The organism is Simiduia sp. (assembly GCF_058345725.1).
This window is the reverse complement of the sequence record NZ_JBTUOC010000012.1, coordinates 57,672-148,081: the sequence shown is the minus strand read 5'-3', so window position 1 is coordinate 148,081 and position 90,410 is coordinate 57,672. Positions and strand designations below refer to the sequence as shown.

The window sequence follows — 90,410 nt, the reverse complement described above, 5'->3', positions numbered from 1 at the left end:
TGTAGGCAACAAGCAGTGGCTGGCGACTGTAAAGCGCCAAGGACGCCACGACGGCGGCGCCGGTAAAGATTAAAAAAAATGACTGGAACAGCGTGGGTTCAGGCATAAGTTACTCCTCTTGCATTACAGTGTAATCAAGATTTGTGCCACTGACGAATGCAGGTCGTGTAAAACAAAAACGCCCGCGCAGGGCGGGCGTTTTGGCCGGTGTTGGGCTTATTATGCGCGGCGCCGGAACAGGGGCTTGGGCTGGTCCACAGCTGCTTGGTAGTGCTCGGTGAAGTCGGCTAGTGAGGCGATCGCCGAGTTCAGATCTGTGCCGGGGCGCAAATCCATCGCATTAAAGCCGCAGCGCTTGAGGTAGTGCATTTGATCTTGAATTACTGTACCAAAGGCGCGAATCTCACCGCGAAATTTAAAGCGCTCGCGCACTAGGCGTCCCAAGGAAAAGCCGCGTCCGTCGGCAAATGCCGGAAAACGGATCGCGACGAGGTCCAGCTGAGCCAATTGATCGCGCAGTGGTTCCACCGACTCATCAGAGTCAACCCATACACCGGTGATACCCTGCGCGGTGAGTGTTTCAGTGTGTTCCAGCCACAAGGCCAGCGGCACGACGGCTTGAGCGCCAGCGGCGTCGACGGCTTCGAGCGCACTGTCTTTGGGCAGAATGGGGCGATTGCACTCAACCAAGGCGCCATCTTTAACTAGCTTTGGCATAAATACGCTCCTTAAAAGGTTGTACACCAATACGGCGGTAGGTGTCTAAAAACACCTCTTCGGGCGTGCGCTGTTCTACGTAGACATCCAGAATTTTCTGGATAACGTCGGGCATTTCTGCGCGGCCAAAGGACGGCCCGAGAACCGTGCCCAAACTGGCATCGTTACTGGCTGAGCCGCCGAGCTGTACCTGATAAAACTCTTCGCCTTTCTTATCGACGCCCAAAATGCCGATGTGACCCACATGATGATGGCCACAGGCGTTCATGCAGCCCGAAATATTGAGTGTCAGCTCGCCCAAATCGTAGAGGTAATCCATATCGTCGAAACGACGCTGGATGGCCTCGGCAATGGGAATGGACTTGGCGTTAGCCAGAGAGCAAAAATCGCCGCCCGGACAGCAGATCATGTCGGTGAGGGTGCCGATATTTGGTGTAGCAAATCCGTGGGCTTTGGCTTTCTGCCAAACCTCAAACAAATCTGCTTCGCGCACGTCGGCCAGCACCACATTTTGCTCGTGGGTAGCTCGCACTTCGCCAAAGCTGTAGGTATCTGCCAGGTCTGCAATAGCCTCAAGCTGCTTGTCGGTGACATCTCCGGGCGCGACTCCCGTAGGTTTGAGCGACAAAATCACTGCCCTGTAGCCGGGCTGCTTGTGGGCTTTGACGTTGCGCTCAAGCCAGCGGGCAAAAGCCTTGTGTTCCGCTTGCAGCGCCGTCAAGTCGGCGCTGGCGTCGGCCTGGTAGTCGGGTAGTGTAAAAAATGACTTGGCGCGATCAATTTCCGCCTGGGTCAGAGTGGTCTCGCCGTCGCGGATGTGGGCCCATTCGGCTTCCACTTTTTCTGCGAAAATCTCAGGCCCCATGGCTTTCACCAGGATTTTAATACGCGCTTTGAATTTATTGTCGCGACGTCCGTGCAAGTTATAGATGCGCAGAATGGCTTCCAGGTAAGAGAGCAGGTGGGCTTCGGGTAAAAACTCGCGGATTTTGCTGCCGATGACCGGCGTGCGACCCAGCCCACCGCCCACATAGACCTGAAAGCCCGTCTCGCCGGCGTCATTGACCACCAGCTGCAAACCTATGTCGTGCACCAGGATGGCGGCGCGATCCTGTGCCGAGCCGCACACAGCGATCTTGAACTTGCGTGGCAAGAACGCAAACTCCGGGTGAAAGGTGGACCATTGGCGAATAATTTCACAATAGGGGCGTGGATCGGTAATTTCGTCGGGCGCCACACCGGCAAACTGATCAGAGGTCACATTGCGAATGCAGTTGCCGCTGGTTTGAATGGCGTGCATTTCGACGTCGGCCAACTCTGCAAGAATATCGGGCACGTCTTCCAATTGAGGCCAGTTCAGCTGTACGTTTTGGCGAGTGGTGAAGTGCGCGTAACCTTTATCGTACTCGCGGGTAATGTGGGCCAGTTTACGCAACTGTCGACTGCTAAGGAGGCCGTAGGGTACAGCAATGCGCAGCATAGGGGCTACACGCTGTATGTATAGGCCATTCTGCAAGCGCAGTGGCAAAAATTCTTCGTCGGTCAGGTCGCCGGCCAGATAGCGTTCGGTCTGGCGGCGGAACTGTGCGACGCGCTCGCGCACGATGTGATGATCGTAGGAGTCGTAAACGTACATGAAAGTTAAATACCTTACAGAGCGCTATATAGCGCAGGGTTATTTACTGCAGGCCGTCTGCTGGCGAAACAATGGCTGCGCAGGATACCTTAGTTCACCGTCTGAATCGAGCTGAGCCCCTGTTTTTAAAGGCCTGGCGCTCGCATAGTAGGGTGACGCGGCGGCGAGATTACCAAGCTCGCGGGAAGCTTGATACTAATTGTTTGCGCTATCGTAATATATTTTTGGAATAAGAATGCCTTTGGCGCTTGATTCCTTGCTTTATTGTGTGGTTAAAATCAGTCCCGGCGAATAAACGCCAGTGTTCTCCCCAAAAAAAATAACAGAGGAGTAGTACCATGCACGATGAAATTCAAATGCAAGAACAGGGTGACAGCATGGCAGATGCCATTGCAGCAATGGCACTGATAGCCATTTTTGTGGCTACCTGCGTGTTCTGGGTGAGCGGTCAGTAGGCCCAGCCCGGTCATTAATACTCCAGGGAGACAGGGGGCCAGCACAGTCATCGTCCTGCCGTTGCTATAGCGAGGGTGTGTCTGCGCACCAAAAAACCAGAGCCTGCCTCTGGTTTTTTGCGTTTTCAGGGCTGCAATTGTGGGCCCGATAAATGGCTCTACAGCACGTCGCTGAGCGGTTTCAATAACATTCGGGGCGCTCCCCGGCCGGTGCTTGCTAACCCACCTGCGTAAAGGCGGGTCTGCAAAGGCTGAGCGAGATGGAAATATGCAGTCTTTGCACTGGACAGTTGGGCTGGCTGGTGCATCATGTGCGCTGTCGTAAGCGTTAACCACAAGGCGTAAGGTATGACCGAGAAGGATTTTCATTTGCACAACAGCTATGCATTCTGGATCAGCCGCCTGGCACATCAGATGCAAGATCGGCTTAATCAGCAATTGAAAGTTCACGGATTAAGTTGGCAGCAGTGGGCGGCACTGAATGTGATGCATCACGGCTTGGCAAAAACACCGGCGCAGGTGGCCGAACAGATAGGCGCCGACCGCTCGACGGTGACCCGTATGCTCGATCGGCTGGAGGCACAATCCTTAGTAGCTCGCGAACACGATGGCCTAGACCGGCGCGTGGTTAAGTTGCAGCTCACCCCCCAGGCTCGGCATTTAATAAAAAGCTTGAACAAATTAGCGGAGGCCCATCAAGCGGAATTTCTGGCGGAATTGCCGTCCACGGAATACCGCGGCCTACGGGGCAGCTTAGTGAAAATGTTAAGGGCCGGTGGGTTGGACATTGGCGCCTTATGGCGTCACACCAGCTGAACTTGGCGTTTTTGGTGGCAAAAGTGGTTGTTTTACGAGCAAAAAGTATTTGGTTGATATGGTTATTGTGTTGATATCTATTATTGCAAATGCAACTAGGGGGTTTATAGCCCGCTATTTTTGAGTACCGCTTGTACAATGGCTGCAATTGTTGCCACAAAGATTACCGTGAATACGACGCCCGCCACCACATAGTGGTATATGTTACCTGCCTGAAAATCCCGCTCTTGATTTTGCCGACTTTGCACGCCAATGGCGGCGGCCAAGGTGCTTAGTACCACCGCGCCCAGCCCTGGATTGGGTTTCCGGGGCGTTTCTCGGGCGGTGTTGTGAGGATCAGTTTCTGCAGGTCTGTCGGTCATCGTTGCATCCCTGTTATTCCAAGTTGACTGTGCACTGCCAGATTAACAGGGCCTGCAAAGCGGTCCAAGCCTGCCCGTTGGTGAAAACGGCCGGTACCTCATTGGCAAACCGGCTCGCGTATTGCACCAACCGTTATTGTGGATCGTAATCCAGCACCGGCTGCAGCCAGCGCTCCATTGTATGCAGAGGCATACCTTTTCGCTCAGCTAAACTTTCCACCTGGTCTTTGCTGATCTTGCCGGTGCTGAAGTAACGGCTGTTGGGGTGGGAAAAATACCAGCCAGATACCGCAGCGGCGGGGAACATGGCGAAATGTTCGGTCAGTTCCACGCCGGTGGCGTTGGTGGCATCGAGTACTTTGAACAAGGTGGCCTTTTCCGTGTGATCGGGGCAGGCGGGGTAGCCTGGCGCCGGGCGAATGCCTTGATAGGCCTCTTTGATGAGGTCTTCATTGGCTAGGTTTTCGTCGGCTGCATAGCCCCAGAACTCCTTTCGCACGCGCCTGTGCATGTGCTCGGCAAAGGCCTCCGCAAGGCGATCAGCTAGCGCTTTGACCATAATGGCGCTGTAGTCGTCGTGGGCCGCCTCAAAGGATTTGGCGAGTTCTTCGGCGCCGATACCCGCCGTGACTACAAAGCCGCCCACATAGTCTTGTTGGCCGCTGGGTGCCACGAAGTCTGCCAGCGACATATTGGGGTGGATGTCACCCGGCTTTTTGTTTTGTTGGCGGATGTGGTGCAAGGTGGCCAAGGGGGCAGTGCGCGCATCGTCCTGAAATAGCGCAATATCGTCGCCATTGACTCGGTTGGCAGGCCAAAAGCCAACCACCGCCCGTGCTTTAAGTAATTTCTCATTCACAATGCGCTTGAGCATGGCCTGGGCATCGTCAAATAGATTGCGTGCCGCCTCACCTACCACAGCATCCTCTAGAATACGTGGATACTTACCGGCCAAATCCCAGCTGATAAAGAAAGGCGTCCAGTCGATGGTTTCGATGAGTTCCTGCAATGGGTAGTCGTCAAAGACGCGTGTGCCGGTGAAGGCGGGGGCTGGCGGCGTGTAGTTGTCCCAGTCGAGCTTAAGGCCCGCTTTAATCGCGTCTGGATAGCTCAGTACTGTGCCGCGGGCCTTGCGGCCGGCATTGCGGATTCGCACCGATTCGTATTCGGCGCGCACTTTTTCCACTAACTGCGGCTTAAGCTCGTCGGACAGCAGTTGGCTTGCCACGCCCACAGCGCGGGAGGCGTCTGCCACGTACACCACCTGATCGTGTTTAAATTGCGGCTCGATTTTTACGGCTGTGTGGGCCTTGGAGGTAGTGGCCCCCCCAATCATCAGCGGCAGCTGTATTCCCTGGCGCTCCATTTCGCGGGCAACGGTCACCATTTCGTCCAGGGAGGGGGTAATCAGCCCCGATAAACCGATAATGTCGCACTTCTCATCGAGAGCGGTTTGCAAGATTTTTTCGCAGGGCACCATGACGCCGAGGTCCACCACTTCGAAATTGTTGCATTGCAACACCACACCCACGATGTTTTTGCCAATATCGTGCACATCGCCCTTCACGGTGGCCATCAGAATCTTGCCGTTGGGCTTGGCGCCCACTTGCTTTTCGGCCTCGATGTAGGGGTTCAGGTAGGCCACTGCCTGTTTCATTACCCGAGCCGATTTCACCACCTGGGGCAAGAACATCTTGCCCGCACCGAACAGATCACCCACCACGTTCATGCCGTCCATGAGCGCGCCCTCAATGACATCGATGGGTTTGGCGGCCTGCACCCGCGCGGCTTCGGTATCTTCGATGATATAGGTGGAAATGCCCTTAACCAGCGAGTGCTCAATGCGCTTGGTAACCGGCAGTTCGCGCCAGGCCAAATCTTCTTTTTTAGGCCCGCTGCTGCCGTCGCCTTTATAGTTATCGGCAATGGCCAGCAGGGCTTCGGTTGCCTCGGGCGTGCGGTTGAGAATCACATCTTCAACGGTGTCGCGCAGCTCTTTGGGTAAGTCGTCGTATACCGCCAGTTGGCCGGCGTTCACGATGCCCATGTTGAGCCCCGCCTGAATGGCATGGTACAGAAACACCGAGTGAATGGCTTCGCGCACCGGGTTATTGCCCCGGAACGAGAAGGAAACGTTGGATACGCCGCCAGAAACCCCTGCGTGGGGCAGGTTTTGGCGAATCCAGCGGGTAGCCTCGATAAAATCGACAGCGTAATTGTTGTGCTCTTCGATACCCGTGGCTACGGCGAAGATATTAGGGTCAAAAATAATGTCTTCCGGTGGGAAACCCACCTTATTTACCAGCACGTCGTAGGAGCGCTGGCAAATTTCAATCTTGCGGGCCTGGGTATCGGCCTGGCCGTCTTCGTCAAAGGCCATGACCACCACGGCCGCGCCGTAGAGGCGGCACAGATTGGCCCGCTCAATAAATTCCGCTTCACCTTCTTTTAGACTGATGGAGTTTACCAGCGGCTTGCCCTGCACGCATTTAAGGCCGGCTTCGATAATTTCCCACTTGGAGGAGTCCACCATAATGGGCACGCGGGCAATATCGGGCTCGCCGGCGATCAGATTGAGAAAGCGCACCATGGCCGCCTCGGCGTCCAGCAAGCCTTCGTCCATATTGATGTCAATCACCTGGGCGCCGTTTTGCACTTGCTCCAGTGCTACTTCCAAGGCCTGGGCGTAATCTTCCTCCACAATTAGTCGTTTGAATTTGGCCGAGCCAGTGACGTTACACCGCTCGCCCACGTTCACGAACAGGGAGTCGCGGGTGATATTAAAGGGCTCTAGGCCGGACAAGCGGCAGGCGGGCTCGATCTCGGGGATAGCGCGCGGGGGATATTTTGCCACAGCTTGTGCAATGGCCTGAATGTGGGCCGGCGAGGTGCCGCAACAGCCACCGATAATATTCAAAAAGCCACTGGCGGCAAATTCTTCTACTACGGCCACCATTTCTTCGGGTGTTTCATCGTACTCGCCAAACTCGTTGGGCAGGCCCGCGTTGGGGTGCGCTGATACTAGACAACCGGCAACCCGCGACAGTTCTTTGACATAGGGGCGCAGCTCTTTGGCGCCCAGCGCGCAATTCAGACCAATGGATAAGGGTTTGGCGTGGGCCAGGGAGTTGTAGAATGCCTCGGTAGTTTGGCCCGACAGGGTGCGGCCGGAGGCATCGGTAATGGTGCCCGAAATCATAATGGGCAGCTCTATACCCTCTCGGTCGAAATAGGTTTTGACGGCAAATACGGCAGCTTTGGCGTTTAGGGTGTCAAAGATGGTTTCGATTAGGATGATATCTGCGCCGCCTTTGACCAAACCCTCGGTGGCTTCCAGGTAGTCGTTCACCAGCGCATCAAAAGTAATATTGCGCGCGCCAGGGTCATTTACATCGGGTGAAATTGAGCAGGTGCGCGAGGTTGGGCCCAGCACGCCGGCCACAAACCGAGGCTTGGCCGGGTTTTTGGCGGTGAATTCATCGGCAACGCGACGGGCCAGGGCGGCCGCTTCGTAGTTCAATTCGGGCACAATGGCCTGGAGCCCATAATCCGCCTGGGAAACCTGTGTGGCGTTAAAGGTGTTGGTTTCAACGATATCCGCGCCGGCCTCGAAGTAGGCGGCGTGGATGCCCGCGATAATATCTGGCTGGGTCAGGGTGAGCAGATCGTTATTGCCCGCCAGATCCTGGCCGTAGTCGGCAAAGCGCTCGCCGCGGTAGTCGGCCTCTTGAAGCTTGTGCGACTGGATGAGAGTACCCATGCCCCCGTCTAAAATGAGGATGCGTTGCTTCAAGGCTGCGTGTATCTGGGCTGTTCTGTTTAACGACATGGGTATTCCGCGATAAGGCTAGGATGAAGTATCTATATCAAAATATTTTGATTTAGATTGAGATTCTACCAGAAAAGCCGACTCTGTGGAGCCTGCAAAGCGCCATTATCCGCTTTATCCCTGATTGTTAAATGGTTGTTTAGCTTTGCCGGCCAATTGTTTAGAATACCCGACTGTTTCAATCAGGTAATAACTTTGAAGGGCCCTGAAAACCGATGGTAAACGTCAATATTACGGAATCTGCTCAGAAGTACTTGCGCGAACTGCTCGAAAAGCAGAATACCCCTGGCATTGCCATTCGCATGTTCGTATCCAGCCCCGGGACGCCGCAGGCTGAAACCTGTATTGCCTACTCGCGCCCTGGCGATGATCGCGATGGCGATGTAGCCGTTGAATACGAAGGCCTAACGGCCTATTTCGAGGAGCGCTCGCTGCCGTATCTGGACGAGGCCAAAGTGGACTACTCGCCCGATAAAATGGGCGGCCAGCTCACCATCCGTGCGCCCAATTCCAAAATGCCCAAGATCAGCGACGACAGCCCGCTGGAAGACAAGATCAACTATGTGCTTTACAACGAAGTGAACCCAGGTCTGGCGTCGCACGGCGGTGTTGTGAGCCTGTCGCACATCACTGAAGATATGTATGCCGTGTTGAAATTTGGTGGCGGCTGTCAGGGTTGCAGTGCGGTGGATATCACCTTGAAAGAGGGTGTAGAGAAAACTCTGGTCACTAAGATACCCGAGTTGAAAGGCGTGCGGGATATGACCGACCACTCCGATAAGAGTAATGCTTATTATTGAGTCGGGACGGGAGTCCTCAAACGGCACCGCGCTCAGGCGCAAGGTAAAAATAAAAGCGAGCATCGAGCTCGCTTTTTTGTGAGTGCCTTTAACCGGGCAACACTACTACACCGACTCTTCTCTAATCGCCACCCCCAAATTCTGTAGCAGGGGTGTGTTTTCACAAGCGATGTACACGCAGTTGTGATCCGTTTCATTGTGGTGGCTGTGCCAGGCCCACACAGGTATGTAAATTGCGTCGCCGGCCTGCCAATCTACACGAGTGTTTTCGATTAGCGAGTAGCCCATGCCCTCTTGAATGTAGATGACTGTCTCGTAGGTGTGGCGGTGTTTGTTGGTTGCCTGCCTGGGTTCCAGTCCGCCGATGGTCATGCTCAGCGTTTTGGATGGCAGGTCAACAACAAATACAGGGTGCTTGCGTTCGGCATTAAATTCATTGTTGGGGTTCTGATGACAAACTTGCTTGTGAATCAGTTTTTGTGGGCTTTCAGCATAAAGGCTTGCCTGGGTTTTGTTGAAATCTCTGGACGAATATTCCATAGGGTCCTCCACTAAGCCAATGTCGTTGATGCGCGCATCGAAGTGCCGCTCGTTATTCTAGGTGTAGCCGATGTTTTTAATGTATGGGGGCAGAGTTAATTTATTTTTGCTTGCGGGGCAGCTATTCAGTCATTAAAAAATACCTTGTGATCTTGCATTGTTGCGCTTAACTGTCGAGTGACATTTACAGAATTAAGCGGGAGTAATGCATCATGGAAGCACTCGGTCATACACCGTCACATTCACTTGCAAGTGCTCGGCAGTTTATCGCAGCGCTAAACGAAGAGGCGTTGGCGCACCGCGCCCTCAGACACCCTTTTTTACAGCGTTTGGAGGCAGGTGACTTTACGAATCCGCCCGCGATCTTAAAAGACTTTCTCTATCAATACCTTGCCTACAGTGTGGACTTTATTCGCTACCTTACCGTAACTATCTCCAAGCTAGAGGCACGCCATCATCGCGAGGCACTCATAGCGAATTTAATTGAAGAAAGTGGCCAGGTGGATGCCGAAGATGCACAGGCTTTGGCGTCAATTGGCGTTCAGATTGATTGGGTTCAGGGAGTGCCTCACCCGGTACTTTATACACGTTTTTTGGATGCTATAGGCTATGACGAGCACTACCGTACTACTCATGGATTTTGTGACGAGGCTAAAATTTGGCGCAAGATGTTTTTAGGCGCCTGCACCGATGGCGGCGCCGATCAATCGCTTGGGGCGATGGGATTAGGCACGGAGAATATAGTTAAGTTTGTTTATCGACCTATTTTAAATGCCATTGATCGACACTTGGAGGTTTCGCCGCGGGCGCGCGTGTTCTTTGATTTACACGCACTGTTGGATGATGAACACGGTGAGGTGCTCAATGACATCGCTGCGCACTATGCGCAGTACGAGCGGCATCGCGTCCCCTTGCGCGATGGCATGCTGATGGCGTTGAGTCTGCGGGCTGGCTTTTTTGATTCGATGTTGGCACGCGCCGAAAGCCGCGAAGGTGTAGGGCAGGTGTCGATGGCCTAATAGGTGTTGCGCTAGGCCTAGGGCGTGTGTAAAAGGCGGGGGCGTTTGCCCCCGCAAGCACGTAGGGCAAACGAGCGGGCGCGAATTAGCGCCCAGGCAATATGTCTTTGATTTTATTGCGCATATCGCGCAAACATTTCTCGGTGGTTTCCCAGTCGATACAGGCGTCGGTGATGGATACACCGTACTTTAAGTCGGCTTTATTAGCGGTCATTTTTTGATTGCCCGCGCCAATATTACTCTCGACCATCACGCCGATAATGGACTTGTTACCCTCAACGATTTGATTGGCGATGTTATCCAATACCAGTGGTTGCAGGTCGTGTTTTTTGTTGGAGTTGGCATGGCTGCAATCCACCATGATATTGGGGGCAATGCCGGCGGCGGCCAGCTCTTTTTCGCACATGGCGACACTGACAGAGTCGTAATTGGGCTTGTCGTTGCCGCCGCGCAGCACCACATGGCCGTAGCTGTTGCCGGCAGTATGGATGATCGAGACCTGGCCGTTTTCGTTAATACCCAAAAAACGGTGCGGGTTGGCCACCGACTGCAGGGCGTTGATGGCCACCGTCAGCGAGCCGTCGGTGCCGTTTTTGAAGCCCACAGCCGAGGATAGACCAGAGGCCATTTCGCGGTGGGTTTGCGACTCGGTGGTGCGTGCGCCAATAGCCGACCAGCTAATCAGATCCTGTAGGTATTGGGGCGAAATGGGGTCCAGGGCCTCGGTGGCGGTAGGCAGGCCTATTTCTGCCACGTCCTGGAGCAGTTTGCGCCCGATGTGCAGGCCCTCCTGAATTTTAAAGGAGTCGTTCAGGTAGGGGTCGTTAATCAGGCCTTTCCAGCCCACAGTGGTACGGGGTTTTTCAAAATACACGCGCATGACCACATAGAGGGTGTCCGAAACTTCATCGGCCAGTTTTTTGAGGCGCCGGGCATAATCCAGCGCGGCATCCACATCGTGAATGGAGCAGGGGCCAATCACCACGAAAATGCGGTGGTCCTTGCGATCCAGGATGTTGCGGATGGTTTGGCGGCCTTCGGTGACGGATGTTATTGCCGTTTCAGTCAACGGCAGTTCCGCTTTGAGGGCGTCCGGTGAAATCAGGATTTCCTGGGATACGACATTTAAGTCGTCTACTGCGCGGTTAGTCATGGAGCACGTATCTCTTTTAAGTCTGCGGAAAGCGGTCGGTCATTCTACGGGATTTTTTCGGCTAACTGCCAAGCGATTGGCAGAAAAATTCTTGGATTGCCTGAAAATCACGCATTTATGTTATGTCCAGCCGCTGAAACTCGTCGCAAAGGGGGAAATAAAGCGCGAGCCGCACGGGCTCCGGGCCCAGCTGGCGGGCCAGGCGCGCATAGTTGAGTAATTGGCCCCGATAGAGCCGCACCTGTTCGTCCAGAAAATCCGCGAGCGCTTGGTGGGAGGCCGGTTCACTGCCTTTGTAGTCGATTACCCAGCGCTGGCCATCGGCCACAAAGGTTCGGTCGATAACCCACTGCCGGGCAACGCGGTCACGGGTTTCCCACAAAACCAGCTCCGTAGCGCTCTGGTTGTGCTGGCCACTGAGTAGCCAGCGACCCACAGTCGAATTCGCCATATTTGTGAGGGCGCGCTGTAATCTGGCTAACGCAACTTCCGGCTGCTGAACGCCCGCGGCCCGCAGTTGGCCGCGTAGATAGCCGCTATTACGCGCGAGGTACTCGGGGGTTGGGAGCAAGTTCGCCTCGGTAAGGTGCTGAATTTCGGCGTGTAAAAGGGTGCCTAGCGCTCGCTGTTCAGATTCGAAAACCGAGCGTGTATCGGGTCGATTGAGGGGATTGTCGGCGTCCAGGGCCCCCGTTTTACCTCGGAAATCTGCCAATAGATCGGTGCCCGATATTGCCGGCGGTTGCCAGCCTGCGGGCAGGCGACGGATAAGGTTTTGTCCTGCAAGCTTGCCGGTGGACGGTCTTTGGGTAGATTGCACCCGGTGTACGCGGGCTTGTGAACTGGCGGTCGCCCAAATACTGGCCAGCAAGCTGCTTTTGGCGGGGGGCTGTAGCTCGCCGTCTTTTTCTTTTACACAGGCAAACAGGTACAAATGGCGTATGGCCCGGGTGGCGCCCACATAGAACAACCGGGTGGCCTCCGTGTGCACCCGCTGGCTGCGTTCGCGCTGGATAAAGCGGTAGAGATCACTTTCTTCGGTGTTACTTAGCGGGCTTAACAAAATCTGGGGGCGACCCTGGGCGTCAATTTGATCCAGCCACAATAACAGCTCCTTGCTGTCTGCTCTGGGTTTGCGGTGCAGGCCGGGGATAATTACGTGATCAAATTCGAGCCCTTTGGATTTATGGATGGTCATTACCTGTAACAGGGGATCGGCATCGCTGGCGGGCGCCGCAAATAGGCGCGCAACGGCCTCCTCAAAGGCCTGCCAATCGCGCACGCCGACGCCTTCTGTATGTGCTTCCAATAAGTCGAAGAAGCTTTGCGCGTTGGCCAAATCGGTGGTTTCCAGCAGAGTTTGCGGGCCACCCAGGGCTTGCCAGCAGCCCTCTAGCCAGTCCCGCAGAGGTTTGCGACCGGCCTGCTGCATAGTTTGTTGTAGTACTTGGACGGTGCGGGCCAGAATGGCTTGGCCATTTTGACTAAGCGTAGATTGGCAGGCGGGTGTTTGCATTTGCTGCCAGAGGCAGGGCCGGCCGTCGGCCAGTAGGGGGAGTGTCTCGGTGCCGGCGCGCACCAGCGCGAGCAGGTCGCTGTTGTCTAGGCCGCACCAAGGTGCTCTGAGCAGGCTTAGCCAGCTGATTCGGTCAGTGGGGTTTAGCAACGCGCGCAGCAGCGATAGCAGGTCTTGAATGGCCATGCGATCGCTGAGGTTGTCCAACTCGGTGGCTTGGTAGCGCAGGCCCGCCTGGTCTAACAAGCGCAAACTGGCGCGCAAGTGACCGCGCGTACGGGCTAAAAGGGCAATGGTTTGGTCGCTGTGTTGGCTGCGCAACTGCTGAATCAAGTCGACCACCGCCTGCGCTTCAGCGATTTCCAGGTCGAGTTGCGCGTCCTCGCTGGCATCCACCAGCAGGTTTACATCGACGGCGGAGCCGGCCAGTGCGGGGCGCGCGGCAACGCTTGGCTGGTAGCGCACTTGTCCGCGGGTGACATCATCGGCCTGCGGAAAGGCGTGCGTAAAATGGGCGTTGACCCAGTCCACCACGCCAGCCTGGCTCCGAAAATTCACTGTGAGATCCAGCGGTGTGAGCGGTAAATCGCCAATACCCTGCTCGCGGGCCTGTAGAAATATACCTACCTTGGCATTTCGAAAGCCGTAACACGACTGCATCCCGTCGCCCACGATAAACAGGGTGCGTCCGTCGCCTGGCTCCCATCCGGCAATGAGCTGCTCGATAAGGGCCCGTTGGGGCACCGAGGTATCTTGAAATTCATCGATCAAGATGTGGCGAATCTGGTAGTCCAGGCGCAGCGCCAGTTCCGACGGTGCATCTAAGCGCCCCAGAGCCGTCAGCGCGGCTTGTGCTGTGTCGATAAAATCGCTACAGCCCTCTCGGCTGAATACCAGCGTTAGCTCGGCCGCCAGGTGGGGCAGTACACGTGTCAATGCATCCAGCAGTCGCCACTGGTGAGGCTGATAGCCGGGTTGTGGTAGCGCGCGCACCTGCTGTAGTTGCTCCAGCAAGCCGCTGATTTGACCGAGCTCGCCGATCAATTGTGCCAGCCGCGCCTTTTGGGTTTTCGCTTCGGCCTTACTAATTTCCGGAGGCCGCTCGGTGGGAAAGCCCATGGCCTTGGTGAGGCTCTTGCGCCAGCCGCCGTCCTTGGTCAGTAATAGTTCTAGCAGTGCCTGGTATTGCGCGAGCAGGGCACCAAGCGTGTTGTCCGCCACTGGTCTGGGCAGTTGGTTCAATTCGTTAAGTGAGCAGAGCGGGCTGTCCTTGCCTTCGATAATTAAATTTTCGGCGGCGAAACGTGCCAGCTCACACAGGCTTAAAGCGTGTTTAGAGAGTGCTTTATAAACAGGCTTTAACTCACTGATTATTAAATCATTTATGCTAGATTCTAAAAAGGTTTTTGCACCCTCGTGCTGGCCTGCGATAGCTAGGCCCAGCCACTGGTCGCGCTGTTTCAGCAGCGATAACAGTAGTGCTTCAAAGGTGTCGTAGCGGTTATCCAGCTCCAGCAGCAGCGTGGCCAAATCGTCGGCGATTGGGTGATTGCGCTCTAACTTTTCGTAGAGTGCAAGAATGGCCGCGCGGTATAGGGGCTCGGGCTGATCGGAGGGGTCCGGCAAGCTGCCCATGCCAGACGCGAAGGGCAGCTGTTTGGCAATTTGGCGCGAGAGACCGTCAATGGTTTGAATGCGTAGTCGATTAGGGCTCTCCGTCAGCGACCACTGGCGCGCTGAATCGCGGGCGAGTACCTGCCGTGCCAGCGACCAGGTGGTGGCTTCGTGGGGGCTGTCGGGGCAGGGCTGGTTTTTCGCATCGCGCAGGGCCTGGGTGATGCGGTCGCGCATTTCGCCAGCGGCCTTGCGGGTAAAGGTGATTGCCAGCAACTCTTCCGGTTCGTCGCAGGTGTTGAGCAGTGCCAACACCCGCTGGGTGAGCAATCCGGTTTTGCCCGAGCCGGCCGGTGCAGACACGGCAAACGATTCGTGAATATCCAGCGCCCGCGCGCGAATGGGTGCGTCCTGTGGAGCGTTCATTGGGAGACTTCCTGGTACACATTCGGCGTTATTTCTGTGCGTGCTAACGCTATTTGGGCCTGCTCAGCCGTGCGCAGCAGCGGGCTCATGTGATCCAGGTATTGCGCGCTTTGTGGGCTTGAGAAGGTCAGTGGACAGTGGCCCTCAATGAGTTCCTGGGCCAGTGCATGCAGGACTTGGCGCCAGTGTTCCAGCAATGTTGGCCAGTCATCGTGATTAACCTGTCGATCGCTGGGCGGTTTCACGCCAGGTGCAAGGTCTGGGTTGCCAACGCCTTGCAGCAGTTGATTAGTTTGTCGTAACTCCGCAAAGGCAATGGCCGCGACAGGCTCGCCGGCATCGCTGAGCGCCACGGCGTACAAGGGCAGCTGGGGTTCCTCGGGGCGATCGCCAAGCCAGCTATTGAGGTGCGTGCGGCCGCTTTTGTAGTCGATCAGCACCCAGTGGCCGTCTACATTGTCGATGCGATCCAGTCTCAGTTGCAGGGGGAGGTCGCCGAGGCGAAAGCTGATACTTTGCTCTAGCCCTTGCACGCTAAATGGCGGCCGCTCGCGCTCGAAGGCCAACCAAGGTAGCAGCAGGTGCCTTAGTCGCTGGCGCTCCAGTGTCATAAAGCGCGTGTTGGCAAGTAGCGGCAATTCTTGGCAGGCTTGATCCAAGGCGCGGTCTAGAGCTTGGGCAATAGCCTGTTCGTCGATCTCGTGCAACACGGGCTTGGCGCGCCAGAAGTAGTAGAGCGCCTGGTGCAAGAGGGTGCCGCGATCCAGCGCGTTGAGGCCGGGTTGGGCGGCCTCGGGTCGGCGGGCGCCCAGGCGTACTTCCATAAACGCAGCCAGTGGGCAGCGGGCCTGCTTTTGTAGCATACCGCTGCCGCCGCGCAGGCCGGTGAGTTCTATCGCATCGACCGGTGGCGCTTTCAGTGTCTCCAGCCACTCAAATACGGAGGGCGACAAGGTAGATTCGGGCACTTTGGGCGCGGATTCGCTGGGCAGGTGTGCAATCAAGGGGCTGGTGCTGAGTTCTCGGTCGCCGTCGCGCGCTGGGTGGCTGAAAATCACCCGGTCAGCCGCCGACAATAGGTTTTGGGTAATGCGTTGGCAAAATGCCAGTTCGCGCTCGGCGCTGGCGTGCGGCATCTGCAGGTCGCGCTGCATTTGTGCGGGCAGTAACGGATTGGGTGACGCCGCTGGCGGCCACTGGGTATCGTCCATGCCCAGCACCCAGATTTGATCAAAGGCCAAGCCAGCAGATTCCAGGGTGCCCAGAATCTGCAGCGGGGATTCGGGCGTTTGGGGCTGGAAGGGTTGACGGCTGGCCAGCTCGGCGAGCCATTGCGCAGCTTCCCGGGCGGTTAAGGGGGCGCCCAAATGGTCTGCCTCCGCCAGCTGAGGTAGCAGTTGAAGTAGCTGGCTGACTTGCTGGTGCTCTTCCGAATCGAGTGGTCGTGGGCCGGGCCAGTTTAGCTGGGTAAGCGAATTAAGGATGATATCGGCCCATTGGCGGCCGGTGGCCCGTGCTGGCCAATTCCTCAGCTCGGTAAAGAACGCGTACCAGCAGGTTAGTGCGGCGGGGTCGGGTTGGCCGCTGTCGGCGTTTGGCAGGACAGCGAATTGTTGGTGTAATTGTTCGAAGCCTTGCTCGACGTCTTCGAGCCGAATCTCGGCCTGGCCCAGCTCTAGCAGCCGGCTGCCCACCCATTGCCTGGCGTGCTGGTCCTCTGCGTGCCCTATAAACGGGCTGTTGAGCCACATCAGGCATTGGTCTGTCGATTTGGGCCAGCGCAGGCTGGCAAGTAATTGGTGTACAGGCGGGCACTGAGCCAATGGTGTACCGGCAGAAAAGTTAAAGGGCATAGTAAAGCGCGGCGTCTGTGGCAAGTGGTGTGCGGGTTCAAACACCCGCGCTAAATGGCGCTCTAGGCGGGCCCTGTTTTTACCTAAATTGGGGTCGATAATGGCGATTTGTTGATTGGGGTTGTCAGCCAGTGCGCGATGGGCCCAATGTGCGACGGCTACTAACTCGTGTTTTGGGTCTTTGCAAACGACGAGCGAGGCGTTTGGAGAGGGAGTTTGGTTGCTGTGGAGGGGCTCCAGCGTATGAAAGCTCGCCTGCAATAATTGTTCGTGCAAGGGGGTTAGGGTGTCGAAATTTAGCAGGTAGGCCTTCGCCTTTGGTTGCGTCTGGGCGCTTAACCATTTTAACAGTTGTGCCAGCCGTTGCTCTTCTGTGATCAGATCGCGCTGGGCCAGGCTTGTTTCCAAAGCGTCTATCCAGCACTGCAGGCGAGCTTGTTCCTCCGGAGGGCCGTAGGCCGCCCAGTCCGACTGGCTTACTTGCCACATGCGCAGGTAGCTGTAGGCCTGGTCTAGCTGATCGATAAGCAGGCGAGGGTGCACCAGTGGGTCTGCCACATCGCTTGCGGTTAGAGCCTGCGCCCACAGGTGCCGGCGCACCAGGGTCGAGGCGAGTGTTTTAGTGGCCAACTCTGCATTGAGCCGCTGGGCTTTGTGCCACTGTCGGTCGATCCAATCCCCCAGGCTAAATACCTTGGGGGACTGACTTATACCACTGAGCGCCTGGGCCCAATGCAACAGCAGCTTGTTCTTCAGGCGATTATTTGGGGTGAGAATCAGCTCTCCCTGAGCAATGAGGGGGGAAATAGCCTGTAAATTGATCAAAAAATACCATCCCTACGGCGGTGACACTGTGTCTAAGGGTTGTAGCGCAATCGGCTGGTGAAAAGCAACCGGTGGCTTGCTGCGATCGAGTTATAGGGGTGCTAAATTGGTCGAAACGCGAACGTTAAATCGCCTAGGCAGCGGTGGGGTAGGCTTGGCGGCGGGTGCGGGATGCTGGCGTACGCGCAAAGCGCGACCAACGCCCGGTAAACCGGGCGTTGGTGGAGGTTAGCCAGCCATGCGTGCCTTGTAGGCGCGCACTGCCTGGTTAAACTTCTCGGCGGTTTCCTTCATCTCGTCGACCATCGAGTTGTGTTGTGCGGTGCTGATATTACACTTGAGGTACTTTTCGGCGGTATCCACATAAGCCTGAACATCATTTTTCGCTTTAATCATTTGAGGTGTCACGGCGGTTGCGGGGTCTGGAATCTCCGGTGGGTCTGGGCGCGTGCAGGCGAACAGTATCTGGCTGGCGAGCAGGCCTGTGATAAAGCTGAGCGTTACTAGAGTTCTTCTCATTGCAGTGATCCTAATCATGGTCTTCAAATCGCGCGGCAGGCTCACGGGTTGCCAAGCGCGCTAAGTATAAATTTAGCACAGAAGCAAAAAAGTGCTTAAAACCATCTGTAATAGAAAACGAATAGTCAATGCGCTTGCGTCAGATCGTCGATCGCCTGTAGATAGACCGCTGGCTCGGCCGCTAACATTGCTTGGCCACCATGCTGGTGTACCTCAAAGAGCACCACTCGGGCCGCTGCTTTATCGCCCATTTCGAACAGGATTTGTCCTTTGCGCATTTTGCAGAACAGATTTTTGTGGGCATCGGGACAAAAGAGCGCAGAATTGGCTGCCTCTAATGCCTGGGGCCACTTGCGTAGTTTAAAGTAGGCGTCGGACAGGGCAGTTAACACCCAGGCTGCGGCATGAAACTGCGTTTGAGGCTTGGGCAGTAAGACCCAGGCTTGGTAGAATGTCCGCACCGCTTGTTCATAAGCTTCCTGATCGTAAAACTGATAACCCTGTGTGCATAAATCTTTGATGCGCTTTAACAGGGGATCAGGGAGTGCGCTGGGTGCTGCTGACATTGTGCTGGGCCTGTAATCTGACTGGCCGCATAATACCAAAGGCCTGTCGTTGGCTCTAGCGGCCAACTTGTATTTACCGGGGAGAATGCCGTTGGCATTGGATATCACTGCTTTGAGTTGGGCGTTAGTGGGTTGTCTGCTAACTGTATTGCTACTTGTGCCCTTTAGTGTTTGGTTGGCAAGCACGCGCGCCGCCCGGGTGCGTGCCGAAGCCGATTTATTGGCTGCACAGCGCGAGACGGCGCAACAGCTGCAGGAGCAGCAATTATTGTCGCGCATCGCTCAATTGGAGCAGCAGTACACAGAGCGAGGCAGCCAACTGACACAGGCTACCGAAAGATTAGAGCAGGCGTCTCAGGAAGTTTCCAATTTGCGTGCCGATAACGCGGCGCGCGCTGAACGCCTCGCCGCATTGGAAGCAATACGCGATGAGTACCAGCAGCGCAATGCCGAGATCATGGCCCTGCGCGAACAAAATAGTCGTTTGACCGCTGAACTTGAGCAACAGCAATTGCGAACACAGGAGCAGCTGGCCTTGCTGCAAGAGGCAAAACAGACGCTAATGCGAGAGTTTGAAAATACGGCCAATAAAATTTTTGATGACAAGCAGCAGCGCTTTTCACTGCAAAGTAAGGAGGCGCTGGAATCCACGCTGAACCCCTTGCGACAACAATTGGGCGACTTCAGAAAACGCGTGGACGATGTCTACAGTCAGGAGGCCGCCGAACGCAATAAGTTGGTGGGGCAGGTTACTGAGCTGGCAAAGCAAACGCAGAAAATCAGTCAGGATGCTATTAACCTAACAAATGCCCTTAAGGGTGATAGCAAGGCTCAGGGCAACTGGGGGGAGGTGGTCCTCGAACGGTTATTGGAAGAATCGGGCCTTCAAAAAGGACGAGAGTATGAGACTCAGGTCAGCTTGAAATCCGAGTCGGGAAATCGTCGCAACCCGGATGTGGTGATTAGGTTGCCTGAAAACAAAGACATTATTATCGACGCCAAAGTTAGTTTGTTGGACTATGAGCGCTATTGTAGCGCCTCAACAGACAGCGAGCGTGCGCAATACCTGCGTGCGCACATCAACTCTATGCGCAACCATATCAATGGACTGAGTTTTAAAGACTACGAAAACTTAGAAGGCATTCGCACACTTGATTTCGTATTTATTTTTGTGCCCATTGAGGCGGCCTTTATGTTGGCGTTGCAGGAAGAGCCGGCGATATTTCGCGATGCCTACGACAAACATATTATCCTGGTGAGTCCCACTACGTTGCTGGCTACATTGCGTACGGTAGAAAATATTTGGCGCTATGAAAAGCAAAATCGCAATGCAGAAAAAATCGCTGCACAGGCCGGTGGCTTGTATGATCAGTTTGTATTGATGCTAGATGCATTTGATGATGTGGGCAAGGCTATTGGTCGCACCCAGGATGCCTACGACAAGGCGCGCAATCGTCTAAAGGCCGGGCGCGGTAATTTGATTAAGCGAGTGGAGGATATCCGCAAGTTGGGCGCAAAGACCAAGAAGCAGCTAAAGGGCGATTTGGTAAATGCTGCTCTAGATGACGGCGATCAGGCGCTATTGGGGGCGACGGATGCCGATGAAGAACAGGCGTTGCTAACAGTTGAAGATCAGCTTTCAGAATAACGGTATTAAGCAGGGGTGGATATGTCTTGGGTGATTGCAGCAGCCGTGGTGCTGGTAGCGTTGACGTTGTACGCAGGTTATTTGCTGGTGTTGGTGCGCAAACAGCAGGCCTCGCAGCAGGCAAAGTTGGCGGAATTAGAGGGTTTTGTGGCGCTTGAGCGGGAAAAGCGAGTCAACAGTGTACGTATTTTGGCGCAAGGTATTTTAGATGACCAGCTCTCGCACACAGAGGCGGCGATTCGTATCACGGCGCTGCTCGATATTCTGGGCCAGGGTCAGGTGGCGCGCGAGGAGCACGTGGCGTTGTTTAAGTTGGCCGATGAAACCCTTCATATTCCGCGCTTGGCGGATTGGAAAAAGCTGGATAAGAAAGCCCAGCGTCGCTACGATAAAGAGCGCTTGGCCGCGGAGGCTAAATACCGCGACTTTGTCAGAGCTTCGGCGCAAGTATTGGTTAAGTTTGAGCTGAGCGACGCCTCAATATAGCGCCGCACTCCAGGTGGTGCGTATAGGGGAACTGATCGAAAACAGCAAAATGCGCAATGGTATGCGTGTTGGCTAACGTCCGCAGGTTGTTCAGCAATGTGTCTGGGTTGCAGGAGACGTAGATAATATTTTCGAAGCGGCCTGCCAAGGCCAGTGTCTCGTTGTCTAATCCAGCGCGTGGGGGGTCGACGAAAATGCTAGTAAAATTGTATTCGGTAAGGTCTACGTGCGCCAGACGCCGAAACGGTCTGACCCCATCCATGGCCTGAGTGAACTCTTCGCTGGACATGCGCACTACGGTGACATTGTCCACGTCATTGGCTGCAAAATTGAAATTGGCAGACTGCACCGAAGTCTTTGATATTTCGGTGGCCAAAACACGCCGGAAGTTTTTTGACAGGGGCACGGTAAAGTTACCGTTGCCGCAGTAAAGCTCAAGCAGGTCGGCGTGGGGGTCTTTGGCGTGGTCGACGGCCCAGGACAGCATTTTTTCGCAGACAGCTGCGTTGGGTTGGGTAAAGCTGGCTTCCACTTGCTGATAGGTGTAAATGTGGTCGTGAACCTGCAACTTCTCGATGACGTGATCACGGTCAAGCAGAATTCTCTGGCCTCGCGAACGCCCAATAATGTCGACATTGAGGTTTGCTTTTAGCTGCTTGGCTTGCGCAACCCAGTCATCACCCAAGGGTTTGTGATAAATCAGTGTGATCAGTGCCTCGCCACTTTTCGTTGTGAGAAACTCGGCTTGAAACAATTTTTTACGCAGTATTTCGCTGTTGTTTATCGCTTCCAGCAGTGTTGGCATGAGGGTATTGATGCGCTCGGAGCCAACCGGAAAGGTGTCGATAATAAACGGGGTTTTGTATTGGCCCGGTTGATACATCGCGTAGTGGGCAGTGCCGTCTTGTTGCCAAATTTTGAACTCGGCGCGCTGGCGGTAGTGTTGTCTGGGCGACTCAAATACTGCAATATCCGGTAGCGTTAACTCGGCAAACTGTTGCCGTAGGTGCGCCAGCTTTTCGTCGAGTTGGTGTGTATAAGTATCTGGTGCTACCTGGTGAATGGACATGAATGCAATTGCCTGAACGCTATGGGTAATTGAGTAGGGCTGTGAACCGGTGTTCCGCTGTTTTGCCTAAAAGCAATGGCAGCAGTGCGGTGTATAAAGGTGCTCATTATACCTGATCAATTGCGTAATGCATGTGGCGCTAAAGTAGAGGGGGTTTGTATGGTATTGAATTTGGCGGTCACAACGCCGGGGCAGGGCTTGCATAGTATTACAGGCGCTGTATCGCGATTGATAAGTGGGCAGTGTCCTGCCGAGGGCCTGTGTACCTTGTATATGCCGCACACGTCGGCCAGCTTATTGATACAAGAAAACTACGATGCCAGCGCACAGCGGGACTTAGAGGCTTGGTTAAACCGCCTGGTACCCGAAAATGATGCCTTGTATACCCACACGCTGGAGGGGGCAGACGACATGCCCGCGCACATCAAGGCCATGCTAACAGCCGTCAGTGTATCGATTCCGATTTTGGATCACGCGTTAGCGCTGGGCCGCTGGCAGGGGCTATACCTGTGGGAACATCGGCGGGGAAAGCAACAGCGCCAGTTGTTGGTGCACTTGTCGAACTGACGGCCTCACAGGCAGTTGGTGGGTCTGGGCAGCCCGGCAATTTTTGCCGCCAATTTTGCGGGGCTGCCCGGAAAAAGTTGCATAAGGTAAATGCTGCGACCTTTTTCTGCGCCCAGTTGCTGACCTATGTATTTCACTAGCGGGCGCATGGCTGGCGACAGTGCATAGGTGTGGTAAAACGCACGCAGTGCATGTAGTACCTCCCAGTGGGCCTCTGTCAGGGTTATCGATTCTTGTGCCGCTAGCCACATGGCCGCCGCTTCATCCCAGTCCTCTAAGTTGGCCAGATAGCCGTCTTTGTCAGTAGCGTACACGGTCAGTACCAATTCACGATGGGGCAGTGGCTGGCAGTCAGTGCCACAAAGCCGGGGTAATCTACAGTATTGACGCTCTGCGAGGGTGTAATCGCGCGTGCGGCAATATCCTCTGCAAGGGCAAGCAGCGTGACATCGGGTTGCGAGCACAGCGGATGCTTGGGGTTTTGCAGGTTATAGACGCCATCCTCAATTAGCAGCAGGGTATCACCCGCCCCCAGTGCTGCCAGACAGGCCTGCACGGCAGGGTGATCACCGGTGCGGTTTAAAGTGTGTAATTTCGCCATGTTAAAAAATCAGTACCTGATCTGCGTTGTCGAGCAATTGGCTGAGTCCTGCGTCATCGATCCAGACAATATTTTTCTGAATTGGCTTAATGCCTCTGGCTTCAGCGGATGGCTGGTGCACATACAGTTTGTCTACGTCGTAGAGTGGCAGGGCGGCCAGCTGTCGGGTTAGGTCTGGTAGCGCTAAGGCGTGTGCGTTGATGTCGCCATGGAGCTGCCAAACGCCGTCGCCCATAAATATTGCAACTACGGTTTGCTCGAATGCGGCAGCCGCTAGCAAGGCGTCCAGACCTTCTTTGGCGGCGATACTGGCGCTAGGGGATTGGCGGAATACATACGCCAAAGTTTTTGCGGTTGTGACACTCATCCGAAGGTAATCAGGCGATCTACTGTTACGCCTGCCTCCACAAGTTGGCCCAATCCGGACAGCTGAAAACCCTCGGCGATATTGTGGGCGGGCAACTGGTAGCGGTCTGCCTCCTGCGAGTCGACAATGCCGCGACGCAAGCCTGCAGCGATGCACACCACCAGGTCGATCCCGTGTGCGCTCGCCAGCGCTTGCCAATGGCCATGGATGGCCGTTTCGTCCTGAGGGGGGTGTTGCAAGAGACTGGCGTTGAAGACACCGTCACCGTAAAAAAATACGCGCGCAACTTGGTGGCCCTGAGCCAATGCTGCTCTGGCAAAGGCCAGTGCCGAGTGGGCGCCGTTGTGCGTGGGTGAGCTTAAAACTAACAGGGCATATTTCATGGGCGTATTTGGTCAGCCGTAAAAGTAAAAAAGCCCCGGCGGGGCTTTTTTAGTTAACCAGTTATTAGCGATTAATCATCGCCGCTAAAGGCACCGAGCAAATGCAATAAACTAGTGAACAGGTTATGAATGTTCAGGTAGAGCGCAACGGTCGCCATGATGTAATTGGTTTCGCCGCCATTCACGATCCTGCTGGTGTCGTAGAGAATAAAGCCAGACATCAGCAGCACGATCACGGCGCTGATTGCCAGATGTGCACCGGAAATATGAATGCCGAAAAAGCTCAGACCAAACAGGGCTAGCATGGCAACAATGGCGACAATCAGGCCGGTAATTAAGAAGCCGCCCATAAAGGTAAAATCTTTACCAGTAGTCAGCACATAGCCAGACAAGCCGAAGAAGACCAGTGCGGTGCCGCCCAGTGCCTGCATAATTAGCATGCTGCCGTTCGGCATGGCCAGGTAGTGGCTTAACATTGGCCCCAGGCTGCCGCCCAAAAGTGCAACAAACGCAAACACAACCCACAGGCCAGAAGCCGAATTAGCCGTGCGTGGCAAAACGAACCAAACCAGACCTAGTGCGCCTAGCGACATGAGCAGCGAGGTACCGCGGCCAATGCCTACAGCAATAGACAGTGCGGCGCAGATCGCGCTAACCGCCATGGTAATGGCGAGTAGCATATACGTATTGCGCAGTACTTTGCTTACATCTGCGCTGTGAGTTGCAGTGCTAGATGTTTGGTTATAAAGCTCTTGCATAACCTTCTCCGTGATTCATTAAATGCTGGGTTGTATCTTACAAACCCCGGCCGTAAAAGCAAGCAAATCGCAGCCCAGGGCCGATGGTATAGCGCAATAACTTTGATGACCTAAATGGCCAAAAGTTCAGATGCTAGAAAGTAGGGATCGTGGAGCGAAGAGAAAATGGCGGAAGGGGTGGGATTTGAACCCACGGATGCTCGCACATCGCCGGTTTTCAAGACCGGTGCATTCGACCACTCTGCCACCCTTCCGTAGCAGGCGCAGATTATACAGACCGAAAAGGTCTTGGCAAGCTGTAAGTGTCTATTTTTTCTAAATATTTTTGTTCAATAAATGAGCGGGCATAAAAAAGGCCGGCTTAATAGCCGGCCTTGGTTGGTTAGGCGTCTGCCTCTGACGGTCGCTTGTTGCGCGGGTCGTTGGCGGGCCTGGTCAGTGGCTTGGGGCTGTGCTCAATTTGCGCCGGTAGGGCGGTGTTGAGCGGGCGTCCCGCAGACTTTTTACGCGTTTCAGTGGTGACCATGACTTGGGCAACAGGTTTAGGATTGTTGCGTGGGTCATTGCTGGGGCGGGTGTAGTCCGCCTTTTCAGCCGGTGCATCAGCCGTTGGTGCTGCCGCTGTTGTCTGTGTAGGCGCGGCTGCTTGTGTAGCCGGTGCTTGCACCACAGATTCCGACGCTGGTGTCTCTGCTGCAGATTGCGCTTCGACTTGGTGGCTTGCTTCGGTTTCAGTCGTTTCAGCTTCAGCTTCAGCTTCAGCTACTTCGCCTGTCTTAGTTTCAGCTGCCACTTCAGTTTCGGTAGGTTCTGATGCTGTAGCTGGTTTGCTGTCAGCGCTAGGCTGAGCGTGTGCCTCTACTGGTTCGGGCGCCTCTGTTTCCTCCTGAGCAGATTCTTGATCAGCTTCTACTGGTTCTGCAGGGCTTGGCTTGGCGGCACCAGAGTCGGCGGCAGATTCCGGCGCCGTGCTTGCCTTAGGCGCTGTTTCGTCGGCCTGTGCGATGGGTGCGTCGTCCGTGTTATCGGTTTCGACAGCCTCTGTCGCAGGCACTACAGCGGGCTCTGCGCGTTTTTCGTCGGGCTTCTGATTGCGCGATTTAGCAGTTTCCCGCTTGGGCGCAGCCTGTTCCTCTGCGTCCTGGGTGTCGCTACCCTCGGCTTCTTTCTCCAGTTGCTCTACCTGTTCAGCGCGGCGACCGCGACGGCGCTCTTGCGTGCGACCGCGGCGCGAGTTGGGGCGTCGAGCAGGGCGATCATCATTGTTGTCATCGGTATTATTGCCGGTGTCATCAGTGCTTTTATCCGCCGCTTGCGGTGGATTCTGCTCGCGATTGTCGTTGCTGGTCTCGCTGCTATTGTCACTGCTGTCGTTGTTGCCACCGCGACGACGACGGCGACGGCGACGGTTGCCGCGTTGTTCGTCGCTGTTCTCAGTTGTGTCATCGGGCTTGGTCTGGCGCTTGTTGTCCGATTTCTCAGCTTTGTTGTCGCCGCCGTCGGTATCTTCGTTATTGCGACGGCTGCGGCGGCGGCTGCCACCTTGGTTGTTGCGGTTGCGCGTATTGCGACGGCGATCGTTGCTGCCTTTGGCGGATTTCTTAGGTTTAGGCTTTGGTGCAAAAAGAGCCACAATGGCTGCGATCCAGCGCGCCAATAAGCCGGGTACTACCACGGGTGCAGGTGTCGGCGCCGGCTGCGTGGGCGCTACCTGTTGTACGGCTGCCCGCGCAATGGGTTTGGGTGCTGCGTTCAAATCATTTTCCGCTTCGATCAACTCTGCGGGCGATGAAATTTTATAGCTGGTTTCCAGCGTGCCTTCGTCGTCGTCGCGCAGGCGTTGCACTTCAAAGTGCGGCGTTTGCAGCTCGGGCTTGGGGACGATTAAGACGCGAATGTTGTTGCGCGCCTCAATTTTGCTGATGGTTTTACGCTTTTCGTTCAGCAAGTAGGTGGCAACAGAAACCGGTGCGATGGCGCGAATTTCTGCGCTGCGCTCTTTTTGTGCTTCTTCTTCTACTAGGCGTAGGATCGATAGTGCCAAAGATTTGGTGCTGCGAATGGTGCCTTGGCCGGAGCAGCGCGGGCAGACCTTCGACATGGTTTCTTCAAGCGAAGGACGCAGGCGTTGACGCGACATTTCCAGTAGGCCAAATCGCGAAATGCGACCCACTTGCACGCGCGCGCGATCCATTTCCAGGGCTTCGCGAATGCGATTCTCAACTTCGCGTTGGTTTTTGGCAGACTGCATGTCGATGAAGTCGATCACAACCAAACCGCCGATATCGCGCAGGCGCAATTGGCGGGCAATTTCAGTGGCCGCTTCCAGGTTAGTTTGCAGGGCAGTTTCTTCGATGTCGCCGCCCTTGGTAGCGCGCGAAGAGTTGATGTCTATGGACACCAGTGCTTCAGTTGGATCGATCACAATGGAGCCGCCGGATGGCAGCTTTACTTCGCGTTCGAAGGCGGTTTCGATCTGGCTTTCAATCTGGTAGCGATTGAATAGCGGAATGTCGTCCTCGTAGAACTTCACCTTGCTGTGGTAGTTGGGCATTACCTGTTGGATGAAGGTGCATACCAGGTCGTAGGCCTCGCGGCTGTCCACGATAACCTCGCCCACGTCCTGGCGCAGGTAGTCGCGAATGGCGCGGATGATAACGTTGCTTTCCTGGAACAGAAACTCTGGCGCCTTGTGGGCCTCAGCGGCGGTGGAGAGCTGGCTCCACAGTTGCAGAAGATAGTCTAAATCCCATTGCAGTTCTTCAGCACTGCGGCCAATACCTGCGGTGCGAACAATAATACCCATGCCCTGGGGCACCTGGATATCTGCCAGCGCATCGCGCAACTCTGCGCGCTCTTCACCTTCGATGCGGCGCGAGATACCGCCGGCGCGCGGGTTGTTGGGCATCAGCACAAGGTAGCGGCCCGCCAGGCTGATAAAAGTAGTAAGGGCGGCGCCTTTGTTGCCGCGCTCCTCCTTGTCGACCTGTACGATAACTTCCTGGCCTTCTTTCAGGACGTCTTTAATTTTGACTCGGCCGTCGACATCCTTAGGGGATTTGCTGAAGTACTCGCGGGAAATTTCTTTCAGGGGTAAAAAACCGTGGCGCTCAGCGCCGTAATCGACAAATGCCGCTTCGAGGCTGGGCTCGATGCGCGTGATCTTGCCTTTGTAGATGTTGGCTTTTTTCTGTTCGCGATTGCGATTTTCGATATCCAGGTCGTACAGCCATTGGCCGTCGACGAGGGCAACACGCAACTCTTCAGGTTGAGTTGCATTGATGAGCATTCTTTTCATGCTGTGCCTAATGTTCAGGGCGCAGCAATGTTGCTATAGAGTGTGCTGTAAAGCTGTTTAGCCGCCTAGAAACCCTTGCGCTACCTAATGGCTCGCAAAGTCGGCGGTTGAAATTGGCCGCAACAAACCACAGCGCGCATAACCCGAGGGTTGCGAGTGGTTGTTATGTGGGTTGCGATATTTGCCAAAAATCATCAAAAACTCAGTTAATTGCATTTACATTGTTGTCAGTTCGGTTGCTGACGCTACCAAGGTACATAACGAGGGGAGGTGCGTTCAGGGTCAGAGACAAGTTGTGCTTGTCGCTACCGTGAGTGAGCTTTTGGCCGTCCCTGTTGGTAGTGGCTTCTTACTTCGAGTTTTACAAACAGTCTTTTCAGTGCACTGCAGCAGTCATTGTGCGCGATTGTCACTGTGGAAGTGGGGCCGGCTATTCGCTCTGGCACCAACTACCGCTATTGGGTCTACATCAGCCTTCCGGGGTTGTGTGCCGGCTGCCCACCTCGGGTCAGACGCGCACCACAGATCCTGCGGTTAGCTGGCTGGTTGGCGGTATTTCCTCGCGACTTGCCTTAACGCAATGTCCGGAAACCAGCCCAGTCAGCGGGCTGAACTATAGCAGTAAACCCTAACCCCTTCAATTAGAAAGAAAAATAACAACTGGCTGGTGTAAAATGCGGCATCTTTAGTGCGTTGGCGCCCCATGACAGACTTTCAGCAAGTACAAATTTTAACCGTAGACCCGGATTGCGCAGGTCAGCGCGTGGATAACTTTTTGCTGGCTCGGCTAAAGGGGGTGCCCAAGTCCCGTATTTATCGGTTGTTGCGCAAAGGCGAGGTGCGGGTCAACAAGGGTCGCGTCAAGCCCGAATATAAGTTGCAGGGGGGCGATGCCGTGCGCGTGCCACCCATTCGCTTGGCTGAGGCGGGTGAGCAGGTGCCCGTGGGGCCAGAGCTGGCCGCCAAGCTTGAGGCGTCCATTTTGTTTGAGGACGAGTGCATGATGGCGGTAAATAAGCCGCCCGGCGTTGCGGTTCACGGCGGTAGTGGCGTGCAAGTGGGGCTTATTGAGGCGCTGCGACAAATGCGGCCCGCGGTGAAGTTTTTGGAGCTAGTGCATCGCTTAGATCGGGAAACCAGTGGCGTTATATTGGTGGCCAAAAAGCGCGCATCTCTAAAAGTGTTGCAGGCGCAATTTCGCGATAAATCAGAGCAGATGTCGCTTGCGGGTATTAAAAAGACCTACTGGGCCTTGGTGGATGGGGCTTGGCCGCTGGGTCGAACTGTGGTGGACGAACCGTTGCTTCGAGCAGAAACGGCCAGTGGGGATCGTATTGTTAAAGTGTCTTCGGCGGGCAAGCCCAGTAAAACACTGTTCGGGCTGGTGCGGGCGCTGCGCGGTGCAAGCTGGGTGGAGGCAACGCCGGTGACCGGTCGCACTCATCAGATTCGAGTGCATGCTCGGATTGTGGGTTGCCCGTTATTGGGCGATGACAAATACGGTATTGATGCGGTCAATGCAAAATTGCGCGCGCAGGGGTTGCGTCGCCTGTGCTTGCACGCTGCCAAACTGCAGTTTGCGCACCCCCGGACCGGCGAGATGCTAACGCTGGAGGCGCCAATGCCCGAGGATATGGCGGTTTTGCTGGAGGCGCTCGCATGCTCTTGATTTTTGACTGGGACGGTACCCTCAGTGACTCGACGGCAAAGATTGTTGGCTGTGTGCACGCAGCAGCGGCCGATTTGGCGCTGCCGCGCCTGGCCGATCAGCAGGTGCGCGATATTATCGGCTTGTCCCTTGAGCAGGCCTTGGCACAGCTGTACCCATTTCTTGCTGCGGCGGATCTTGGGCGCTTGAAAGATGCTTATGTGGCGCATTTCACGGCGGCGGATGCGACGCCTTCGGCGTTTTATCCCGGCGTGATGGACACGCTGAATCACTTAAAGCGGGCGGGCTTTTTGCTAACGGTAGCAACCGGTAAGAGCCGCAAAGGTTTGGCGAGGGTGCTAGCCAACTTGGGCATGGAGGACTATTTTCATGCAACCCGGTGCGCCGATGAGACAGCGGGCAAGCCCAATCCGCACATGCTGCATGAGCTGACTGCCTATTTTAATTGTGCTTCGCACGAGGCGGTGATGGTGGGGGATACAGAGTTTGATATGGCCATGGCGCGCTCGGCCGGCATGCCCAGGATTGCGGTAAGTTACGGCGCGCATCCCATTGAGCGGCTGCGGCCTTACCAGCCGGTGTTGTGTATGGATCACTTCGCGGAGTTAAAGGCTTGGGAGCCGCTGGCGCGCTTAGCTGCCGAGCGGGTCTAAACCAAAGTGGCGCAACATGGCGCACAGGCGAATTAACGGTAGTCCCTCCAGCGCGGTGGGGTCGCTGCCACGCATTTGCGCAAAGAGCGCGCTGCCAAGCCCTTCGCATTTAAAGCTGCCGGCGCAATCCAGCGGTTGTTCCTTCTTTATATAGGTTGTGATCTGGGCTTCGTTCAGGGTGTGAAAAGTCACTTGGTAGGGAATGGTGTCGAGTAGGTAGTCGCCGCTTGCGCTATTGAGTAGGCAAAGTCCGGTGTGAAAGGTGACGGTTTTGCCCTGGCAGTGCATGAGTTGGGCTATGGCGTTCGCCTCGGTGCCCGGTTTGTGCAAATGTTGGCCGTCGCAGGTGGCGGCTTGATCTGAACCGATGATGAGCGCGTTGGGGAATTGCTGGGCCAGGTTCCGCGCCTTGGCCAGCGCCAGTCTGGGCGCAAGGTTCGCGGCCTGCTCGGTCGGGTGGGGTGTTTCGTCGATGGCCGGTGCTGCCGCTGTAAATTCGAGCTGCAATCGCTCGAGCAGCTGCTTGCGGTAGCGCGAACTGGAAGCCAGTACCAGCATTGGAAACCTCGTGGAAATTTGTCGTGGGGCGGGTATGGTAGACGCTGCTCTGACGCAGTGCCAGAGGCCTAAAAATCGCTGTGGGCACACGCTGCGCGCGGTATAATGGCTAAAACCTGTCAATTGGCTCGTGAAACCCCGTAAATAGTGGTTATTTCCCTTTGACAGCACATAATCTTGACCCTAGAATTGCGCGCTTATGTCAGATGCCCCCTCTTTAAAGTACTTGCCTCGGCAAGTGGACCCGCGAAAGTTTGCAACTAAGGGGGTGAGTTTGTCTGGTCGCGTGCCCTTGGCAGCCCTGTCGCGATTAAGCGAGGCGGTGCAAAGTGGCGCAGAAGAGATAGACGTGCATTTGGATTTTGGCATTGATGAGCAGGGCGCTAAAACCCTGAAGGGCAATGCCGATGCAAGAGTTTCAGTGGTATGCCAGCGTTGCTTGCAGCCCACACAGCTGACTTTACATGCCGATATCGCCCTGGCGGTGATATGGACAGAAGAGCAGGCGCAAAATCTCTCCAAAGATCTGGACCCCTGGATTTTGGATGAAGGGCCTGCCGATTTGTACTCGGCCGTGGAAGAAGAGCTGTTGTTGGCGCTACCAATGGTGGCCTATCACGAAGAGCAGTGTGTAGATCCCTCTGTGTTGAGTGTTGGTGAAGTAGTGCCGGATACACAGGAATCTAACAACCCTTTTAAAGTGCTGGAGCAACTTAAGGGCTCGCCGAAATAACGAGGCGCCCCGGCTTCAGTCCATTTGGTAAGTAGGAGCTATCATGGCTGTACAACAAAACAAGAAGTCTCGTTCACGTCGTGACATGCGTCGTTCACACGATGCACTGACCGGTCCAACCCTGTCTATCGACCCCACCAGTGGTGAAAAACACCGTCGCCACAATGTGACTGCGGACGGTTTTTACCGTGGTCGCAAGGTAATCGATACTGGTAGCGACGAGTAATACTCGCGTTTGACCACATTACGTATTGCCGTAGATACAATGGGCGGGGACTTAGGTCCCCGCACTGTTTTTCACGCCTGTGAAAATGCCCTCAACGCCTTTCCCTTTCTAGAAATTCTTGCCTTTGGTACCGCAGAAGCTACGCGCCTGCTCCCTGAGCCATTGGCCCAGCACCCGCGATTGCGCTGGCACGAAACAGCTGCGGCCATTGATCCCGGTATTAAGCCCACCGAAGTACTGCGCAACCAAGACAGTTCACTCTGGCTCGCGGTTCAGTCCTTGTCCGAGGGTCGCGCGGACGCTTGTGTCAGCGGGGGCAACACAGGTGCGCTGATGGTGGCGGGCAAGCGACTGCTAGGTATGTTGCCAGGAATCGAGCGGCCGGCCATATGTCAGCAGTGGCCAACGCGCAAGGGGCGAACCTGGGTGTTAGACCTAGGTGCCAATATTGAGGCGTCGCCCCATTTGCTAGTGCAATTTGCGCGCATGGGGGCGCTGTTGACGAGTGAAGCGCAGCCTCGGGTTGCCTTGCTGAATATTGGTACAGAGCCGAACAAGGGCGGCGAGTTGCTTACGCAGGCCGCCGGCTTGCTGGCGGCCGAGCCTGGCATGCACTACACCGGCTATATTGAGGCCAGCCAGTTGTTGAACGGCGATGTGGATGTAGTGGTAACTGATGGGTTTACTGGCAATATCGCTTTGAAAGCGAGTGAGGGCGCGGCCGTATTTTTGGTGGAGCAGCTACGGGCGGCGTTTTCGGCGACTTGGTACGGCAAATTGGTTGGCCAGTTAGCCAAACCCGTATTGCTAAAATGGCGCACACAGTTCGACCCCGCTCGCTATAATGGCGCCAGTTTTTTGGGGCTGTCCCGGCCCTTGATAAAGAGCCATGGCAGCGCCGATGGCAATGCATTTTTCAATGCTATAGCTGTGGCTGTGGCGCAAACGGAGCACCGCTTGCCGGAGCTGTTGGCGGCGCAGTTTCATTTGGCTTCCAAGTCCGCCGAATAGCGCAGATCTAGCATTCCACAACAGGTTTTGAATTATGTCTAACGCAACTTTGGCATTCGTTTTTCCAGGGCAAGGCTCCCAAAAGGTGGGTATGCTGGCCGACTTGGCTGCAGAGCATTCGGTCATACAGGCAACATTCCAAGAGGCGTCAGATGTACTTGGCTACGACCTCTGGGCATTAGTGCAGCAGGGCAGTCAAGAAGACATTAATCTCACAGAGCGCACGCAACCCCTGTTGTTGACTGCCAGCGTTGCTATTTGGCGATTGTGGCAGCAGCAGGGCGGTGCCTTGCCCGCGTTGATGGCTGGCCACAGTTTGGGCGAGTGGTCTGCCCTGGTGTGTTCGGGCGTAGTGGCGTTCACCGATGCTGTCAAATTAGTGCAACAGCGCGGCGCTTTTATGCAGGCCGCAGTACCTGCGGGCGAAGGTGCCATGGCGGCCATTATCGGTCTTTCTGACGAATTGATTAACGCCGCCTGCGAAAAAGCGGCGTCTGCCGGCGTTGTGGCCGCAGTAAACTTTAATTCGCCAGGGCAGGTTGTGATTGCCGGCCAGGCGGCGGCAGTGGAGCAGGCCATGGCTCTGTGTAAAGAGGCCGGCGCCAAGCGGGCATTGCCGCTGCCAGTGAGCGCGCCTTTCCATACTAGCCTTATGCGTCCTGCTGCGGACCAATTGGCGGCTCAGATTGAAGCGACGGCGTTTAATGCGCCGACCATACCCATTGTCCACAATGTACACGCCAAAACCGAAATGGCGCCTGCGGCTATAAAGCAACTCATGATTGAGCAGATTTATCAGCCGGTATTGTGGGTGGATTGCGTGAATGCGCTCGCCGCCGCCGGCATCAATCAGTTGGTGGAGTGCGGTCCTGGTGCGGTCTTGGCCGGTTTGGCCAAGCGCATCGACAAATCCCTGGCGGCAGTGACCACCGGTACCCTGGCCGAGTTTGACAAAGCCTTGGCAGAGGTCGCAGCTGTATAACTAGCGAGAGTAGAGAGTTAATTATGGAAAATAAAGTAGCCTTGGTGACAGGTGCCAGTCGTGGTATTGGCGCGGCCATCGCCGATTTGTTGGGCGCACAAGGTGCCACTGTAATCGGTACCGCAACCAGTGAAAAAGGGGCAGCAGCTATTGGTGCGCGTCTTGCCGAAAAAGGCATCAAGGGCGAGGGTATGGTGCTGAATGTGACCGACGCCGACTCGGTGGCGGCACTGCTAGCAGCGGTTGCAGAAAAATACGGCGCGCCACAGGTATTGGTCAACAATGCGGGTATCACCAAAGACAACTTGCTGATGCGCATGAGTGACGACGAGTGGTTTGATGTGATCAACACCAACTTAAGTGCTATCTATCGGCTGAGCAAAGGCTGCTTGCGCGGCATGATGAAGGCCCGCTGGGGTCGTATTATTAACATCAGCTCAGTTGTGGGCGCGATGGGTAATGCAGGGCAGGCTAACTACGCGGCCACGAAAGCCGGCGTGGCGGGTTTCGCCAGAGCCTTGGCGAAGGAGGTGGGCTCGCGCAACATTACCGTCAATACCGTCGCGCCGGGCTTCATCGATACCGATATGACGAAAGAGCTGCCGGATGCGCAAAAAGAGCTGATGCTGGCTAACATTCCCTTAGCTCGCTTGGGGCAGCCCGAGGAAATTGCAGCAGTGGTGGCGTTTTTGGCCAGTGATGCAGCGGCCTATGTGACTGGCGAAACCATTCACGTCAACGGCGGAATGTACATGGCCTAATGGCCTTAAGTATCTGTTTTTATTGAAAATAATTCGGTAAAAGCAAAATTTTGACCGGTTTGCGTTACAACCGGTTAAAAATCCATGTAAAATGCCGACCCGTGTTGGCCGAAGCACTAAAACATTGGCCGCTTGTCAGGCTAGTTACGACAACGGTTTGACTGATATTACCAACTAGGAGTTGAAAAACGATATGAGCAGCATTGAAGAGCGCGTAAAGAAAATTGTCGCTGAGCAGCTTGGTGTTAAAGAAGAAGAAGTAAAAAACGAAGCCTCTTTCGTTGAAGACTTGGGTGCTGATTCTCTCGATACCGTTGAGCTGGTTATGGCGCTGGAAGAAGAATTCGAAACCGAAATTCCCGACGAGGAAGCTGAAAAGATTACTACTGTTCAGCTGGCCATTGATTACATTAACGAGCATCTCGCGTAATCAGTCGAACGGAAATTCTGTTCGCACCAAAAGCCGTCACTATGTGTAATAGTACGGCTTTTGTTTTTTGGAAAAGCGTATTTTGCCCTTACAGTTTGACAGTCGCCTGATGCCTGTCCAGTTGGAGATTAAACGTGTCGCGTAAACGAGTTGTTGTTACCGGAATGGGCATGGTTTCGCCCTTGGGAAATACTGTCGCTGATACCTGGAAAGGTATTCTTGCTGGCCAAAGCGGTGTTGCGCCAATTAGTCATTTTGATACGGCACCTTTTTCTACCACGTTTAGTGCGTCTGTAAAAAATTTTGAGGTGGAGCCCTACTTGGCGGTGAAAGATGCCCGCAAAATGGACCCCTTTATTCAATACGGTATGGTTGCAGGTATTCAAGCTTGGGAAGATAGCGGTATTACTGTGACCGATGCCAACGCCGAACGTATTGGTGCGGTAATTGGTGCAGGCATTGGTGGTATCGGTTCAATCGCCGACGGTGCCATGACCATTAATGATAAAGGCCCGCGTCGAATCTCGCCGTTCTTTGTGCCCGGTGCGATTATTAATATGATCGCGGGTAACCTGTCCATTAAATACGGTTTCAAAGGTCCAAACCTGGCAGTAGTTACTGCCTGCACGACGGGCACTCACGCAATTGGTTTGGCAGCGCGCTCGATTCAGTATGGCGAGGCCGATGTCATGTTGGCCGGCGGCGCCGAAATGGCCACTACTCCCGTTGGGTTGGCGGGCTTTGCTGCAGCACGTGCCTTGTCTACCCGCAATGATGACCCCACCAAAGCCAGTCGTCCCTGGGATCGCGACCGCGACGGTTTTGTGTTGGGCGACGGTGCAGGCGTCATGGTTCTCGAGGAGTATGAGCATGCCAAGGCGCGGGGCGCCACCATTTACGCAGAGCTCATTGGCTTTGGCATGAGTGGTGATGCCTATCACATGACATCGCCGCCAGAGAACGGTGCCGGTGCCGCTTTGAGTATGCGCAATGCGATTAAAGATGCGGGTATTGATGCCTCGGCCATCAACTACATCAACGCCCACGGCACTTCAACGCCGGCGGGTGATATCGCCGAATGCCAGGCGGTAAAGTCGGTCATGGGCGCCGCCAGTGGGCAGGTGGCAGTGAGCTCAACCAAATCCATGATTGGCCATCTGCTGGGCGCCGCAGGAGCAGTGGAGGCAATTTTCAGTGTGCTGGCTATTCGCGACCAAGTGGCGCCGCCGACGATTAACCTCGATAATCCCAGCGACGGATGCGATATTAATCTTGTGCCGCACACCGCGCAGGAGATGCCGGTCGAGGTAACTATGTCTAACTCCTTTGGCTTCGGTGGCACTAACGGAACCTTGGTATTTAAAAAGGTTTAAGTCAGTGATGTAAGGCTAAACGGCGATCCGACGATCGCCGTTTTATTTTGTGCTGTTCAATTTGTGTTCCAGTGACCGTGCAGATATCAGCCTGCATGGGCTGCAATCGTAAGAGACACGTTCCGATGAATCACTATGTGGCAATGGTAAACGGCGAACTGGATGCACCGATAGATGCGCTAGATCGAGGCCTGTTGTACGGCCACGGATTGTTTGAGACGGTGCGTGTGAGCGAAGGCGTTTTGCCGCTTTTGCCTTGGCATTTGACGCGATTGCGGCGAGATTGTCGCCGACTAAATATAAGCCCGCCGGATGAGCGCGTGCTGACCCAGTCCATTCAATCACTATTGGCCGAAGCCGCAAGGCGCTGGCAAATCAACGCACCGTTAAATGCGCGGCTGAAAATTTTGGTAACTGCAGGGCAGGGCGGCACTGGCTATTTACCTGACCCGAATGCAATGCCAACGGTGGTGGTGCAATTGTTTTCTCGACAGTTTCAGCCGCCGGAGACCTTGAATGCCTGTGTTTGCGAGACACGCCTCGGTGCGACAGTGCTGCACGGCATTAAACACATCAGCCGTTTAGAGCAAGTTGTGCTGGCCCAGGAGGTGGCGACGGCGGCGTGTTTTGAAGGTATTGTCTGTGATCAGGTGGGTCGTGTTGTAGAAGGCGTTGCCAGCAATTTAGTGCTTATGCAGGGCGGTAAGATGCGCACGCCGGAACTGCAGCATTGTGGTGTGGCCGGTGTAATGCGGGCCTACCTTATCGAGCGGGGCTTGATTGAGGTGGCCACTGGGCCTATTGAAGTGCAAGATGTATTGGCGGCCGACCAACTGTACTTTGTGAACAGCAATTGGGGTGCATTGCGAGTGGACGCCTTGACCGTGTCAGGCGAAACTAAGCACTACGAGCCAACAGCGATAGGTCTTGCCTTTGTGCAACGGGTCAGTGAAGTTTTTACACAACAATCGATTAACGGTGAATGTAAACAGTGAGAGTGTTAAAAACGCTTTTTTGGTGTGCATTGATACTGGGGATAGCGGCGGTTTTTGCCGCGCGTAGTTATATGTTGCACTGGGCGGAGACGCCCCTGGCCATCGAGGAAACAGTACATGTCGACGTTCCGCGCGGCCAGTCGTTAATAGCTCTGAGCCACCGTTTGGAGCGACAGGGTATACTGGATGCGCGTCTTTGGGTCTTGTATGCGAGATTGTTTGGCGAGACCCAGATAAAGGCGGGCGAGTACCGGGTTGAACAAAGCGCGACGCCGGCCAGTTTACTGCAACAGATTACTCGCGGGGACGTTGTGCGTTATCAGGCGCAGCTGATTGAAGGCTGGACTTATCGGCAAGCGCTGCAACACCTGCACTCATTAGAGCACCTTGAGCCGCGATTGGCAGGATTGGATTGGACGGCTCAGCAGCAATTACTCGGCATGCACGAGCCGCATCCTGAGGGATGGTTTTTCCCCGATACCTATCAGTATCAAAAGGGTGATTCGGACGTCGATGTGTTAAAGCAGGCCTTTGAAAAGCAGCGTGCAGTACTGGCGGAACTCTGGCCCACCCGGGCGGAAAATTTACCCTACGACTCGCCTTATGATGCTTTGATCATGGCGTCCATCGTGGAGAAGGAAACCGCTATTGATAGCGAGCGCGAACAGATTGCCGGGGTGTTTATTCGTCGGCTGCAAAAACGTATGCGCCTACAGACAGATCCCACGGTTATTTACGGTTTGGGAGAGCGATATCAAGGTAATCTAACGCGCCGCCATTTACAGCAGTCGACGCCCTATAACACCTACACCATTCACGGATTGCCACCGACGCCCATCGCCTTGCCCGGGCGGCGTGCCCTTTACGCGAGCTTGCACCCAGATAATAGCAATACGCTGTATTTTGTCGCAAAAGGCGATGGCTACCATCAATTCTCGGAAACCTTGGAACAGCACAATGCCGCTGTTCGAAAGTATCAATACCGTCGTCGAAGCGATTATCGTTCGACGCCCACGCAATAATTTGTAGGAACTGCCCGTGAAGCCAGGCATTTTTATTACAGTAGAAGGCACTGAAGGTGTTGGTAAATCTACCAACATGGATTTTGTGGAGCAGTGGCTCACCGAACAGGGCGTCAGTGTATTGCGCACGCGAGAACCGGGCGGAACTCCTCTGGCGGAATCCATTCGCGAAATGCTTCTGGCAACCCGAGAGGAGGCGGTAGACCCAACGGCGGAGCTGTTGATGGTTTTTGCCGCGCGCGCTCAGCATTTTAACCAGTTAATTTGTCCGGCGTTGGCGCGGGGGCAGTGGGTCCTGTGCGACCGTTTTACCGATGCCACTTACGCTTATCAAGGTGCAGGCCGAAAGCTCGACGTGTCGTTAATCCAACAATTGGAAAAAGTCGTTCAGGGTGAATTGCGTCCAGACTGCACGCTCCTGTTAGACATCGATGTGCGCGTAGGTTTGGCGCGCGCTCAAAGTCGGGGAGAGCTCGATCGGTTTGAAGTGGAAACGCTAGCATTTTTTGAGCGCGTACGCAGCTGTTATCTCGCCCGCGCAGCGATTGAACCCAATCGGTTTGCCGTAGTGGATGCTGGCCAGCCGCTGGCAAACGTACAGCGGGCAATCCAGGCTCAACTTGAAAATTTACTAAAGCGAGTGCGCAGCAAGTAATTAGAATGCTGCCAGTTCATTCACAGTTACGGTCTGACCGGTTATCGGGTGAGTGAATTGAATGTGTTCGGCGTGCAACAGGAGTCGAGGGGAAAGATCGCGTACAGCGACAGGTGCGTAGAAATCATCGCCCAAAATTGGATGTCCTAGTTGTTGGGCGTGCACGCGCAATTGATGTGACCGGCCGGTTATTGGAACAAATTGTACGCGGGTCGTATCGCGCGCCGAATCGCGCTCGAGGACGCGGTATTGTGTTAAGGCGGGTTTACCGTGTACTGGGTCGACCTTTTGCAATGGTCGGTTGGGCCAGTCGCAGATGAGTGGCAGGTTTATCTCACCGTAATTTTGTTCGACGAGTCCAGCTACCACTGCGACATAGGCTTTTTGCACCTGGCGTTGTTCGAACAATTTGCTGAGAGAGCGGTGCACCGCTTTCCCCAATGCCACGACCAGTAGACCCGATGTGGCATAATCCAGGCGATGAACTGACAGGGCGTCCGGCCACTGGCGCTGTGCGCGGGCGATGGCACAATCCTGCTTTTCGGGCCCTTTGCCGGGCACGCTGAGCATATTGGCTGGTTTACTGAGCACGAGCAGGTGTTCGTCTTGGTAAACGACCTTCGGGTCATCGGCGATTAATGCAATGCTGTGGTCATTGGCTGTGGTGTGGTGCAAGGCAACTGCTCCCTCGAAAAGCGCAGTATGACAAAATTTCTCGCCTCGGGCAGCCGTGGGCTGCAGACAGGAATTACGCACGTTTATGGCACTCTCAGAAATTGAATTTGGATTGAGCCCCTATCCTTGGCAGGGCTCTCACTGGGCCGGGTTAGTGGAGGCGATGGCGGCCGACAGGCTGCCCCACGCGCTCCTTTTAGCCGGTATCGCCGGAGTCGGTAAGGCACACCTGGCACTGTTACTGGCCCATAAATTAATGTGCGCACAGGCTGCCTCTGAGCTGGCCTGTGGTCGCTGTAAGGCCTGTCAGCTGGTAAAGGCAGGTAGCCATCCAGATATGCTGTTAATTGAACCAGAGGCCGCTGGCAAGGCGATCAAGATCGATGCCGTGCGACGCGTGACCGAATTTTTAGCCAAAACTGCACAGCAGGGGGGGCGCAAAGTCGTCGTGCTCGCGCCCGCCGAGTCCATGACCACCGCAGCGGCAAATGCATTATTAAAGAGTCTGGAAGAGCCTGCTGGCAATTCCCATCTCATCTTAGTCAGCCACCAGGCCAGCGGCGTACTGTCGACTATACGCAGTCGCTGTAGGCTACTGACTTTCGGGCAGCCGGCGGCGGATCAGGTGCTGCCTTGGCTAGCCCCGCTGACGGGCACGCGTATGGCGCCAGAGGCACTACTGGCTTTGGCCGGTGGGGCGCCGCTGGCGGCCACTGCACTGCTGGAAGGCGATAGCCTCGAGCAACACCAGGGGCTGATGCAGGGTTTGGAGCAAATCGCGTTGGACCAAATGGGGGCTTTGGAGCTGGCGGCCCAGTGGTTGGCTCAGGATCAATTGCAGTTATTGAATTGGCTGCAGGTGTGGTTAAGCCAATTGCTCAGACAATTGCAGTGGGGCAGTGGTGGTGCAGCAGACCTGGCCTGGGCTGTATCTCTGCTAGGGCGAGGCGATGTGGCAATTTTGCACCGCTACTACGAGAAAGTGGGGCGCGCGCGCAGTGCCCTGGCAGGTGGCTCGAACCCAAATCCGCAACTACTGCTGGAGGAGTTGGCGCTCGACTGGCATGCGCTGTGCCGCGCCATGCGCAGTGCCTAGGCGCTGGTAACGAGCTTGTAGACTGGGCTACACTGGGGTATTGGTCTAGGTGGTAGCGGCCGCTAATATGACCGACGAGTGTGGGCTGCACTCACAAACTCTATCGCAGGTGATTTGGAGAAGGACAGTACAATGGCAGCAATTGGCGGCGCCCGTAATGGCATATTGAATCTTAATATTCGCGATAAGGCGGTACTTTACGCCAGCTATATGCCGTTTGTGCGCAATGGCGGCCTGTTTATTCCTACAACCCGCGCCTACAAGCTCGGCGACGAAGTGTTTATGCTGTTAAGCCTGCTGGACGAAGGAGAAAAAATTCCGGTGGCGGGTAAAGTGGTTTGGGTGACCCCCAAAGGCGCCCAAGGGAACCGCGCGTCGGGCGTCGGTGTGCAATTCAATGACCAGGACAACATGGCCGTGACTAAAATTGAAACCTATCTGGCGGGCTCATTAGGCTCGGACAGACCCACCCATACCATGTAAAATCCCCCCTTCAGAATTAGGCCAGCATGCTGGCCTTTTTTACAGCGCGACGTTTCTCCTATGCGCAGTATCCAAATTTAGGTAATAGTAAGATGTTAGTGGACTCTCATTGCCACCTGGATCGATTGAAATTGGGCGACCGGAGTTTGTCGTCTGCCATCGACGAGGCGCGCGAGCGCGATGTCGATCATCTGCTGTGTATCAGCATCTCTGATAAAAACGTGGACGAAGTGCTAGCCATTGCCGCAGCTTACCCACAGGTATTTGCCTCTGTCGGCACGCACCCCTTAGATATTGCCGAGGGCGCAATGTCGCGCGAGCGGCTGTTGAGTTTAACCCAAGCGCCCAAAGTGGTGGCGGTGGGGGAAACTGGCCTGGATTATTACTATTCAAAGGATGAAAAGCTTGCACAGCAGGCGAGCTTCGCCATGCACCTCTCGGTGGGTGCCGAAACGCAGCTGCCGATAGTTGTGCACACGCGCGATGCCAAAGCGGACACCCTGGCACTGATTAAAAGTCACGGCTCTGAAGCCTCCGCTGGCGTGCTGCATTGTTTCACAGAAGACGTGGCAATGGCGGGCGCAGCCATGGACATGGGGTATTACATTTCCCTGTCGGGCATTGTGACGTTCAAAAACGCCGAGGCGCTGCGCGACGTGGCGCGCTTTGTGCCACTGGATCGGCTGCTCGTCGAAACCGATTCGCCCTATTTGGCACCAGTGCCTTACCGAGGCAAATCCAACGAGCCAAAATTCGTGCGCGAAGTGGCCGAATTTCTGGCCGAATTAAAAGGTGTAAGTTTTACTGCTTTGGCCGAACAAACCACCCAGAACTTTTTTACCTTGTTTAACCGGGCAAAGCCCGTGGCAGGAGCCTGATACATGCAAGCGCAATTACTTACCATGCTTGAACTGCAAGACAGCATGAACAGCAAAGTGCATCCCGATTGGCGCGGACAGAACTTCGCGTGGTATCGAGCCATTTGGGTAGAGTGCGCCGAATTACTGGACCACTACGGATGGAAGTGGTGGAAAAAGCAGGCGCCCGATGTAGCGCAGGTACGGCTGGAGCTGATTGATATCTGGCATTTTGGCTTGAGTATGGTGCTTACAGAGCTAACCGACCCCGATGCGCGCCTGGCACACCTTAGCGTCGAATTAGCTCACCTGGGTGGTCCCGAATTAGCGCCAGAGGCATTTCGGGAAAATCTCGAGGCCTTCGCCGGTCACATCATCACAGAAAAACACTTTTCCGTGCGCCAATTTGCCGGGCTTCTGGCGGCGGTCGGAATGGATTTTGACGATTTATATACAGGTTATGTGGGCAAGAATGTCCTGAATTTTTTCCGCCAGGATCACGGCTACAAAGAAGGTAGCTATCAAAAGGTTTGGGCTGGCAGAGAGGACAACGAGCATTTGGTAGAGGCGGTGGCAAGCTTGGATCACAGCGCCCCAGACTTTGCCGAAGCGCTCTACCAGGCTTTGGCCAGCCGCTACGCTAAAGCTTGATATACATGGCGTCAATGTAGGCTATCATTGCGAGAAATACCGGTTATTGGTGGGGATCAGGTGAATTTTTTGCTCAAGTCCCTATAATGGCCGCCGCTTACTAGGCTAACTCAGTTACGGAGAAATATTGTGAAAACACCCGTTCGTGTCACCGTTACCGGCGCTGCCGGCCAAATCAGCTATTCCCTGTTGTTCCGCATTGCTGCGGGTGAAATGTTGGGCAAAGACCAACCCGTTATTCTGCAAATGCTGGAAATCACCCCCGCACTGGAAGCGCTGAAGGGCGTTGCCATGGAGCTGGATGACTGTGCCTTCCCGTTGTTGGCCGGTATGGTTTGCACTGATGATGCCAACGTAGCCTTTAAAGATGCCGACTACGCACTGCTGGTTGGTGCTCGTCCGCGTGGCCCAGGCATGGAGCGCAAGGATCTGTTGGAAGCCAATGCTGCCATTTTCTCCGTACAAGGCAGGGCTATCAACGATCACGCGTCTCGCGATATTAAAGTATTGGTGGTTGGCAACCCCGCCAATACCAACGCCCTGATTGCTCAGCGCAATGCTCCAGCTATCAATCCGCGTCAGTTCACCGCAATGACGCGCCTGGACCACAACCGTGCACAAACGCAGCTGGCCCAGAAAACCGGTAAATCCATCAACGATGTGAAGAAAATGTTGATTTGGGGCAACCACTCTTCTACTCAGTACCCCGATATTCACCAGACCCTGGTAGACGGCACCCCAGCCATGAATCTGGTTGATCAGGCCTGGTACGAGAGCGACTTCATTCCCGTGGTACAGCAGCGTGGCGCGGCCATTATCAAAGCGCGCGGTGCCTCTTCGGCGGCCTCGGCAGCCAATGCGGCCATTTTCCATATGCGCGACTGGGCGCTGGGTACACCCGAAGGCGATTGGGTGAGTATGGGAGTGTACAGCGACGGTTCTTACGGCATTGAAAAGGGTTTGATTTACTCATTCCCTTGTGTGTGTAAGGGGGGCGACTGGGAAATCGTTCAAGGCTTGGAGATCAACGACTTTTCTCGCGGCAAAATGACCGCCACAGAAAAAGAGCTGCAAGAAGAGCGCGATGCAGTAAAATCACTGCTGCCCGCCTAGCGATCAGACAGTCGGAAAGCGCGGTCATACCGCGCTTTTTTTTCGCCTGAAATTTGGATCACAATTATTCTCACTGGAGTTGTTATGGCACACCCTAAAATTGGCAACCTTGCCCCGGCCTTTACCCTTACCAACCAGCGGGGCGAAAAAGTTTCACTTAAAGCGCTGCGCGGGCAGCGCGTGGTGATCTATTTTTACCCCAAGGCACTGACACCAGGATGTACGACTCAAGCCTGCGCACTGCGCGACGTTCAGGCTGAGCTAAAAAAGCTCAACACGGTGGTGCTGGGCATAAGCCCAGACCCAGAAGCCAAATTGCAGCGTTTTATCGATAAGCACGATCTGAATTTTGACCTACTATCAGATGAAGACCACGCCGTGGCCGAGAAGTATGGGGTATGGGATCTGAAAAAGTTTATGGGTCGTGAGTTTATGGGGATAGTGCGCACCAGTTTTATCGTGGATGAGCAGGGCCGGCTAAGTCACATAGTGGACAAGTTCAAAACCAAAGATCACCACGAAGTCATACTGGATTTGCTTCGACAGTAATCCTGGCGCCCCAAAAGAGATGACTGGCGATTCTTATAACTGTATCTTATAGTAAGTAAATCACTACTGCTGTGATGAGAAATAAGTCCTAGGGCTCGATAAATGCAATTTTTGTCGCCTAAGGCCACAGGGTGGCGCCAGCGGTTCTGGCAGTAAATAGCTATAAGAAATAAGTTAGACGGCTTCAATAGAGGGTATTTATACCCCGCTTGTTTTCTAGATTTCTTTTGGGGGGTCGCACCATCTCAACCACCGCTTCCACCGTTTCTATTGGTCAGGCCTCGGCCGCAATATGGACGGATCAGAATTTGTCGACCTTAACGGGCCGCATGCGCGTGCTGCTGCGTTTGCTCACATCGCCCGTGGGCGGTTTTCAGTCCCAACTTTGGTCCTATTTGGCTTCGGGCAGCGCCATGCTGCAGGCAGATTCGGCGTTTTTTTACCATCGCGCTTTAGGCCGATGTGTGCGTTATCGCTACGACATTGGTATGACGCCCGAGGCATTGGCGGTGGAGGAGGAAGCCTTTGGTCCCGAGCAGCAGGCACTGATGTGCCTGAAAGAGCCGCAATTTCTTGACATTGTCGGCGAAAACTGCGACAAGCCGCTGGCCCTGGCGTATAATCACGCAGGCCCGGGACGCTATTTATTTGCGCCCCTGCAAAATGCGTCAGCGGCTCTGGTGTTTGTGATTAATCGCCCCTTGGACAGTGGGCAGAACCAGTTAGCCGATGAAGATAGGGAAACATTGGCATTGTTGGCAGAAGGAGTCGCCCGCATGGTTCATCTACACGCATCACCTGAAAAAATCCTGCGCTCGCAGGAAGGCTTTGCCGTCAGTGGCATTCGCTCGCTGGCTGAGTACGTTGAAATTGCCAAACTGCCGGCAGTGTTTGGCATACCCGGCCGCGTGATGGATGTGTTACAGCGGCGCGTAGGCCAGGGGTCTCTGGCCATTGACGATGTGGCGAGCGAGCTCAGTATTTCAAAGCGGACGCTGCAGCGCCGCCTTCAGCAAGCCGATATCAATTTTGCCATGATGCGCGACCAAGTGCGCTTTCATTATGCTATTGGCTTTCTAGTGGATCAAAACCTCAGTATTGATCAAATTTCAACCGCGTTGGATTTTTCTGATCGCACCAGTTTTACCAATGCCTTTAAGCGCTGGACGGGGCTTTCACCTTCGACATTCCGGAAGTTATTTCGCGATTACACCTAGGCAATCCGGCGTCTTTCGTCAGATTGCCACACCTGGGTAAACCCTGTAGAGTTGCCGCCTTGGAATTATTCTTTTCTGAGGTCTTACATGTCATTTTTCATCCCTGAGGCGATGGCCCAGGCGCAAAGCGCACAACCAGAAGCCAATCCAATGATCACCTTGTTGATGTTTGGTGGCCTTTTTCTGTTTATGTATTTGTTTATTATTCGCCCGCAGCGCAAGCGTCAAAAAGAGCACACAGAATTGGTGAGTGCACTGAGTAAGGGCGATGAAGTGGTGTTGAGCAGCGGTATGCTGGGCAAAATCACCAAAGTCGATGAAAACTACATCGTGCTGGAAACCGGTAACAATATCGAGCTGAAATTTCAAAAAGTTGCCGTACACGCGGTGTTGCCAAAGGGGACGATCAAGTCCATTTGACGCGCTGAAATTCTACATACATTCAGGCCGCGCTCGTGCGGCCTGTCGTTCTCAGGTAGCCTAACAATGCCGAACACTCCCCCCCGCATTGCCTACCCACAAAAATATGACTTTGCTCAAACACCCACCCCATTGCAGCCTTTGATACGCTTGCCAGAAGCGCTAGGGCTGAACACGCGTATCTGGATTAAGCGCGACGATTTAACCGGCTCGCACTTGTCGGGTAATAAAATTCGCAAGCTTGAATTTTTGGTGGCCGAGGCAAAACGGCGCGGCGCCAATACCTTGATTACCTGCGGCGGTGTGCAATCCAACCATGCGCGTGCCACCGCGCTCTTGGCGGCTCAAGCGGGGATGAAATGCCATTTGCTATTGCGTGGAGAAAAGCCCCAGCAGCTGGACGGTAACTTGTTGTTGGATTATATCGCTGGTGCCGCGGTGAGCTACTACCCCAGTAGTAGCTTTGAGGCGAACCTTACGGATTATTTCGAGCATTGGGTGGACCATTACCGCTCCCAGGGGGATAGCGCCTACTGTATTCCCGTGGGAGGTAGCAATGGCACCGGGCTTTGGGGCTACATTGCCTGTGCCGAAGAGCTCAGCCTTCAGCTGGCCGCCCAAGGGGTGGCGCCCGAGCATATCGTGTGCGCGACCGGATCGGGTGGCACGCAAGCGGGATTGACCTTGGGCGCGGCGCTGGTGGGGCTGGAGTCGACAGTCACCGGCGTGGCAGTGTGCGACAATGCGGCCTGGTTTGATCGCAAGGTACGCGACGATTGGCGGAGCTGGGGGCAAGAGTACGCGGACCTAGCGGCGCAAAATTGTGCAGTCGCAGGTTTGACTGTGGCGCAACTTGCGGTGCAAACACTCGATCAATACGTAGGGCCAGGGTACGCCAGAGCGGGCCAGGAAGTGTTTGACACTATTCAATTGGCCGCGCGCACAGAGGGTTTTGTGCTCGACCCGGTCTACACGGGCAAGGCTTTTCACGGTTTGCTACAAGAGTTACGGCGGGGCGCCTGGCAGGGCGCCCGCGACGTGGTCTTTTTGCATACGGGGGGCGTATTCGGCGTCTTCCCTCAGAGGGCGCAGTTTCATTTTGAGTAGAAAGCGTTTTTCTACGTCTCTTACACACAATAACAACTGAGCGAGAATTCTGTGTATCAAGAAATGGTTACCCTGATTAACGGCTTTGTGTGGGGCAAGGTCATGTTGGCATTATTGCTGGGCACGGGCCTGTACATGATGACGCGCCTAAAAGTGTTGCCCTTGCGTAAAGTTGGCTATGGCTTTTCACAGCTATTTAAGCCGCGTGCTAGCAGTAAAGAAGGGGACATCACACCCTTTAATGCATTGATGACGGCTCTGGCAGCTACCATCGGTACCGGCAATATTGTGGGCGTAGCCACTGCCATTGGTATCGGCGGTCCCGGCGCCTTGTTTTGGATGTGGTGCAGCGCGCTACTTGGCATGGCCACAAAATTTTCTGAGGCGACCCTGGCCGTGCATTACCGCGAAGTTGACGCGCAGGGTAAACGCGTTGGCGGCCCCATGTACTACATTAAAAATGGTTTGGGTAAGCGCTGGGCATGGCTGGGTGTAATGTTTGCCTTCTTTGGCGCGCTAGCGGCTTTTGGGATCGGCAATACCGTCCAGGTAAACTCCATTGCCTCGGCCGTTGAGGAGTCAACCGGCCTCGACCCGATGATAACCGGCGGCATTCTTTTTGTGCTGGTGGCTGCGGTATTGGCGGGCGGCATTAAACGTATTGGCGATGTGGCCGGGAAGCTTGTGCCCTTTATGGCTGTGACTTACATTTTGGCGGGTATCTTCGTTTTGATATATCACGTCGATCAAATTCCTGCGGCCTTCATGCTTGTTGTCGAAAGTGCGTTTAATCCCGAGGCTGCCATGGGAGGCGCTGCGGGCGTGACGTTGTTAATGACGATCCAATACGGCGTTGCACGGGGCGTGTTTTCGAACGAGGCCGGCCTGGGTAGCGCGCCCATCGCCCATGCGGCGGCGCAAACCGACAGTCCCGTTCGGCAAGGGGTGATAGCAATGCTGGGCACCTTTATCGATACCATTGTGGTGTGTTCTATCACTGGCTTGGCGATTGTTGCTTCAGGCGTTTGGCAGGGCGATGCCGAAGGTGCGGCTATGTCTATTGCCGCCTTTAATTCCGCTATTCCTGGCGGGCAGTGGGTGATTACCTTGGGACTGGTGTTGTTCGCTTTTACAACGGTTCTGGGTTGGAGTTACTACGGTGAGCGATGTGCGCAATTCTTATTGGGCGATCGTTTTGTGTGGCCTTATCGGGTGTTGTTCATTGCAGCTGTGCCTATCGGGGCGGTAATGAAGCTCGATTTTGTATGGCTTTTGGCCGATACGTTGAACGGTATGATGGCCATTCCTAATTTGATTGCTGTCCTGGCGCTGTCGGGTGTGGTTATAAAACTGGCAAAAGATTATTTCAAAGACCCTGCAAATAATTAGCTGGTAGCGTCGAATAAAAAAATGGCAGCTAAGGCTGCCATTTTTTGTTTGATTGATGAATCGATTTCGGTTCAGTCGACGCTGCCAATGGTTTCCTGCAAGACATTCACAATAGTGTCTATGTGATTTTTCTCAATAATTAGTGGCGGTGACATTACAATGGTATCGCCTGCAGGTCTCACTGTGACGCCTTTATCCAGGGTTTTTGCGGCAACCTTCGCGGCGACACCCGGCGGCAGGTCGATACCGGCTAACAATCCAAAGTTACGGATATCTTTAATTCCTTTGGTGCCTTTCAATGAATGTAGGCCAGCCTCCCAGTAGGGCGCGATCTCGTCACAGCGCTTGAATAACTGCTCTTTTTTGTAGATGTCCAAGGTGGCCAGCGCAGCTGCACAGGCAATAGGGTGGGCAGAGTAGGTGTAACCGTGAAGAAATTCAGGTGCGGCTGACATTTCTCCGGTGTTGACAAAGGTGTCGTAAATTTCTTGTTTACAAAACACCGCACCCATGGGTACAGCGCCATTGGTGAGGCCCTTGGCGGTGGTAATCATGTCTGGAGTAACGCCGACCTTGTCGGCCATGGTGGCTGCACCGGTGCGACCATAGGCGGCAATAACTTCATCAAAAATCAATAAAATATTGTGCTGATCGCAAATGGCGCGCAGCTTTTCCAAATAGCCCTGTGGCGGCACTATGACGCCGCCGGCACCGGCGACCGGCTCGACAATGACAGCTGCAATGTTGCTGGCGTCGCGCATGGCAATGATGTCGCTCAATTCGTCGGCAATCTCGGCGCCCTGGGTGGGCAGACCTCGACTAAAGGCGTTTTCCGGCAACAGTGTATGGCGAAGAAAGTCTGCTTCGAGCCCCTGACCAAAACTTTTGCGGTTGCCGGTAAGGCCTGCCAGTGAAACGCCGCCCCAGTTAACCCCATGGTAGGCTTTAACGCGCGCAACAAAGGCAGTTTTAGTGCCTTGGCCCTTCAGGCGCCAGTACTGGCGCGCAATTTTAAGCGCGGTATCCACCGACTCTGAGCCCGAATTGGTGAAGAAAATTCGGTTTAGTCCCTTGGGGGCGATATCTTCAACCAAACGATTTGCCAGTTCAAAGCCCAAGGGGTGGCCGTAGCTAAAGGGATTGCCGTAATCCATTTCCAGCAGTTGCGCGTGTACTGCGTCGGCAATTTCCTTGCGACCATGGCCGGCATTACAGCACCAGAGGCCAGCATTGGTATCCAGTACTTTGCGGCCGTCACCCATGGTCATGTACATGCCGTCGGCGGCGGTATAAAAACGTGGGTTGGCTTTAAAAGCGCGGTTGGCGGTGAAGGGCATCCACCAGGCTGCCATTTGTTCGGCGTTTGGCATCTGGGTCATGTTCGATCCTTTGCTAACAAGTGAGTGTGATAATCGCTTTATAGCAAAGGTAGCTCAGTTCAATAAATTAGCATCTATCAAAATGCAGGTTGGTATTTTTAGACGTTTAAAGACTGGAGCGCAGATCGGCACTGGGTACTGCCGAATTGATAGACAGGATCGTACCGTCGGCCATGGCTAGACGCCGCTGTTCAACTTGCTTGTGCCAGGCCAGGATAGTGTGAAACTGACGAATATTGTTCACGTAGTCGACGGGTTCCCAGCCGCGGGCATAGCCGTGACGGGTTTCTTTGTAGTATTTGCGCTGTGCCAGCAGTGGCAGTACCTCGGCAACGTCATCCCAAAGGTTGGGGTTTTTACCTTGCTTGCGCGCGAGGCGGCGAGCGTCCATCAGGTGCCCGTAGCCCACGTTATATGCCGCCAGGGTCATCCAGAGTCGGTCCTGACCTTCGATACCCTTAGGCAAACGGTTCATGATATTGGCGAGATAGCGGGTGCCACCCTCCACACTCTGCGCTGGGTCCAGGCGATCTTCAATCCCCAGCTCTTTTGCAGTGGTGCGCGTTAGCATCATTAAACCGCGGACACCCGTGTAGGATCTGGCGCGCGGGTTCCAGTGCGATTCCTGGTAACTGATCGCTGCCAGCATCATCCAATCAAACCCGTAGGTATCTGCGGTGGCCTTTAGCAGCGCTTCCCACTTGGGCAGGCGGGTTTTTACCCGGTTGGCGAAGGCCAGTGCACCGCCGGTATTAAAAGCCGGTTCCTGGTTAAAAAACAGGGTTTCAAGACTGGCCAACTGGTTGTTGGCTTTGGCTTGATTGATAAAACGGTTGGCCGCATCCCGTAGACTAGTGTCATTGGATTTTTGAAAGGCCCAGGCCAACGGTTGCTTTTCGGGGAAGGTGTAGGCGATGCGCGCCCTGGGATAGACGGTTTGGCTGATGGCGTAGGCCGTGGATTTGACCAGGGCGAAGTCGATCTCGCCTTCGTGCACCTGTTCAATAAGATCCATGCTGTTATAGTCGGCGGAGGCCGACCACTCCAACTGCGGATACTGGGTGCTGATCTGAGCGAGTCGCTCTGCCTCGCTGGAATCTTCCATGACCATGATTTTACGGCCGAACAGCGCGTCCAGCTCTGTGGGTTTACCGGTGCCGTTGCGATAGATCAGCAGCTGACTGATCTCCAGGTAGGGGTCTGAAAAGTTCACAAGGCGCTTACGGCTTTCGGTCACGATCATGCCAGCAGCGGCCATGTCAGCTTCCTTGCCCAATTGAACGCGTTGAAGGGTTTCGCCAAAGTTATTAGCGGGGACAATTTCCAGATCGACGCCTAGGTGCTCAGCGAAGGCGGCTGCCAAACTGTACTCAAATCCAGTGAGGTTGCCGTCTGGGTCCTCGTAGTAGGTCTCGGGGCCGTTAATAGACGTAACGCGCAGCACGCCATTCGCCTGAATCAGCTCTAGCTGAGTGAGCGGACGGCTTTCGACCAAGAGCATACAGCTCGCCACAAGTGCCACAAAGCTCAGGGCTTTAAGCAAATGTTGGGCAAGGTATGTAAGGGTCGATCGCATGCGTTCTCCTAGGGTATTTGAACCCCTGATCAAATTGTGCGCGATTTTAACGGTCGAATTTGCTAACCGATAGCTTGTTTAGGTGAGTTAAGTGTAGTAGAGCTTGAGTTCTTTGGCGTATAAATCAACATGTTGTACGGTTATATGCACATTTCGGCTTATATAGAGGTGGAAAATTATTTGTGACCATCGGTGTTTATCGGGTCAGTTTTCCGCGATCTGCGATCTAGAGGGGGGAGTAGGTGACTATTTAAGTGGTACATCAGTACGTTTTGTTCGGGCGGGCCTGCCGGGCCTGCTGTCTGTGTAATTGGGCTGTTCAGGGGGCTAATATCGAGTACAATTGCCGCCTTTCCGAAACAGGTGGATTTTAGGGTATGTTGACGGCCAAGCAGCCGGATAACCACTCGACACCCGGGCTTCTCCGTCGCCCAGGCGGGTGTCCGTCCTTTTCCGCCGCACTATTTCAAGGTACCTGACTCCTATGCTGACCCTTCGCGGTGCTCCGGCCCTTTCTCTATTTCGTACCCAACGCCTGCTGGCTAACCTCCAGGCGGTTGCACCAGGTATAACCGGCGTACAGGCCGATTACATTCACTTTGTTGAAACCCAAGCAGAGTTGAGTGAGCGGGCGCAACAGGTGTTAGCGCAACTCCTGACCTACGGCCCCTCGGCCAGTAGCGGTTCCAGCGAAGGGGTGTTGCGGTTGGCCGTTCCCCGTGCGGGCACCATTTCACCCTGGTCTTCAAAGGCAACGGATATTGCCCACAATGCGGGATTAGAAGCGGTGGTACGCATAGAGCGCGGTGTTGCCTATTACCTTCAGGGGGCGTTGGCAGCCGACGAGCAAGCTGCCGTTGATGCCCTATTGTACGATCGGATGGTCGAGCAGCTATTTTCCAACTTGGATGAAGCCGCCAGCTTATTTACGCATCACACACCAAGGCCGGAAAGCCGGGTGGATATTTTAACGGGTGGCCGGGCAGCGTTGGCGGCGGCAAATTCATCGTTAGGCCTGGCGTTGGCCGAGGATGAAATCGATTACCTGGTCGAGAGTTTTTCCGCATTAGGGCGCAATCCGGTGGATGTGGAATTGATGATGTTTGCGCAGGCTAATTCCGAACATTGTCGCCACAAAATTTTTAATGCCAGCTGGACCTTGGACGGTGTTTTACAAGAGCGTTCGCTCTTTAAAATGATCAAAAACACCTATGAGGTGGGCGGCAAAAACGTACTGAGTGCCTATGCGGACAATGCCGCCGTGATGAAAGGGCACAAAGCCGGGCGCTTTTATCCAGACCCAGTCAGTCAGGTGTATGGCTTTTCACAGGAAGACATCCACATATTAATGAAGGTGGAAACCCACAACCACCCAACGGCTATTGCGCCCTATCCGGGTGCGGGTACAGGTGCCGGCGGCGAAATTCGCGACGAGGGAGCAACTGGTCGGGGTTCTAAACCCAAAGTAGGGCTCACAGGATTCACCGTTTCTAACCTACAAATTCCGGATTTTGTACAGCCTTGGGAGCAGAATTACGGCAAGCCTGACCGAATCGTTTCGGCCTTAGATATTATGTTGGAAGGGCCAATTGGCGGCGCGGCTTTTAATAATGAGTTTGGTCGCCCAAATATTTGCGGCTATTTTCGCACCTTTGAAGAAAATTTTGACGGCGAGCGGCGTGGGTATCACAAGCCCATCATGCTCGCTGGCGGTTACGGTAACATCCGCGGCGAGCATGTGGACAAGCCACCATTTAAGCCCGGCACACGATTGGTGGTATTGGGTGGTCCGGCTATGCTCATTGGCTTGGGCGGCGGCGCGGCATCGTCTGTTACCTCTGGTAGTTCTACGGAGGATTTGGATTTTGCGTCCGTGCAGCGGCAGAACCCCGAAATTGAGCGGCGCTGCCAAGAGGTCATCGATCGCTGTTGGCAATTGGGGGCCGACAATCCCATTGCGTTTATTCACGACGTAGGTGCAGGTGGCTTATCTAATGCCTTTCCTGAATTGGTAAAAGACGGCGGTTGCGGCGGTGTGTTTGATTTGCGCAAGGTTCCCAACGATGAGCCGGGTATGAGCCCCTTGGAGATTTGGTGCAACGAATCGCAAGAGCGCTACGTGCTGGCAATAACAGAAGGCGACTTGCCGCGCTTTGAAGCAATTTGTGCGCGCGAGCGGGCGCCTTACGCGGTGGTGGGCGAGGCCACCAGCGAGCAACACTTGCGCGTAAATGACACTGTGTTTGACGCTAACCCCGTCGATTTGCCCATGAGTGTATTGTTTGGTAAACCGCCGAAAATGCACCGCGAGGCGCTGTCGCACGCGCCGATAACCAAGGCCTTTGAAACGGCGGACTTGGATATAAACGAGGTGGCAGAGCGCGTGCTAAAGCACCCGGCTGTGGCCAGTAAAAAGTTTTTGATCACCATTGGCGATCGCAGTGTAACCGGCACGGTAGTGCGCGATCAGTTGGTGGGCCCCTGGCAGGTACCGGTGGCCGATTGCGCGGTAACCACCAGCAGTTATGACACCTATGCTGGCGAAGCCATGAGTATGGGGGAACGCACTCCAATTGCACTTCTAGATGGTCCGGCCTCTGGTCGCATGGCTGTCGGCGAAGCGATTACCAATATCGCCGCCACGCACATTAGTGCTTTGTCGGACATCAACTTGTCGGCTAATTGGATGTGTGCGGCGGGTCATCGCGGCGAAGACGAAAAGCTGTATCGCACGGTAGAGGCTGTGGGAATGGCGTTGTGCCCGGCGCTGGGAATCACGATTCCGGTTGGCAAAGATTCGATGTCGATGCGCACCGCTTGGCGCGCAGGTGAGGAAGATAAGGCGGTGACTGCGCCTCTGTCGTTGGTTGTGACAGCTTTTGCGCCAGTTGTAGATGTACGTCGCACGGTAACGCCTCAGCTCCAGAGTGGATTGGAGTCAGACTTGCTGCTTGTGGATTTGGGCGCGGGTAAAAATCGCCTGGGCGGATCAATTGCGGCGCTGGTATTTAATCAGTTGGGTGAGCAACCAGCAGATTTGGATCAGCCCGCTCAGCTCAAAGCATTTTTCGATGTAATGCAGGCACTCCTGGCTGAAGGCGCAGTGTTGGCTTACCACGACCGCAGTGATGGTGGCTTGTTTGCGACCCTGGTCGAGATGGCGTTTGCCGGTAACCTGGGCATGGATATACAGCTTGACGGTCTGGGCGACGATTTGATTGCCGCATTATTCAGCGAAGAGTTGGGTGCTGTTCTGCAAGTGCGCGCCGCAGACTCGGCGTCGGTGATTGCTCAGTTTGAGGCGGCCGGCTTAACTGATGCGGTGCATTTTATCGGGCGTCCAAACGACGAAGACCAAGTGCGACTGCGCGTTGGCAAGGGCCCTTGGGTGTTTGAGCAGTCGCGCGCTTACCTGCACAGTCTCTGGAGTGAAACGAGCTATCGCATGCAAGCCCTGCGCGACAATCCCGCCTGCGCCGAGCAGGAATTTCAGCAGTTGTTAATGCCAGATCCGGGACTGTCGGCTGCCTTGAGTTTTGACCCTGTACAAGATGTAGCGGCGCCCTATATTGCCAAGGGTGTTCGCCCCAAAGTGGCGGTGCTGCGCGAGCAGGGTGTAAACGGTCATGTAGAAATGGCGGCGGCCTTTGATCGAGCCGGATTTGCCGCCGTTGATGTGCACATGAGCGATATACTGGCCGGTCGCATAAATTTGGCCGACATGCAGGGTTTGGCGGCCTGCGGTGGTTTTTCCTACGGCGATGTCCTGGGGGCGGGCGAGGGCTGGGCCAAATCGGTGCTGTTTAATCCCCGTGCACGGGATATGTTTGAGCAATTTTTTCATCGCGCCGACACCTTTTCACTTGGCGTGTGCAACGGCTGTCAGATGATGTCTAACCTGAAGTCATTGATTCCGGGTGCCGATGCCTGGCCGCGATTTGTGCGCAATCAATCTGAACAGTTTGAAGCGCGGTTTAGTCTCGTACAGATTCAAAGCAGTCCGTCGGTCTTGCTGGCGGGGATGGAGGGCTCGCACATGCCTGTCGCAGTCGCCCATGGCGAAGGTCTGGCGGAGTTTGGGCAACCCGATCGCGCCCAGCAGTTGTTGGACGATGGATTGGTATCCGTGCGCTATGTGGATAATCACATAGTGCCCACCGAGGCCTATCCAGCGAATCCCAATGGCTCGCCCCTGGGAATCACCGCCGTTACGAGCCGTGATGGCCGTGCGACAATTATGATGCCGCATCCCGAGCGGGTGTTCCGAACGGTCACCAACTCCTGGCACCCTGCCGAGTGGGGTGAGGACTCGCCTTGGATGCGCATGTTCCGCAACGCGCGCGTGTTTACCGGATAACAAAGGGGGCTAAGCCCCCTTTTTTTGTTATTTTTTTTAGCGTAGCAAGCTGGCTGCGTTAGTTTTCGTCGGCTTTTCTGTGGTAGTTTAAGTATCCCTTTTTGGTGTTTGAAGGCATCTAATATGAGTGGTCGTCAAAGTATTTTGTTAGTGATCGGTGTCGTTTTGCTTGCCGTTATTGGTTATTTTTTGTTGCGAGAGGCTCCGCAGCCGGCGCCCGCGCCCAATACAGCAGTGGTGCCTGAGCAGCCCGCTCCCATTAATCGCGAGGCCCCGGCGCCTGAGGCGCCAGAGCCCGAGCCAGCGACGCCCGTTGAGAAAAAACCTGCGTTGATTGGACCGGCCGCGAGCATAGCGCTGAGTCAGCCCTTGTTAATCGATATTTTAAACAGTCTTTCGCCCGAACTGGTCCAGTGGATGGTTAGCGAGGAGCTATTGCGCAAGTGGGTAATTCTTATTGATCAGATTGCCGATGGCAGTCTGACAACGAAACATTTGCCGCTGTCGTACGAGATGGCGCCCTTTGCAGTGGAGGGCAATAAAGATTTGGCGCGCATGGCGCCAGCGAATTATGCTCGTGCTAAACCATTGATAAAGGCGGTGACGCAAATTAAGCCCGAAACCCTGGTGGCTTACTATCGATTGTGGCAGCCACTGCTGGAGGAAGCATATGCCGAGTTGGGTAAAAATGGCACCTTTGACGATCGGGTACTGCAGGCCATTCGGCAGCTACAATCCGTGCCGCCCATGCCTGCACAGGGCGATATTCAAGCCAGGCCGGTAATGTACAAATATATTGATCCAAAACTTGAAAAAGCGCCTGCGCTGCATAAGTGGATGTGGCGTCTGGGCCCTCAAAACCAGTCCGATATTAAAACGTATTTAACGCAGGTAAAGTTGGCGCTCTACCGTCAACCTTAATGTCTGCTGATAAGGAAAAGTGAGAATAGGTAGTGAATGAGTCAATAAATGAATCTGTCATCGTCGATGTGACGATGCAGAATGCGCAACAAGTGCTGATCGATGCATCTATGAGTCGACCGGTGCTCATCGATTTTTGGGCTGATTGGTGTGAACCCTGTAAGGTACTGATGCCCGTATTAGAAAAGCTTGCCAACGAATTCCAGGGCAAATTTTTATTGGCAAAAGCCAATGCTGACGAACTGGGCCCCATTGCGGGCCAGTTGGGCGTTAGAAGTTTACCCACGCTTATTTTGATGCATAACGGCCAGCCTGTGGACGGGTTGGTGGGGGCTCAAGGCGAGCAAGCCGTGCGCGAAATGTTGGAAAAATATTTGCCTCCTCAGTGGCAAGAAGACGTTCAGCAGGCGCAGGTGCTGTTGGAGGCCGGCGACGTGGAATCCAGAACGCAGGCACTGGCTCTGCTGCGTTCGGCGGTTGAGCAGGGGGGGGATCACGCAGTGCGGACACTGCTGGCTGATACGTTAATCGAATTGGGGCGATTAGATGAAGCTGAGCAGGCGCTAAATAATGTGGCGCTTCAGGATCGCCAGTCTGCCTGGCAACAGGTAAGCGCCAAGCTTACCTTAAAGCGCGAAGCGGGCAGGGCGCCCGAGGTGGTGGCGCTGGAAGAGGCCTATGCCAAAGCGCCGGAAGACTTAGCGTTGGCCCAGCAATTAGCCGTGGCGCTTTCAGAGCATCAGCATCACGAAGAGGCGCTCGCTTTACTCATGGGGCTATTGCGCACAGATTTAAATGCGCAGGATGGCGCCATTAAAAAGACCTTTCAGGATATTCTGGCGGCGCTGGGTAAAGGCGATCCAATAGCGGTGCGCTACCAGCGCCAGCTGTATACGCTGCTTTACTAAAACAACTGTCTGTAGAGGCTTAAATGGAAGTACAGTTGCCGGAGGGGCTTAGCTATCGCGATCATCCAGCGGGATTGCGGTTTATCGATATTGATCACCCTGTGGTACAGGCCAGTGTGTGTCTGCAGGGTGCTCATCTCACGCGTTACTGTCCTGCAGGCGGCCCGGAGCTATTGTGGGTTAGCGAAGCAGAGCCCTATGAGCCTGGCAAGGCGTTGCGCGGCGGCATTCCCATTTGTTGGCCTTGGTTTGGCGCGCATCCTGGCTCTGATGCCAGGGCGCCCGCGCACGGTGTAGCCAGAACGGTACCCTGGGAGTTGGTGGCGGTTAGTCGGCGAGTGGAGAGTGTGGCTTTGACCCTACAATTGCCGGAAATGACCTCCGAGTACCTGCCTAATGGCATCGCTTTAAGCTTGCAGGTTGAGCTAGGTGAACTGTTGCGCCTGCGGCTTACAACGGTCAATGACAGCGGGCAGGATTTTCAATTTTCTCAAGCGCTGCATACCTACTTCAATGTCGGAGATATTCACCAGGTGCGTATTAATGGCTTGGCCGGCGCCCAATACGATGACAGCTTATTGTCCGAGGGTGAGCGCGCTCAGCTCGCGCTACACGATGCATTGACTTTTGATGCTGAGGTCGACCGTATTTACTACCCCAAGTCACCGCTGCAATTAGTGACGCCCGTGCAAACTGTGGATATTTCCACAGAGGGTAGTGGTAGCGCTGTGGTCTGGAACCCGTGGATTGCCAAGGCCCAACGCCTGAGCCATTTTCAGCCAGAGGATTACCTGCGCACCGTTTGTATTGAGGCGGCCAATTGCGGGCGCGACAGCCGCACTTTGGTGCCGGGCGCTAGCCATACCCTCGCCGTGACATATCTGCCCCAAGCCACTGGTAAAAGCTGAGCCAGCTGGCATAATTCACGTCCGCGTACGATAGGTGCGCAATAAAAGTCTGTTATTTAGTCATATTGAGTGCAAGCATGCGTCCTGAAATCAAACCCAGTAACCCCAATTTCTCCTCTGGCCCCTGCAGTAAACGCCCGGGCTATGCGCTCGATAATCTGGATATTGCCACCCTGGGGCGTTCACACCGCTCGTCCTTAGGAAAGGCCGTGCTGGCCCGGGCCTGTGAGCAAACAGCCGAGTTGCTGGGGCTGCCCGAAGGGTACCGAGTGGGCATAGTGCCAGCCTCCGACACGGGTGCTGTTGAGATGGCACTGTGGTCGCTCCTGGGGGCGCGGCCCGTTGAGGTGCTCTATTGGGAATCCTTTGGTCAGGGTTGGCTAACCGATATCGCCAAACAGCTCAAATTGACTGATGTGGTGAGTCACTCTGCAGACTACGGCCAGTTACCGGATCTCAGCCAAGTGAACTTTAACAGCGACGTGGTGTTTACCTGGAACGGAACGACATCCGGCGTGCGCGTGCCCGATGGCGACTGGATTGCAGACGATCGCGCGGGCTTGACCATTTGCGATGCCACCTCGGCCGTATTCGCCATGGCGATGCCCTGGGAAAAGCTCGATGTTGTCACTTTCAGTTGGCAAAAGGTGTTGGGCGGTGAGGGGGCCCACGGCATGCTGGTACTAAGTCCGCGAGCCGTTGAGCGGCTGGAAAGCTATACGCCGACCTGGCCGTTGCCAAAAATCTTTCGCATGACCAAAGGCGGCAAGCTGATTGAAGGAATTTTCCGTGGAGAAACAATTAATACGCCTTCAATGCTCTGCGTTGCTGATTATCTGGACGCGCTGGATTGGTTGGTCTCGGTAGGCGGGCTGGAAGGTGGCATTGCCCGCTCGCAAGCCAACCTAGACGTTATTGAAAACTTTGTCGCGCAAACTCCCTGGATACATTTTCTCGCGCAGGATGCCAATTTGCGGTCCAACACCAGCGTCTGTTTGACACTGGATGCAACGCCCGATCAAGTTAAAGCGATAGTCAAGCTACTGGAAAAAGAGTCGGTTGCTTTTGATATCGGGGCGTACCGCGATGCGCCCGCTGGCTTGCGGATCTGGTGTGGGGCCACTGTCGAAACTGCCGATGTCCGCGCGTTAATGCCGTGGCTCACATGGGCCTACGAGCAAGTGGTGATCTAAGTTTAAAAAGGCTTGCTACGGCAAGCTTTTTTTTGCCCGGTGATTGGGTGTTGCCGGTGATAGCCGCACCCGCTTCTACAGCGGAGACCTGATCCCGGTATATAAATAAGTGTTGTTATAAAAAACAAAAAATTAGGAGTCACAGATGTCTTTTCGCGTTAAAACCTACAACAACATAGCCCCTCGAGGATTGGCGCGTTTTGGCACGGCCTATCAGGTGGGGCCCGATGTGAGCGCACCCGATGCGTTATTGCTGCGCAGTCAATCGCTACACGATATGGCGCTGCCTGATGGCCTTAAGGCTATTGCTCGCGCTGGCGCGGGCGTCAACAACGTCCCTGTAGATGCCTGCAGCGCACGTGGCATTGCGGTATTTAATACGCCCGGCGCCAACGCTAACGCCGTTAAAGAATTGGTGTTGTGTGGCTTGCTGTTGGCATCGCGGGGCATCATTGCCGGTGCCGAGTATGCCAATAGCCTAACGCTGGACGACCCAGAGGCGCTGTCGACGCTATTGGAAAAAGAGAAAAAACGCTTTGCCGGGCGCGAGCTCTACGGGAAGGCGCTGGGAATTGTAGGGCTGGGTGCCATTGGGTCAATGGTGGCAGAGGTGGCGCTGTCGCTAGGTATGGATGTGCTTGGATACGACCCGGCCCTGTCCGTCGATGCGGCCTGGCGCTTGCCCAATCAGGTACAGCGTATGGAAAGCCTAAACGCACTCCTGGGACAGTCGGACTATGTGACACTGCACGTGCCGGCCATTGAGCAAACGCGCGGGCTAATTAACCAAGATACCGTTACCGCCTTTAAACCGGGTGCGGTACTGCTTAATTTTGCGCGCGAAGCCATCGTCGACCCCGACGCGATTGTGCGCGGCCTCGACGAAAAGTATTTAGCGGGCTATGTCTGTGATTTTCCCGATCCGCGCTTGCGCGCAAGACCGGACGTCATTGCGACGCCGCACATTGGCGCCAGTACGGTGGAGGCAGAGGAAAATTGTGCCGTCATGGCCGCCGATCAGCTGCGCGATTACCTTGAGCACGGCAATGTAAAAAATTCCGTCAATTTTCCAGCTGTTGCGATGCCGCGCGCGCCGGGCACCTGTCGATTAACGTTTACTAACGACAATGTATCCGGCGTTTTGGGGCATGTATTGTCTGTTTTGGCAGAGCTCGATGTGAATGTGGTGGATATGATGAACAAAAGTCGCGGCACTCTGGCGTACAACATCATCGATATGGAAGTGAATGCATCACCTGCATTGCAGCAGGCGGTGGAAAAGGTGGAGCATGTCATTGCAGTACGACTGTTAAGCTAACCGTAGAGCTCGACAGTTGATCTCGGTGGAGTGGCCAAAGCCTCACACCGAGGCTGGGTCGGCATTGATAAGCGCTATAGCGGAGTGAGCAGTGTTTAAATTGTGTATGTATGTGCCAGAAAGCCATGTGGAGTTGGTAAAACAAGCTGTGTTTGAAGCTGGCGCTGGCCGGCAGGGAGCCTATGACCAATGCTGTTGGCAGGTGTTGGGGCAGGGCCAGTTTCGACCTTTGGCCGGCGCCCAGCCATTTATTGGAACGCATGCCCAAACCAACTGTGTATCCGAGTTTCGAGTTGAGCTGTTGGTGCCGGAAAATCGCGTAAAAGCCGTCATTCGCGCGCTGCGGGCGGCACACCCTTACGAGGAGCCCGCGTTCGATTTAATGCAAACTACCGATCCCGCGGTTTTCGAATAATGTCTTCGGAGCGCACTGGAAATTTTTGGATTTTCCGGTCGTCAAAGTAGAGCTCCAGGGTGCGAGCGATGACCGGAAAGGCGAGCGTATCCCAAGGTATGTCTTGCTCTTCGAACAGCGCCACCTCCAAAGACTCGGGGCCAGGCCCAAAGTCCAGCGCTGTGAGGTTGGCGCGGTAGAAAAAATACACTTGGTGAATTTGTGGCAAATTAAACAGCGTGTACAGTGTGAGATCGGACACTGTCGCACGGGCTTCTTCCCAGGTTTCCCGCGCAGCGCCTTCCGCTGTGGTTTCCCCGTTTTCCATGAAGCCCGCCGGCAGAGTCCATAGGCCATGGCGCGGTTCTATGGCTCGCTTACACAACAGCACTTTGTCTTCGTAAACCGGTAGGGTACCGGTGATAATGCGGGGGTTTTGGTAGTGAATGGTGCTGCAAGTAGCGCAGACAAAGCGTTCGCGATCATCGCCAACGGGAATGGCCAGAATCACGTCCGCACCGCACTGGCTACAAAATTTCATCGGTATGTCATCCTGCTGTCGTATTTTTGAGGGGCGCTTAGCGCGGGGTTATTCTAGCAGAGGTCTCCCCGGGGGAGCGAAGCCTGTGCTTCACAGGGCGGGCATTGCCGCTATAATGCCCCGGAGGACTTTCTATGCTGCGCCAGCTTTCGACATTACTGGATAAATACTCATACACACTGGATTTGCCAGAAACCCACCCGCGTCAGGCGGCGGTTCTGATTGCCTTGACGCGCGAAGCGGACCCCAGGGTGCTGTTGACACTGCGCTCCTCGAAGCTCAAGCGCCATTCGGGGGAGGTGTCCTTTCCCGGTGGCTGGTGGGAGCCGGGGGATCAGACCCTCGCCGATACCGCTCTCAGAGAGGCGCACGAAGAGGTGGGGCTACCGCCCAGTGCGGTGGATGTTCTGGGTAGCTGGCGCTCGCGCTATGCCCGCGACGGTATCCGGGTACAGCCAGTGGTGGGGCTGATTGAACCCAATTTGCCTTTGGTGCCGAATCCCGACGAGTTAGATGCGGTATTTACGGTGCCGGTATCTTTTTTTCTTGCAGATGAGCGTCTGCGCACCGACGTTTTTCAGCGCGATGGCAGCGAGCATTGGGCGCCGGCCTACCGCTATGGCGAATTTGAAATATGGGGTTTTACTGCGGGCGTATTGGTGGATTTACTTAATAAAACACTCGATGCGGGCATCGGCAAGCAGCACAACTCTGCCCCGGTACGTCGCTATTAGTTAGCCTCAATTACCTAAATTGCGTGCGGTTCGCACAATACCATCTATTCAGGAAGTCAAATGACGGCATTTCAATTGGGAGAGCACGCACCTCAACTCGAAGGTGAGGGGCATTTTGTGGCCCATAACGCGACGCTGATTGGTCAGGTCGTGTTAAAAACCCAGGCAAGTGTCTGGTTTAATGCGGTGATCCGTGCCGACAATGCCCTGATCGAAATCGGGGCTCGCAGCAATGTGCAAGACGGCGCGGTATTGCACACAGACCCGGGAATCACCCTGCGCCTTGGCGAGGATGTCACCGTAGGCCACAACGCCATGTTGCATGGCTGTGAAGTGGGTAGCAATAGTCTTATCGGCATCGGCGCAGTGGTGCTTAACCACGCGCGCATTGGGAAGAATTGCATCGTCGGCGCCAACGCCCTGATCACCGAGCGATCGGTCATTCCCGATAACAGTTTAGTGGTGGGGAGCCCGGCAAAAGTGATTCGGCAATTAGACGAGGCGGCAGTGGCATTGTTGCGGGCCAACGCGGAAGTCTATGTGCAGCATGCGGCGCGCTATCGAGCCACGCTAAAGGAGGTGACGCTGGTATGACCGCTTCTCCCAAATCCAAGCTCAAGCAGCAAGCGGTAAAATCCCCCTGTAACTCAGTGTGTGCATTGAATGCCGACGATGTGTGCGTTGGGTGTTTTCGCACGGCAGAGGAGATAGGCGGTTGGTCGCGGATGACGGCGGAGCAGCAACGGCAGGTGGTGGTTCGGGCGCAGGCGCGGGCAAAAGTAAACAATCCCTTTGCCTAGCGGCTGCCGGCGCCTTTCGACGCCGGGGGCGGCGTCGCTCAGGTTCAGTCTTCGTCCAGCTCTTCCAGGCGGGTTGCTTTAACCCGTTCGATCATCTTGGTGCTGGTTTGCATAATTTCGAAGCGGTAGTTGCGCAGGGTCAGGCTCATGGCGCACTCGGGTACCCCCTGAAAGGTATCTACCAAGAGGCCGTTAATGGTTTTGGCTTCGTCGGTGGGCAGGTCCCACTCCAGTTCGCGGTTGACGTCGCGCAGCGAGGCGCTGCCGTCGATAATAAACCAGCCATTGCCGGCCTCGGCGATTTCTTCGCCCAGTTCGTCTGCACGGTTTGTGGTGAAATCGCCGACAATCTCTTCGAGCAAATCTTCAAGGGTGATTATGCCCTGTACGTCACCATATTCGTCCACCACAAAGGCCATTCGACGCTTTTCTTTTTGGTAGTGCAGCAATTGAGTATGCAGGGCGGTGGATTCCGGCACGAAATAGGGCTTGCGACAAAACCGGCGAATGTCGGCGTGGGTGATGGTGCTGTCGTCCCCAAAAATAAAGCGCGCCGCGTTGCGCAGGTGCAGGGTGCCCACCACGTTATTGATGTCGCCCTCATAGACCGGTAGGCGCGTGTACTCACTGGTGCGAATTTGGCGCAGCAGGGTGGGGATGTCGTCTTCCAGATTTAAGCCCACAACTTCGTTGCGCGGCACCATGATGTCTTCCACCGTGGCCTTGTTGAGATCCAGCACATTTAGCAACATGCCCTGGTGCTGGTCTGGGATCAGGTCGCCAGCCTCGTCCACTACTGTGCGCAATTCATCCGGGTGTAGGTGTTCGTTGGTGTTGTGGGCCTCTGGATTAACGCCCAGCAGTCGCGCCAGGGCATTGGAGACAATATTGACCATCCACACCACGGGGTAAAACAAAAACAAGAGCGGCTTTAGCAGCAGGCTTGCGGGAAAGGCAATGCGTTCCGGGTGCAGAGCGGCTACGGTTTTCGGGGTCACCTCGGCGAAAACCAATAGCAGCAGGGTGAGGGCAACAGGTGCTACGGCCAAGCCCACGTCGCCTAGTAAGCGGGTGGCTATCAATGTTGCGATAGTGGCGGCCGCCGCGTTGACCAGGTTGTTGCCGATCAATATGACGCCGATCAGGCGGTCGGGGCGGTTCAGTAGCTCTGAGGCGCGCAGGGCGCCGCGGTGCTTTTTATTCACCAGATGCTTAAGGCGATAGCGGTTTAGCGACATCATTCCAGTTTCGGAGGACGAGAAAAATGCCGAAAGTAATATAAGTCCAGCCAGGCTCGAAAAGAGCAGACTAAGCGGTATGTCGTTCAAGAAAGGGAAGCCCTTAATGCTATAAAGCGCGTATCTTGCAGCAGATGGCGAGCCTTGGCAAATACTGCGGTCAGTTGACGTGAAGAATCAGCTCGAGAACGAATTTGCTGCCGAAATACGCCAGCATCAGCGCCGCAAAACCGCCTAGAGTGAAGCGCACAGCGGTGTGCCCGCGCCAGCCGAGCCAGTGGCGACCCGCCAGCAACGCAGCGTAAATTAACCAGGCAACCACTGAGAAGACTGTTTTATGGGCAAGATGTTGGGCCAGTAAATCCTCAATATAGGCAAAGCCCGACGCCAGTGCGGCCGTCAGAAGTGCAAAGCCCAGCCACAGCATGTCGAATAATAGTGCCTCCATGGTCTGGAGCGGCGGCAATATGCGCACAGCGCCGCCGGGCTGGTGGTTTTTAAGTTGGTGGGTTTGAAATGCCAGCACCAGGGCTTGGGCGGTAGCAATGGTCAGCAGGCTGTAGGCCAAGAGGCTCAGGATAACGTGGGCCGCCAAGCCTTCAGCTAAGGGGGTGATGTGGCTAGGTTGGTAGAAAAAGACCAACAGTAAAATACTGATGGCAGACAAGGGCATCAACAGTAGGTAGAGCGTGTGTACCGGTTTGCGCAATCCCGAGAGAATTAACAGGCTGTTGATGGATGCGCAAACGAGACTGGCAGTGGCGAAAAAGCTGAAATTCACACCGGCGCTGGTGAATAGCAGTGGGTAGAGACCACTCCAGTGAAAGCCCACGGCGGTGATGGCCAGCGCTTGGGTCCAGTGGCCCGCCAACGCCTTTTGGTGGCGCAGCAGTGTGTAGAAATAGCCGCAGGCGCCCAGATAAACCGCGACGGCTGCGATGTTCATGGCTAAAGCGTACAGTTGAATTCCGTTTTGCATGCAATATCACTCACCAAAGACCCGCGCAGTGTGTCATAGCAGGCTGTGAAATTGAAGATTTTGTAGGCCCTTCAAGTATCCCGCTCTCTCAAGTTTGTCTGCTTCATGGCTTGGGCCGGCTCGGCCCATGGGATATACTGCCCGCCTTTTCGATGTCGGCATGGTGGCCGGCATCCTGCACTGGATAAAGTACGGCACGATGTTTGACAATTTAACGGAACGACTCTCGAAATCGCTGCGCGCCATTACTGGTAAAGCGCGTCTGACCGACGACAACATCAAAGATACCCTGCGCGAGGTGCGCAAAGCGCTGCTGGAGGCGGACGTCGCACTGCCCGTGGTTAAGGGCTTTGTGGAAAAGGTGCGCAAGCGCGCTGTGGGCGTTGAAGTTGCCCGGGCGCTGAATCCGGGCCAACAATTTTTGAAAATTGTTCAGGCGGAGTTGGTCGACCTGATGGGGCAGGCCAACGAAACCCTGAACCTGGCTCAGCAGCCGCCGGCTGTTGTCTTGATGGCGGGCCTGCAGGGTGCGGGTAAAACCACGTCGGTAGCCAAGCTGTCGCGCTTTCTTAAGGAGCGTCAGAAGAAGAAAGTGCTGGTGGTTAGCGCCGACATTTACCGCCCGGCGGCCATCAAGCAGCTAGAAACCTTGGCAGCCGAAGTGGGTGTCGAATTTTTCCCCTCCAATAGCGATCAAAAGCCTGTAGATATTGCAAACGCCGCCATCGCGCACGCCAAGAAGCAGTTTTGCGATGTGGTGATTGTGGATACCGCGGGTCGTCTGCACATAGATGACGCCTTGATGGACGAAATTCAGTCGCTGCACAAGGCCATAAACCCCATAGAGACCCTGTTCGTAATTGACGCCATGATTGGTCAGGATGCCGTAAACACGGCGCGGGCCTTTAATGAGGCGCTGCCACTGACCGGCGTAATTTTAACCAAGGCCGATGGCGATGCGCGCGGCGGAGCCGCACTGTCTGTGCGGGAAGTGACCGGTAAGCCCATTAAGTTCCTCGGCGTGGGTGAAAAGGTGGACGCCCTGGAGCCCTTCCATCCAGATCGGGTTGCCTCGCGGATTTTGGGGATGGGCGACTTGATGTCGCTGATTGAACAGGCCGAGCAGACCATCGATAAGGCCAAGGCTGAGAAGCTGGTGAAAAAAGTCAGCAAGGGCAAGGGCTTTGACCTGGAAGATCTGCGCGATCAGCTGCAGCAAATGCAAAATATGGGCGGGTTGGGCTCCATGTTGGAAAAGCTACCGGGTATGGGCAATGTGGCGCAAATGGCGCAGCAGGCCGATATGACCAAACAGTTTAAGCAGATGGACGCCATCATTAGCTCCATGACGCCGGCTGAGCGCCGCAACCCAGACATACTGACAGGCTCGCGCAAGCGCCGGATAACGCTGGGTTCGGGCACTGAGATACAGGACCTCAACCGCCTGCTTAAGCAACATAAGCAGATGTCCAAGATGATGAAAAAGATGAAGGGCGGCGGCATGAATAAAATGATGCGCGGCCTGGGCGGCATGATGCCCGGCGGTATGGGCGGTCTGCCGCCAGGCGGATTTCGCTAACCGGCGGCAATATTGGGAAAAATCTGGTTGAAGCCCGCGAAAACGCGGGTTTCTGCGTTATTTAAAGGGCTGCAAGCCTGTACAGGCTGTTTTTTTTACCCTAGAATACCGCGCCTTTCGCAGGCCTGTGCCTGCAATCTTGCTAGATGTAGTGGTGCAGGCATAACGCTGGCACAAATTTAACAACAGGAAGAAGACTTACATGGTAAGCATTCGTTTATCTCGCGGTGGCTCTAAGAAGCGCCCGTTCTACCACTTGACCGTCACCAACAGCCGCAACGCCCGTGATGGCCGTTACCTGGAGCGCGTTGGTTTCTTTAACCCTAGCGCCCGTGGCCAGGAAGAGCGTCTGCGCATCAACAAAGAGCGCGTTGAGCACTGGGTTGGTCAAGGTGCACAGCTGAGTGAGCGCGTAGCCTCTTTGCTGAAAGAAGCGTCTGCAGCCTAATTGCAGTCACTGAGGTGCGGCCAGCGATGACCCAAGTACGGTCTAATTTGATAGATGTTGGTCGTATTACCTCGGTTTTTGGTATCAAAGGGTGGGTGAAAATTCACTCGGATACCGAACCGCCGGAAAATATTGCGAGCTACTCGCCCTGGTGGTTAAAAACCAAGCACGGTGTGAAGGCCGTAGAGGTTGACGAGTTTCAGCCCCACGGTAAAGGGTTTATCGCACACTTAAAAGGCGTTGACGACCGCACACAGGCGGAGGCCTATGCCAAGGTCACCATCAGTGTCGAGCGCGATCAGCTGCCTGCACTGGCGGACGATGAATACTATTGGCACCAGCTCGAAGGCTTGGCGGTTTACAGTGTATTTGAGGGTGGTGAGATTCTGCTTGGGCAGGTAAGCCATTTGCTGGAAACCGGTGCCAACGATGTGTTGGTGATTAAACCGGGCGCCGATTGTGTGGACGATCGCGAGCGCTTGGTGCCCTATGTACCCGGGCAGTTTGTAACGCGAATTGACCTGGATGCAGGCAAGATGTGGGTCGATTGGGACCCGGCATTCTGACGTGGCCACTGCAGAGCCGCTAGCCACCGACGGTACAGCCAGAACTGAACCGCTGCGTATTGCACTGGTGACGCTGTTTCCGGAAATGTTCGATGCCATAACCCTGCACGGGGTTAGCAGTCGGGCAATGAAACAAGGGCTGGTGGAGCTGCGTTGCTGGAATCCCAGAGCCTACACCAGCGACAGGCATCAGACTGTCGATGCTCGCCCCTACGGCGGCGGGCCCGGTATGGTGATGATGGTACAGCCGCTGCGCGACGCGGTAGCCGCCGCTAGGGCCTGGACAGGCGATTGCGAAGTGGTATACCTGTCGCCCCAGGGGCGGCGCTTTGATCAGGCGGCGGCACAGGCCTTTGCCGGCGCGACACGCAACCTGATTTTGGTTGCCGGTCGTTACGAGGGGGTCGACGAGCGGTTTATCGCGCTCGAAGTCGATAGCGAATGGTCCATTGGCGACTACGTCTTAAGTGGCGGCGAGCTGGGAGCTATGGTGATGGTTGATGCCATCACTCGTTTGATTCCCGGTGCGCTAGGACACCAGCAGTCGGCAGAGCAAGACAGCTTTACCGATGGCCTGTTAGATTGTCCGCACTATACTCGCCCAGAGGTCTATTCCACTGGCGACAAAGAATTAGCGGTACCGGCGGTGTTAGCCTCCGGAGACCATGAAAGAATCCGCCGTTGGCGGTTACAGCAGGCTTTGGGTCGCACCGCGTTGCGGCGACCTGATCTGCTGCAAGGCAAGACCTTGACCGAGGAGCAGCAGCGGCTGCTGACGGACTTTCGTCGGGACCTCGAGGCGGGAAATACCGAATAATGACGGGTTTCCCTTTCTAGCTGTGAAGCTACACACTTGTTACTTTGGAGAAAGACATGACTAACAAGATTATCCAAGCCCTCGAAAACGAACAGTTGAAAAAAGAGGTTCCTGAGTTTGCACCCGGTGATACCGTTGTAGTTCAGGTAAAAGTAAAAGAAGGCGATCGCAGCCGTTTGCAGGCCTTTGAAGGCGTTGTCATTGGCAAGCGCAACCGCGGTCTGAACTCTGCATTCACCGTGCGTAAGATTTCTTACGGCGTGGGTGTTGAGCGTACTTTCCAGTTACACAGCCCACTGGTTGACTCTGTTTCCGTGAAGCGTCGCGGTGATGTGCGTCAAGCCAAACTGTACTACTTGCGCGATCTGGCAGGTAAGGCAGCGCGAATCAAAGAAAAGCTCAACTAAGTATTGCGAGCGGATCTTTAAAAAACCGGCCATTGGCCGGTTTTTTTATGCTTGCAGCACGGCGTCGAACGGGTAACCTATGCGCAATTTAAGGGGGCCGGCTTGAGTGAGATAGACCAGTTTTTGGATGCGCTGTGGACGGAAAAGGGCTTGAGCGATCACACCCTGGCGGCCTATCGGCGCGACTTGCAATTTGTGGCCCACCACCTTGGCGCAAAACCTTTGCGCCAAGCCGGCGCCGATGAATTGCAAGCCTATTTGGCTACGCGGTTGGGGCAGGGCGCCAGCGCACGCTCGGTGGCCAGACAATTGTCGTGTTTACGAAGTTTCTACGCTTATCACTTGCGCGAGGGGCATTTAACCGTTGATCCCACAGCACCCATAAGTAGCCCTAAGCTCGGGCGCCCATTACCCAAAACCTTGACGGAGGCCGATGTGGAGGCATTGCTGGCGGCGCCGGATACCACAGATACCTTGGGCCTGCGCGATCGCTGTATGCTGGAAGTGTTGTATGCGACGGGGCTGCGGGTGTCGGAACTGGTGGGTTTAACGCTTGCACAGGTAAATTTACGTCAGGGTGTGGTACGGGTGTTTGGCAAGGGGTCTAAAGAGCGTTTGGTACCCCTGGGCGAGGAAGCCGCCGACTGGCTAATGCAGTACCAGCGCGAGGCCCGTGGGGTGCTGTTGCGCGGCGCCCAAAGTGATGTACTGTTTCCCAGTAGTCGCGGCCAGGAAATGACACGGCAGACGTTTTGGCATCGCGTCAAACACTGGGCCCAGGTTGCGGATATCCAGAAACCCTTATCGCCACACACCTTGCGGCACGCCTTTGCCACGCACCTGATTAATCACGGTGCCGATTTGCGGGTAGTGCAGTTGCTGCTTGGGCACAGCGATTTATCGACCACCCAAATTTACACCCATGTGGCGCGCGAGCGTATGAAACAATTACACCAAATGCACCATCCAAGGGGGTAGGGGCGTAAACTGTCGCAAAACATTGGCTCTGACACTGTATAACCGGTTGGCATACGTTATTATCCGGCTATGCCTCAGCGTACTATTAAGGATTGTTAAGCATGATTAAGTTGTTTTTTAAAGCCATGGCCGCCACCTTGCTGCTCGCTTCGCCTCTGGTATTTTCCCAGGCGGCAACGGGTTTGGCTAAGGTGACACCAGAGTTAGAGGCACGGCTCAAGGCGAAGGTTGCCGCCGCCATACCGCACATGGCCGTGGTGGGCGTTGAAAACGGTCCCTTTGCGGGCATTTACGCCATTAAACTGAGCAATGGCCCCGTGCTATACACGGATGCTTCTGGCGACTACCTAGTGGCGGGTGACCTTTACAAAATTGATGGCAATAAGCTTGTAAATATTGAAGAGCTGGCGCGCCAGAAAGAGCGCGCGCCCCTACTGGCCGCGCAGGATGTCAAAGACATGATTGTATTTCCGGCCAAGGGCGACACTAAAGCATCAATCTACGTGTTCACCGATGTCGATTGTGGCTACTGCCGCAAACTGCACCAAGAGGTGCCCCAGCTCAATGCCGCGGGTGTCGAGGTGCGGTATTTAGCTTACCCGCGTGCGGGTATTCGCTCTGAGTCCTACAATAAGCTGGCTCGCGCTTGGTGCTCAGACAATCCCACCGATACCCTCACGCGCCTGAAAAATGGCCAGCACATCAGCGGTGCTGTGTGTGAAGACAACCCCATCGCCGGTCAGTATCAGTTGGGCGGCAGCATTGGTGTGCGCGGCACACCGGCCATTTTTATGACCAATGGCGAGTTGATTTCCGGCTATCGTCCCGCGCCGGAGCTGTTGCAAATGTTGGGCATCGACTCCTAGCCCTGCGCAATACCTCAGGCAAGTCACCCAGATACCGGCCCCGATTGACAGCCAGAGCCGGTATCAGTAAGGTTGCCGTCCTTTTGCAAGAATAAACAGCAAAACATCATTTCGGCGCAACGTTTGATTGCGCTTTCTGCGATTCAGAGGAAGTTATTTTGAAACCGGTGAAAGTAGGCATATGTGGCCTGGGTACAGTGGGTGGTGGCACATTTAATGTGCTCAAGCGTAATAAACGCGAAATAAGTGCACGAGCCGGCGTAGAAATTGACATTATTCAAATTGGCGCCCGGCGCGACAACCCCGCCTATGACACCTCCGGTATATCGGTCACACGCGATATTTTTGACGTGGCGCGCAACCCCGAAGTGGACGTGGTCGTAGAACTGATTGGTGGCACCACGGTTGCCAAAGAGTTAGTGCTAGAAGCCATTGCCAACGGCAAACATTTGGTCACCGCCAACAAGGCGCTGATTGCGGAGCACGGCAACGAAATATTTGCCAAGGCGGAAGCGGCAGGTGTCAGTGTCATGTTTGAGGCCGCCGTCGCTGGGGGTATTCCCATCATTAAGGCGCTGCGCGAAGGCCTATCGGCCAATAAAATTGAGTGGCTGGCGGGCATCATTAATGGCACCGGCAACTTTATTTTGACGGAAATGCGCGACAAGGGGCGGGCTTTTGACGACGTGTTAAAAGAAGCCCAAGCATTGGGATACGCCGAAGCCGATCCAACCTTTGACGTCGAAGGCATAGATGCCGCCCACAAGTTGGTGATCTTAGCTTCACTGGCTTTCGGGATGCCGTTGCAATTTGATAAGGTTTTCACTGAAGGCATCAGTAAAATTGCGCCTGAAGATGTGGATTACGCCCAGGAGCTGGGGTACCGCATTAAACACCTGGGCATTGCACGCCAAACAGCGGCGGGCATTGAATTGCGGGTGCACCCAACCATGATTCCCGCCAAACGCCTTATCGCCAATGTCGACGGCGTCATGAACGCGGTCTTGGTGAAGGGCGATGCCGTGGGACCAACACTATATTACGGCGCCGGCGCCGGCGCAGAACCCACGGCCTCTGCGGTTATCGCCGATATCGTGGACGTGGCCCGCAGCATTGGCGGCAGTGCGCGCGTTGCGCCTTTGGCCTTTCACAATGCAGCCCAGCAGCAACCCACAATGCTGCCCATGGATAAAGTCGAAACCGCTTACTATCTGCGCATGCTGGCGGAAGATCGCCCAGGCGTGTTGGCGCAAGTGTCTACTATTTTGGCCGAGGCCAATATCAGTGTTGAGGCCTTAATTCAAAAAGAACCGCAAAACGATGCGCCTCAGGTTCCGCTCATTTTGTTGACCAGCCGGGCCATTGAGCACCAGCTAATGTCTGCAATTACAAAAATTGAAGCGCTGCCGGTGATTCACGGTGAAGTGACACACATTCGTGTAGAAGCGTTGGGTTAATAGACTTTCGGTTGGAATGACTTGTGAAATATATCAGTACCCGTGGGCAAGCGCCTGCACTGTCTTTTGAAGACGCCGTATTAACGGGCTTAGCCAGTGACGGTGGTTTGTACGTGCCTGAAACACTGCCGCATTTTGACAGCGCGACAATCGCCAGCTGGGCAGGTTTGTCCTACCAGGCGCTGGCATTCGAAATTATTAAACCCTTTGTCGACGGCGCGCTATCCGATGCCGAATTAAAAAGCATAATCGACAAAGCCTATGCCAGCTTTCGGCACTCGGCGGTAGCACCTTTGGTGCAAACAGGCCATAACGAGTGGATACTGGAGCTTTTTCAAGGGCCTACGCTCGCGTTTAAAGATTTTGCATTGCAATTTTTAGGGCACTTGCTGGACCATATTTTGGCCAAACGCAATCAAAAAGTTGTGGTGATGGGGGCTACCTCTGGCGACACTGGCTCGGCTGCCATTGAAGGCTGTAGCCGCTGCGATAACATCGACATATTTATATTGCACCCACACGGCCGAGTGTCCGACGTGCAGCGTCGGCAAATGACATCGGTGCTCGCGCACAATGTTCACAATATCGCCTTGGAAGGAAATTTTGACGATTGTCAAAATATGGTGAAAGCCAGTTTTGCCGATCAGTCCTTTTTACCCGAAGGGCGCCAGCTAGTGGCGGTCAACTCCATTAACTGGGCGCGCATTATGGCGCAAATTGTCTACTATTTTTACGCGGCCATTGCATTGGGAGCGCCATCGCGCGCTGTGTCCTTCTCTGTGCCGACGGGCAACTTTGGCGATATTTTTGCGGGATATCTTGCCAGTAAGATGGGGCTGCCCATTGAACAGTTGATTATCGCGACCAATGCCAACGACATTTTACATCGCTGTATCAGCGGCAATGACCACTCTCGTAAGCCGCTAGTGCACAGCTTGTCGCCCAGTATGGATATTATGGTGTCCAGCAACTTTGAGCGCCTGCTGTTTGATCTCTACGATCGCGATGGCAGTGCAATCGCGCAGCTCATGAATGAGTTTAAGTCCGGCGCTATGACTTTGTCGGATGCAGCCTTGGCAAAAGCGCGGCAATTATTCAGCAGTCATCGATTGAATGACGACGAGATGGTCGCCGTTATTGCCGATGTATTCTCGCAATCAGGCTACTTACTCGACCCTCATACCGCCATTGGCGTGCAGGCGGCGCGAGCAAAGCGCAAAAATCAATACACGCCAATGGTGTGCTTAGCAACAGCACATCCGGCAAAATTTCCCGAGGCTGTGAAGAAGGCCGGGCAAAAAGACGATCCCGCGCTGCCGCACCACATGGCCGACTTATTTGACCGCGAAGAGCGTTATTCTGTGTTGTCAAACGATACGCAAAGCGTCCAGCAGTTTATTGCACAGAATTTACGGGCCTAGTTGCTTATGCGGTCACATACCACGGAAATGTCGGTCTTGGTAACCCCTGAAATGAGTAATTTTGGGGGTAAAATGCACGGTGGCGAACTGCTCAAACTGTTAGACAAAGTCGCTTATACGGCGGCCATGCGCTACAGCGGCAGCTATGTTGTCACCTTGTCGGTAGACAATGTTTTGTTCAAAGAGCCAATCGCGATTGGCGAACTACTGACACTACTGGCGTCCGTGAATTACACGGGCACCAGTTCCATGGAAATTGGTATCCGGGTTATTGCAGAAAATCTCGAAACGGGTGAAATGCGACACACCAATACCAGTTATTTCACCATGGTTGCCGTCAATGCCCAGGGTAAACCTACACCCGTGGTCCCGCTTGAAATAAATACCCAGGTTCAAGAACGACGTTGGCGCGAGGCGCAGGCGCGGCGCGAAGCACGCCAACTAGCTGCCTCTTGATTTTTCGCTGTCGCTGCATAAGCCTCGCCACCGATCCCGAACCTTACATCCATGTTATCCTTGCGCGATGCATAAATAGGCAGCCATTGAGTGGCAATGGCATGGGAGGCAAGGGGCATTTATGGAAATCAAGCAGCGCCAAGCTGATTTAGCGCAGGCAAATTTTACGCAGCCAATGCCAGCGCTTTTACAGCGCATCTATTTAGCGCGCGGTGTCGTCGATGAGGCAGGGCTTCCGCAGCAACTCTCGGAGCTATTGCCACCTGACCTAAAAGGTTTGGAGGCGGCGGTAGGTGTGCTAAGCAATGCCGTACGTAGCGGATCAAAAATCTTAATCGTGGGTGATTTTGATGCAGACGGTGCCACCAGTTCGGCACTGGCGGTGCTTGCATTGCGCGCCATGGGCTCGGCACAGGTGGACTTTCTGGTACCCAATCGCTTTGATTACGGCTACGGGCTCACTCCTGAAATTGTCGAAGTGGCCAAAGGGTTTCATCCCGACATCATTATCACGGTGGATAACGGTATCTCTAGCATTGCCGGTGCACAGGCTGTGCGCGACGCGGGCATTCAGTTGGTTATTACCGACCACCATTTACCTGCAGATGAAACGCCCCTAGCTGATGCAATCGTGAATCCGAATCAGCGCGGTTGCGGTTTTTTAAGCAAAAACCTGGCTGGTGTGGGCGTTATTTTTTATGTAATGAGTCGCCTGCGCACTGCATTAGTTCAACAGGGGTGGTTTGCCGAACAGCAGCGCCGCGTGCCCAACATGGCTGATTATTTGGATTTAGTGGCACTCGGCACCGTTGCCGATGTGGTGCCCCTCGATGCCAATAATCGCTTGCTGGTTAAGCAGGGCCTATTGCGAATACGTTCCGGTCGCTGTCGGCCGGGTATTACTGCGATATTGCGTGTTGCCGGCCGCAACCCGACCCATGTGCAGGCCGCCGATATGGGCTTTGCAGTTGGGCCTCGCTTAAACGCCGCCGGCCGGCTGGATGATATGAGCCTGGGCATTCAATGCCTGCTTGCAGAAAGCGAACAGGAAGCCTTGGCCTTGGCGCAGCAACTGGATGATTTTAATCGCGATCGCCGTGCCATAGAAACTGCGATGCATAAAGAGGCCGAGGTGGCTTTGGCAAACCTCGATCTGGGCGAGCAGCAACCTTGGGGGATTAGTTTATTTCACGCTCAATGGCATCAAGGCGTCATTGGCATCCTGGCTTCAAGAATTAAAGAGCGCTATCACCGCCCAGTGATTCTATTTGCTGAGGCAGGTGACGGTGAGTTAAAAGGATCAGGCCGATCTATAAAAGGCCTGCATTTGCGCGATGCATTGGATCGCGTTGCCGTATTACACCCGGGCATCATCATCAAGTTTGGCGGCCACGCCATGGCGGCAGGCCTCAGTCTGTACGCAGAGAAATTTGCTGCATTTCAGCAGGCCTTTGATCAGGTATGTCGGCAAATGTTGACCGAAGCAGATTTGCAGGCGGTTATTTATACTGACGGTGAGCTGGCTGCTCAAGAGTTCACCTTGGCGTGCGCTCAACAATTGGCAGATGCTGGGCCTTGGGGGCAACAGTTTCCCGAACCTGCATTCGAGGGCGTTTTTACTATTCAGTCCCAACGTTTGGTGGGGGGTAAGCACCTTAAGCTAACCCTTGCGCCCGAGCATAGCCCACACCTGGTGTTGGATGGCATCGCGTTTAATGTTGACCTGACTGCCTGGCCCGCACCTTCCTTGCGTAAATTGAAGGCGGTATTTCAATTGGATATCAACGAGTTTCGCGGTCAGCGCAATGTCCAATTGATGATTAGTTATCTACAGCCTGTGCCAGAAGCGGCATAAGTGCGGTGGCCACGGCATCGCGCATAGCGGGTTGTGCTGCCGCAGTGGGATGAATGCCGTCGGCCTGCATCATGCCAGGTTGAAGGGCCAGATCCTGCAGGAAAAATGGTATTAATTGAACGGCTTCCACCTCGGCCACTTCCGAATAGAGTGCACTGAAACGGCTGGTGTAGCGCTGCCCATAGTTGGGTGGTATGCGCATTTCCATTACCAGCACGCGCGCTTGGCCCTGCTTAGCCGTTTGGATGAGCTGTTGCAGTTGCGCGCGAATTCGCGCCAGTGAAAACCCTCGCAATCCATCGTTACCGCCGAGTTCAATTAATACAATATCGGGTTTGTGCGTCTGCATTAGCCTGGGTAGGCGCGCCAGACCGCCCGACAAGGTATCGCCGCTGATGCTCGCGTTAATCACTGTATGCGCCGGCAGTTGATCAGCCAATAAATTCACCCAGCTATCGCTCGGCTCCTCAAGACCGTAGCCGGCACTTAAGCTGTCGCCCAGCACCAGGATGCTGGCGCTTTGCGCGGTGGATGCGATCAACAGCAGTAGCACCGCGAGCAACTCTCTGGCGCGCTGCTGATAATCTGATAGGGTAGTAAGCATCGTATGTCCTGGTTGTTGCGAGCCATCAATTTGCGTAAATATGGCGATTTTTGCAAGCCTTAAGGGCGCTAGACGCGATCAATGGTATTCGTCTCACACATTGGTCGTTTATTAAACGCAGGGAATTGGTAGGCCTATTATGATCATTGCAGAAAATCTTAACAAATCCGTTGATACCTTAGCTGGCCCCTTGCAAATCTTGCGTGGGGTTAATTTAAGGGTGCTATCGGGGGCCAGTATGGCCATTGTGGGTGCCTCTGGCTCAGGAAAGTCTACCCTGTTGGGGATATTAGCCGGCTTGGATGTACCCAGTGATGGCCGAGTTTTATTGAATGGTCAATGTCTCAACGATCTGGACGAGGATGGCCGTGCCGAATTGCGCGCCCAGACTCTGAGCTTCGTATTTCAGTCTTTTCAGCTTTTGCCGGGGCTTTCAGCGCTGGAAAATGTCATGTTACCTCTGGAGCTGCAGGGTCGGCGGGATGCGCGGGAAAGGGCGCACTACTACCTGGAAGAGGTGGGCTTGAAAAATCGCGAAGCTCACTATCCGCCCCAGCTATCGGGAGGCGAGCAGCAGCGAGTTGCCTTGGCGAGAGCCTTTGTCAGCGAGCCAAAGATCTTGTTTGCCGATGAGCCTACTGGCAACCTGGATGCCAATACCGGTGCAAAGATTATCGATTTGCTGTTTGACTTGAATGCCAAGCACGCAACAACGCTGGTATTGGTAACCCACGAGCAGCGATTGGCGGATAGGTGCGATGCCAATCTCGTGCTTGCCGCCGGTGCAGAAGTATTAATATCAGAGGGCGAAAGCGATACTACCTATGCGGCAGGTGAAGCATGCTGAGTTTGCGACTGCTATATCGGAACTTACGTAGTCCTGAGGTCAAAATACTCGGCGTGGCCACCTTGATGGCCGTTGCGCTGGTAAGTAGCATCGCACTGTTTACCGACCGCTTAGAGCGTGCAATGGAAGCACAGTCGCACGCCTTTATTGCCGCCGACAGACTGATTCGCGCCAATAAGCCGACTCCTCCGCAATGGGCCCAGCAGGCGGTCGATAGGGGGCTGCAAACGGCAAACACCACGATTTTTAGTTCAATGGTATTTAACGGAGATGCCTCGCACTTGGCATCCGTTAAAGCCGTAAGCGACAGTTACCCGCTCGTTGGTAAATTGGAAACGCGCAATGCACCCTTCGGCGATGAGCCCGCCACAGTGCAAACCCGTGGCCCTGGGCCCGGCGAGGTGTGGGTAGAAGGCCGGCTATTTCCCCTGCTGCAGCTTACTTTGGGCGATACTATCGAGGTGGGTGAAGCCGATTTGCGCGTGTCACAGGTGTTGGTGAGTGAACCCGATCGGGGCCAGGGCTTTTTGAATTTTGGTGCCCGCGTGTTAATGCACGAAAGCGACCTGGCAAAAACAGGGGTGCTGCAGCCGGGCAGCCGCGCCAGTTACAGTCTATTGCTGGCAGGCGAAGAAGCGGTCATAGACAGTTACTTAAGCGAGCTAACGCCGGCGCTAACTGTGCATGAGCGCGTTGTGGATGTTGCGAGCGCCCAGCGTCGTATTGCCAATAGCCTAACTACGGCACGCAATTTTTTGATGTTGGCCAGTGTGTTTGGGGTGTTGCTGGCGGGTATTGCAATTGCCATGGCGGCCCAAAGATTTTGCAGTCGCCACATTGATCAAGTGGCCCTGTTAAAAAGTTTAGGTGTGGTATCTACCAAGATTCAAGGCCTATATTTGGCGCAGATGCTGTGGCTGGGGCTCTTTGCGGGCAGTCTGGGGTTACTCGCAGGCGTTGGCTTGCAGGCATTAATTGCTCAGAGCATCGCCGAATTGGTTGCCACCGAGCTGCCCCCGCCCGGTTGGTTGCCAGCCATCTTAGGTGTCGTTGCCGGTTATTTGTGCCTGCTGTTTTTTGCGCTGCCCCCTCTTTGGCCCTTGCCAAAAGTGGCGCCAATTCGCGTACTTCGGCGCGAAACACCAGTGCCCACAGTGGCGGGGCGCTGGCAATTATGTGCCGGTTTTATCTCATCGTTTCTCTTGCTGTGGCTCTACAGTGGTACGGCAAAACTTTCGGGCTTGGTCATGTTGGCCTGGGGTTTGGTGGCGCTGGCGGCGGCTGGTATCGCCTTGTCTGGTTTATGGCTGCTTAGACGTTACGGTAATCAGTGGGGTAGCCAGTGGCGTTTGGCGCTGGCCTCGCTGCGCAGACGTCAAGCGGAAACCACGCTGCAGATTATAGTGTTTGGCACGGCGCTGATGTTGCTTGCCACATTGCTGTTGGTACGCGGGTCGCTGCTCGAAGAGTGGCGCATGCAATTGCCCGACGACGCGCCCAATCATTTTGTTGTCAATTTGGCGCCCCACGAAACCGAAAGCTTTGAACAGTTATTGCACGCCAAATCACTCCAGCACGGAGGTCTCTACCCGCTGGTGCGCGGACGTTTAACTCACATTAATGGCGAGGATGCCAAAACCCGCGAAGAACGACTGCGCGCACAGGGTCAGATGGATGAAGACGAAGAGAACGAGGAGGATCAAGCGCGCGGCGCTCGCAATGAGCCGCAAGCCATGACGCGAGAATTAAATTTAAGTTGGTCCGCAAATTTACCCTTAGATAATACCATCACTGCGGGCCGCTGGTGGACCGCGCCCGAGGACAGCGCCGAAGTATTGGTGTCGGTAGAGGCGGAGTTTGCTGAGCGCAGACAGATTGCCGTGGGCGACACGCTTGAGTTCAGTATTGGCGGTTTAACGCTAAGTGCAAAAGTTGCCAGTTTGCGAAGTCTGCGCTGGGATTCGCTGCGGCCGAATTTCTTCGTTCTGTTTAACGAGGGTGCGCTGGATAATTTTGCCCCCATGTATATGACCAGCCTTTATGCACCACCGGACGGCGGGCGCTTTGTATCGGATCTACTGCAGCAGCACCCAACAGCATTAGTCATCGAAATGGAAAAAATATTTGAACAGGTCAGGCTGGTCATCGCCCAGGTGAGCAGTAGTGTTCAATTGGTTTTTTGGTTAGTTTTCGGCGCCGCCATGTTAGTGCTGATGGCATCGGTTCACGCAAGTATGGATGGGCGTATGCAGGAGATTGGATTACTCAGGGCGCTGGGCTCCGGCCGCGGACTATTGCGTCAGCGACTGTGGATTGAGTTTGCCGCGCTGGGGCTGCTGGCTGGATTGATTGCTGCGGCTGGTGCAGAGGGCCTGCTTTGGGGGCTACAGCGGTTTGTCTTTGAGTTGACTTGGCAACCGCACCCCTGGGTCTGGTTGCTTACCCCAGCCTTTGGTGCCTCAACTATAGGTGCGCTGGGGGCTTGGAGTTGTCGACACCTATTGCAACTCCCCCCGGTGACTGTGCTGCGGCTGGCGGCCTAGCTGCGGACTGAGTGAAAGAGCCTCTGGGGTTGACCTTGACCCAGGGGTAGCGTTGATACTGACCCTGATGTAAGAATCAGAGGGTCACCAATTATGCACATTCAAGAGGTTGCCCGGGTAACCGGGCTTACACCCAAGGCCATTCGCTACTATGAGGCCCAGGGCCTGGTCACCCCGGCGCGCGAGCAGGGCAATGGTTATCGCGCGTACAACCGTACCCACCTCGATCACCTCTGCTTTTTGCAGCACGCGCGCGCTGTGGGTTTTAGTGTCCAGGAAGCGGGGCACTTACTCAATCTCTACCGCGATACCCGCGCGCACAGCGCCAGTGTGAAGGCGCTTGTCGCCACTAAATTGCAGCAATTACAGGCCAAGCGCGAGGAGATACAGCGCCTGGAGGATACCTTGCAGGAGCTGTGGTCCTGCTGTGACGGTGGCGAGCAACATCGCTGCGCTATTCTCGATCGTTTGGCTGCATCGCCCTTTACAACGGAGGCCTCATGACCCAAGAACACGCCTGTTGCACAAAATCATCGGCTGCAGCGTCCGAAGAAACTACGCCTACCCAGTGCCACGAGCAGGCCCATGAGCAGGACAGTTGCTGTGACACCACTGGCAGTAGACCCGATTATCTACTGTGGGGTGGGCTGACCGCGGTACTGGGGCTTTACCTTGTGCACCTGCTGGCCGGCGGCGAGCTTCATGGGGCCTGGCAGATTGCCAGCCACACGGTCTTCGAACTGATAAATACCATGTGGTGGGGGATTCTGTTAGCTGCGCTGTTTGTGGGCTTGCTGGGCCGCATACCCCAAGGCTTAATCATGGGCGTATTGGGGCAGGGCGGCACCAAGCGGGGTCTGCTGCGGGCCACAGGGGCTGGCTTGGCACTGGATTTATGCTCGCACGGCGTCTTGATGGTGGGCATGCAATTGTATAAGCGTGGCGCGAGTTTGGGGCAGGTAATGGCATTTCTAATAGCCACCCCCTGGAATTCGCTCTCGTTGACCATCATCATGGTGGCGCTTATCGGCCTGCCCTTAACCTTGTTGTTTGTTTTATTGTCGCTGTCGGTGGCCTTGTCCACGGGCTGGTGGATCGATCGGCTGGTAGCTACTGGGCGGCTACCTAAAAACCCCCATACTCAATCACTAGACCCGGATTACAACTGGCGAGCGGACTTTCGGCGCAGCTGGCATAGCATTGACTGGCGATTGGGGTTATTGACCAGCATCTTGTGGGAGGGATTAAAGGGCTCCGCCATGGTGGTGCGTTGGTTGCTGGTGGGCGTGCTTTTGGCGGCGGCGGTTCGCACCTTTGTCGATACCGCCGTGTTTTCAGCGTGGTTTGGCCCGAGCCTAGTCGGCTTGCTGGCGACCTTACTGGCAGCCACAGTAATCGAGGTGTGCTCGGAGGGTTCGACACCCTTAGCCGCGGAATTGATTACCCGCGCCAAGGCACCGGGTAATGGTTTTACTTTTATGATGGCTGGTGTATCCACTGACTACACAGAAATCATGTCGCTTAAAGATACCACTGGTTCTTGGCGATTGGCGCTGGCGCTGCCGCTGTACACGCTGCCACAGATTCTGGTGCTAGGCTGGCTGTTGAACACTGCGCTTGCGTGATATTACACTGATGGAGCCTGCGAATTTCGGGGTTGGTGCCGATACGGCAGTGGGTTACAATCCGCGCCTTTCGGCATTTAACCGGCCACCGGGAATTAGCAGGTATCCATGGAAATTAATCCACTTCTCACCGCACTAAAAGACCTCCAGGCGCGTACCGACGTGCTTAGGGGGTATCTTTGACTATGCCAGTAAAAAAGAGCGTCTGGCAGAGGTAGAGCTTGAGCTCGCAGAACCGGACGTCTGGAACGATCAGGAGCGCGCGCAGGCTCTGGGCCGCGAGCGCTCTGCACTGGAAACGGTAGTCAGCACCATTGAAAAGCTCGATGCCGGCGTTGCGGATTGCAGGGACCTGCTGGAAATGGCCGTAGAAGAGCAGGATCAAGACTCGGTGGACGCCGTTGCCGCCGATATCGGGGCGCTGGAAGCCCAATTGGCCGTGCTCGAATTTCGCCGGATGTTTGCCGGCGAGATGGACATCAATAATGCCTATTTGGACATTCAAGCAGGCTCCGGCGGCACCGAGGCCCAGGACTGGGCGGAAATGTTACTGCGCATGTATCTGCGCTGGGGCGAAGCCAAAGGGTTTAAAACCACGCTGGAAGAGGTGTCCGCCGGCGATGTGGCGGGTATTAAAAGTGCCACCATCTATTTTGAAGGTGAGTACGCGTTTGGTTGGCTGCGCACGGAGACGGGCGTGCATCGACTGGTTCGCAAGTCGCCCTTTGACTCGGGCAATCGCCGCCATACCTCCTTTAGCTCGGTTTTTGTGTCGCCGGAAATTGACGACAATTTTGAAATTGATATTAATCCTTCCGATGTGCGTACCGATACTTACCGAGCATCGGGTGCCGGTGGCCAGCACGTAAACAAAACCGACTCGGCGGTGCGCCTGACGCACGAACCCACCAATACCGTGGTGCAGTGCCAAAGCGAACGCTCGCAACACCAAAACCGCGATAAAGCGTGGAAAATGCTGCGCGCGCGCCTGTACGAATTGGAAATGCAAAAGCGCAGCGCCGACAAGCAAGCGCTGGAGGATGGCAAAGCCGATATTGGGTGGGGTAGCCAGATACGCTCCTACGTGTTGGATGATTCGCGCATTAAAGATTTGCGCACCAGCGTTCAAACCAGTAACTGTCAAGCGGTGCTTGATGGCGATTTGGATCAGTTTATCGAGGCTAGCCTGAAGGCCGGTCTGTAATTTATCGACGAGTATTCACCATGAGTAATGAAAACCAAACTGCAGCACAGGATGAAAACCGTTTAATTGCCGAGCGTCGCGCAAAACTGACGGCTATCCGCGAGAAGGGCAACGCCTTCCCGAACGATTTTCGTCGCGAGCATAAGGCCGCCGACCTGCAAGCTGAGTATGGTGATAAATCCAAAGAAGCGCTGGAGTCGCTGGGCTTTGTGGCTACCGTAGCCGGCCGCATTATGGCCAAGCGCGGTCCTTTCTTTGTGCTCCAAGACGGTAGCGGTCAAATCCAGTTATATGCCGATAAAGCCGCACAGCAGACTTTGAAAGACACCACGGGCATGTGGGACATGGGCGATCTGGTGGGCGTTAAGGGCCAGCTGTATAAATCCGGAAAAGGCGATTTGTACGTAAATCTGGAAGAATTCCAGCTGCTAACCAAGGCCTTGCGCCCGCTACCGGACAAGTTTCACGGCCTGAGCGACCAAGAAATTCGCTACCGTCAGCGCTACGTGGATCTTATGGTTAACCCAGAGGTGCGCGATGTGTTTCGCACACGTTCGAGAGTAATCAGCTTTATTCGCAATTACCTGAATGATGCCGACTTCATGGAAGTGGAAACGCCGATGCTGCACGTAATTCCTGGTGGTGCATCGGCCAAACCCTTTGTGACCCACCACAATGCGCTGGATGTTGAAATGTTTCTGCGTATTGCACCCGAGCTGTACTTGAAGCGATTGGTCGTGGGCGGCTACGAGCGGGTGTACGAAATCAACCGCAATTTCCGCAATGAGGGCCTGTCGACGCGCCACAATCCCGAGTTCACTATGCTCGAGTTTTACCAGGCCTACGCAGACTATAAAGACCTGATGGATCTGACTGAAGATATGTTGCGTAAGCTGGCAATCGAAGTGCGCGGCTCTACAGCATTTAGCTATCAGGGTACTGATTTTGATTTTGCCAAGCCCTTTGATCGCATCTCAGTGGTGGACGCGATACTCAAATACAACGACGGTATCACCCGCGAGCAGCTGCAAGATATCAACGCGGCTACGGAGATCGCGCAACGCTTAAAGATTGACGTTAAAGATACTTGGGGCCTGGGCAAGATTCAGATCGAAATATTTGAAGAAACCGCAGAGCACAAGCTGATTCAGCCCACATTTATAACGGAGTACCCAGCGGAAGTGTCGCCACTGGCGCGCCGCAATGACGACAATCCTTTTGTGACCGATCGCTTCGAGTTTTTTGTGGGGGGGCGCGAATTGGCTAATGGTTTTTCCGAGCTGAATGATGCAGAGGATCAGGCCGAGCGCTTTATGCAGCAGGTACGAGAGAAAGATGCCGGTGACGACGAGGCCATGCATTACGATGCGGACTACGTTCGCGCGCTGGAGTACGGCTTACCGCCTACTGCAGGCGAGGGGATTGGTATCGATCGCCTGGTAATGCTGTTAACGGATTCGCCGTCTATCAGGGACGTACTGCTCTTTCCGCATATGCGCCCCGAGTAAATTGAAAATAAAGCCGCCTAGCGGCTTTTTTTATGGGAGACATTTTGAATGGCTGGCAATATTATTGAGGCTCTGGACCCGGGTTGGCGCGCGGTGTTTGAGGCGGAACTGGCGCAGCCCTATATGGAACAGTTGAGGGCTTTTCTAAAATGCGAAATGCAGGCGGGTAAAGTCATATATCCGCCATCGACTCAGTGGTTTCAGGCGTTTTTGCACACGCCCTTTGATCAGGTGAAAGTCGTCATTGTTGGTCAGGACCCCTACCATGGCCCTGGCCAGGCGCACGGTTTAAGCTTTAGTGTGCCACCCGGTGTCGCCTTGCCGCCAAGCTTAAGGAATATCTACAAAGAGTTGTTTGCCGGCGAAAATCAACCCGGGTCGGGTGATTTGTCGGCCTGGGCTCGGCAGGGCGTACTATTGCTAAATGCGTCGCTAACGGTGGAGCAGGGCGCAGCTGGGTCTCACGCTAAAAAGGGCTGGCTGCAATTTACGGCCCAGTGCCTGCGCGCCTTGAACGCCCAGCGCAGCGGGATTGTCTTTTTGGCCTGGGGACGATTTGCCCATCGCGTGTGCACGGATATCGATAGCGCGCGTCACTGCGTCATAAAAACCTCTCACCCTAGCCCCTTGGGGGCCACAAAAGCGGGGCGCGATTTTTGCGCGTTTTTGGGGTCGCGCTGTTTCGAATTGGCCAATGAGCGGTTGCAGCAATGGGGTAAGTCGCCGGTTGATTGGCGCGCCATTGCCACCTAGAGCGCCACTATTGCAGCATGGCCATTGCCGCTTCCATCTCGGCGCTTAAATCATCGCCCTCGGCAGATTCCATATCGGAATCCAATCCTAGTCGACCAAAGGCTGTGACGCTGGCGTAGTCCACCTGGGCGAGCGGGTGGTTAGAGCCCATATAGCTCTGCAATACTGCCACGGTCACAATATCGGCATAGTCGGCCTCGGCAACCTGGCGACTAAATTTCACATGCTCTGTGGGAATGTGAATGAGCGGCTCCGGAAAGGCCCAATGTTTCAAAATACGATCGCCAATGGGGCCATTCAATGCCTCTATGACGGTGTCTAGGGTGAAACTGTCCCGTAGGAGCGAGGGGTTTTCTTCCGCATAGGTGAGAATGGGCAGTACACCGATGCGGTGCACCAGGCCCGCTAGCGTGGCTTGGTCGGGTCGTAGCTTGGTGCGGTGTTTGCACATGACGTGGCAAATTCCGGCGATCTCGCTGGAGCGGGTCCAGACTTCGCGTAAGCGCTTATCCACTAAATCGCTCGTGGCTTGAAACATCTGGGACATGGCGAGCCCGGTGGCGATGTTACAGGTGTACTCGATACCGAGTCGTGCCAGTGCCATTTGCAAATCGGTAATTTCTTTGCTGCCGCGCAACAGCGGGCTATTGGCAACTTTGATAAGGCGGGCGGTTAGTGCGGCGTCGCTGCCGATGACCTTGCCCATTTGATTGATACTGGCGTCTGGGTCCTCTGCAACCTCGCGCACTCTGAGCGCCACCTCAGGTAGGGTGGGCAGAACCAGCTGGTCAGACTCCAGTGCTGAAATGATGTCTTGGCTGACTTTCTCTACCAGTTGGCTCATGCAGTAACTCCGTGAACAAAATTTATCTTTTCGCTCAGTTGTTTATAGCATAGGGCAGCGCATCTTGATGAAGTTTTTCCGTCGAGCGTTCGCCCACATGGAGCGGTTGTTCGAGGGCTTCAGTCTTTACATCCGCAAGCAGTGCCCATTGGTTGGGCGAGGTGGCTTCAGCGCACAGCACTTCGCCTACTTTTTGACCGCCTGCGCGAATCTCTGTGAAAGGCACTGGCGTCACTTCGGAGGTTAGGGCAAATAAGTAGCTGTGGCTTTTTAGGGTGGCCTTGTAATGCATGCGTGCGACAACCTCTTGGCCCGTGTAGCAGCCCTTGCGGAAATTGATGGCATCGATGCACTGGTGGTTTAATTGGTGTGGCGTATAGCGCTCACGGGACTCTCCATCGACCCAGGCAATACCCTGGCGAATTTGAAGGGTGCGCCAGGCCCGGGCGCCAGCGGGCGTGCATTGGGATTGCAGTTCATGCCAAAGTACCTGCGCTTGGGCCACTGGCAGATTCAGCAACACTGCGCCATCGACACCTTCGTAGACCAAAAGATCCGCATTGGGTGCGCTACTTGTCTTTGCCACCAAACCTGGGCTATCCGGTAAATTTATAGCCAGGTTTGCCAGTTGCTGTCTGGCTGAAGGGCCGGTGAGCAACAAGCTGGTGACCTGGTCGCACCGGGTCAATGTGGCCTCGGAGAAAACCAAGTATTTATTGAGATGCGCCGTCAAGTGCGCTGCATTGTTTGCCGGTACCAAAAGTCGCAAGTGCTCGGGTGTATCTGGCAGGACAATGAAGCTGCCAATAATGCGGCCTTTGGGGTTGCAGGTATCGGTAAAAAAGCCCTTGCTTTGCCCCGCTAGCCGAGCATCCTGGGTAATTTGGCCCTGCAGGAATTTTTGTGCGTCTGGGCCGCTCAGTAGCAGGGTTGTGAACAGACTCCCGTCGATCAACAGATCATCTGTGGGGTCCGCATAGGGCCATTGTTCGAAGTATTCGAAGTGGCCGCTATTACCCAAGACGCCGCCCTGGTCGATCGCAAAGGCTTGCCAGTCTTTAATCATATTCATCGTGTACCGTTGTTGTTTGCGCGGGTGAAATGCCCCACGTGGGTCGCTATAATGCCAAGCGCTTGCACTTTCGCAAGCGCCAATTGATATCGGCACGCCAAGCCGATCGGTTGTGGTGTGTAGTTGGAGGCTTTAGGTGGATAGAAACCGTTTGTTTTGGGGCAGTCGCCGCGGCATGCTGGAGTTGGATTTGGTGTTGCTGCCATTTTTAGAGAACGTCTACCCCAGCCTGGAGCAGGACGATAAAGAGCGCTACTGGAAACTGCTGGAATCGGAAGATCAGGATATGTTTGGCTGGTTTTTAAAGCGCCAGGACCCGGAAGATAAGGAGCTGCAAAGGATTGTCGGCATTATCCGCGCAAACACCGGTCTGCAGTCCGAGTAGTCCGCTGCAGTTAAGCTTGGCAGCGGGGCCCTTGGAGGGCCGCTATAAATGCCTGCTATTGCTGCTGGTAGCCTTACCGGCAGCCTACCTCTGCTACTTTGCCAGTTTTCGCATTCCGCAAGCGCCCTGTCTGCGCCTTTCGATGCTCCTGTTGCTCGTAGGACTGTTGCTGTTGTTGCTGGCTGCATTGATCGCCGTTTGCCGGCAGCCTTTCAACGGCGCGAGGCAAGGGCAGTATTTGCGTTTAAACGATAAAGGCTGGTGGCTGGGTACCGGCGATCAGTGGCTGCCAGTGGTGATGACTGGAGAGCAGCTGATTTGTCCGTGGCTTATCAAGCTGCGGCTGCGCGGCGTTTTACACCCCGCGCGCTTCAGTCTTTGGCTGTGGGCAGATGGCGCTAACCGCGACGCCCACCGGCGACTGCGGGTGCTGCTTTATCAAAATTGCCACTAGTGGCGTCGGCAACCAGTGCGCACTGACGGAGCCATTGCCAGTGCAGGCGAGGTTGCGGGTTTCAGGTTGGTTAACCGTGGCTGTCGCCAACGAAAATATCCTGAGCGGCAAAATTCGTGGGTACCAAAATCGTGTCTCTGGCCACATTCGCCGTTTCCGGGTGATCCAGTGAGTAGTGCAGGCCTCGACTTTCTTTGCGCTCCATAGCCGATCGAATGATCAACTCGGCCACTAGTGCCAAATTGCGCAATTCGATGAGATCGCCGCGCACCTTGTAATTGCTGTAGTACTCGCCAATTTCCTTTTGCAGCAATTTAATGCGGTGGGTGGCTCGCTCTAAGCGCTTGCGGGTACGCACAATGCCCACATAGTCCCACATAAATCGCCGCAGCTCGTCCCAGTTGTGGGAGATCACAACGTCTTCATCCGAATCGGTCACTCGCGATTCGTCCCAGGGCGCAGAGGGTTGTCCAAGGGGGATAGAGTCCAGCTTGCTGGCAATGTCCATCGCGGCGGAGCGCGCATACACGATGCATTCCAGCAGAGAGTTGGACGCCATTCGATTGGCGCCGTGCAGACCGGTAAATGAGGTTTCACCTATGGCGTAGAGGTTGAGCAGGTCCGTTTGGCCCTGGGCGTTGACCACTACACCGCCGCAGGTGTAATGGGCTGCAGGCACCACAGGAATAGGCTCGCGAGTAATATCGATACCAAAATCCAGGCAGCGTGCTTTGACTGTCGGAAAGTGCTCGGCGATGAATTGCGCAGGTTTATGGCTGATATCGAGGTAAAGGCAGTCGGCACCCAGACGTTTCATTTCGTGGTCAATGGCGCGGGCCACAATATCGCGCGGTGCCAATTCTTCGCGGGTGTCAAAGCGGTGCATAAAACGCTGCCCGTTGGGCAGCTTTAGGTGCGCCCCTTCGCCGCGCAGGGCCTCGGTTATCAAAAATGACTTGGCCTTGGGGTGGAACAGGCAGGTGGGGTGAAACTGGTTAAACTCCATGTTGGCCACCCGACAGCCCGCGCGCCAGGCCATGGCGATGCCGTCGCCGGAGGCGCCATCGGGATTGGAGGTATACAGGTATACCTTGCTGGCACCGCCGGTGGCCAATACTACGGATTTGGCCTGGAAAACGTGTACGTGATCATCGCCGTGGTTGTAGACGTAGGCGCCTGTGCAGCGCAGCTTGCGGGACTTTGGGTCGGGCTGGGTAATTAAATCCAGCGCGATGTACTTTTCCAACAAAGTGATATTTGCGTGGGTCTGTACGCGAGCGATCAGGCTGCTAAGAACGGCCCGGCCGGTGGCATCGGCTGAATGAATGATTCGACGATGGCTGTGGCCGCCTTCCTGCGTCAGATGAAAACTGTCGGCTTGGCGGTCTTTGGTGAAATCCACGCCTTGTTGAATCAGCCAGTCGATGGCAGCCTTGCTGCGCTCCACAGTAAAACGCACACTTTCTTCGTGGCACAAGCCGCCGCCAGCGGCGAGTGTGTCGGCAACATGTGCGTCAATGCTGTCTTGATCATCCAGCACGGCAGCAATACCACCCTGGGCAAACCAGGTGGAGCCCTCGTGCAACTGGCCTTTACTCAATACGGCGACTTTTGCGTTATCAGCCAGGTGTAATGCCAGGGAGAGACCGGCAGCGCCGCTGCCAATGACCAGTACGTCAAATTGATGTTGCATGGGGTTCGAGTAATCTCAACAGACCTAAGAGGGGCGATTATAGCGAATGGTGCGCCATAGCCGGTAGCAACTCCGGCTTGTTTCGAGGGGAATTATTGGTCAAAATCCGCCACTAAACAGAGACTTGCTGCTGTAATTAGACGTAAAATCTGCGTTTTGCGCAAGCCGCAAACACGCAGTCTCTGCCCGCGACGCCAGCTTGAGCGCAGAGGTGAGCGCTTAGAGATGGGGCAGATTGCGCACGGCGCCGCTGTAGCCAGCGGCAGATTTTAGGCTAGGGAGTAAATTATGGCGCAAGCGCCAGACAATGATCAGATGCTCGTGGCACGGGTGC

87 protein-coding genes and 1 tRNA gene (1 of these 88 only partly in view) are annotated in these 90,410 nt (G+C 54.9%); 59 read left to right on the top strand and 29 right to left on the bottom strand.

The window, feature by feature from the left end:
* Positions 1 to 219 precede the first annotated feature (219 nt).
* Positions 220 to 717: a DUF934 domain-containing protein gene (locus ACW8F6_RS03260; RefSeq protein WP_491574401.1), complete on the bottom strand. Its 498-nt coding sequence runs from the start codon at positions 715 to 717 to the stop codon at positions 220 to 222.
* Positions 701 to 2,353, bottom strand: a complete 1,653-nt coding sequence (locus ACW8F6_RS03255; RefSeq protein ID WP_491574400.1) for a nitrite/sulfite reductase — start codon at positions 2,351 to 2,353, stop codon at positions 701 to 703. Before ACW8F6_RS03255 ends, ACW8F6_RS03260 begins: the two co-directional genes overlap by 17 nt.
* An 803-nt stretch (positions 2,354 to 3,156) precedes the next feature.
* Between ACW8F6_RS03255 and ACW8F6_RS03250 the strand changes: the two genes are divergently transcribed.
* Positions 3,157 to 3,624 (top strand): MarR family winged helix-turn-helix transcriptional regulator, encoded by a 468-nt coding sequence (locus tag ACW8F6_RS03250; RefSeq protein ID WP_491574399.1) that lies wholly within the window; start codon positions 3,157 to 3,159, stop codon positions 3,622 to 3,624.
* A 104-nt stretch (positions 3,625 to 3,728) separates the two neighbouring features.
* Here ACW8F6_RS03250 and ACW8F6_RS03245 read toward each other — a convergent pair whose 3' ends face one another.
* Complete coding sequence (locus tag ACW8F6_RS03245; protein ID WP_491574398.1) at positions 3,729 to 3,986, bottom strand: DUF2970 domain-containing protein; 258 nt, start codon at positions 3,984 to 3,986, stop codon at positions 3,729 to 3,731.
* 133 nt (positions 3,987 to 4,119) lie between these two features.
* Positions 4,120 to 7,815 (bottom strand): methionine synthase, encoded by a 3,696-nt coding sequence (gene metH / locus ACW8F6_RS03240; RefSeq protein WP_491574397.1) that lies wholly within the window; start codon positions 7,813 to 7,815, stop codon positions 4,120 to 4,122.
* A gap of 215 nt (positions 7,816 to 8,030) precedes the next feature.
* Here metH and nfuA point away from each other — a divergent pair, with 215 nt between their 5' ends.
* Positions 8,031 to 8,615 carry a Fe-S biogenesis protein NfuA gene (nfuA, locus tag ACW8F6_RS03235; protein ID WP_491574396.1) on the top strand — a complete coding sequence of 195 codons (585 nt, stop codon included), beginning with the start codon at positions 8,031 to 8,033 and terminating at the stop codon, positions 8,613 to 8,615.
* A 105-nt stretch (positions 8,616 to 8,720) separates the two neighbouring features.
* On the opposite strand, the gene ACW8F6_RS03230 is transcribed toward nfuA, so the two are convergent.
* A complete protein-coding gene (locus ACW8F6_RS03230) occupies positions 8,721 to 9,155 on the bottom strand; it encodes a cupin domain-containing protein (RefSeq protein ID WP_491574395.1) in 435 nt (144 codons plus the stop codon).
* Between the two features lie 212 nt (positions 9,156 to 9,367).
* Between ACW8F6_RS03230 and ACW8F6_RS03225 the strand changes: the two genes are divergently transcribed.
* Positions 9,368 to 10,174 (top strand): iron-containing redox enzyme family protein, encoded by an 807-nt coding sequence (locus ACW8F6_RS03225; RefSeq protein WP_491574394.1) that lies wholly within the window; start codon positions 9,368 to 9,370, stop codon positions 10,172 to 10,174.
* 85 nt (positions 10,175 to 10,259) lie between these two features.
* Here ACW8F6_RS03225 and ACW8F6_RS03220 read toward each other — a convergent pair whose 3' ends face one another.
* The 5 genes from ACW8F6_RS03220 to ACW8F6_RS03200 form a co-directional block, all read right to left on the bottom strand.
* A complete protein-coding gene (locus tag ACW8F6_RS03220) occupies positions 10,260 to 11,327 on the bottom strand; it encodes a 3-deoxy-7-phosphoheptulonate synthase (RefSeq protein ID WP_491574393.1) in 1,068 nt (355 codons plus the stop codon).
* A gap of 115 nt (positions 11,328 to 11,442) precedes the next feature.
* Positions 11,443 to 14,883 carry a UvrD-helicase domain-containing protein gene (locus ACW8F6_RS03215; protein WP_491574392.1) on the bottom strand — a complete coding sequence of 1,147 codons (3,441 nt, stop codon included), beginning with the start codon at positions 14,881 to 14,883 and terminating at the stop codon, positions 11,443 to 11,445.
* The gene (locus tag ACW8F6_RS03210) at positions 14,880 to 17,561 is read right to left on the bottom strand and encodes a PD-(D/E)XK nuclease family protein (RefSeq protein WP_491574391.1); all 2,682 of its coding nucleotides are present in this window, start codon (positions 17,559 to 17,561) and stop codon (positions 14,880 to 14,882) included. The genes ACW8F6_RS03215 and ACW8F6_RS03210 overlap by 4 nt, the downstream gene beginning before the upstream one ends.
* A 228-nt stretch (positions 17,562 to 17,789) precedes the next feature.
* Positions 17,790 to 18,080, bottom strand: a complete 291-nt coding sequence (locus tag ACW8F6_RS03205) for a hypothetical protein (protein WP_491574390.1) — start codon at positions 18,078 to 18,080, stop codon at positions 17,790 to 17,792.
* Positions 18,081 to 18,205: 125 nt separating this feature from the next.
* The gene (locus tag ACW8F6_RS03200; RefSeq protein WP_491574389.1) at positions 18,206 to 18,646 is read right to left on the bottom strand and encodes a tetratricopeptide repeat protein; all 441 of its coding nucleotides are present in this window, start codon (positions 18,644 to 18,646) and stop codon (positions 18,206 to 18,208) included.
* Positions 18,647 to 18,758: 112 nt separating this feature from the next.
* On the opposite strand from ACW8F6_RS03200, the gene ACW8F6_RS03195 reads away from it, so the two are divergent.
* Entirely contained in the window at positions 18,759 to 20,294 is a 1,536-nt protein-coding gene (locus tag ACW8F6_RS03195) for a DNA recombination protein RmuC (RefSeq protein ID WP_491574388.1), read from the top strand.
* A 21-nt stretch (positions 20,295 to 20,315) separates the two neighbouring features.
* Positions 20,316 to 20,780 (top strand): DUF2489 domain-containing protein, encoded by a 465-nt coding sequence (locus ACW8F6_RS03190; RefSeq protein WP_491574387.1) that lies wholly within the window; start codon positions 20,316 to 20,318, stop codon positions 20,778 to 20,780.
* On the opposite strand, the gene trmA is transcribed toward ACW8F6_RS03190, so the two are convergent.
* Complete coding sequence (gene trmA / locus ACW8F6_RS03185) at positions 20,749 to 21,849, bottom strand: tRNA (uridine(54)-C5)-methyltransferase TrmA (protein ID WP_491574386.1); 1,101 nt, start codon at positions 21,847 to 21,849, stop codon at positions 20,749 to 20,751. The genes ACW8F6_RS03190 and trmA overlap by 32 nt on opposite strands.
* A 159-nt stretch (positions 21,850 to 22,008) precedes the next feature.
* Between trmA and ACW8F6_RS03180 the strand changes: the two genes are divergently transcribed.
* Positions 22,009 to 22,416, top strand: a complete 408-nt coding sequence (locus ACW8F6_RS03180) for a secondary thiamine-phosphate synthase enzyme YjbQ (RefSeq protein ID WP_491574385.1) — start codon at positions 22,009 to 22,011, stop codon at positions 22,414 to 22,416.
* A 5-nt stretch (positions 22,417 to 22,421) separates the two neighbouring features.
* Here ACW8F6_RS03180 and ACW8F6_RS03175 read toward each other — a convergent pair whose 3' ends face one another.
* From ACW8F6_RS03175 to ACW8F6_RS03145, 7 genes are all read right to left on the bottom strand, one after another.
* Entirely contained in the window at positions 22,422 to 22,730 is a 309-nt protein-coding gene (locus tag ACW8F6_RS03175) for a TusE/DsrC/DsvC family sulfur relay protein (RefSeq protein WP_491574384.1), read from the bottom strand.
* Between the two features lie 2 nt (positions 22,731 to 22,732).
* The gene (tusB, locus tag ACW8F6_RS03170) at positions 22,733 to 23,017 is read right to left on the bottom strand and encodes a sulfurtransferase complex subunit TusB (protein WP_491574383.1); all 285 of its coding nucleotides are present in this window, start codon (positions 23,015 to 23,017) and stop codon (positions 22,733 to 22,735) included.
* Between the two features lies 1 nt (position 23,018).
* Entirely contained in the window at positions 23,019 to 23,384 is a 366-nt protein-coding gene (tusC, locus tag ACW8F6_RS03165; RefSeq protein ID WP_491574382.1) for a sulfurtransferase complex subunit TusC, read from the bottom strand.
* A complete protein-coding gene (tusD, locus tag ACW8F6_RS03160) occupies positions 23,381 to 23,767 on the bottom strand; it encodes a sulfurtransferase complex subunit TusD (RefSeq protein WP_491574381.1) in 387 nt (128 codons plus the stop codon). Before tusD ends, tusC begins: the two co-directional genes overlap by 4 nt.
* A 71-nt stretch (positions 23,768 to 23,838) precedes the next feature.
* A complete protein-coding gene (locus tag ACW8F6_RS03155) occupies positions 23,839 to 24,525 on the bottom strand; it encodes a Bax inhibitor-1/YccA family protein (protein ID WP_491574380.1) in 687 nt (228 codons plus the stop codon).
* Between the two features lie 166 nt (positions 24,526 to 24,691).
* A tRNA-Ser gene (locus ACW8F6_RS03150) sits at positions 24,692 to 24,779 on the bottom strand.
* Between the two features lie 128 nt (positions 24,780 to 24,907).
* Positions 24,908 to 27,823, bottom strand: a complete 2,916-nt coding sequence (locus ACW8F6_RS03145; RefSeq protein ID WP_491574379.1) for an Rne/Rng family ribonuclease — start codon at positions 27,821 to 27,823, stop codon at positions 24,908 to 24,910.
* A 703-nt stretch (positions 27,824 to 28,526) separates the two neighbouring features.
* On the opposite strand from ACW8F6_RS03145, the gene rluC reads away from it, so the two are divergent.
* Entirely contained in the window at positions 28,527 to 29,492 is a 966-nt protein-coding gene (gene rluC / locus ACW8F6_RS03140) for a 23S rRNA pseudouridine(955/2504/2580) synthase RluC (protein ID WP_491574378.1), read from the top strand.
* Complete coding sequence (locus ACW8F6_RS03135) at positions 29,483 to 30,145, top strand: HAD family hydrolase (protein ID WP_491574377.1); 663 nt, start codon at positions 29,483 to 29,485, stop codon at positions 30,143 to 30,145. The genes rluC and ACW8F6_RS03135 overlap by 10 nt, the downstream gene beginning before the upstream one ends.
* Here ACW8F6_RS03135 and ACW8F6_RS03130 read toward each other — a convergent pair.
* Positions 30,125 to 30,703 (bottom strand): Maf family protein, encoded by a 579-nt coding sequence (locus ACW8F6_RS03130; RefSeq protein WP_491574376.1) that lies wholly within the window; start codon positions 30,701 to 30,703, stop codon positions 30,125 to 30,127. The two genes, ACW8F6_RS03135 and ACW8F6_RS03130, sit on opposite strands and share 21 nt — an antisense overlap.
* A gap of 268 nt (positions 30,704 to 30,971) precedes the next feature.
* On the opposite strand from ACW8F6_RS03130, the gene ACW8F6_RS03125 reads away from it, so the two are divergent.
* The 10 genes from ACW8F6_RS03125 to tmk all read left to right on the top strand — a co-directional run bounded on the left by ACW8F6_RS03125 (position 30,972) and on the right by tmk (position 38,891).
* Positions 30,972 to 31,436 carry a YceD family protein gene (locus ACW8F6_RS03125; RefSeq protein WP_491574409.1) on the top strand — a complete coding sequence of 155 codons (465 nt, stop codon included), beginning with the start codon at positions 30,972 to 30,974 and terminating at the stop codon, positions 31,434 to 31,436.
* 43 nt (positions 31,437 to 31,479) lie between these two features.
* Positions 31,480 to 31,662, top strand: a complete 183-nt coding sequence (rpmF, locus tag ACW8F6_RS03120) for a 50S ribosomal protein L32 (protein WP_183909705.1) — start codon at positions 31,480 to 31,482, stop codon at positions 31,660 to 31,662.
* 9 nt (positions 31,663 to 31,671) lie between these two features.
* Positions 31,672 to 32,673, top strand: a complete 1,002-nt coding sequence (gene plsX, locus ACW8F6_RS03115) for a phosphate acyltransferase PlsX (RefSeq protein ID WP_491574375.1) — start codon at positions 31,672 to 31,674, stop codon at positions 32,671 to 32,673.
* A 34-nt stretch (positions 32,674 to 32,707) separates the two neighbouring features.
* Complete coding sequence (gene fabD / locus ACW8F6_RS03110) at positions 32,708 to 33,655, top strand: ACP S-malonyltransferase (RefSeq protein WP_491574374.1); 948 nt, start codon at positions 32,708 to 32,710, stop codon at positions 33,653 to 33,655.
* 23 nt (positions 33,656 to 33,678) lie between these two features.
* On the top strand, positions 33,679 to 34,416 hold the full coding sequence (gene fabG / locus ACW8F6_RS03105) for a 3-oxoacyl-ACP reductase FabG (RefSeq protein WP_491574373.1): 738 nt from the start codon (positions 33,679 to 33,681) through the stop codon (positions 34,414 to 34,416).
* A 193-nt stretch (positions 34,417 to 34,609) separates the two neighbouring features.
* Positions 34,610 to 34,846 (top strand): acyl carrier protein, encoded by a 237-nt coding sequence (gene acpP, locus ACW8F6_RS03100; protein ID WP_253355496.1) that lies wholly within the window; start codon positions 34,610 to 34,612, stop codon positions 34,844 to 34,846.
* A 134-nt stretch (positions 34,847 to 34,980) separates the two neighbouring features.
* On the top strand, positions 34,981 to 36,219 hold the full coding sequence (gene fabF / locus ACW8F6_RS03095; protein ID WP_491574372.1) for a beta-ketoacyl-ACP synthase II: 1,239 nt from the start codon (positions 34,981 to 34,983) through the stop codon (positions 36,217 to 36,219).
* 125 nt (positions 36,220 to 36,344) lie between these two features.
* A complete protein-coding gene (locus tag ACW8F6_RS03090; RefSeq protein ID WP_491574371.1) occupies positions 36,345 to 37,214 on the top strand; it encodes an aminotransferase class IV in 870 nt (289 codons plus the stop codon).
* Positions 37,215 to 37,216: 2 nt separating this feature from the next.
* Positions 37,217 to 38,236, top strand: coding sequence for an endolytic transglycosylase MltG (mltG, locus tag ACW8F6_RS03085; RefSeq protein WP_491574370.1), 1,020 nt, complete (start codon positions 37,217 to 37,219; stop codon positions 38,234 to 38,236).
* 16 nt (positions 38,237 to 38,252) lie between these two features.
* A complete protein-coding gene (gene tmk, locus ACW8F6_RS03080) occupies positions 38,253 to 38,891 on the top strand; it encodes a dTMP kinase (RefSeq protein ID WP_491574369.1) in 639 nt (212 codons plus the stop codon).
* Here the strand turns inward: tmk and ACW8F6_RS03075 are convergent, their stop codons facing one another.
* Complete coding sequence (locus ACW8F6_RS03075; protein WP_491574368.1) at positions 38,892 to 39,566, bottom strand: pseudouridine synthase; 675 nt, start codon at positions 39,564 to 39,566, stop codon at positions 38,892 to 38,894.
* Between the two features lie 85 nt (positions 39,567 to 39,651).
* Here ACW8F6_RS03075 and ACW8F6_RS03070 point away from each other — a divergent pair, with 85 nt between their 5' ends.
* The 10 genes from ACW8F6_RS03070 to ACW8F6_RS03025 all read left to right on the top strand — a co-directional run bounded on the left by ACW8F6_RS03070 (position 39,652) and on the right by ACW8F6_RS03025 (position 48,448).
* Positions 39,652 to 40,662, top strand: coding sequence for a DNA polymerase III subunit delta' (locus tag ACW8F6_RS03070; protein WP_491574367.1), 1,011 nt, complete (start codon positions 39,652 to 39,654; stop codon positions 40,660 to 40,662).
* Between the two features lie 132 nt (positions 40,663 to 40,794).
* Positions 40,795 to 41,145 carry a PilZ domain-containing protein gene (locus ACW8F6_RS03065; protein WP_491574366.1) on the top strand — a complete coding sequence of 117 codons (351 nt, stop codon included), beginning with the start codon at positions 40,795 to 40,797 and terminating at the stop codon, positions 41,143 to 41,145.
* A gap of 92 nt (positions 41,146 to 41,237) precedes the next feature.
* Positions 41,238 to 42,023, top strand: coding sequence for a TatD family hydrolase (locus tag ACW8F6_RS03060; RefSeq protein WP_491574365.1), 786 nt, complete (start codon positions 41,238 to 41,240; stop codon positions 42,021 to 42,023).
* A gap of 3 nt (positions 42,024 to 42,026) precedes the next feature.
* The gene (locus ACW8F6_RS03055) at positions 42,027 to 42,653 is read left to right on the top strand and encodes a dUTP diphosphatase (protein WP_491574364.1); all 627 of its coding nucleotides are present in this window, start codon (positions 42,027 to 42,029) and stop codon (positions 42,651 to 42,653) included.
* Between the two features lie 129 nt (positions 42,654 to 42,782).
* Complete coding sequence (locus ACW8F6_RS03050; protein ID WP_491574363.1) at positions 42,783 to 43,766, top strand: malate dehydrogenase; 984 nt, start codon at positions 42,783 to 42,785, stop codon at positions 43,764 to 43,766.
* A gap of 84 nt (positions 43,767 to 43,850) precedes the next feature.
* The gene (bcp, locus tag ACW8F6_RS03045; RefSeq protein WP_491574362.1) at positions 43,851 to 44,315 is read left to right on the top strand and encodes a thioredoxin-dependent thiol peroxidase; all 465 of its coding nucleotides are present in this window, start codon (positions 43,851 to 43,853) and stop codon (positions 44,313 to 44,315) included.
* Between the two features lie 308 nt (positions 44,316 to 44,623).
* Complete coding sequence (locus tag ACW8F6_RS03040) at positions 44,624 to 45,532, top strand: helix-turn-helix domain-containing protein (RefSeq protein WP_491574361.1); 909 nt, start codon at positions 44,624 to 44,626, stop codon at positions 45,530 to 45,532.
* A gap of 87 nt (positions 45,533 to 45,619) precedes the next feature.
* Positions 45,620 to 45,952, top strand: coding sequence for a preprotein translocase subunit YajC (gene yajC, locus ACW8F6_RS03035; protein ID WP_491574360.1), 333 nt, complete (start codon positions 45,620 to 45,622; stop codon positions 45,950 to 45,952).
* 66 nt (positions 45,953 to 46,018) lie between these two features.
* The gene (locus tag ACW8F6_RS03030; protein ID WP_491574359.1) at positions 46,019 to 47,059 is read left to right on the top strand and encodes a D-cysteine desulfhydrase family protein; all 1,041 of its coding nucleotides are present in this window, start codon (positions 46,019 to 46,021) and stop codon (positions 47,057 to 47,059) included.
* 63 nt (positions 47,060 to 47,122) lie between these two features.
* Positions 47,123 to 48,448 carry an alanine/glycine:cation symporter family protein gene (locus tag ACW8F6_RS03025; protein WP_491574408.1) on the top strand — a complete coding sequence of 442 codons (1,326 nt, stop codon included), beginning with the start codon at positions 47,123 to 47,125 and terminating at the stop codon, positions 48,446 to 48,448.
* 71 nt (positions 48,449 to 48,519) lie between these two features.
* On the opposite strand, the gene aptA is transcribed toward ACW8F6_RS03025, so the two are convergent.
* Both aptA and mltF read right to left on the bottom strand, forming a co-directional pair.
* Positions 48,520 to 49,827 (bottom strand): omega-aminotransferase AptA, encoded by a 1,308-nt coding sequence (aptA, locus tag ACW8F6_RS03020; protein ID WP_491574358.1) that lies wholly within the window; start codon positions 49,825 to 49,827, stop codon positions 48,520 to 48,522.
* 106 nt (positions 49,828 to 49,933) lie between these two features.
* Positions 49,934 to 51,403, bottom strand: coding sequence for a membrane-bound lytic murein transglycosylase MltF (gene mltF / locus ACW8F6_RS03015; protein ID WP_491574357.1), 1,470 nt, complete (start codon positions 51,401 to 51,403; stop codon positions 49,934 to 49,936).
* 484 nt (positions 51,404 to 51,887) lie between these two features.
* Here mltF and purL point away from each other — a divergent pair, with 484 nt between their 5' ends.
* The 7 genes from purL (at position 51,888) to ACW8F6_RS02980 (ending at position 61,423) form a co-directional block, all read left to right on the top strand.
* Entirely contained in the window at positions 51,888 to 55,760 is a 3,873-nt protein-coding gene (gene purL / locus ACW8F6_RS03010) for a phosphoribosylformylglycinamidine synthase (protein ID WP_491574356.1), read from the top strand.
* 123 nt (positions 55,761 to 55,883) lie between these two features.
* Complete coding sequence (locus ACW8F6_RS03005; protein WP_491574355.1) at positions 55,884 to 56,681, top strand: DUF3014 domain-containing protein; 798 nt, start codon at positions 55,884 to 55,886, stop codon at positions 56,679 to 56,681.
* A gap of 44 nt (positions 56,682 to 56,725) precedes the next feature.
* Positions 56,726 to 57,589, top strand: coding sequence for a tetratricopeptide repeat protein (locus ACW8F6_RS03000; protein WP_491574407.1), 864 nt, complete (start codon positions 56,726 to 56,728; stop codon positions 57,587 to 57,589).
* A gap of 23 nt (positions 57,590 to 57,612) precedes the next feature.
* Entirely contained in the window at positions 57,613 to 58,497 is an 885-nt protein-coding gene (locus ACW8F6_RS02995; RefSeq protein WP_491574354.1) for a D-hexose-6-phosphate mutarotase, read from the top strand.
* Between the two features lie 77 nt (positions 58,498 to 58,574).
* The gene (locus ACW8F6_RS02990) at positions 58,575 to 59,690 is read left to right on the top strand and encodes a phosphoserine transaminase (RefSeq protein WP_491574353.1); all 1,116 of its coding nucleotides are present in this window, start codon (positions 58,575 to 58,577) and stop codon (positions 59,688 to 59,690) included.
* A 145-nt stretch (positions 59,691 to 59,835) separates the two neighbouring features.
* Complete coding sequence (locus ACW8F6_RS02985; protein ID WP_491574352.1) at positions 59,836 to 61,008, top strand: phosphoglycerate dehydrogenase; 1,173 nt, start codon at positions 59,836 to 59,838, stop codon at positions 61,006 to 61,008.
* 91 nt (positions 61,009 to 61,099) lie between these two features.
* Complete coding sequence (locus tag ACW8F6_RS02980) at positions 61,100 to 61,423, top strand: YqfO family protein (protein ID WP_491574351.1); 324 nt, start codon at positions 61,100 to 61,102, stop codon at positions 61,421 to 61,423.
* On the opposite strand, the gene ACW8F6_RS02975 is transcribed toward ACW8F6_RS02980, so the two are convergent.
* On the bottom strand, positions 61,398 to 61,943 hold the full coding sequence (locus ACW8F6_RS02975) for an NUDIX hydrolase (RefSeq protein ID WP_491574350.1): 546 nt from the start codon (positions 61,941 to 61,943) through the stop codon (positions 61,398 to 61,400). The genes ACW8F6_RS02980 and ACW8F6_RS02975 overlap by 26 nt on opposite strands.
* Before the next feature lie 134 nt (positions 61,944 to 62,077).
* On the opposite strand from ACW8F6_RS02975, the gene ACW8F6_RS02970 reads away from it, so the two are divergent.
* The 3 genes from ACW8F6_RS02970 to ACW8F6_RS02960 are packed head-to-tail and all read left to right on the top strand — an operon-like array spanning position 62,078 to position 63,477.
* Entirely contained in the window at positions 62,078 to 62,677 is a 600-nt protein-coding gene (locus ACW8F6_RS02970; protein WP_491574349.1) for a CoA pyrophosphatase, read from the top strand.
* A gap of 60 nt (positions 62,678 to 62,737) precedes the next feature.
* Complete coding sequence (locus ACW8F6_RS02965; protein WP_491574348.1) at positions 62,738 to 63,271, top strand: gamma carbonic anhydrase family protein; 534 nt, start codon at positions 62,738 to 62,740, stop codon at positions 63,269 to 63,271.
* Positions 63,268 to 63,477 carry a DUF1289 domain-containing protein gene (locus ACW8F6_RS02960; RefSeq protein ID WP_491574347.1) on the top strand — a complete coding sequence of 70 codons (210 nt, stop codon included), beginning with the start codon at positions 63,268 to 63,270 and terminating at the stop codon, positions 63,475 to 63,477. The genes ACW8F6_RS02965 and ACW8F6_RS02960 overlap by 4 nt, the downstream gene beginning before the upstream one ends.
* Positions 63,478 to 63,521: 44 nt before the next feature.
* Here the strand turns inward: ACW8F6_RS02960 and ACW8F6_RS02955 are convergent, their stop codons facing one another.
* On the bottom strand, positions 63,522 to 64,805 hold the full coding sequence (locus tag ACW8F6_RS02955; protein WP_491574346.1) for an HlyC/CorC family transporter: 1,284 nt from the start codon (positions 64,803 to 64,805) through the stop codon (positions 63,522 to 63,524).
* A gap of 70 nt (positions 64,806 to 64,875) precedes the next feature.
* Positions 64,876 to 65,694 carry a cytochrome C assembly family protein gene (locus ACW8F6_RS02950; RefSeq protein WP_491574345.1) on the bottom strand — a complete coding sequence of 273 codons (819 nt, stop codon included), beginning with the start codon at positions 65,692 to 65,694 and terminating at the stop codon, positions 64,876 to 64,878.
* Between the two features lie 199 nt (positions 65,695 to 65,893).
* Here ACW8F6_RS02950 and ffh point away from each other — a divergent pair, with 199 nt between their 5' ends.
* The 11 genes from ffh (at position 65,894) to recJ (ending at position 76,544) form a co-directional block, all read left to right on the top strand.
* Positions 65,894 to 67,273 carry a signal recognition particle protein gene (gene ffh, locus ACW8F6_RS02945; RefSeq protein ID WP_491574406.1) on the top strand — a complete coding sequence of 460 codons (1,380 nt, stop codon included), beginning with the start codon at positions 65,894 to 65,896 and terminating at the stop codon, positions 67,271 to 67,273.
* Positions 67,274 to 67,475: 202 nt separating this feature from the next.
* Complete coding sequence (gene rpsP, locus ACW8F6_RS02940; RefSeq protein WP_491574344.1) at positions 67,476 to 67,721, top strand: 30S ribosomal protein S16; 246 nt, start codon at positions 67,476 to 67,478, stop codon at positions 67,719 to 67,721.
* Positions 67,722 to 67,747: 26 nt separating this feature from the next.
* Positions 67,748 to 68,287: a ribosome maturation factor RimM gene (rimM, locus tag ACW8F6_RS02935; RefSeq protein WP_491574343.1), complete on the top strand. Its 540-nt coding sequence runs from the start codon at positions 67,748 to 67,750 to the stop codon at positions 68,285 to 68,287.
* 52 nt (positions 68,288 to 68,339) lie between these two features.
* On the top strand, positions 68,340 to 69,104 hold the full coding sequence (gene trmD / locus ACW8F6_RS02930) for a tRNA (guanosine(37)-N1)-methyltransferase TrmD (RefSeq protein WP_491574405.1): 765 nt from the start codon (positions 68,340 to 68,342) through the stop codon (positions 69,102 to 69,104).
* 56 nt (positions 69,105 to 69,160) lie between these two features.
* Positions 69,161 to 69,511, top strand: coding sequence for a 50S ribosomal protein L19 (rplS, locus tag ACW8F6_RS02925; RefSeq protein ID WP_253355438.1), 351 nt, complete (start codon positions 69,161 to 69,163; stop codon positions 69,509 to 69,511).
* Between the two features lie 102 nt (positions 69,512 to 69,613).
* Positions 69,614 to 70,489, top strand: coding sequence for a site-specific tyrosine recombinase XerD (xerD, locus tag ACW8F6_RS02920; RefSeq protein ID WP_491574342.1), 876 nt, complete (start codon positions 69,614 to 69,616; stop codon positions 70,487 to 70,489).
* A 101-nt stretch (positions 70,490 to 70,590) separates the two neighbouring features.
* Positions 70,591 to 71,355 carry a DsbC family protein gene (locus ACW8F6_RS02915; protein ID WP_491574341.1) on the top strand — a complete coding sequence of 255 codons (765 nt, stop codon included), beginning with the start codon at positions 70,591 to 70,593 and terminating at the stop codon, positions 71,353 to 71,355.
* A 158-nt stretch (positions 71,356 to 71,513) separates the two neighbouring features.
* Positions 71,514 to 72,812: a homoserine dehydrogenase gene (locus tag ACW8F6_RS02910; RefSeq protein ID WP_491574340.1), complete on the top strand. Its 1,299-nt coding sequence runs from the start codon at positions 71,514 to 71,516 to the stop codon at positions 72,810 to 72,812.
* Positions 72,813 to 72,835: 23 nt separating this feature from the next.
* Positions 72,836 to 74,233 (top strand): threonine synthase, encoded by a 1,398-nt coding sequence (thrC, locus tag ACW8F6_RS02905; protein ID WP_491574339.1) that lies wholly within the window; start codon positions 72,836 to 72,838, stop codon positions 74,231 to 74,233.
* Between the two features lie 51 nt (positions 74,234 to 74,284).
* Positions 74,285 to 74,689 (top strand): acyl-CoA thioesterase, encoded by a 405-nt coding sequence (locus ACW8F6_RS02900; RefSeq protein WP_491574338.1) that lies wholly within the window; start codon positions 74,285 to 74,287, stop codon positions 74,687 to 74,689.
* 121 nt (positions 74,690 to 74,810) lie between these two features.
* Positions 74,811 to 76,544, top strand: a complete 1,734-nt coding sequence (recJ, locus tag ACW8F6_RS02895; protein ID WP_491574337.1) for a single-stranded-DNA-specific exonuclease RecJ — start codon at positions 74,811 to 74,813, stop codon at positions 76,542 to 76,544.
* Here recJ and ACW8F6_RS02890 read toward each other — a convergent pair.
* Positions 76,510 to 77,148 carry an arylesterase gene (locus ACW8F6_RS02890; protein WP_491574336.1) on the bottom strand — a complete coding sequence of 213 codons (639 nt, stop codon included), beginning with the start codon at positions 77,146 to 77,148 and terminating at the stop codon, positions 76,510 to 76,512. The genes recJ and ACW8F6_RS02890 overlap by 35 nt on opposite strands.
* Positions 77,149 to 77,287: 139 nt before the next feature.
* Here ACW8F6_RS02890 and ACW8F6_RS02885 point away from each other — a divergent pair, with 139 nt between their 5' ends.
* The 7 genes from ACW8F6_RS02885 to ung all read left to right on the top strand — a co-directional run bounded on the left by ACW8F6_RS02885 (position 77,288) and on the right by ung (position 85,628).
* Entirely contained in the window at positions 77,288 to 77,995 is a 708-nt protein-coding gene (locus ACW8F6_RS02885) for an ABC transporter ATP-binding protein (RefSeq protein WP_491574335.1), read from the top strand.
* A complete protein-coding gene (locus tag ACW8F6_RS02880) occupies positions 77,989 to 80,538 on the top strand; it encodes an ABC transporter permease (RefSeq protein WP_491574334.1) in 2,550 nt (849 codons plus the stop codon). The genes ACW8F6_RS02885 and ACW8F6_RS02880 overlap by 7 nt, the downstream gene beginning before the upstream one ends.
* Before the next feature lie 93 nt (positions 80,539 to 80,631).
* Positions 80,632 to 81,042, top strand: a complete 411-nt coding sequence (locus ACW8F6_RS02875) for a MerR family transcriptional regulator (protein WP_491574333.1) — start codon at positions 80,632 to 80,634, stop codon at positions 81,040 to 81,042.
* Positions 81,039 to 82,163 (top strand): permease, encoded by a 1,125-nt coding sequence (locus ACW8F6_RS02870; protein ID WP_491574332.1) that lies wholly within the window; start codon positions 81,039 to 81,041, stop codon positions 82,161 to 82,163. Before ACW8F6_RS02875 ends, ACW8F6_RS02870 begins: the two co-directional genes overlap by 4 nt.
* 108 nt (positions 82,164 to 82,271) lie before the next feature.
* A protein-coding gene (gene prfB, locus ACW8F6_RS02865) for a peptide chain release factor 2 (RefSeq protein WP_491574331.1) occupies positions 82,272 to 83,367 on the top strand; the annotation gives its coding sequence in 2 pieces (ribosomal slippage) (positions 82,272 to 82,343 and positions 82,345 to 83,367; 1,095 coding nt in all).
* Positions 83,368 to 83,387: 20 nt separating this feature from the next.
* A complete protein-coding gene (gene lysS, locus ACW8F6_RS02860; RefSeq protein ID WP_491574330.1) occupies positions 83,388 to 84,875 on the top strand; it encodes a lysine--tRNA ligase in 1,488 nt (495 codons plus the stop codon).
* Positions 84,876 to 84,923: 48 nt separating this feature from the next.
* Complete coding sequence (gene ung / locus ACW8F6_RS02855) at positions 84,924 to 85,628, top strand: uracil-DNA glycosylase (protein ID WP_491574329.1); 705 nt, start codon at positions 84,924 to 84,926, stop codon at positions 85,626 to 85,628.
* A gap of 7 nt (positions 85,629 to 85,635) precedes the next feature.
* Here ung and ACW8F6_RS02850 read toward each other — a convergent pair whose 3' ends face one another.
* Together ACW8F6_RS02850 and ygfZ are read right to left on the bottom strand one after the other, a co-directional pair.
* The gene (locus ACW8F6_RS02850; RefSeq protein WP_491574328.1) at positions 85,636 to 86,472 is read right to left on the bottom strand and encodes an HDOD domain-containing protein; all 837 of its coding nucleotides are present in this window, start codon (positions 86,470 to 86,472) and stop codon (positions 85,636 to 85,638) included.
* Between the two features lie 34 nt (positions 86,473 to 86,506).
* Entirely contained in the window at positions 86,507 to 87,544 is a 1,038-nt protein-coding gene (gene ygfZ, locus ACW8F6_RS02845) for a CAF17-like 4Fe-4S cluster assembly/insertion protein YgfZ (protein ID WP_491574327.1), read from the bottom strand.
* A gap of 136 nt (positions 87,545 to 87,680) precedes the next feature.
* On the opposite strand from ygfZ, the gene ACW8F6_RS02840 reads away from it, so the two are divergent.
* Entirely contained in the window at positions 87,681 to 87,929 is a 249-nt protein-coding gene (locus ACW8F6_RS02840) for an FAD assembly factor SdhE (RefSeq protein ID WP_491574326.1), read from the top strand.
* Positions 87,886 to 88,383, top strand: coding sequence for a protein YgfX (locus ACW8F6_RS02835; protein WP_491574325.1), 498 nt, complete (start codon positions 87,886 to 87,888; stop codon positions 88,381 to 88,383). Before ACW8F6_RS02840 ends, ACW8F6_RS02835 begins: the two co-directional genes overlap by 44 nt.
* A gap of 70 nt (positions 88,384 to 88,453) precedes the next feature.
* Here the strand turns inward: ACW8F6_RS02835 and nadB are convergent, their stop codons facing one another.
* A complete protein-coding gene (gene nadB, locus ACW8F6_RS02830; protein ID WP_491574324.1) occupies positions 88,454 to 90,076 on the bottom strand; it encodes an L-aspartate oxidase in 1,623 nt (540 codons plus the stop codon).
* 288 nt (positions 90,077 to 90,364) lie between these two features.
* On the opposite strand from nadB, the gene rpoE reads away from it, so the two are divergent.
* Positions 90,365 to 90,410: the beginning of an RNA polymerase sigma factor RpoE gene (rpoE, locus tag ACW8F6_RS02825; protein WP_491574323.1), read on the top strand. It continues 557 nt past the right edge of the window; the window shows 46 of its 603 coding nt (coding positions 1-46); its start codon is at positions 90,365 to 90,367; its stop codon lies off the right edge, out of view.

What these genes read in the sequence shown, in the direction of transcription:
- ACW8F6_RS02960 (WP_491574347.1), top strand. Translation starts at nt 63,268, where the DNA reads ATGACCGCTTCTCCCAAATCCAAGCTCAAGCAGCAAGCGGTAAAATCC.
- ACW8F6_RS02990 (WP_491574353.1), top strand. Translation starts at nt 58,575, where the DNA reads ATGCGTCCTGAAATCAAACCCAGTAACCCCAATTTCTCCTCTGGCCCC.
- ACW8F6_RS03215 (WP_491574392.1), bottom strand. Translation starts at nt 14,883, where the DNA reads ATGAACGCTCCACAGGACGCACCCATTCGCGCGCGGGCGCTGGATATT.
- ACW8F6_RS02850 (WP_491574328.1), bottom strand. Translation starts at nt 86,472, where the DNA reads ATGAGCCAACTGGTAGAGAAAGTCAGCCAAGACATCATTTCAGCACTG.
- ACW8F6_RS02970 (WP_491574349.1), top strand. Translation starts at nt 62,078, where the DNA reads ATGCTGCGCCAGCTTTCGACATTACTGGATAAATACTCATACACACTG.
- ACW8F6_RS03230 (WP_491574395.1), bottom strand. Translation starts at nt 9,155, where the DNA reads ATGGAATATTCGTCCAGAGATTTCAACAAAACCCAGGCAAGCCTTTAT.
- ACW8F6_RS03205 (WP_491574390.1), bottom strand. Translation starts at nt 18,080, where the DNA reads ATGAGAAGAACTCTAGTAACGCTCAGCTTTATCACAGGCCTGCTCGCC.
- ACW8F6_RS03065 (WP_491574366.1), top strand. Translation starts at nt 40,795, where the DNA reads ATGGCAGCAATTGGCGGCGCCCGTAATGGCATATTGAATCTTAATATT.
- ACW8F6_RS02870 (WP_491574332.1), top strand. Translation starts at nt 81,039, where the DNA reads ATGACCCAAGAACACGCCTGTTGCACAAAATCATCGGCTGCAGCGTCC.
- fabG (WP_491574373.1), top strand. Translation starts at nt 33,679, where the DNA reads ATGGAAAATAAAGTAGCCTTGGTGACAGGTGCCAGTCGTGGTATTGGC.
- ACW8F6_RS02875 (WP_491574333.1), top strand. Translation starts at nt 80,632, where the DNA reads ATGCACATTCAAGAGGTTGCCCGGGTAACCGGGCTTACACCCAAGGCC.
- nfuA (WP_491574396.1), top strand. Translation starts at nt 8,031, where the DNA reads ATGGTAAACGTCAATATTACGGAATCTGCTCAGAAGTACTTGCGCGAA.
- metH (WP_491574397.1), bottom strand. Translation starts at nt 7,815, where the DNA reads ATGTCGTTAAACAGAACAGCCCAGATACACGCAGCCTTGAAGCAACGC.
- rimM (WP_491574343.1), top strand. Translation starts at nt 67,748, where the DNA reads ATGACCCAAGTACGGTCTAATTTGATAGATGTTGGTCGTATTACCTCG.
- ACW8F6_RS02885 (WP_491574335.1), top strand. Translation starts at nt 77,288, where the DNA reads ATGATCATTGCAGAAAATCTTAACAAATCCGTTGATACCTTAGCTGGC.
- rpsP (WP_491574344.1), top strand. Translation starts at nt 67,476, where the DNA reads ATGGTAAGCATTCGTTTATCTCGCGGTGGCTCTAAGAAGCGCCCGTTC.
- tusB (WP_491574383.1), bottom strand. Translation starts at nt 23,017, where the DNA reads ATGGCGAAATTACACACTTTAAACCGCACCGGTGATCACCCTGCCGTG.
- ACW8F6_RS02975 (WP_491574350.1), bottom strand. Translation starts at nt 61,943, where the DNA reads ATGAAATTTTGTAGCCAGTGCGGTGCGGACGTGATTCTGGCCATTCCC.
- ACW8F6_RS02890 (WP_491574336.1), bottom strand. Translation starts at nt 77,148, where the DNA reads ATGCTTACTACCCTATCAGATTATCAGCAGCGCGCCAGAGAGTTGCTC.
- fabD (WP_491574374.1), top strand. Translation starts at nt 32,708, where the DNA reads ATGTCTAACGCAACTTTGGCATTCGTTTTTCCAGGGCAAGGCTCCCAA.
- ACW8F6_RS03030 (WP_491574359.1), top strand. Translation starts at nt 46,019, where the DNA reads ATGCCGAACACTCCCCCCCGCATTGCCTACCCACAAAAATATGACTTT.
- ACW8F6_RS03060 (WP_491574365.1), top strand. Translation starts at nt 41,238, where the DNA reads ATGTTAGTGGACTCTCATTGCCACCTGGATCGATTGAAATTGGGCGAC.
- recJ (WP_491574337.1), top strand. Translation starts at nt 74,811, where the DNA reads ATGGAAATCAAGCAGCGCCAAGCTGATTTAGCGCAGGCAAATTTTACG.
- ACW8F6_RS03190 (WP_491574387.1), top strand. Translation starts at nt 20,316, where the DNA reads ATGTCTTGGGTGATTGCAGCAGCCGTGGTGCTGGTAGCGTTGACGTTG.
- ung (WP_491574329.1), top strand. Translation starts at nt 84,924, where the DNA reads ATGGCTGGCAATATTATTGAGGCTCTGGACCCGGGTTGGCGCGCGGTG.
- ACW8F6_RS03180 (WP_491574385.1), top strand. Translation starts at nt 22,009, where the DNA reads ATGGTATTGAATTTGGCGGTCACAACGCCGGGGCAGGGCTTGCATAGT.
- mltF (WP_491574357.1), bottom strand. Translation starts at nt 51,403, where the DNA reads ATGCGATCGACCCTTACATACCTTGCCCAACATTTGCTTAAAGCCCTG.
- ffh (WP_491574406.1), top strand. Translation starts at nt 65,894, where the DNA reads ATGTTTGACAATTTAACGGAACGACTCTCGAAATCGCTGCGCGCCATT.
- ACW8F6_RS03155 (WP_491574380.1), bottom strand. Translation starts at nt 24,525, where the DNA reads ATGCAAGAGCTTTATAACCAAACATCTAGCACTGCAACTCACAGCGCA.
- ACW8F6_RS02995 (WP_491574354.1), top strand. Translation starts at nt 57,613, where the DNA reads ATGGAAGTACAGTTGCCGGAGGGGCTTAGCTATCGCGATCATCCAGCG.
- yajC (WP_491574360.1), top strand. Translation starts at nt 45,620, where the DNA reads ATGTCATTTTTCATCCCTGAGGCGATGGCCCAGGCGCAAAGCGCACAA.
- ACW8F6_RS03070 (WP_491574367.1), top strand. Translation starts at nt 39,652, where the DNA reads ATGGCACTCTCAGAAATTGAATTTGGATTGAGCCCCTATCCTTGGCAG.
- lysS (WP_491574330.1), top strand. Translation starts at nt 83,388, where the DNA reads ATGAGTAATGAAAACCAAACTGCAGCACAGGATGAAAACCGTTTAATT.
- ACW8F6_RS03055 (WP_491574364.1), top strand. Translation starts at nt 42,027, where the DNA reads ATGCAAGCGCAATTACTTACCATGCTTGAACTGCAAGACAGCATGAAC.
- ACW8F6_RS02915 (WP_491574341.1), top strand. Translation starts at nt 70,591, where the DNA reads ATGATTAAGTTGTTTTTTAAAGCCATGGCCGCCACCTTGCTGCTCGCT.
- ACW8F6_RS03090 (WP_491574371.1), top strand. Translation starts at nt 36,345, where the DNA reads ATGAATCACTATGTGGCAATGGTAAACGGCGAACTGGATGCACCGATA.
- rpmF (WP_183909705.1), top strand. Translation starts at nt 31,480, where the DNA reads ATGGCTGTACAACAAAACAAGAAGTCTCGTTCACGTCGTGACATGCGT.
- purL (WP_491574356.1), top strand. Translation starts at nt 51,888, where the DNA reads ATGCTGACCCTTCGCGGTGCTCCGGCCCTTTCTCTATTTCGTACCCAA.
- rluC (WP_491574378.1), top strand. Translation starts at nt 28,527, where the DNA reads ATGACAGACTTTCAGCAAGTACAAATTTTAACCGTAGACCCGGATTGC.
- ACW8F6_RS03025 (WP_491574408.1), top strand. Translation starts at nt 47,123, where the DNA reads ATGGTTACCCTGATTAACGGCTTTGTGTGGGGCAAGGTCATGTTGGCA.
- ACW8F6_RS02985 (WP_491574352.1), top strand. Translation starts at nt 59,836, where the DNA reads ATGTCTTTTCGCGTTAAAACCTACAACAACATAGCCCCTCGAGGATTG.
- ACW8F6_RS03260 (WP_491574401.1), bottom strand. Translation starts at nt 717, where the DNA reads ATGCCAAAGCTAGTTAAAGATGGCGCCTTGGTTGAGTGCAATCGCCCC.
- acpP (WP_253355496.1), top strand. Translation starts at nt 34,610, where the DNA reads ATGAGCAGCATTGAAGAGCGCGTAAAGAAAATTGTCGCTGAGCAGCTT.
- ACW8F6_RS03135 (WP_491574377.1), top strand. Translation starts at nt 29,483, where the DNA reads ATGCTCTTGATTTTTGACTGGGACGGTACCCTCAGTGACTCGACGGCA.
- ACW8F6_RS03250 (WP_491574399.1), top strand. Translation starts at nt 3,157, where the DNA reads ATGACCGAGAAGGATTTTCATTTGCACAACAGCTATGCATTCTGGATC.
- tusD (WP_491574381.1), bottom strand. Translation starts at nt 23,767, where the DNA reads ATGAAATATGCCCTGTTAGTTTTAAGCTCACCCACGCACAACGGCGCC.
- tusC (WP_491574382.1), bottom strand. Translation starts at nt 23,384, where the DNA reads ATGAGTGTCACAACCGCAAAAACTTTGGCGTATGTATTCCGCCAATCC.
- ACW8F6_RS03200 (WP_491574389.1), bottom strand. Translation starts at nt 18,646, where the DNA reads ATGTCAGCAGCACCCAGCGCACTCCCTGATCCCCTGTTAAAGCGCATC.
- ACW8F6_RS03245 (WP_491574398.1), bottom strand. Translation starts at nt 3,986, where the DNA reads ATGACCGACAGACCTGCAGAAACTGATCCTCACAACACCGCCCGAGAA.
- ACW8F6_RS03005 (WP_491574355.1), top strand. Translation starts at nt 55,884, where the DNA reads ATGAGTGGTCGTCAAAGTATTTTGTTAGTGATCGGTGTCGTTTTGCTT.
- ygfZ (WP_491574327.1), bottom strand. Translation starts at nt 87,544, where the DNA reads ATGAATATGATTAAAGACTGGCAAGCCTTTGCGATCGACCAGGGCGGC.
- aptA (WP_491574358.1), bottom strand. Translation starts at nt 49,827, where the DNA reads ATGACCCAGATGCCAAACGCCGAACAAATGGCAGCCTGGTGGATGCCC.
- ACW8F6_RS02900 (WP_491574338.1), top strand. Translation starts at nt 74,285, where the DNA reads ATGAGTAATTTTGGGGGTAAAATGCACGGTGGCGAACTGCTCAAACTG.
- ACW8F6_RS03225 (WP_491574394.1), top strand. Translation starts at nt 9,368, where the DNA reads ATGGAAGCACTCGGTCATACACCGTCACATTCACTTGCAAGTGCTCGG.
- ACW8F6_RS02950 (WP_491574345.1), bottom strand. Translation starts at nt 65,694, where the DNA reads ATGCAAAACGGAATTCAACTGTACGCTTTAGCCATGAACATCGCAGCC.
- nadB (WP_491574324.1), bottom strand. Translation starts at nt 90,076, where the DNA reads ATGCAACATCAATTTGACGTACTGGTCATTGGCAGCGGCGCTGCCGGT.
- ACW8F6_RS03145 (WP_491574379.1), bottom strand. Translation starts at nt 27,823, where the DNA reads ATGAAAAGAATGCTCATCAATGCAACTCAACCTGAAGAGTTGCGTGTT.
- rplS (WP_253355438.1), top strand. Translation starts at nt 69,161, where the DNA reads ATGACTAACAAGATTATCCAAGCCCTCGAAAACGAACAGTTGAAAAAA.
- ACW8F6_RS03255 (WP_491574400.1), bottom strand. Translation starts at nt 2,353, where the DNA reads ATGTACGTTTACGACTCCTACGATCATCACATCGTGCGCGAGCGCGTC.
- ACW8F6_RS02965 (WP_491574348.1), top strand. Translation starts at nt 62,738, where the DNA reads ATGACGGCATTTCAATTGGGAGAGCACGCACCTCAACTCGAAGGTGAG.
- ACW8F6_RS03220 (WP_491574393.1), bottom strand. Translation starts at nt 11,327, where the DNA reads ATGACTAACCGCGCAGTAGACGACTTAAATGTCGTATCCCAGGAAATC.
- trmA (WP_491574386.1), bottom strand. Translation starts at nt 21,849, where the DNA reads ATGTCCATTCACCAGGTAGCACCAGATACTTATACACACCAACTCGAC.
- ACW8F6_RS03130 (WP_491574376.1), bottom strand. Translation starts at nt 30,703, where the DNA reads ATGCTGGTACTGGCTTCCAGTTCGCGCTACCGCAAGCAGCTGCTCGAG.
- ACW8F6_RS02880 (WP_491574334.1), top strand. Translation starts at nt 77,989, where the DNA reads ATGCTGAGTTTGCGACTGCTATATCGGAACTTACGTAGTCCTGAGGTC.
- bcp (WP_491574362.1), top strand. Translation starts at nt 43,851, where the DNA reads ATGGCACACCCTAAAATTGGCAACCTTGCCCCGGCCTTTACCCTTACC.